Below are 112,462 nucleotides of genomic sequence, written 5' to 3'. Positions count from 1 at the left end.
GCGCGCGCCCATCGACGCCTATATCGCCGACGTGCGTCCGGGCGGACTCGCGCCGACCGCCGGCGGCTGGAGCATGTCCGGCGCCTGGTCGGTGAAGCTGAAGGCCGGGGGGCTGCATACCGACCACGTGCACCCGCGCGCCTGGGTGTCGTCGGCGGCCTATATCGAGACGCCCCCGACCGTGGAGGCCGGCGGGCACGAGGGCTGGCTGCGCTTCGGCGCCGCCCGGATCGGCGCCGCCTTCGCCCTGCCCGCCCAGCATTGGGTCCGTCCCGAACCGGGGACCCTGGTGCTGTTTCCCTCCTATCTGTGGCACGGCACCGAGCCGTTCAGCGGTTCCGGCGAACGCCTGACCGTGGCCTTCGACCTCCAGCCTGCATAAGCGCATGACCCAAGCTCCTCCGGCCTTCGCCATCGACCCGTCGCTGGAGGCGCGCCGGATCGCGCCGATCTTCAAACAGTTCGGCCGCCTCCATCTACCTGACTTTCTCCGGCCGCCGGGCGCGGAAGCGCTCGCCCAGGCCCTCGATGCGGCCGAGGGCTGGACCGTATCGACGGTGGGCGGGCCGTCGACGATCGACATCCCCCTCGAGGCCTTCGCCGCCGCCGACGACGAAGCCCGCGGCGCGCTGATGGCCTCCGCCCACGGAGAGGCGCGCGGCGGCTTCCACTACATGTTCGAGAGCCTGAGGATCAGCGATCTGGTCGAGCAGGACGCATCCCTGCCGCCGGCCCTCGTCGCGCTCTACGGCTGGCTGAACAGCGAGGCCTTCCTGTCGTTCGCCCGCGACCTCTCCGGCGACCCCGACCTGGCCTATGTCGACGCCCAGGGCACGCGCTACCGCGCCGGCCACTATCTGAATGAACACGATGACGAGAAGCCCGGGGCCGGTCGGCGGCTGGCCTATGTCCTCAACCTGACGCCAGCATGGCGCTCGTCGTGGGGCGGTCTGCTGGGGTTCGTGGACGCCGACGGCCACCTGGCGGAGGCCTACACCCCGGCCTTCAACGCGCTCAACCTGTTCCGCGTGCCGCAGACGCACCTGGTCACCCAGGTCGCGGCCTTCGCCACGGCGCCGCGCACCTCGATCACCGGCTGGATCCGCACCGGACGCTAGGTTCGACGCAAAGAAAAACGGCGGGGCCTGGGCCCCGCCGTTCTCATTTGATCGGAAGCTCTGGTTAGAACTTCGCGGTCAGGCCGATCGAGTAACGACGACCCAGGGTGTCGTAGGTCGACGGGTCGGTGTTGGCCTGCACACCCGGCGAGTAGGTGATCGGCTCTTCGTCGGTCAGGTTGTTGATCGTCGCACGGAGGCTGATGCTGTCCGTGATGTCGATGCTGCCGTTCAGGTCGAAGTAGTCGACCGAACCCAGCTCAACCGACGTGCCGAACTGGTCCAGCGCGCCGACGTGACGCCAGCGAGCGCCCAGAGCGTAGCGATCCATGCTCCAGTTGACCGAGGTCAGACCCTTCCATTCCGGGAAGGTGTTGCCGAAGACGCTGTCGATGGTGCCCGTACGGTTGATGAACGGACCACCCGGAGCGTCTTGACGCTCGCGGTTTTCCAGCCAGCCGATGATGGTGCTGAAGGTCAGCATGCCCCACGACGGGCCGCCGAGCTCCTCGATGTCCAGCGTCCAGTCGAACTGGGCGTCGATACCCGAGGTCTTCAGCGTGGCCAGGTTAGCGTTCACTTCACGCGCCTGGTTCACGTTGCCCGACAGCGGATCGCGATCGAACAGCGAGCAGTAGCCGTTGGCCGCGTCGTAGGTCGGGTTCTGACCCTGGGCGTTGAAGCAGCCCTGCAGCTGAGCCGAGGCGCCGATGGTGCCGATCACGTTCTCGATCGTGATGTCATAGTAGTCGATCGAGGCCGAGAGGCCCGACAGCCAGGGGTTTTCCCACGGCGAGGTGACGACTGCGCCGATCGTGTAGGAGTCGGAAGTCTCCTCCTGCAGGTTCGGGTTGCCGCCGGTGATGCCCGGGACCTGGTTGTTGGTGAACACGTAGGTGTCGATGGCCGCCGGCGAGATGCCCTGCGCCAGGCAGAGCGCGCGGACCTGAGCGCCGTTCGGGCCCAGGCGGTAGCTGGAGCGGATGTCGCACGGGTCGCCGGACAGGCCGGTGCCCGACACGGCGCCGACGCTCGGGAAGCTGGTGTTCACAGGCGCGAACAGCTCGCCGATCGACGGAGCACGAACGGCGCGCTGGACGCCGCCGCGGAAGCGCAGCTGATCCGTGACTTCCCAGTCCAGGTCAGCCTTGTAGGCGTCGACCCAACCGACCGTCGTGTAGTCGGAGACGCGGTAGCCGAGGTTCAGGTCCAGTTGCTGGATGAACGGCAGGTCCGAGAGGACCGGGACCAGCAGTTCGAGGAAGTACTCGAGCGAGTTGGTCGTGCCGCGCAGCGGTTGGCTGGGGTTGAAGCCGGCGATTTCCGAGCCGCCCGTGGAACCGCCGTCCGGACGGACGACGACCGGGTTGATCTGGGCCAGCGAAGCGTCAGGACGGAAGGCGAAGTTGTCTTCACGGTACTGGATGCCGCCTGCGAAACGCAGGTCGCCGGCCGGGAGCTCGAGCAGGCTGCCCTGCAGCGAGGCTTCGACGACGGTCTGGTCTTGCTCGGTGACGTTCTGGGCCGTCCGACCGATGTAGGTCAGGCAGGCCGGCGACAGTTCGGTTTCACCGAACGGATCGAAGCCGCCGGCGCACAGCGAAGCGCCGCCGTCGGGCGCGTCGAGCAGACGCTGGACGGCCGAACGCGACACGTTGCCGGTCTGCACGGTGGTGCGCAGGTTGCGGCCGTACTGGGCGTAGATGTCATAGGTCCAGTCGCGCAGGCCGACGAGGTCGCCCCGCAGGCCGACGGTGCCTTGATAGACGTTATAGTTCTCGGTGGCGCGACGGCCGCCGAGCGCGTTGAAGCGCTTGTTCAGCAGGAACGAACCGGTCGGGTTCGGACGGGCGGCGAGGAAGGTCGCGAGGTCCGCCGGGATGAACGGGTTGGTGACCGGAACGCGGAAGCCGGTGGCCGGGACGTTGCCGGCGGCCGGGCTGGCCGCGAGTTCGTTGGCCGCTTCGTATTCGGTGAACAGCAGGCTGCCGTAGACTTCAGCCGCATCGTTGATGCGGTAGGTGGCGCCGGCGTAGGCGTTCCAGCGATCCAGGCCGAGCTGCAGCAGGTTCAGCGGGCCGGTGTTGTAGACGTAGTCGCCCACACCCGGACGCGCGAAGCCGTCATAGTCGATGCCGCCCGGGCTGTTGAAGTTCAGCGTGCGGACGTAGCTGAAGACCGAACCGTCGTTGTTGAAGCCGAAGGCGCCGGTGTTGGTCAGCGTCGCGTCGCCGAAGTAGCCGCGGACGAAGGCCAGGTTCGGCAGGTTGTTCGAGTCGAACACGGTGCTGCCGAGCGGCGAGGTGCCCGACGGACCCGAGATCGACGAGAAGTCGCGCGCCGCGTTGTAGATCTGCTCGCGGGTCGAACGACCCAGCGACAGGACCACGTTGCCGCGGCCTTCGGCGACTTCGCCGCCGAGGGTCACCGAGTAGCTCTCGGTGGCGCCGTCGTCACGGTCGGTGACGCCGTACTGGGCGTCGAACTGAACGCCTTCGAACTTGTCGTCCAGGATGAAGTTGGCGACGCCGGCGAGGGCGTCCGAGCCGTAGGCGGCCGAGGCGCCGCCCGAGATGACTTCGACGTTCCGGATCAGGGGGGTCGGGATGATGTTGACGTCGACCGTGCCGTCCGAGTTCGACGGAACCACGCGGCGGCCGTTCATCAGGACCAGGGTCCGCTGCGTGCCGAGGCCGCGCAGGTTGATGTTGGCCTGGCCGCCGTTCGACGGGTTGTTCGAGGTCGAGTTGATCGACGGAACGAACTGCGGGAGGTCGTTGATCAGGGTGTCGATCGTGACTGAGCCGGTCGCCTGGAAGTCTTCGTTGTCGACGGTGACCATCGGGCTCGTCGAAGCGTAGTTCTGACGCGCGATGCGCGAGCCGGTGACGACGATGTCGTCGACCGAATCAGCCTGCGGCTGCGGCTGAGCGTCCTGCGCGGCGACGCTGGTCGCGGAAAGCGCCAGCGCGGTCAGCACGCCGCCAAGCATGGTCGAGCGAAGCAGTCGTTGCTTGGTTCTGTAGTGGTTCATCCATTCCTCCTGAAACTGAGCGTCGATGCCCGGATCCCCCCGATAATCGACGTGCAAGAGGCATAGCAGCCAGATCTCCGCAGTCAGCCACTATTGTTACGGTGCGGTAACGAAATGACACCAAGTTGTCACCCGTCCGCCACAGTGTCCGAAGGCCGACACAGCCGCGGCAGCCCCGGCGCACCGGCCTTCTGCGCCAAAGACCGTCGTTTTTCTGCCTCTACCCAATCTTGGGTAACCGTGGCAGTTTGCCGCGGCATGAGAACGACCTGGATCGAGCGCGAACTGGTGGGCGTAACCCTGACGGTTGAACCGCAGGGGGCGGCGCCCAGCTACGTGATCGCGAGCCCGCGACGCGCCCCCCAAAGCTTCGCCTGCTGGACCGCCGCCGAGCGCGCCTTCAACGAGGAAGTCTTCGCCATCCTCGGTGGCGTGCCTCACGCCGAAGCGCCTAACTGAAGCGTCCTGCGTCTGGACACCGCCCGCCGCGGGATGCTCATTAGGCCCCAGCGAAGACGCGGCCGCCAAGTCGAGATCACCTGGGCGGCCCAAGACGTCGACAGTTGGGGATATCCAGAATGAAGCGCGCACTGCTGGCTACGGCCGCCCTTGTGGCGTTCGCCGGTCCGTCCTGGGCCCAGACGCCCGAAGCGGAACCGGCCGCGGCGGCCACGCCTGAAGCGCCCAAGTGGGACGTCCAGAACCCGCCGGGACCGTCGCGCGACATCCCCATCGACGTGCGGCGCGGCACCTGGATGTCCGTTGATGTCAGTCCTGATGGACGCCAGGTCGTCTTTGACCTGCTGGGCGACATCTATGTCATGCCGATCGAGGGCGGCGAAGCCCGCGCCATCGCCAGCGGCGTCGCCTGGGACATGCAGCCCCGCTGGTCGCCGGACGGCCGCCACATCGCCTTCACCTCGGACCGCGCCGGGGGCGACAACCTTTGGATCATGGCCGCGGACGGCTCCAACCCGGTCCAGGTCTCCAAGGAGACCTTCCGCCTGCTGAACCAGCCTGAGTGGACCCCCGACGGCGAGTTCCTGGTCGGCCGCAAACACTTCACCTCCGGTCGTTCGCTCGGCGCCGGCGAGCTGTGGATGTACCACCGCTCGGGCGGCGGCGGCGTGCAGATGACCGAGCGCCGGACCCAGCAGAAGGACACCGGCGAGCCGGCCTTCTCGCCCGACGGCCGCTACCTGTACTTCAGCGACGACGCCACGCCGGGCGCCACCTTCGAATATTCCAAGGACGTCAACGAGCAGATCTACGTCATCCGCCGCCTCGACCGCGAAAGCGGCGACATCACGCCCTATGTCACCGGCCCGGGCGGCTCGATCCGCCCGACGCCGTCGCCGGACGGCAAGTCGCTCGCCTTCATCCGACGCGTTCGCTACCAGTCGGTGCTCTACGTCATGGACATCGAGTCCGGGCGCGAGACCCCCGTCTTCTCCGGCCTCGACCGCGACCTGCAGGAGACCTGGGCGATCCACGGCGTCTATCCGGGCATGAGTTGGACCCCGGACAACCGCTCGATCGTGTTCTGGGCCGATGGCCGCCTCCAGAAGGTCGACGTCGCCTCGGGCGCCGTTTCGGACATCCCCTTCCACGTCGCCGATACCCGCCGCGTCCAGGACGCCGTGCGCCATCAGGTCGACGTCGCACCCGACCAGTTCGACGTGAAGATGATCCGTTGGGCCCAGCCCTCGCCGGACGGCTCGCGCGTCGTCTTCGAGGCCCTCGGCCACCTGTGGATCCGCGACCTGCCGACCGGAACGCCGCGCCGCCTGACCCGTCAGGACGACCATTTCGAACTCTATCCGACCTGGTCCCGCGACGGGCGCTCGATCGCCTACACCACCTGGGACGACCAGGAGCTGGGCACGGTCCGCGTCGTGCCGGCGACCGGCGGCGAAGGCCGCGTGGTCACCCGCAAGCCGGGCCACTACATCGAGCCGACCTTCTCGCCGGACGGCCGCACCATCGTCTTCCGCAAGGTCGGCGACGGCTTCCTGACCACCGCCCTGTGGGGCCGCGAGCCGGGCGTCTACCGCGTCCCGACCGCAGGCGGCGAGGCGACCCTGATCACCGACGAGGGGACCGGCCCGCACTTCGGCGCCGACGGCGACCGCCTGTTCCTGGCCGGGCGCGACGGCGACAAGCGCACCCTGTTCTCGGTCAATCTCGCCGGGGAGGACGAGCGCGTCCACCTGACCTCGGAATGGGCCAACGAGTTCTCCGTCTCGCCCGACGGCCGCTGGATCGGTTGGACCGAGCGCTTCAACGCCTATGTCGCGCCCTTCGTGGCGGCCGGTCGCCCAATCGCCGTCGGCGCCGAGGGCAAGGCCCTGCCCCAGGCCCGCGTCACCCGCGACGCCGGCGAATGGATCCACTGGTCGGGCGACTCCCGCAAGCTGAGCTGGTCGCTGGGGCCGGAACTGTTCACCCGCGACCTGAACGAGTCCTTCGCCTTCGTCGAAGGCGCGGCGGCCGAACTGCCCAAGCCCGCCGAGCACGGGATCAACCTCAGCTTCCGCGCCGACGCCGACAAGCCCGAGGGCCGCATGGTCCTGAAGGGCGCGCGGCTGATCACCATGAACGGCGCCGAGGTGATCGAGGACGGCGTCATCGTCCTGGACGGCAACCGCATCGAGGCGATCGGCCCGGCCGCCTTGACCCCCGTCCCGGCCGGCGTCCCAGTGATGGACATGACCGGCAAGACCATCATCCCCGGCCTGGTCGACGGCCACTGGCACGGCTCGATGGGCTCGGACGAGATCATCCCGGAGCAGAGCTGGGTCGACTACGCCTCACTGGCCTTCGGGGTGACCACCATTCACAACCCGTCCAGCGACACGAGCGAGATCTTCGCGCACAGCGAGCTGGCCCGCACCGGCCGGATCGTCGCCCCGCGCATCTTCTCGACCGGCACCATCCTGTACGGCGCCACGGCCGACTCGACGGCCAAGATCGAAAACCTGGACGACGCCCTGTCGACCCTGCGCCGCATGCAGGCCGCCGGCGCCTGGAGCGTGAAGAGCTACAACCAGCCCCGCCGTGATCAACGCCAGCAGGTCATCGAGGCGGCCCGCCAGCTGGACATGTCGGTCGTTCCCGAGGGCGGCTCGCTGTACCAGCACAACATGACCATGGTCGTGGACGGCCACACTACGGTCGAGCACTCGATCCCGCTGGCCCACCTCTACGACGACGTCCACCAGCTGTGGCGCCAGACCGGCGTCTCCTACAACCCGACCCTGGTGGTGGCCTACGGCGGCAGCTACGGCGAAAACTACTGGTACCAGGAGAGCCGTGTCTGGGATCACCCGATCCTGACCCAGTACGTGCCGCGCCGGATCCTCGACGCCCGCGCCCGTCGACCGGTCACCGCGCCGGACAACGAGTGGAACCACATATCGGTGGCCCGCGAGGCGGTCCGCCTGTCCGAACAGGGGGTCAACGTCCAGATCGGGGCCCATGGCCAGCGCGAGGGCCTGGCCGCGCACTGGGAGCTGTGGAGCCTGGCCCAGGGCGGCATGCAGCCGCTCGAGGTCATCCGCGCCGGCACCCTGAACGGCGCCAAGGGCCTCGGCCTCGACAGGGACCTCGGCTCGCTCGAGGTCGGCAAGCTGGCGGACATGGTGGTGCTGGACGCCAACCCGCTGGAGAACATCCGCAACACCACCTCGATCGCCTATACGATCGCCAACGGCCGGGTGTACGACCAGCACATGAACGAGGTCGCGCCTCGCCAGAAGCCGCGCGCGCCCTTCTGGTTCGCGGAGAGCAACGGCGAGGCCTGGTCGACCGGGGCGAGCGAGGCGGACACCTACGGGCATCACGACCACTGACGGCTCAACTCAGCTGTGGGGCTTCGCGGCCCCGCAGCTGAGGAAGTCGTAGGCGATCCGCGCCGAGGCCAGCGGATCGGCCGGGTTGTCATGCTCCCAGATGTAGGCGGCGACGCCCGGGCCGGCCGCCTCGAACAGCCGCGCCCAGTCGGTCGTGCCGCGGCCCAGATCAGCGATCGAGCCGTCAGCGGTCGTGTCCTTGACGTGCAGCAGGGCGATGCGGTCGCGATGGCGCCGCACGAAGTCGAGCGTCTCCTCGAAGCGATCGACGCCGAGGCCGACGCGCGTCCAGTGGACGTCCAGCTCGAACGACACCCAATGCGGCTCGGTCTCGGCGGCGATGATCTCCCAGACGCGGGTCGGCTCCGGCGCGCCGTCGCCGTCCAGGTCGTAGTCGTGGAGGCGGGTCAGTTCGCCGTCGTGGTTGTGCACCACCAGAACCAGCCCTTGGGCCGCCGCCTGCTCGCCCAACCGGTTCAGATTACGCGCCGTCTCCAGGGTGTCTTCCAGCGTGTCCAGGCCGGGGCCGCCGAAGCCGCCCGAGCCGATATGGGTCTGACCCAACGCCCTGGCCTCGGCCAGCCGCCCGGCCCAGCCGGCCGGGTCCAGCGACTCGTGGCTGCCGACCACCTTCAGCCCATGCCGGTCCGCCGCGGCGCGATAGGCATCGACAGTCAGCCCTGAGGTCCCCGCGAAGCGCTCCACGCCGGCGAAGCCGATGGCCCCCAGCGCGGCGAACAGCGCCTCCGGACGGTCGGCGGGGCTGGTCGACGCCAGGGCGTCGCGAAGCGAATAGAGCTGAACGGCGATGCGGTCCTTCGGCACGGCCACGCAAGCCGCCTCGCCCGCCGCGGCCGGTCCTGCGACGCCCAGTCCGATGGCTCCCGCCGACGCCAGCGCCGCCACCATCGCGGTCGCTCTCTGTCCTTGATTCGCCATGCCCCCCTCCCGTACGCAACCGTCCTTTGCGGAACCTTAGCCCATCCATCGCCGGGATCATCCCTGCACGGACCGGAACCCCAGCCAAGGTGCACCGTTTCAAACGATCGGGGGATCTCCATGACGCGCGAGAAGAGGCGAGACAGACCGGCGGAGACGTCCGACCGCTATCGGCTGCTCGTCGAGTCGATCACCGACTACGCCATCTACATGCTCGACGCCGACGGGCGGGTGACCAGCTGGAATCCCGGCGCCCAGCGCTTCAAGGGCTATTGCGCCGACGAGATCATCGGCGAGCATTTCTCCCGTTTCTACCTGCCCGAGGATCGCGCCGCCGATCTCCCCGCCAAGGCCCTGGCGGTGGCGAGGCGCGAAGGTCGCTTCGAGTCCGAGGGCTGGCGCGTCCGCAAGGACGGCAGTCGGTTCTGGGCCAGCGTGGTCATCGACCCGATCAAGATCGACGGCGAGGTCATCGGCTTCGCCAAGATCACCCGCGACTTGAGCGAAAGACTCGACGCCCAGCGCGCCCTGCAGCAAAGCCAGGAGCAGTTCCGGCTGCTGATCGAGGGCGTCACCGACTACGCCATCTATATGCTCGACACCTCGGGCAACGTCGCCAGCTGGAACACCGGGGCGCAGCGCATCAAGGGCTACCGGCCCGAGGAGATCGTCGGCGAACATTTCTCGCGCTTCTACACCGAGGAGGACCAGCTCGCCGGCCGGCCCGCCGAGGCCCTGCGCATCGCCGCCGCAGAAGGCCGTTTTGAGAAGGAAGGCTTGCGCGTCCGCAAGGACGGCAGCCGCTTCGACGCCCACGTCGTCGTTGATGCGATCCATGACCCGACAGGCCGGATCATCGGCTACGCCAAGGTCACCCGCGACATCACCGAGCGCATGGTGGCGCAGCATGAACTGGAGGCGGCCCGCGAGGCCCTGTTCCAGTCGCAGAAGATGGAGGCCGTCGGCCAGCTGACCGGCGGCGTGGCGCACGACTTCAACAACCTGCTGGCGGCGGTCCTGGGCAGCCTGGAGCTGGTGCGCAAACGCCTGCCGTACGACCCGCGCGTGACGCCCCTGCTGGACAACGCCATCCAGGGAGCCGAGCGCGGCGCCGCCCTGACCCAGCGCATGCTGGCCTTCGCACGCAAGCAGGAGCTGACCCTCGAACCGGTCGACGTCGCCGCCTCGGTGCGCGGCATGGTCGACTTCCTGCAGCGGACCATCGGCGCCGCCCTGTCGATCAACCTGCGTTTCCCGCAGCGGGTCCCGCCGGTGCTCACGGACCAGAACCAGTTCGAGTCCGCGATCCTGAACCTCGTGGTCAACGCCCGCGACGCCATGCCCGGCGGCGGCGTCATCAGCATCGGAGCCGAGCTGCGGCCCGCGCCCGAAGGGCGAGGCGAACCCGGCGAACGCTATGTCTGCGTCTCGGTCTCCGACAGCGGCGAAGGCATGGCGGCCGACGTGCTGGCGCGCGCCAGCGATCCCTTCTTCACCACCAAGGGGGTCGGAAAAGGCACGGGACTCGGCCTGTCCATGGTGCACGGACTGGTCGCCCAGTCCGGCGGCTGGATGGAGATCGACAGCGCGCCCGGCGAAGGCGCCCGCATCGAGCTGTGGTTGCCGGTCGCCTTGGGCGCACTGCCCGCCGGTCCGGAGACACCGGCGGCCGCCTCCGCCGCCGAGCGTCTGGTCGTGCTCGCCGTAGACGACGACAACCTGGTCCTGACCAACACCGTCGCCATGCTCGACGATCTGGGGCACGAGGTGGTCCAGGCCAGCACCGGCCGCGAGGCCCTGACCCTCATCGAGAGCCTGCCCGAGATCGACCTGCTGATCACCGACGAGGTCATGCCCGGCATGACCGGCACCCAGCTGGCCCGCGCCGTCAGCGAGCGTCGGCCGAACCTGCCCATCATCATCGCCTCCGGCTACGCCGATCTCGGCCTGGCGCATGACCGACTGCAGATCGGCCTGCCGCGGCTGTCCAAGCCCTTCACCCAGGCGGAGCTCGCGGACATTATCGCCCAGGTGGAGGCTGTCCGCTGACGTGTCGTCACGGGCTGGCCCCAAGCCTGTCCGCGAATTAATCCACCTGTCCAGCTTGTAACTGGAGCCCTCCCTGCGCCACGGGCACCGTCCGCGCATCAGGGAGAGGGACTAATGGACAAGCGTATCTGGCTGGCGACGGCCGCCCTATCGATGCTGGGTGCTCCCGCGTTGGCCCAGACGACGCCGACCCAATCGCCCAATCCCGAAAGCGCCTCGCAGACGCCGATCCCGACCGGTCCTCTGCAGACCTCGCCCGAGGTCGACGCCAACCAGCGCGGCGTCCTGATCTTCCAGCCCGAGTTCTTCGCCGACTCGCAACCTGACACGGCCCTGGACATGATCGCCCGCCTGCCGGGGTTCGGTCTCGACGTTGGCGATACCAGCACGCGCGGCTTTGCGGGCGCCGCCGGCAACGTGCTGATCGACGGCGACCGTCCCTCCTCCAAGAGCGACAGCCTCGACCAGGTTCTGCGCCGGATCTCGGCCGACAGCGTCGAGCGCATCGAGCTGATCCGCGGCGGCGCCCCGGGCATCGACATGCAGGGCCGCTCGGTCATCGCCAACGTCGTGCTGAAGCGCACCGTGACCACCGAGCGCGTGCTCGAGTTCAACACCTACATCTATCCGGACGGCTATCTCGGCCCGATCCTCTCGGCGGAGTACTCGCGGCGCGACGGCGACAATTCGATCGAGGGTTCGATCAGCGCCACCACGGACCGCACCGACGGCACCGGCGACGGCTACCGTCGCCGCTACGCCCCCGACGGGACCCAGATCCAGGATGCAGACATCGAGCTGTGGGACCGCTTCCGCAACGTGCGCGCCACCGGCGCCATTCAGCGCGGCTTCGTCGGCGGCCGTCTGCGCGTCAACGGCCTGGTCGGCTGGTTCGGCAACGAGAACCAGCAGGACATCCTGATCAACTCGGGCGCCGGGGTCGACAGCTTCAACGACGAGCAGTCGGACTCGATCAACGGCGAGCTCGGCTTCAACTGGACCCGCGACCTGTCCGAACGCCTCGGCCTCGAGGTGACCGGCCTGCAGCGCTCTCAGACCCAGGACTACACCGGCGTCTCCTTCACGGCCCTCGACACCTCGACCTTCACCGAGGACTCGACCTCGGGCGAGTCGATCGGCCGCGGCGTGCTGCGCTTCCGCCCGAACGACCGCTGGGCCTACGAGGGCGGCGGTGAGATCGCCTACAACTTCCTCGACAGCGCCACGACCTATGAGGAAGACGGCGTGCCGATCCCGCTGCCCTCGGCGGCCGTCAAGGTGGAAGAGCTGCGCGGCGAAGTCTTCGGCCAGGCCACCTGGCGCCCGAACCCGAAATTCACCCTCGAAGCCGGACTGCGCGTCGAGGTCTCCGAGATCAGCCAGACGGGCGACAGCGACACCAGCAAGTCGTTCGTCTATCCCAAGCCGCGCCTGCAGCTGACCTGGACGCCGTGGGCCGGCCAGCAGTTCCGCTTCCGCGCCGAGCACTCGGTCGGCCAGCTCGATTTCCGTGATTTCGTCGCCTCGGCCGACATCGACATCGGCCAGGTCGAGGGCGGCAACCCGGACCTGGTGCCGGAACAGCAGACCGTCATCGAGGCCGTCTATGAGCGTCGCTTCTGGGGCGAGGGCGTCTTCACCCTGGTGGCCCAGCGCGGCTGGGTGAAGGACGTGGTCGACATCATCCCGCTGACCGGCGGCTTCGACGGCGTGGGCAACATCGGCGACGGCGACTTCTCGGTCTTCGAGACGCGCCTGACCCTCCCCACCGACAAGCTCGGCATCCCGAACGGGCGGTTCCAGGTGCGCGGCAGCTGGGTCGACACCAGCGTAATCGATCCGGTGACCGGCGAGGAGCGACGCTTCCAGGGCAACCAGGCCTTCGGCTGCGGCGTCAGCTTCAACCAGGACCTCCAGGGCGGGAAATGGTCCTACGGCTTCGACCACGGCTGCAACGTCGACAAGGGTCGCGCCTTCCGCGTCCGCGAGGTCCGCGCCTTCTACGCCGAGCCGTTCGTCACCCTGTACGCCCAGTGGAAGCCGACCACGGACCTCACCGTCAAGCTGGACGTCGGCAACGTCACGGACCGCGAGCAGGGCTACAGCCGCGATATCTACAGCGGCCCCCGCGACGTGGCCCCGCTGGCCTTCACCGAGGTGCGCCGCACGAAGATGGCCCCTTGGCTGTTCCTGCAGATCCGCAAGTCGTTCTGACCGGCTGAAACCGGTCGACGCGCACGGCGCGGGCTCCCCGGAGTCCGCGCCGTTTTCGTTTGTGCGATCGGGTTCGGCGCAAAGAAAAAGGGCGGCGCCGAAGCGCCGCCCTTCTCAGTTCAGGTTGCGCCCGGCCTTAGCCGAGCGTGCTCTTATGCGGCTGAGCGACGTTGCCGTCCTCGTGACCGCCCTCGGTGACCGACGGTCCCGGGTGGTTGTTCGGGTCGTTCACGCCGTTCGACCACTTGGCGATGAAGAAGCTCGCCAGGATGAAGGCGACACCGATGCCGATGCCGACCCAGCCGATGGTGTTGAAGGTGTCCAGCGAAGTCTGCAGCGCAGCCTCCGGATTGGTCACCTCGCCGCCGACCGTCTCGGTGCCGGCGCGCTTGGCGATCTCGCCGCCGATGAAGTGCGCGATCGACGAGGCCATGAACCAGACCGCCATCATGAAGGACACGATCGAGGCCACCGACAGCTTGGTGATCTCGGACAGGCCGACGGGGCTGAGGAACAGCTCGCCGGTCGTGTGCAGCATGTAGAGCAGGCCGAGCAGGACCAGCGGCGTGCGGAAGGCGTCATCGACCATGCCCGAGTTGGCGCCCCAGACGACGACCAGGAAGCCGACGCCGACCTGGATGATGCCCAGGCCGAACTTGACCACCGGGTTCGGGTCGATCCGGCGCTGGCCCAGGAAGGCCCACAGGGCCGCGAAGACCGGCGCGAAGATCAGGATGAAGCCCGCGTTGAACGACTGGGTCTGGGCGGCGGTGATCGTGGTGTCGATCCACAGGCCCGTGGGCGACATGCCGTAGGCCGCGAACTGGGCCGGCGTGCCGTACGGGATGCCGAGGATGGTGCCCGGCACGCCGGTGATCGAGAGGTCGACGTTACGGTCGGCGAACAGGTTCAGCGACGAACCGGCCTGCTCGAACAGGGTGAAGAACACTGCGGAGCCGAAGATCAGCACCATGGCCAGCATCATCCGCTCGCGAGCGACGCGGTCGCCGCGCAGCTTGAAGACGATGAACCAGGTGATGAAGCCCAACGCCGCCACGGTAGCGGCGAGCAGGCCCTGACCGACCAGGGTATGGTTCGGAACGACGAAGTACAGACCGGCGACGCCGACGAAGCCGAGCAGATAGATGATGATTTCGCGGTTCAGGAACCCGGCGACCGGCTTCTTGATCAGCTCGGGATAGGGGCTTTCGCCCTTGCCCTGCAGCAGCGGCTTGCCCAGCCAGAAGACGACCAGGCCCAGCGCCATGCCGATGCCGGCGAGGCCGAAGCCCCAGCCCCAGCCGAAGGTCTGGCCGAGGTAGCCGCAGAGCACGGCGGCCCAGAAGGCGCCGAGGTTGATGCCGTAGTAGTACAGGGTGAAGCCGGAGTCTCGACGCGGATCGCCCTGCGGATAGAGCTGCCCGACCAGGGTCGAGATGTTCGGCTTCAGGAAGCCGACGCCCATGATGATCAGCGACAAAGCGAGGAAGAACCACTTTTCGCCCGACGACTTGATGACGTCGGTCTGCAGGTCGGCCGTCGCCAGCGGCGATCCGGCCGGGAGCCCCGCAACGACCGCATTGCCGTCGGCGCCGGTGGTGTAGTCGAAGGCCTGGCCGTCGATGGTCACCTGGCTGACGTTCTGGCCGTCACGTTCGACCATCTGGACTGCGAAGGTCTGGTCGCCGGTGCGCAGGACCTGTTGCGCCGGGCTGCCTTCGACCGCCATCAGGCCGTGGCCCATGACCAGCAGGATAGCGCCGAACATAATCGCCTTGCGGGTGCCGATGTAGCGGTCCGCCACGATGCCGCCGATCAGCGGCAGCAGGTAAACGAGCGAGCCGTACGTGCCGTACTGACCGGACGCCTGGGCGTCGGGGAACAGGAAGTGCTGGGTCAGATAGAAGATCAGCAGGCCGCGCATGCCGTAGAACGAGAACCGTTCCCACATCTCGGCGAAGAAGCAGATGATCAGGCCCCTCGGGTGGTTCTTCAGGATCTGAAGAAGCACGGGAATGCCCGTGACGAGGGTGATCACCACCCCCAGCAAGATGACGATATTCATGCGAACCCTTTGACTGCGAGGAAGCGTTGTCCTCGATTGAGGCGCACCTTCGCGCGCCCACCTCCCCTGAGAGCCGCGACAGAACCACCCCGGGACAGGCTTTACAAGTCGTAACCCGGCGTGAGACGCCTCGTTTTGGGCCAGTTTTGAACAACGGAGTCACCCGCCCGGCATGCTGACGCGCCGCATCCTGATGGCTACCGGTCTTGCCGGCGGCGTCGCCGCGGCCGCCTGCTCCGGTCCTCCGGCGCGGCGCGGCGGCGACGTTGTCGCAGCCGGCCAGCCCGCGGCCTTGCTCATCTGGGCGGTGGCCCGGGAGCGTCTGGCCGGCTGGCCGTGGAAGCCGGACGCGGCGGCCCTCGCCGCCCTGCCGCCGCTCGCCGGCGCGCTTCCCGAACTCGGCACCCTGACCAGCGGCGGAGGCGATCCGGCCAACGTCCGCGCCCTCGCCGCCCTCAAGCCCCGCCTGGTCATCGACTACGGCGACGTCGAGCTCGAATACCAAGCCCTGGCCGACCGTCTGCGGGGGCAGCTGGGCGCGGACTGGCGATTCCTGGACGGCTCCCTCGACCGTATGCCCGACGCCCTGCGTCAGGCCGCCGAACTGTTGGAAGCGCCTCCGGAGGCGGAGACCCTGGCCGACGCCGCCGCCTCGGTGCTGGAACGGTGGCGCCAGGCGCCGCCGGGCCCAAGCTTCTATTACGCGCGGGGCGAGGACGGGCTGGAAACCGGCTTCCACGGGGCCTTGGCCACCGAGGTGCTGGAGGGCGCCGGCTGGCCCAATGTCGCCGTCGGCTCAACTGACATCGGCCGGGTCAGCCTTGAACAGGTGAACGCCTGGGACCCCGAGGCGATCATCACCATCAACCCCGCCTTCGCTCGCGTCGCCGCCCAGGATCCGGTCTGGCGCACCCGTCGCAACGGCCAGCGGCGCGACCTGCTGTTGCTGCCCAACACCCCCTTCGGCTGGGTCGACCGGCCGCCCTCGGTGAACCGCCTGTTGGGCTGCGCCTGGCTGGCCGAACCGAAGGCGGGTTGGATCCGGCTGTCGATGCTGGCGCACCGCATCTACGGCCGCGCCCCCCGCGAGGTGGCCCGCCCGCGCTGGATCGCCTGACCGGCCCTTGAGTTGCCGGCGCGGCTGGTCGAGGTTGCGACCATGAAGCTGATCCGCCTGATCCCCGCCGCCGCCGTTCTCGCCCTCCTCGCGACGCCCGCCGCCGCCCAGGAGGCGCCGACCTGGTCCTTCGCAATCCACGGCGGTGCCGGGGTCATCGAACGGGCCAGCCTGTCGCCCGAGCAGGACGCCGCCTATCGCGCAGCCCTGCACCGCGCATTGGAGGCCGGGCGGACCGTGCTGGCCAACGGCGGCTCGGCCATGGACGCGGTCCAGGCGGCCATCGAGGTGATGGAGGACGACCCGCTGTTCAACGCCGGGCGCGGCGCCGTCTTCACCGCCGCGGGTCGCAATGAGCTGGACGCCGCCGTCATGGACGGGACCGACCTGACCGCCGGCGCCGTCGCGGGCCTGACCACCACGCGCCACCCGATCGCCGCCGCCCGCGCCGTCAAGGAGCAGTCGCCGCACGTCATGCTGATCGGCCAGGGCGCCGACAGCTTCGCCGCCTCGGTGGGCCTGGAGCAGGTCGACCCCAGCTTCTTCTTCACCGAGCGCCGCTGGCAGGGGCTGGAGCGCGAGCTGCGTCGCCAGAACCTTCCCATCCCGGCGCGTCCGGCCGGCGCGCCCGGTCCGCTGGCCGACAACAACCTGCTCCCCCAGCCGCCGCTGAATGAGCGCAAATTCGGCACCGTCGGCGCCGTGGCCATCGACAGCCAGGGCCGCCTCGCCGCCGGCACCTCGACGGGCGGCACCACGGCCAAGCGCTGGGGTCGGGTCGGCGACGTGCCGGTGATCGGGGCCGGCACCTACGCCTCGAACCGCGACGGCTGCAGCGTCTCAGCCACCGGCGACGGCGAATTCTACATCCGCGCCTCGGTCGCACGAGACATCTGCGCCCGCATCGCCTCCGGCGCGACCGGGCAGGCCGCCGCCCAGGCCGAGGTCGACGACGCCCTGTCGCTGGGCGGTTCCGGCGGCGTCATCGTCATGGACCTGCAGGGCCGCCCGGCCTTCGCCATGACCACCTCGGGCATGTACCGCGGCGCGGTCTCCAGCAGTTCGCCGGCCGGCGTCGCCATCTACGCCGACGAGGCGGTCCGGCCGTGACCGGCGCCATCGACCTGGCCGAAAAGTTCGCCGCTATCAGCGACCACTGGCGGCCCCGCGTCGCCGCCCAGCTGAACGGCCAGGACGTCCGCCTGGTCAAGGTGCAGGGCGTGTTCCCCTGGCACAGCCACGTCGACGCCGACGAGATGTTCCTGGTGTGGAAGGGCCGCTTCCGGGTCGAGTTCCGCGACCGCATCGTGGCCCTTGAGGCGGGCCAGTTCGTCGTCGTCCCGCGCGGCGTCGAGCACCGCACCGCCGCCGACGAAGAAGCCGAGGTGCTGATCTTCGAACCCTCGGAGGTGGTCAACACCGGCGACGCGCCGACGTCCGAGTTCACCGCGCCGCAGGGTCAGGTCATCTGATGATTGGAAAATCCGACACGCCGGGCATCATCCCGCCGCCGCTGATCTTCGCCGTCGGACTGGCCGTCGGCTGGGGTCTGACGCGGGTCGTGGTCGATCCGGGGCTGAGCGTCGGCTGGGACGTTCGCCGCTACGTCGCGTTCGCCCTGATCGCCGGCGGCCTGCTCATCGACGGGGCGGCGGCCGGACATTTCCGCCGCCTCGGGACCCATCCGGCGCCGTGGAAGGAGACCACAGCCCTGGCGACCGACGGGCTGTACCGCTTCAGCCGCAACCCGATCTACATCGGCTTCGCCATGATGTACCTCGGCATCGCCGTCGCCATGAACAGCCTGATCACCGTCGGCCTGCTGGCGCCGTGCCTGATCGCGATCGACCGCTTGGCGATCGTTCGCGAAGAGGCCTATCTGGCCGCAAAGTTCGGCCCCGCGTACGAGGCCTATCGCAAGAAGGTCCGCCGGTGGCTGTAACCCCCGATCCCCACGCCGATGAGCTGTCGCTGATGGCCATCGAGGAGCTGGACGCCGCCTGCGCGCTGCCCTGGCCCGACATCAAGGCGATCACGCCGTGGGGCGACAGCTTCACCGGTTTCGCCCCATCGGGCCGCGAGGTCGAAATCGAGCGCCGCTATCTGTGGGCCCACGCGCCCGAGGGCGCCGTGTCGGTCGAGGTCGAGGTGCGCGACCTTCTGGCCCGCACCGGGGCGGAGGCAACGGCCCTGATCACCCCGCCTTCGGCCGCCTGAGGCCACTCGCCCGTCGCGGGAATTCGCTTCGCCGTTAACCTTTCCCGTTGCCAAGCGGAGCGGTCGGGGCAAGATGCTCCACCCGAGAACGCGGGTAGACCAGCGGAGGCAGCAGCATGTCCTACGGCGCCGACTTCGCCATGGCCGATCCGGCCAACGCCCCGCTCGATCCGCCGATCTTCATCGGGGCCGATCCGGTTATCTGGCTGGCCCTGATCCTGCTGCTCGCCGCCGCCGCCCTGGCCGGCTGGTACCTCGGCGCCCGCGGCGCGTCGCGGCGTCCCGACGCCGCCCGCGCCATCTGGGAGGCCATCGACGAGGCCGCCAAGGAGGCCATGAAGGCCGACGACAACGCCCTGAAGGGCCGCGCCGAACATCTGCTGAGGGTCATCGACAAACGCCTCGGCCGGACCCTCAAGCTCGCCAAGGGCCTGTCCAAGAACGTCGGCCGTCTGCAGAAGGCCGTCGACGGCAAGGTCGAGGAAGATCACGGTCCTGCAGCCGGCCATGGCGGACACGGACACGGCGCTCACGGACGTGGAAGCCATGGGGGCCATGGAGGCCACGGCGCCCACGACGCTCACGCCGAACGCGTGCTCGAGCCCGCCGGCGCCTCCGCGTCCTCGGCGGCGGCCGCCAGCGCCGTGACGGTCATCACCGTCAGCCCCGCCGCCGTCCATCCGCCGGCGGAGACGCACCATGACCACCATTCCGAGCCGCGCGACATGACGCAGCGCGAGCAGACCGACGCCCTGCGCCTCGCCGTCGCCGCCTTCAACCAGCATTGGCGCGAAGAGAGCGACCGCATCGCCGAACTGCGAGCCGCCCATGCGGAGTTGTCCGGCGGCCGCTAGTTCCCCCGCCGGAAAAAACCGCCTAAGCCAGAGGCATGAAACTCGCCTCGCTCAAGCACGGCCGCGACGGCCGTCTCGTCCTCGTCTCCAGCGACCTCGCCTGGTTTACCGACGCCTTCCTGATCGCCCCGACCCTGCAGGCGGCGCTGGACAACTGGGACCGGGTCGAGCCCGACCTGCGCGCCCTGGCGGAAAGCCTCGAACACGGCGGCGTGCCGCGGGGCCGCTTCCACGAGCGCGAGGCCGCCTCGCCCCTGCCCCGCGCCTATCAGTGGGCCGACGGCTCGGCCTATGTGAACCACGTCGCCCTCGTGCGTCAGGCCCGCAACGCCGAAATGCCCGACAGCTTCTGGACCGACCCGCTGATGTACCAGGGCGGCTCCGACAGCTTCCTCGCCCCGCGCGACGCCATCCCGCTGGCCGACGAGGCCTGGGGTTGCGACCTGGAGGCCGAGGTCGTGGTGGTCGTCGGCGACGTCCCCCAGGGCGTGACCCGCGAAGAGGCCCTGACTCACATCCGTCTGGTCGGGCTCGTCAACGACGTGAGCTTGCGCAACCTGATCCCGGCCGAGCTGGCCAAGGGCTTCGGCTTCGTCCAGTCCAAGCCCGCCTCGGCCCTGTCGCCGGTGTTTGTGACGCCGGACGCGCTGGGCGGTCGCTGGAAGGACGGCAAGCTGCACGGGACCCTGTCGGTCCAGCTGAACGGCGAGGACTTCGGCAAGGCCGACGCCGGCGTCGACATGACGTTCGACTTCGGGACCCTGATCGCCCACCTGGCCAAGACCCGCAGCCTGTGCGCCGGCACGGTCATCGGCTCGGGCACCGTCTCGAACCGCGACGCCGACGGCGGCCCCGGCAAGCCGGTCGCCGAGGGCGGCCTCGGCTACTCCTGCATCGCCGAGGTCCGCACCGTCGAGACCATCCTGCGCGGCAAGGCCGAGACCAACTTCCTCAAGCACGGCGACACCGTCCGCATCGAGATGCTGGACGACAAGCATCACTCCATCTTCGGCGCCATCGAACAGACGGTCGAGAAGGCTTGATGCGAGGCGCGATCGTCGCCGGCCTCCTCGCCCTGCTCGGCGCGTCCCCGGCCGCGGCCCAGTCGGCTCCCGTCAGCTGGGCCCTGACCGTCGACCCGACGAAAGAGCTGGCCCTGGCCACGAGCGCCCATGCCAGCGGCCAGGTTCTGGCCGTACGCTGCCAGGCAGGCCTGCTGGACGTCCTCGTCCTCGGGCTGCCGGCCCTGCTCGACGCCACCCGCTATATCGAAACCACCTACGGCGACCACCCGACCGAGAGCGTCCACTGGTTCGGCAGCCCGGACGGCGCCATGGCCTACAGCCCCACGCCGGGCATGACCGCGCGCCGCCTGCGCGAAGGCGGTCGACTGCAGCTGGCCGCCGCGATCGCGCCGGGCGACAGCAGCCCGCTGGGCCAATACGCGCTGGACCTGCCGTCGGACTCCACGGCGGTGGACCAGGTCCTGGCCGCCTGCGACGAGCCGCTCGTCAAGCCGCGCGAGGACCGGCCTCACTGGCGTCAGTCGCGGGTCATGTCTCCGTCCCTGTGGCGCCGCATGCCGAACCCCGAGGTGCCGGAAACAGCCTACGCCACCAGCACCCGCGTCGGCTTCGCCGTGCTCAGCTGCGTCGTCGCCGATGACGGCCGGCCGGTGGACTGCGACGTCGAATATCAGAGCGATCGCCGCATCGGCTTCGGCCAGTCGGCGATCCGAGCCATGCGGACCGCCCGCCTGGCGATGGACGCCGCCGGCGCTCCGCGACCCGGCGATCTGGTCGTCATGACGGTCCGCTATCAGATCTGAGCCATCGCCCGCCGCGGGCCCTTGGCCAAGGCCGGGTCGGCGTCGCGTTCGCGCGGCTTTACGGATGCAACGATAGGATTAAACTTCAGTCCGGTTCGCGCCAGGAAACGCGGACGGGGGACCTCTATGCCGACCGAACAATTGATCCCGTTGATCGTCATCGCGATCATGCTGCCGCTGATCGTACTGCGGAATCGCCGCCCGCGGACCCTGCGCCCGCAGTGGATGTGGGTGACGCCCGCCCTGATCGTCCCGCTGATCGGCTTCGGCCTGTGGGGCATGAGCATGCAGGACCCCGCCCATGCCGCCTTCGATCTCGGCGCCTGGATCATCATCGTTGTCGGTCTGGCGCTGGGCGCCGCCTTCGGCTGGTGGCGCGGCAAGATGGTCACCATCGAGAAGACCCCGGAGGGCGAATTGAAGGCCCAGGCCTCGCCGCTCGGCGTGTTGCTGATCGTCGCCCTGATCGTCGGCCGCTCGCTTCTGCGTCCGTGGATCGAGGCCAACGCGGCCAGCTGGCACATCAATCCGGTCGCGGTGCTCGACGCCTTCCTGCTGTTCGCCGCCGGCGTCGTCGTGACCCAGCGCATCGAAATGTGGATCCGCGCCCGCCGCATCCAGGCCGGTCAGTCCGACGCCCACGTCGAGGCCTCGGCATGAGCCGCGCCCGCTTCGCCACCCTGGCGCTCGCCGGCGCCATCGCCCTGCCCGCCCTCGCCCAGGACGCTGAACGCGACTGGGACATCCTGCGCGACCCGGGCAAGAAGCTGACCCTGGCCTATACCCAGTTCGACAGCGGCCTCGGCATCGCCGCCCGCTGCGTGGACGAAAGCTATGAGGCCCTGATCACCGGCCTGCCGCCGGCCGGCCAGGGCGAGACCCGGATCCTGCACATCGCCTTCGGCGATGAGGAGCCGTACAGCTCCCGCTGGAGCGTCGCGATGAACAACACCGTCGCCGTCAGCGAGCTGCCGGCGCCCTTCGCGCGCAAGCTGCGCGAGGGGGGCCAGCTCCGCATCACGATCCCCGGAGCCGCCGAGGGCGGCCGCAATCTGGTCCATCGCCTGAACCTGCCGGCGTCGTCGACCTCGATCGACGCGACCCTGGCCGCCTGCGAGCGTCCGCTGACCGACCCGCGCGATCTCGAGCTGGCGGATCTGCCCGAGGGCGGCCTGCCGGTCGGCCTGACCTGGGCCCGGTGGCCACGCCCGGATTACCCATCGTCGACGCAGTACGCTCGCGGCTTCGCGACGGTGATGTGCCTGACCAATCCCGACGGGTCGCTGCGGGATTGCACGGTCGAGGCCGAGCACCCCCAGGACGGCGGCTTCGGCGAGGCGGCCCTGCGGGCGGCGCGCCGGGCCAAGGTCGCCCACATCGACGCTCCGGGCGAGGCCGTCCCCCTCACCCGCGTGCTGTATCGGAACAATTTCGTCATGGCCGGCTACGAGACGCGTGACGACCGCCAGCGCTCACGCGAAATGCGCGAACAGCGCAGGCGCGATGCCGCCCGGGGCGAATCTTGACCCCGGCGTGATTGCCAGCTCCGGCCGGCCGCGCTACCTGTCCGGCCTGCCGAAACGGCCTGTGCGGGCGTGGTGAAACTGGTAGACGCGCCGGACTCAAAATCCGGTTCCGAAAGGAGTGTCGGTTCGAGCCCGACCGCCCGCACCATAATAAAAATCAAGAGGTGACAGCTCGATCGCCCCGTCGCGGCGCGCTAACGACCTGCCCCCTACGCAGCGCCGTGCGAACGAAGGTTGCGTATGCGTTCTCAACACCTACGGGTAAGCACTCATCAACCGGCAGGCGCCCGGTCATGAACGCGAATACCTCGTCCAGGCCCTCAGCATCATTGCCAGGTCTTGGGGCACGGTCGGATAAACCGGTTAGCGGCCATTGTGACGTCATAAAACGCCGGACTGCTTCCCTCCGGGCCATCGCTTCGTGGACCAGCGCGAAGGCCTCATCTGAGTGGCGCATCGGCCCTGCACCAGCAAAGCGTGCCCCCTGAAAGGCTGACGGCGAGCCGAGGTCCACTGTGTCTGGCTGAGCAACTCAGGGTATCGCCCGATGGACCGCGCAAGCTTGGTGTGTAGCCATCACGCGTCACGACTGATGAGTGAGCGGGATATCCAAGACGCCCCAGGAGGACGCACGATGTTCGACACGCATGCTGCGGCGGCGCGAAGCGTGCGCCTCGCGATTCCGGAGACGGGCGCCAAGGGGCTGCTGATCAGCCCGCAAGCGGCCGCACCGACCTCGGGACCCGAGTTCGCTCTGATCACCGGCACGGCTGGCAATGACAGCCTGCGTGGCATGCCGGGCGTGGCTGACACGATCAACGGCGGCGCCGGCGAAGACCTTGTCGACTACTTCGGCGCCACGCCGGCCGGCGTCTTCGTCAACCTCGCCAACCAGGTCGCCCAGAATGACGGCGGCGGGGCGGTCGATATCCTGCAGAACATCGAGAATGTGATCGGCACGGAGTTCAACGACACGATTATCGGTTCGGCGGGGAACAATGTGCTGCAGGGCTTCGGAGGGCGCGACTATCTGATCGGGGGCGCCGGAAGGGACCGCCTGCTGGGCGGCGCCGACCTGATCCCGGACCACCTCCAGGGTGGCGCGGGCGACGATCTCTACGAGGTGGAGGTCGGCGACACGATCACCGAGTTCGCGGACGAAGGGGTGGATCAGGTGCGAACCGGCGCTGACTTCTTCGTCCTGCCTGCCAATGTCGAGGAACTCTTGTTCTTTCCGACGAACGTCGACGCCAACGTGACAGCGATCGGTAACGCGAGAGACAATCTTATCCGGACGTCTCAAGGTGAAGACAGCCTCTACGGCGCCGCCGGGCTCGACTATCTGGACGGTCGGGCCGGCCAGGACACCGCCGACTACTCGCGCGCCGCCAGCGGCGTGAACGTTGATCTCAGCGTAGGCCTGGCGCTGTCAGACGGCGATGGCGACGCAGACGTCTTGATCAGTATCGAGAACCTCGTCGGCTCCCGGTTCGATGATCTGCTGACCGGGGACGCCGGCGACAACATCCTCCAGGGCGGCGCCGGCGCGGATACGCTCGTGGGCGGCGCCAGCGGGGACACCCTTGACGGCGGCGCCGGCGTCGATCGGGTCGACTACAGCGCCGCGACGGCCGGCATCAACATCGTCCTGGGATCCGGCGGTTCGGACGGGGAAGGCGGCATCGACGTGGTTCTCGCGATCGAGAACGTGGTCGGCGGCTCCTTCGGAGACACCATCATCGGCGACGAGGCCGCCAACAACCTGCAGGGGGGTCTGGGCCGCGACCAGCTGGTCGGAGGAGACGGCAACGACACCCTGATCGGCGGCGACGGGGACGCCAACCAGTTGCAGGGCGGCGCGGGCGACGACACCTACATCCTCACCGCCAACGACACCGTGGTTGAGCTGGCGGATGGCGGCTTTGACCGCGTCCAGACCAGCCTGAACTTCGCCAACCTCGCTCCCAACGTCGAACAGGTGTCCTTCACCGGCACGGGCAATTTCACAGGGTTTGGAAACGCCGGGGCCAATACGATCGTCGGGGGCGCCCTGAACGACGTCCTCGCCGGGCGCGGTGGAAACGACAATCTGTTCGGCGGCTCCGGCATCGACACCGCAGTCCTCCTTGGCCTCCAGGCCGACTACACGATCACTCCCTTGGCCGGAGGCCGTTTCACCATCACCGACACTGTCGCCGGCCGCGACGGGACCGACACCCTGGACGGCGTCGAACAGATCCGCTTCTTCAACGGGGTCGTCCTCACCCTGGGCCCAGCGCCTGCGGCGGAGGTTTCGGCAAAGGCGACGGAGCCTCAGGTTCTCCCTGAACTCTCTGACGACCCCTTCCTCCTGACCGGCGACATCAACCTGCCTCAGGTTCTGCCCGCGATCGAGGCGGACGACGGATCGCCCGCGCCCGTCCTTGGCCTGACACAGGTCTGGACCCCCGACCACATGCTGACCATCGACGGCGGCGGAATGCTGGTGGCCGACGTCGAGCACCAGGGCGGGATGCCTCATGACGACTGGCTGACCTGAGCGATTGTCGCCCCCGACACGCAAAAAAACGGCGCGGCTGAGATCAGCCGCGCCGCAAGGGTCAGGACACGGGATTCGTTCGGTCAGAACGTCTTGCGCACGGTGACGCCGATCTCGCGCGGCGGAGCCAGGAAGCGCTGGTAGGACGGGTCCTTGCCGAACAGGGTGGTGACGGCGTCCTGCACCACCACCGCCTCGTCAAAGATGTTGTTCCCGAACAGGGAGACATCGTAGCCGCCGCCGGCGCGCAGGCCGAGACGGACGTTGACGAGGGAATAGGCGCCCTGCACCAGACGCGGATCGAGGTTGGTGTTGGTGAAATACTCCGACGACCAGGCCCAGTCGGCGCGGGCGTAGAGCTCGCCCCACTCGATCTGGCGCTCGTAGTCCAGGCCGACCGAAGTGCTCCAGTCCGGCGCGATCGGCAGCGGTTTGCCCGACAGGTCGCAAGCGACGGGCGCAGGGGCCGGAGCCTGCGGGAACGGCGCGTGGCAGGCGCCGCCGGTGTATGTCTCATAGCGGGAGTCCAGCCAGGTGACGGCGGCGCTGAGGTTCAGGCCGTCCGCGATCACGAAGAGCCCGTTCGCCTCCACCCCGTCGACTACGACTTCCTCGGCGTTGTTGACGTTGAACTGGGCCCCGATGAAGCCGGCGTTCTGATAGTCGTCGTACTGCGCGTGGAAGGCGGCGGTGCTGATACGCGCCCGCTTCTCCATCAGGTCGACCTTCAGGCCGACCTCATAGTTGTCGACCGTCTCGGGCCGGAAGGCGCGCCCCGCCAGAGGCGCGTTGCCGAAGCCGATGTTGGCCCCGCCCGACTTCGCACCGTGCGACCAGGTCGCATAGAACATGGTGTCTTCGTTCGGGTGGTACTCGCCGGTGACGGCGCCGACGAAGTTGTCCATGTCGGGGATGGCGACCGAGCCGTTCACAGACGACGGCGTCAGCAGGACGTTGAGCGCATTGATGCCCAGCGGGTTGGCCGGCGAGATCACCGAGCGGTTGTCGACCGACGCTTCCTTGGACTCATGCTGCCAGCGCAGACCGCCGGTCAGCGCGAACTGCTCGCTGATGTTCCAGGTCGCCTGGCCGAAGACTGCGTAATACTCGGACTCGGAGTTCGAGTTCAGGAAGCCCTGGTCGCCCGGACGGCCCAGACGGGCCGCGGCCGGCGCCGGGGCGCCGAGCGGCACGAACGGCGCGGCGGCCCCCATGACGAAGGTCGGGGTCTTGCCATGGTCGCCGCGGTTGAACTCGTTGGTCAGATAGGTGGCGCCCGCCTGCCAGTCGACGGTCTCGCCGCCCGGCGAGGCCAGACGGAATTCCTGACTGAAGACCTCGCCCGACTGGGTGTCGAAATAGGTGATCAGCGGGAGCTGGGTCTGCGCCACATCCTTGGTGGTGGTGCGCGACCGGTAGTCCGACCAGCCGGTGATCGAGGTGAAGTCCAGGCCGCCGATCTCGCTGGTCAGGGTCGCCGAGATCAGGTTGTTGTAGCCCTCGGTGTGCGTCGGATCCGTGGTGCAGATGACCCGGTCGCGGCTGTCGGTGTTGGGGCAGCGCGAGATGCCGAAGGCCGGACCGAGCAGCCCCTGCAGCGTCCAGATGGTGTTGTCCGGCGGCCCCGCGGGGAAACTCGACGTCGGCTGGACGAAGATCTCCGGATTGATCGCATCGGTGTCGTAGATCTCACTGCGGGCGGCGGCCACGCGCAGGGTCGTGGTGTCGCTGAAGTCGAACGCCAGTTCGCCGCGCACGGCGTAGCGGTGCATGTTGTTGGCGTCGCCGACGCCCGCGACCAGGTTCCGGTAAAGGTGATCCTGGTCATAGGTCACGCCGGTCAGGCGGAAGCGGACGTCGTCGCTAATCGGACCCGAGACCGAGCCGGCCAGACGGATCGCGGTGGCGTCCTTGCCGCCGTACAGTTGCGAGAGGGTGCCGGCGATGCTGGCTTCGAACTCGTCCGAAGGCGCTTCGGTCACGACGTTGATGACGCCGGCGTTGACGTTCTTGCCGTACAGGGTCGATTGCGGGCCCGAGAGCACCTCGACGCGTGCGACATCGACCAGGTCGCCGACGCCCAGGCCGGAGCGAGGCATGTAGACGCCGTCGATGAACAGGCCGACTTCCGGCTCGAAGGTCGGGATGCTGGGCTCCGAGCCGATGCCGCGGATGCGGTAGGCCTGGGCGACCGGCTGGAAGCTCTCCTGGGTTTTCAGCGAAGGGACGATGGTCGACACGCTCCTCATGTCGACGATGCCGGCCTCCTGCAGGGTCTCGGACGTCAGGGCGGTGACCGAGATCGGCACCTCCTGCAGCGCCTGCTCCCGCTTCTGGGCGGTGACGATGATCTCCTCGAGCGTGCTCGGCTCTCGGGCTTCCTGGGCCTGCGCCGTGCCGGCGACGCCGGCGAGCAGGGCCGGCGCTGACACGGCTGCAAGCAGCCACTTGTGACGTACCTTCATGGTTTCTCCCCCGGAACCCGTTGATCGGGTTCGCTTGCGGCGACCAGACGAGGGCCGCTCGACTAACGGGAGCCTGTCACCGCTCCAGCGGGGGGACTTTTCATTTCACGACATCGACTTGGCATATCGCGACCGGATATCGCCGCTCAGCTAACGAATTCTGACGAGTCGCGGACTTCGTGATCCGCAGGCCATAGGCCCGTGACAGCGCCTTCAGCCGGCGCGCGGCATGTTGCGGCGCACACTTCCGGCCCGGCCGCCGTGCTCGACGCGCCATTGGGCCGGCGGCGATCCGAACTGGGCGGCGAACCAGCGCGTGAAGGAGCTGGGCATCGAATAGCCCAGCAGTTCGGCGATCCGGCCCAGGGAGTGGTTCTCGTTCTCCATATAGCGGAGCGCGAGGTCGCGGCGCACCTCGTTGAGCAGCTCCGAAAAGGTCGCGCCGCCTTCGTCCAGTTGCCGCTGCAGCGTCCGCACGTTCAGCCCCATGCCCTGGGCGACCTGCTCTATCGTGGCGCGCCCCATCGGCAGGAACAGGTAGATGGCCCGCCGGACGTCGCGCACAGCCGACATCTCATTGGCGACCGGAAGCGACTCCAGAAAGCGTTCGGCGTAGCGCGCCATGACCGGGTCGGCGGTGGGGTTCTTCTGCTGCAGGTCGGCGGCGGAACAGACGAAGCCGTTGAAGTCGCCGTTGAACTCCATCTTGGCGACCGTGCCGAACATGCGTCGGTGCACCTGCAGATCCGGCGGGGCCGCGTGACTGAAGTTGACGCTGTACGGCCGCCAGTGGGAGCCGAGCAGGGCGTTGCACATGCGGAACAGAACGCCCAGCGCCAGCTCCGTGGCCTGCCGGGCCGGCGCGGGCGAGTCGGTCACCACCTCGGTGCGGACGATAACCGTATCGCCGGCCTCCTCGAGATGGATGGCCACCGCCTCATTGAGCAGGTGGCGATACTCTATAGTGGTGCGCAGCGCGTCGCCGAGGGTCGACTGGTGCGTCAGCAACAGGCTCATGGCGCCGAAATCCGACAGCTGCCGCGTCTCGGCCATGCGCAGGCCGAAGGTCAGGCAGCCGGACTCCAGAGCGGACTCCTCCAGCAGCTCGACCACCGCGGCCGACGACACCCGCAGATCCGGATCCGCCAGCGTCGCCTCGGCCAACCCGACCCGGCGCAGCAGCGCCCGGGGATTGAGGCCGACCTGGCACGCCACATTGGGGTAGCTGGTCAGGACCGCGGCGCGGATGAGGGTCGTCATGGCCGGTACGGGCGCTGCTGTGAGCGTAGCTGGAAAAGAGCCTGGCGAAGCTACTCCCGGTGTCGCGAAATGAAAAGCCGCTGTCGTCGGATGACGAGCGCGCCCCCGGAACCGCCCATAGGCTTCTGGCTGACAAAAGCCCGCCGGAAGCCCCAGTTCTATGCATAAAGCCGTACGTTTTCATGAGATCGGGGGCCCCGAAGTCCTCCGCTACGAGGACGCCGTCGTCGGCGAGCCGGGCCCAGGCGAGGTGCGCGTCGACCATGTCGCCGTCGGCCTGAATTTCGCCGACACCTATTTCCGGACCGGCTATTATCCGGTGAAGCCTACCTGCGGCATCGGCGTCGAGGGCGCCGGCGTCATCGCCGCCGTCGGCGAGGGCGTCGAAGGCTTCCAGCCCGGCGACCGGGTCACCTACACCGGCAGCCCGCTGGGCGCCTACAGCACCGCCCGGGTCATGCCCGTCGGCTCGCTGATCAAGCTCCCCGAGACCATCGCCTTCGAGACCGCCGCCGCCATGACCATGCGCGGCCTGACCTCGGCCTATCTGCTGCGCCGCATCTGCCCGACCCTGAAGTCGGGCGACACCGTCCTGCTGCACGCCGCCGCCGGCGGCGTCGGCCTGATCGTGACGCAGTGGGCCAAGCTGCTGGGCCTGAACGTCATCGGCACAGTCTCCAACGAGGCCAAGGAAGCCCTGGCCCGCGCTCACGGCTGCGACCACGTCATCCGCTACGACCGCGAGGACGTCGCCAAGCGGGTCCGCGAGATCACCGACGGGGTTGGCGTCGACGTCGTCTACGACAGCGTCGGGGCCGCCACCTACGCCAGCTCGCTGGATTCGGTGAAGCGCCGCGGCATGCTGGTCTGCGTCGGTACGGCCTCGGGACCGATCCCGCCGATCGACGCCCTGCAGCTGGCCATCAAGGGCTCGCTCTACGTCACCCGCCCAGCCCTCGCCGACTACATCGCCGACCCCGCCGAGCGCGCGGAACTGGCGGGCGAGCTGTTCGGCCACGTCGCCGCCGGCCGCATCAAGATCGAGGTCAACCAACGGTACGAGCTGGCCGATGCGGTCCAGGCCCACCGCGATCTCGAAGCCCGCAAGACGACCGGGTCGTCGATTTTCGTGATCTGAGGAACCGCGCCGATGCTCGTCCACCCCCTGACCACGAATATCGGCGCCGAACTGACGGGCGTCAGCCTGGCCGACGCGGCCCGCGACCCCGCCCTGTTCGAAACGATCAAGACGCTGCTGCTCAAGCACAAGGTGCTGTTCCTGCGCGACCAGGACATCACCGCGGCCGAGCACGTCGCCTTCGCTCGGCGCTTCGGCGAGCTCGAGGATCATCCGGTCGTCGGCAGCGACCCGGAGAACCCGGGCCTGGTGCGGATCTACAAGGACCTCGACAGCCCGCCGGAGCACTACGAGAACGCCTGGCACTGCGACGCCACCTGGCGCGACGTCCCGCCGATGGGCGCCGTGCTGCGCTGCCTGGAGACCCCGGCCGTCGGCGGCGACACCATCTGGACCAATATGGCCCAGGCCTATGCGGACCTGCCGGCGCACATCAAGGCGCAGATCCAGGACCTGCGGGCCCGCCACAGCATCGAGGCTTCGTTCGGCGCGGCCATGCCGATGGAGAAGCGGCACGCGCTGAAGGCGGCCTACCCGGACGCTGAGCACCCCGTGGTGCGCACCCATCCCGAGACCGGCGAGAAGGTGCTGTTCGTCAGCGGCTTCGCCACTCACTTCGTCAACTTCCACCGGCCCGAGAACGTCCGTTACGGACAGGACTTCGCGCCCGGTTCGGCCGACCTGCTCAGCTATCTCATCGGCCGCGCCGCCATCCCCGAATACCAGGTGCGCTGGCGCTGGACGAAGAACAGCGTGGCCATCTGGGACAACCGCTGCACCCAGCACTACGCGGTCCAGGACTACTGGCCGGCCGTCCGGAAAATGGAACGCGCCGCCATCATCGGCTGCAAACCCTACTGACCACGACACGGCCCGGGACACACGGGCCGGACAATACTGGAGGACTCCCCATGCGCTTTCTCGACGACTCCCTGCTCCCCGAAAACCAGGAGCCGCTGGTCATCCAGGTGGCCCCGTACGCGCCGTCGTTCTTCCCGCGGGATTCCGACGACATCCCGGTGACCATGGACGAACAGGTCCAGAAGGCCGTCGACTGCTGGAACGCGGGCGCCACCGTGCTGCACGTCCACGTCCGCGAGATGGACGGCAAAGGCTCCAAGCGCCTCTCGATGTTCAACGAACTGCTGGCCCGCCTGCGCGTCGCCGTGCCGGACATGATCCTGCAGGTCGGCGGCTCGATCTCCTTCGCCCCCGAGGGCGAAGGCGCTGACGCCAAATGGCTGGGCGACGAGGCTCGCCACATGCTGGCCGACCTGACCCCCAAGCCGGACCAGGTCACCATCGCCATCAACGTCAACCAGATGAACGTGATGGAGCTGCTCACCGACGACGACGTCGGCGGCACCTCCATGGGCGAGCCGGCCTATCGCGAAGCCTATCGCGAGATGACCATCCCGTCTGGCCCGGCCTTCGTCGAGGAGCACCTCAAGCGCCTGCAGGCGGCCGGCATCCAGCCGCACTTCATGCTCGGCGATGTCGGTCAGCTGGAGACGGTCGAGCGCCTGATCCGCCGCGGCGTCTACACGGGCCCGCTGGTGCTCAACTGGGTCGCCATCGGCGGCGGCCTCGACGGCCCCAACCCGCGCAACATGATGGAGTTCATCAACCGGTGCCCCGAGGGCTCGGTGCTGACCATCGAGGGCCTGATGCGCAGCATCTATCCGCTGAACGCCATGGCCATCGCCATGGGCCTGCACGCCCGCGTCGGCATTGAGGACAACCTCTGGGGCCGCAAGGGCGAGCGCATGACCTCGGTGCAGCAGATCGAGAAGATCGTCCGCATCTCCCGCGAACTCTATCGCGACGTCGCGACGGCGGAGGACGCCAAGCGCATCTACAAGCTCGGCGAGACCTACAAGGACGCCGACGAAACCCTCGCCAAGATCGGCTGGCCGCCTAACCGCCAGCCGGGCGAGCGCGGTCTGCCGTTCCGTATGGCTGGCTGACGCTCCTTCGCCGGGATCACGAGGGGGGGCCCGGTCCCGGCGAAGTCGCCCCCGAATACGCCTGTGCAATCGACCGTCAGGAGCGGACACTGAACCATGGCGACGCAAACCGTCACTGCTGAGGCGCAATCCCCCATCGCAAGGGTGTCGCTGCGCTACGCCTGGGTGGTCTTCGCCCTGACCTTCGGCCTGCTGATCTCCGACTACATGTCGCGGCAGGTGCTCAACGCGGTCTTCCCGCTGCTCAAGGCGGAGTGGGCGCTGACCGACACCCAGCTCGGCTCGCTCAGCGGCATCGTGGCGCTGATGGTCGGCCTGCTCACCTTCCCGCTGTCCCTGCTGGCCGAATGGATCGGCCGCGTTCGCAGCATCGTCGCCATGGCGGTGCTGTGGAGCCTGGCTACCCTGGGCTGCGCCCTGGCCCAATCGTTCGACCAGATGCTGCTGGCGCGCTTCTTCGTCGGCCTCGGCGAGGCGGCCTACGGCAGCGTCGGCATCGCGGTGGTGATCAGCGTCTTCCCGGTGCACATGCGCGCCACCCTGACCGGCGCCTTCATGGCCGGCGGCATGGCGGGCTCGGTGCTGGGCATGGCCGTCGGCGGAATCTTCGCCGCCCAGTTCGGCTGGCGCGCCGCCTTCGCCGTCATGGCGGCGTTCGGCCTGGTCCTGGCCATCATCTACCCGTTCGTCGTCCGTCAGTCGCGGATCGGCGGCGGCAAGCCGGCGGCGGGTTCCGAGCCGCGGCCGAGCTATCTCAAGAGCCTGGGCAGCCTCGTCGCCACTCGCTCGGTGGTCAGCGCCTATGTCGGCAGCGGCCTGCAGCTGTTCATCAGCGGCGCCATGATCGTCTGGATGCCCAGCTACCTGAACCGCTACCACGCCATGGCGCCCGACAAGGCCGCCGTCACGGCCGCCGGCCTGGTGCTGGTCAGCGGAACCGGCATGGTCCTGTGGGGCATGATCAGCGACCGCCTGAGCCGCCACTTCAAACCGCGCAAGGCGACACTGGCCATCACCCTGTGCCTGCTGTGCTGCGGACTGCTGTCCGTCGCCTTCCGCATGCCGTCCGGATCGGCCCAGCTGCTGGTCATCGCCGCCGGTCTGTTCGTCGCCGCCGGAACCACCGGCCCTTCAGGGGCCATGGTCGCCAACCTGACTCATCCCGCCGTCCACGGCGCCGCCTTCGCCGCCCTGACCCTGGCCAACAATCTGCTGGGCCTCGCCCCCGGCCCGCTGGTCACCGGAGCCCTGGCCGATCGGATGGGACTGGACGCCGCCTTCCAGCTCATCCCGCTGATCAGCCTCCCGGCCGCCCTGGCCTTCTGGGTCGTCCGCGCCCACTACGGCCGTGATCTGGCGGCCAGCGAGGCGGGCCGGCAGGCGCCGTAAGCGGGCGGTTCCGGGTTTCACCCCATTTCCGCGACCCGGTCTGCGAGGCTAATCCGGGCGTTCGGAGGACGCCGCGATCCGGCGTCGGGTGGAGGCGGAACAATGAGCGTTCACGACCAACTGCTGGCCCTGGCCGGGCGACGCGCACAAGAGATCCTCGCCCTCCCACCCGACCAGCGGGAAGCCCAGTACGTCGCCATGCGCGCCGAGCATCGGGTCAAGGCGAACGCCCTCGGAATGCCCGGCGACGCCGTCGAGGAGCTGGTGGAAGAGATGGAAGACACCGTCCGCAACCTCGTGGCTCGCACCGAAGAGAGCGGTCCCGACGCCGCGTGAACGCGCGCGGCCTGCCCGTCGCCGCCGCCTGAAAGTGGACTCCGGCCCGATCGTGACAGGACTGCCGGGCGTCGCCTTAAGGGTTCCACCTGATGGGCAGCCCCACGGCGCGGCTGCAAGTTGCGCGCGATCGGTCGAGTTGCGCGAGGGTCCCATGCCGTTCCGGAATCTGCCCGCCCGCCTCCTCGTCGCGCTCGCCGTGGGGCTGCAGCTGGCGGTCGCCGCCTGCGCGACGCCCCAGCGCGTACCCGCCGTGCCCAGCGCCCTGACCGCCCGGGCCGACCCCGGGATCGTCGACGCCCGCTTCTTCCCCGATCGCGACCCCGCGCCCTTCGTGGCGATGGCCCAGGCCTCCTATCAGCGCGAGCTCGATTGGCGCCGCCGAATGGGCCAGACCGGCCCCCTGCCCCCGTCCGACTTCCTGACCATCTCGGGCGGCGGCGGCGATGGAGCCTTCGGCGCCGGCCTGCTGACGGGGTGGACCGAGTCGGGCCGGCGCCCGGAGTTCAAGCTGGTCACCGGCATCTCGACCGGGGCCCTGATCGCGCCGTTCGCCTTCCTGGGCTCGCCATACGACCCGATCCTGCACGAGACCTACACCCAGGTCTCCGACCAGGACATCTTCCGTCAGCGCAACTTCACCGCCGCCCTGTGGAACGACGCCATGGCCGACACGGCGCCGATGGCCGAAATGCTCGACCGCTATGTCACTCGCGAATTGCTCGACGCCGTCGCCGCCGAATACGCCAAGGGCCGGCTGCTGATCATCGGCACCACCAACCTGGACTCGCGCGAGCCGGTCTACTGGAACATGGGCGCCATCGCCTCCAGCCAGGACCCGCGCGCCCTGACCCTGTTCCGCAAGGTGGTGCTCGCCTCGGCCGCCATTCCCGGCGCGTTCCCGCCGGTGATGATCGACGTCACCGTCGACGGCGTCAGCTATCAGGAGATGCACGTCGACGGCGGCGCGACGCGGCAGGTCTTCATGTACCCGCCGACGCTCCATCTCCGGGATCTCGCCAGCGAGGCCAACGCCGACCGGGTGCGGCGCCTCTACATCATCCGCAACGCCCGCCTCGACCCCGACTGGGCCAGCGTCGACCGCCGCACCCTCAGCATCGCCAACCGCGCGGTCTCCTCGCTGATCCAGACCCAAGGGATCGGCGACCTCAGCCAGATCTACCTCACGGCCAAGCGCGACGGGATCGACTACAACCTCGCCTACATCCCCGCAGACTTCACCACCCCCAAGACCGCCGAGTTCGACCCTGTCTACATGACCGCCCTGTTCGAGCTCGGTCGCAGCCGCGCCCGCGCCGGTTATCCGTGGGACAATTTCCCACCCGGCTTCTCGCCCCCCACGAGCGGGAGCGGCGCCGCGGCGCGATGAACCCTCCGCCTCCGCTGGCGTTCGCCCTTCCATGAACCGGGATGGACCGCCGACTGACGATCCACGCGCCGAGCGACCGAGTCCGGCCCGCGTCCGGCGCACCGGCGCCTATTGGGTCGTCGGCCTTGCCGCAGTGATGACCGCCCTGCTCGTCGCCTTCATCAGCACCGCCCTGATGCGCGAGCTCGCCCGGGAACGGCAGCTCGAGGCGCTACAGGAGCAGTCGCACTACGAACAGACCCAGATCATGCGGGTCTTCTCCCTGATCCAGGACGCCGAGATCGGTCAGCGCGGCTATCTGCTCAGCCGCGACCCGGCCTACCTCGAGGCCTATCACCTCGCCCTGCGCCAGCTCGATCCGCAACTCGGTCGCCTCACCGTCCTGCTCGCGCGCGACGCCACCCAGACGCGCGATCTGGCCCAGTTGCGCGACACCCTCGACCGCAAGAAGGCGAACCTCGCTTGGGGGATCCGCAACGTCGGCGCGCCGAACCCGATACCGCCGGGGGGCAAGGCGGCCATGGACGACATCCGCCGCCTGGTCGATCAGATGATCGCCTACGAAGCCCAGAGTTTCGCCGCCTCCCGCGACTCCGAGGTGGCCCGCTCGCGCGACGGCGATCGCTTCATCCGCGCCCTGATGCTGGTCTTCTCGGCCGTCCTGCTGGCCTCTGCCTTCGTCATCTGGCGCTCGATCCAGATGCGCAACCGCCTGGTCGAGACCTCGACGGCGGAAGCCCGCCGCCACAACGCCCTGTTTGACGGCAGCCAGGACGCCCTGATGGTTTTGACCCAGTCGGGGTTGATCGACCGCGTCAATCCGGCCGCCGAGACCATGTTCGGCTGGACCGCGGCCCAGATGACCGGGCGCGACATCGGCGTCCTCATCGATCCCGACGGGCCCGGCGATCCGGCGGTGCTCGAACGCTTTCGCGATCGGCGCGGCCAGCTCGACGCCCGCTTGGCCGGCCAGATCACCGGCAAGCGGCGCGACGGCACCACCTTCCCGGCCGACATCTCGGCCAGCCCCGTCGCCCTGGTCGACGGCCAGTGCATCATGGCCGCCGTGCGCGACGTCTCCGAGCGCCGCCGGGTCGAGGAGATGAAGACCCAGTTCGTCTCCACCGTCAGCCACGAACTCCGCACGCCCCTGACCTCCATCGCCGGCTCTCTGGGCCTGCTGGCCGGCGGCGCCGCGGGCGTCCTGCCCGAGAAGGCCGCCCGCCTGATCGGCATCGCCCAGGCCAACAGCCAGCGGCTCGTGCGGCTGATCAACGACATCCTCGACATCGAGAAGATCGAGTCCGGCCAGATACTGCTGGAGATGGAGCCGCTCGACCTGCGCGACGTCGCCGCCCAGTCGATCGAGAGCGTTCGCGGCATGGCCGACGGCTTGGGCGCCCGACTGACCCTGCTCGACGGCATACCGGCGCCGGTGCGCGGCGACTCCGACCGGCTGATACAGGTGGTCGTCAACCTGCTGTCGAACGCGGTCAAATTCTCGCCCGAGAACGGCGAGGTCACGGTCGTCGTCGAGCCCGCCAACCGCATCGCCCGCCTCAGCGTGCGCGACCGCGGGCCCGGCGTCCCCGAGGAGTTCCGCGCCCGTATCTTCTCCAAATTCGCCCAGGCCGACGGCTCGGACACCCGGGCCAGGGGCGGCACCGGTCTGGGCCTGGCGATCGCGCGCGAGATCGCCGAGCGCCACGGCGGCCGCCTCTGGTTCGAGTCCGATGTCGGCGACGGCGCCACCTTCCACCTCGACCTGCCGCTCGAGACCGAGCACGACGGCCAGACCGCCGACGGCCCTCGCCTTCTGATCGTCGAGGACGACCACGACGCCGCCGAAGTGCTGCGCACCATGCTGGACGAGGATGGCTTCCGCGCCGACGTCGCCGCGACCGCGCGCCAGGGCCTGTCCGCCGCCCGCACCGGCGACTACGCCGCCGTCCTCGTCGACCTGCAACTGCCGGACGCCGACGGAATCGGCCTGATCCGCGCCCTGCGCGCGCAGCCCGCGACCCGGGACCTGCCCGTCGTCGTCGTCTCCGGCGACGTCGCGCGCGGCCGCGCCCGCGGCTACTCCCTCGAGGTGCTCGACTGGCTCGAGAAGCCGTTCGAACAAGAGCGTCTGCGCAGCGCCGTCGCCGCCATCCTGGCCCGCCTCGACCAGCGCCGCCCACGCCTCCTGCTGGTCGAGGACGACCTCGACATTCAGCGCCTGACCGCATCGGCCCTCAGCGACACGGCGGAGATCATTCCCGTCGGCTCGCTCGCCGCCGCCCGCGCCGAGTTGAAGCAGCGCCGCCCCGACCTGGTCATCCTCGACCTCGGCCTGCCCGACGGATCGGGGATCGAACTGCTCGCCGACCTGCACGGCGCCGACGGCTCGCCGGTGCCGGTGGTCATCTACTCGGCCCGCGACACCGACATCGCCCTCTACGACGGGGTGGAGGCCGTTCTGGTCAAGTCCAAGACCTCGCTGGCCACCCTCGCCCGCACCGTCCGGCGGCTCACCCGCAAGGAAAGGACCTCCGCATGACCGGCCCCCTCTCGCTGCTGCACGTCGATGACGAGGATGACATCCGCGAGGTGGTCTCCATGGCGCTGGAGCTGGACTCCGCCGTCACGCTCAGCAGCGCCCATTCGGGCGAGGCGGCGCTCGACCTGCTGCGCGGCGGCCTGCGTCCCGACGTCATCCTGCTCGACGTCATGATGCCCCGCCTCGACGGCCCCGGGACCCTCGACCAGTTGCGACGGCTGGACGGATTGGAGACGACGCCGGTGATCTTCATGACCGCGCGCACCCAGGGCGAAGAGGTCGCCCACTATCTGTCGCTCGGCTCGATCGGCGTCATCACCAAGCCCTTCGATCCCCTGACGCTCGCCGGTCAGGTGCGCGACCTGCTCCGGGGAAGCCGCCAGTGAAGCCGGATCCGCTGGCGCCGCTCAGGACGAAGTTCCGTGAACGGACGATCGACGACGCGCAGCGTCTGCGGGACGCCGCGGCCGCCGGTGATCGCGGCCGTCCGGACGCCGAGCGGATCGTGCATGGCCTGGCCGGCTCGGCCGGAATGTTCGGATTCGAAGATCTGGGCGACGCGGCCGGCGCGCTTGATCGCCGTTTCGCCGAGCGCAATCCGCCGTCGCGGGAGGAAATCCTCGCCCTCGCCGCCCGCATCGAGCGGGCCTTAGGGCGTCACTCGTAGACGATGCTCAGCGGAATACTGGGGCGACCCTGCACCTCGGTCAGCACCCCGGTGTAGCCCGTGATGTGCAGCCGGTCGCGGCCTTGCGCGTCCAACCGGCCGACCCCGGAGTCGGAGACGTCGCCGGCGTTGTCGCTGATGATGCGCACGGCCTGCTGGCCGCTGGCCGAGGCGTTGGGGATGCGCACGCGATAGACCCGGTTCGGATCGCCGCCGACCATGACCACGGTCGGAGCGTCGGCCAGAACGGCCGGCCCCTCGACAGCCGGCGCGTCGGCGGTGGTCAGGGCCTTCAGCCGCACCGGCGCGGTCGGAGCCACGGTCAAAGGCGACTCGACGGTCAGGGTCGCGGAGCCGCGGGCGGATTGGGCCAGCACGCTGGACGGGGCCGCGAGCACCGCCACGACGGCGAAAAGGGAAAGGAACCGGGTCACTGCAGTTCAGCCACTACCAGATAATCGAACTCGTGGTCACCCGCCGCGGCGTTGGCGGCCAGGCGCACGTCCATGCCCAGGTCGAAGCTGGTCGTCCTCGAGCCCAGGGCCTTGATGTCGAACTGGAGGATCGCCGCCTCCCCCGGGGTGGAGCCGCTTTCGAACCGCCCGCCGTTGGTCAGGGCGCTGACCCGCAGCCGGGTGACGGTGGCGGACCCCGAGTTGATCGGCAGGATGGTGACGCGGATGTCCCGAGTCCGGCAGTTGTTGGAATTGTTTGTGCACCCGAGCGTGATCGTCGGCGCCCGCACCGAGCCGGTGGACATGCGGATGGCGTTGCCCGAGGTGCGCGTCACCGCCCCGGTGGTCGACACGCTGAAGGTCGTCGCCGCCGTGCCGCGGATGGTGTCCCCCAGCACCGGCGCCAGGGACGGCGACCGCGTCACCGACAGCTGCGCAGCGGCGACGCCCGGGAGGGCCGCAGCGCCGATCAGCAGAGCCAGGGCGGCGAACCAATTTCTCATCACTGGGCCTCTCGGGTTTCGATAGTCACCAGGACGGCGTCTCCGCGGACGAAGCCGCCCGCGGCGGGCACGACCAGACGAACGGGCTGGGCCAGGGTCATGCCCAGCGCCCGGGCCTGCTCGGCCTGCAGCCGAACGGTGTAGGCGCCCGGCCGGACGCCCTCCAGGAACAGCACGCCGGCGTGGTCGCTGCGGCCGGTCAGGACCTCGCCGCCGCGTTCGGGAACCAGCTCCACATTGACCGCCGCCAGGGCGCGCGGCTCGCCGTCTGAGCGCTGCAGTCGCACCGGCAGTTCCACCTCGGCCGCGCGCTGCATCGGATAGTCGATCACCGCCGTCCGACCGGGTCGCGGTTCGACCTCGATCACCGCGGGCCCGCCGACCAGGAACGGATCCTCGATGCCCTCGGCGTTCAGCCGAACGCGGGCGAAGGCGCCGTCGCCCAGGCCGGTGGCGAAGGCGTGGCCGTCTGCGTCGGTGGTCAGGGCGGTGGTCGGGGCGTCCACCACGATCTTGGCCACGCCGGCCTCGTCCGCCTGGCGCACGCCGTCCCCGTTCTCGTCCGCCCAGGCGTTGACCGCCACCGAGCCGCCGGAAGCCACGCCGGGCCGCACCATCCGATAGCGCCGCGCCGAGGGATCGAAGCCGAAGCCGAAGCCCAGTTGGACCCCCAGCCGCCAGTCGCCGCCCTCGACCTCGTAACTGGCGTTCAGGGCCAGATCGAAGCGGTCCGCCCGCCACAGGTGCGAGCCCTGCAGACTGGTCTGCTGCTCAGGCCCGAGGGTGCGCACCACGCCGAGGCGCAGGGCCTGGGTCTCGGTCAACTGCCAGTCGGCGGTGGCGTAGGCGCTGTCGACGCGCGGGTCCGGCGAAATCTGATAGGCCAGGCCGCCGCGCAGCTGCAGCCGCGTGGACACCAGGGTGGTGAAGTCGGTCGAACCGGCCCACCGGTTGAGCCCGCTTCCGTCGGCGCGGGTCTCGTCCTCCCAGACGATGCTGCTCGAGGCGTAGAATGGGCCGAGCGGCGCCGAGGCGCGCAGTTCGCCGTCGATCAGCCGGCTGTCGTCCATCCGCTCCAGCCGACGCAGGTTCAGCGACACCGGCACGGTCAGCCCGCCCTTCAGTTCAAACTGGCCGTCCGCCCGGAAGTCAGTCGCCCGACGCAGAGGGGCCAGGTCTGTGACACCGAGCTGCCGCGTCTCGTCGACGAAGCCGCCGCGATATTCGGAGTGTCGTCCCACCAACGAGACACCCAACGGCCGGGCCGCAAGTCCCAGGCTGACCCCCTGGCCGCCATCGTTGTCGAAGGCGACATCCGCCTGGGTCGCTACGGGACCGAGCGAGCCTCGCAGCCCGAACGTCCCCAGGCTGCGCGCGTCTTGTCCCAGTGGCGTGTAGAAGGCCGCCCCGGCGCTGACGGTCAGCCCAGGGGTGAGGCCATAGTCCAGCGCCGCCACCAAACGACCGGCGTCGTCCTGACCGAACGGGACGTCGCCCACGTCGAACACGGTGCGACCCTGTTGGACCGCGCCGAGACGAAGCACGACCTTGCCGGCCTCGATCTGGCCGCTGCCGAAATTGATCCGCCGCACCACTTCGCGGGTCTCGCCGTGCGCCCCGTAGAAGACCAGACGGATGGTGTTCAGCCCGTAGGCGAGCGGCACGTCGAGAAACTGGTAACGCCCCTGCACCGCCGTCACCTGCGAGCCGCGCAGCACCTCGTTGACGTAGAGCTCGACCTCCTCGCCGACCGGAAGCTCGCCGCGCAGGTCCAGCGGCGTCCCGATATCCAGGCTCTCCAGCGGGGCCGAGGTGTAGAAGACGCCGCGCCCGGCGAAGCTCGCCGCGCCGATCGCCAGCGAGGGGGTGAAGACGTCGCCGATCCCGGCCCGGGTGCCGCCCAGCGGCCCGAGCGCACGACCGTCGGCGTCCTTGCGCGACAGCATCACTCGCACATCGTTGACCCGCCCGTCGTCGTCCGAGCCGACATAGGCCTCCATGCCCGAATAGAGCAGGTCGCCGGCGGCGCGGATGTCGTAGCGACCCGCCTGGTCGACGCCGTTGCGCGCCAGCAGACCGCCGATGTTGATGTCGAAGGACGGGGCGGTGAACAGCGCATAGGGCGTGTCCAGGCGCACCGCCGTCTCGCCCGCCGGCCCGGCGCCCAGCTGGACCTGGCGCTGCTCGCGCTCGAGCCGTTGCTGAAACGGCAGGGGCTCGGTCGGGGTCAGCTCCAGCACCTGGGCGCTGGCGTCCGCCGACAGGCGGACCGGCAGCAACTGCTCGACGATATCGGTGCGCAGGTACAGGTCGTCGCCGTAGATGGCGGCTTGATCGGGGCCGATGGCGATGGCCCGGCCGGCGATGGTCGCCCGGCCCGCGGCCAGGTCGATGGTCACTTCGCGGTCGGGCGACAGGACCCAGCCCTCGGCCCGGCGCTGCGACGGGAAGACGCCGATGGCCAGATCGAGCACCCGGGAGAACTCGCCCACCGGCACGAACACCCCGGCGCGCGACGAATAGACGTTCACCGACTCGGCCAGCTGGTAACCGCCCGAGCGGACTTCCATCCACAACAGGTCGTCGGCGCTGAAGGGGACGGGGTCGGCGGCGATGACGAGGTTGCGCACCACCGCCTGCTCCTGGGCGGCCGAAGGCGCGGCCGCGGAGAGCGCGCAGCCGAGGGCGGCCATCAGGGCGACGACCGGCCGGGATTTCACGGAGCGACGAGTTGCGCCGTCGCCAGCACCTCGCCCGGGCGCGCGTCATCGTCCCGGTAGGTGACCGTGACGACCTGGCCGCGTTGCAGCGGCTGAGGCAGGGCCGCGACGACGCGGCGACGTTCGATCTCAGGATAGACGGCCACGCCCCGCACGGCGGTCAGCACCGGGCCGGCCGGGTCATCGCCGACGCGCACCTCAATATCTCCGTACACGGAGTTTGCGCCGAGGCGCTCGATGTCGAGCGCCAGCGCCTGGCCGCCCTCGAGGGATTCGATGGCCAGGTTGGCGAGCCCGGCGCGGGCGTCCGGGGTTCCGTCGCGGACGATGACCGGGATGCTGACGCTGAACAGGGCGACCACCTGCAGGGCGACCTCGCCCTGACCGGCGGCGGCGGCCTGTTCGGCGGTGAAGCCGCTCGTCTCGGGCGGCAGGGCGGTGACGGTCAGGTGGGTGCGATACTCGCGACCGTCGGCGCCGGCGGGCCGGGCGCGGACGCGGATGGCCTGGCTCTGTCGCGGGCCCAGGGTGACCCGGCGCGGCGTGTGCTGGACCAGGTCGGAGGCGGTGGCGACGGCGATGTCGGGGCGATCCGCCGCCGGCAGGATCTGGCCGTCCGGCAGCATGACCCGGTCGACCAGTTCGACCGTATAGGTCGCTTCATCGTCGCCCTGGTTGAAGACATAGACAGTGGCGCTGCGCTCGCCGGGGCCGAACACCACTCGCTTGGGCGAGATGTTCAGGTCGGCGCCCACCTGGGCCTGCACGGGTCCCGCCACGAGGCCGAAGGCGAGGAGCAGAAGTCCGAAGCGCTTAAGCATGGCGGGCCTCACCGTAACAGGAATGCGTACTAGGAACTGAACAGCGAAAAGCCGCCCGTCTGGCCGTCGGCGACGACTGGACGGGCGGCCCTCGAATACGGGCTTAGTTGTAGGCCGCCGAGACCGTGAAGGTTCCCGTGTAGACGCCGGTCGGGGCGTTCGAGGCGACCGGCACCGTGCCGCCGACCTTGAAGCTCAGCGAACCGGCGGCGCCGCCGGCGTTGCTCAGGGTCTGGGCCGCGGCCGAGCCGCTCAGGTTGTTGTTGGTGGTCACGGTCAGGGTGTCCGAACCGTTGGCCATGGTGAAGGTCGCCGGGACGGTGACCGAGACCGACTGGCCGCCTTCGCCGTCGACGGTGAACTGGGCCGCCTGCGGGGTGTCGCCGGAGCTCAGGCCGACCACGCCGCCGGTGACGCTGCGGACGCCCGCGGCGCTCACCGCCACGGTGCCCGAACCGGTCGTCGGACGCACCACGGTGCCCAGCTTCAGGTCGGCGTTCTTGGTGACCGTCAGCGGACGGATCACGGTGATCGAGCCCTGGCCGGTGGTCGAAACCGAGGACTGGGCCAGCGCCGGAGCCGCGAAGGCGACGACGGCGAGGGCGGCGGCGGCGGCGAACAGACGGTTGGTCATTCGAAATCTCCGGGGGTATTGGGCTGCGTTGAGGCCCAAAACCCCGTCTGGCCGGGTGAAGTCCACCGCTCGACCCGCTGCAAAGCGGCAAATCGAACTAAAGTTATACGGTCGGAGCGATATTTGGCTCCGGTTGAGTGTGGGAACCCGATCCACCCGTCAGACCTTGCTTGACCATGGAGCCGGCGTTCGCGCCCGTTCCGTCGAACGGGAGCGTGGCGTGCGTTGGAAAGTTCTGATCGTCGATGACCACCCGTTGGTGGCCGAGATGCTGGAGACCGCCATTCGCGACGCCTACGCCCACCTGGACGTCGGCCGCGTCGCCTCCGCTTCGGAGGCCGAGACCTATGCCCTGCGTCACGGGGCCGAGATCAAGGTGGTGCTTCTCGACCTGATGCTGCCCGACGCCGAAGGCTTCAGCGCCCTGTTGCGCCTGCAGCAGATATTGCCCGCCGCGGCCATCGCCATCCTCTCGGCCCGGACCGACGCCCATTCGATCTCCATGGCCCGGGCCTTCGGGGTGCGCGGCTATCTCAGCAAGGCGATGGCGGTCGAGACCCTGGTCAACGCCGTCGGCGCGCTGATGCGCGGCGAGACCCTGTTCCCGGAGCAGGCGGACCCCATCGACCGCCACGCGGCCGAGGTCCATCGCCGGGTGATCAGCCTGTCCCCCGCCCAGCTGCGCGTGCTGCGCGCTGTCGCCGACGGCAAGCTAAACAAGCAGATCGCGGCCGAAATGGACCTCACCGAGGGCACGGTGAAGCAGCACGTTTCAGCCATCTTCAAGAAGCTGGGCGTCAACAACCGCAGCCAGGCGATCCTCGCCGCCGGTCCCCTCCTCGGCAAGGAGGGGCTGGCCCACTAGAGGGCTCAGAGGATGTGCAGCACCCGCTCCTTCGGGCGGGCCAGCACCGCGCCCTTGGGCGTCTTCACCAGCGGCCGCTCGACCAGGGCCGGATGCTCGATCATCGCCTCCAGAATGGCCGCCTCGGCCACCCCGTCCTTGAGCAGGCCCAACTCGTTGGCCAGGTCGCCGCGCGTGCGCAGGGCCTCGTGCGGCTTGAGCCCGGCCTCGTCCAGCAGGGCCTTCAGACCTTCGGGGGTCCAGCCGGCCTTCAAATACTCGACCACGGTCGGCTCATGGCCCGCGTCGCGGATCATCTCCAGCACATTGCGCGAGGTGCCGCAGGCGGGATTGTGGAAGATGGTGACGGGAAAATCGCTCATTGAGCGATTATACGCCTCGCCGTCAGGACCGCCAGCCAGCCGGCCAGCGCCGGCGCCGCCACTGCGGCGACGTTCATCCACGTCGGGTGCACGATCATCAGCACCGTCGTCACCGCGGCCGCCGCCACCACGCCGGCGATGATCCAGGGCGTCCAGGTGCGCTTCGACACCATGGCCGCCACCAGGCCAGCGATATAGGCCGCCAGGCCCCAAGCGCCGACGACCCACAGCTTGGCCGCCAGGGGAATCCGCTCCATCACCGCCGCCAGCTGCGCCGGGTCGGTAAGGTCGATGCCCGCGGGCGGCGGATACAGCGCGTGCCCGAGCGTCTCGAACACCCCGACCAGCACGCCCGCCAGAACGACGCCCGCCACGATCCCGAGGATAAGTCTCAGCATGGTTCGCTCTCCCGCGTTTCGAGGAGCCTGACACGCACCCGGGAGGGGGCCAAGCGGGTTCAGTTCGCGAGAAACGCCGGAAGTTCAGCACGGCCCGCCGCAACGCAGCTTTTTCACCCCTCGACGGTTGCAGTTCGCCTCCACCGTTCGCATCTGGCCCCGATGACTGACCTCGCCTCGCCCTCGCCCGCCGCTCCTCCGACCGGCGAGAAGGCGAAGGGACCGGGCTTCCCCGAGTTCGTCGCCCTGATCGCCATGATGATGGCGCTCAACGCCCTGGCCATCGACTCCATGCTGCCGGCCCTGCCCGCCATCGGCGACGCGCTGGGCGTCGTGACGGAGAACAGCCGCCAGTGGGTCATCACCGCCTATCTGCTCGGCTTCGGCGTGACCCAGGTCATCTATGGCCCGCTGGCCGATCGCTACGGCCGCAAGCCGGTGCTCATGATCGGCCTCAGCCTCTATGTGCTGTTCAGCGTCCTGGCCGCCTTCGCCCCGACGTTCGAGCTGCTGATCGCCGCCCGCGTCGGCACCGGCGTCGGCGCGGCGGCCCTGCGGGTGCTGGCGGTCTCCATCGTGCGCGACCGCTACAGCGGCCGGACCATGGCGCGGGTCATGTCGCTCAGCTTCCTGGTCTTCCTCGGCATCCCCATCCTGGCCCCGACCCTCGGCCAGGCCATCCTGACCGTCGCCCCGTGGCCGTGGATCTTCGTCGCCCTGGCCGTGGCCGGCGGCGCCTTCATGATCTGGGCGGCGATCCGCCTGCCCGAGACCCTGCACGCCGAGGATCGCATGCCGATCCAGGTCGGACGCATCGGCGCGGCCTTCAAGGAGGCGCTGACCAACCGCCAGTCGATCGGCTACACCCTCGCCTCGACAGCCATCACCGGCGCCCTGTTCGGCTTCATCAACTCCAGCCAGCAGATCTTCTACGATGTCTTCAAGGCGCCGGAGCTGTTCACCACCGTCTTCGCCATGGTCGCCGGCGGCATCGCCGTGGCCTCCCTGCTCAACGCCCGGCTGGTTGAGCGGCTCGGCTCGCGGCTGATCTCGCACGCCGCCCTGTTCGGCTTCATCGCCGCCGGCGCGGCCCATGCGGCCGTCGCCCTGGCCGGGCTGGAGACCATCTGGACCTTCGCCCTGCTGCAGGGCCTCACCATGTTCTGCTTCGGCTTCATCGCCGGCAATTTCGGAGCCATGGCCATGGAGCCGATGGGCCATATCGCCGGCACCGCCTCCTCGGCCCAGGGTTTCGTCTCCACCACCATCGGCTCGACCCTCGGCTTCCTGATCGGCCAGCAGTTCGACGGCACCGCCGCGCCCATGGCGATCGGCGTCACCGTCATGGGCCTGACCGCCCTGACCTTCGTGCTGATCGCCGAGCGCGGCCGCCTGTTCAAGGCGAAGCACCTGCCGCCCGTCGCGGCGGGAGGGACCCCCGGAGGCGTCTGAGGGGTTGATCTTTGGCCCGTCTACGGGCGTTGTCCGCCGGACATCGCACAAGGACGCACAGATGATCCGCACGACCGGCCTGGTTTCCGCCTTCGCCCTCGCCATCGCCCTCGGAGGATGCGCCTCCATGACCCCCTCTACGATTGACCAGACGCCCGCCGCCCAGGCGCCCGCCCCGGTCGAATACGTGCGCGACATCCACTCCTACGCCCGACCCGAGATCGCCCGCGTCGAGCATGTCGCCCTCGACCTCACGGCCGACTTCAACGCCAAGACCCTGGCGGGCACGGCGGCTCTCGACATCACCGGCCAGCCGGGCGCAACCGAGATCGTCCTCGACGCGCGAAACCTCGACATCCAGGCCGTCACCGACGTGCGCGGCAACGCGCTTCAGTTCACGCTCGGCCAGAACGATCCGATCCTCGGCCAGCCGCTGACGATCCAGTTCCCGGCCCTCGCCGCCGCCGAACAGCGCCGCATCGTCATCCGCTACGCCACCCGCCCGGACGCCGCCGCCCTGCAGTGGCTGACCCCGGCCCAGACCGCCGGCGGCCAGAAGCCCTATCTGTTCAGCCAGGGGCAGGCGATCCTGACCCGCACCTGGGTGCCGACCCAGGACAGTCCGGGCATCCGCCAGACCTGGAACGCCCGCATCACCGCCCCGTCCGACCTCAAGGTGGTGATGAGCGCCGAGGGCCTGACGGAAACGGGCGAGAGCGCCGGTCCGGGCCAGACCGCCTGGCGCTTCCAGATGACCAATCCGGTGCCGCCGTATCTGATCGCCCTGGGCGTCGGCGACGTCGCCTTCCAGGCCATCGACGAGCGCACCGGCGTCTGGACGGAGCCCTCGAAGCTGCACGCCGCCCACGACGAACTGGTCCCCACCGCCGAGATGGTCGACGTGGCGGAGCAGCTGTACGGCCCCTACCGCTGGGGCCGCTACGACCTGCTGGTCCTGCCGCCGTCCTTCCCGTTCGGCGGCATGGAGAACCCGCGCCTGACCTTCGCCACCCCGACCATCATCGCCGGCGACCGCTCGCTGGTGTCGCTGGTCGCCCACGAACTGGCCCACTCCTGGTCGGGCAATCTGGTGACCAACGCCACCTGGGCCGACTTCTGGCTCAACGAGGGCTTCACCGTCTATTTCGAGAACCGGATCATGGAGCAGCTGTACGGGCGTGACCGCGCCCTGATGCTCCAGTCGCTCGGCTGGGGCGACCTGCAGGCGACCCTCGCCGACCTGCCGCCGGAAGATACGCGCCTCAAACTCGACCTGACCGGCCGCGACCCCGACGAGGGCCTGACCGACATCGCCTACGAAAAGGGCGCCGCCTTCCTGCGCACCATCGAGCGCACCGTCGGCCGCGAGAAATTCGACGTCTGGCTCAAGGGCTATTTCGAGCGCAACGCCTTCCGGCCGATGACCACGGAACGCTTCCTCGAAGACATCCGCACCCACCTGATCAAGGGCGACGCCGCCCTGGAGCAGCAGCTGATGATGGACGCCTGGATCTACCAGCCGGGCATGCCGTCGAACTGGCAGCCGCCGGTGTCGAACGCCTTCGTCCCGGTCGACGCCGCCGCCAAGGCCTTCTTCGCCGACAAGGGCCCGGCCTCGGCCATCCCGTGGGCCGGCTGGTCGACCCAGGAGCGCCAGCGCTTCCTGGCCTGGCGTCCGGAAGGCCGCGCCGCCGGCGCCGACTGGCTGACCGGGGCCCAGCTCGCCGACCTGGAATCGACCCTGAACCTGCGCAACGAGGGCAACGCCGAGCTGGTCTACGCCTGGCTGCAGATCGCGGTGCAGCACCGCTACGAGCCGGCCGTGCCGACGCTCGAGCATTTCCTGACCACCCAAGGCCGGCGCAAATTCGTCCTGCCGCTGTTCACCAGCCTCTGGGCCGAAGGCGACTGGGGCCGCCCGATCGCCACTCGCATCTACGCCCAGGCCCGCCCGGGCTATCACCCGGTGACCACCAACTCGGTCGATGCTGTGGTGGGTAGGCCGCAGGGCTAGACGGCGAACGCGTGCGCTTGTCATCCCCGACGACCCCGGCGAAGGCAGGGGAGATCGGGGACGACAAGCCGCAGGCAACGTCTCGACCGCCTAGCCCATCCCGCCTACAACCTTCGCCATGATCTCCGCCCCGCTTCCCGACGCCGGATCGAACTGGGTGGACCGTCATGCGCCGGAGGCGCTGAAGCCCTGGCTCAAGCTCGGGCGCTTCGACCGGCCCGTCGGCATCTGGCTGCTCCTCATCCCCGGTTGGCAGGGCATTGCCCTGGCGCTGGCGCAGTTCCGCAAGCTTCCGGACGCCTATGACGCCTGGCTGTTCATCGGGTTCGCCATCGGCGCCTGTTTGATGCGCGCCGCGGGCTGCGCCTTCAACGACATCGTCGACCGCAAGATCGATCGGCAGGTGGCGCGCACCGCCGACCGCCCGATCGCCTCGGGCCGCATCAGCGTCAAGAAGGCCATGGCCTTCGTGATCGGCTGCAGCCTCGTCAGCCTGCTGATCCTGCTGACCCTGAACTGGACCGCCGTCTTCCTCGGCGTGCTGTCGCTGGCCCTCGTCGCCGCCTACCCCTTTATGAAGCGGATCACCTGGTGGCCGCAGGCCTGGCTCGGCTTGACCTTCAACTGGGGCGCCCTGATGGGCTTCGCGGCGGCCGCCAGCGGCGCAGCCCTGGTGGCGAACGGCATGGTCGCCGCGCCGTCCGGCCCCCTGCTGCCCATGGTCGGGCAGGCCGTCGGCGACTATTCGCTGCACGACACCTACTACGTCTCGCCCAGCCTCAGTCTCTTCCTCCCCGCCCTCCTCCTCTACCTCGGCGGCGTGTTCTGGACCCTCGGCTACGACACGGTCTACGCCCTGCAGGACATCGAGGACGACGCCATGGTCGGGGTGAAGTCGTCCGCCCGCCGCCTCGGCCCGAACGTCCGCAACGGCGTCGCCGGCTTCTATCTGATCAGCCTGGTGTTCGCCGCCGCGGCCGGCCTCACGGCCGGTCTGGGGCCGCTGTTCTGGGTCGGCATGGCCGCCTACGCCCTGCATTTCCGCTGGCAGTTCCGCCGTCTCAAACCCGACGACGGCGCTCTGGCGCTGCGCCTGTTCAAATCCAATCGCGACGCCGGCCTGATCCTGCTTCTCGCCATCATTCTCGGCTCGCTACAGCTTCCGCTCTGAAGGACCCACGCATGAATGCCGCCCTCCGCCTGCTGCTCCTGACCACTGCGGTCGCTTCGCTCGCCGCCTGCAACCGCGACCGCGAGAAGGATGCAGAGCCGGCGGCCCCGGCCGACACGGCCGCCGCGGTCACCCTGCCGGACGCCGGGTCCAATCTGTCCTACGAATCCAAGACGCCCTGGGCCAACGTCAAACTGACCCTGCCCGACGCCGTGAAGTCCCAGCCCGACCTGCACGCCCGCCTATACGCCGAGGAGGTGCGCAAGCTTCGCCAGTTCGTCGAGGGGGCCCAGGGCGAGCGCACCGAGGCCGGCGGCGAGGATGAGCTGCCGCCCTATGAGAACACCATCACCGTCGTCGCCGCCGCCGAAACCGGCAAGCTGCTCAGCCTCAAGCGCACGGCCTTCGACTTCTCGGGCGGCGCCAATCCCAACACCCTGACCAGCGGCCTCCTGTGGGACAAAGCCATGAAGCGGCAGATCGGCCTGGCCGACCTGTTCAACAAGGGCGCCGATCTGACCGCCCTGGACCAGGCCCTGTGCTCGGCGGTCAACACCGCCAAGCGCGCCCGCGTGCCGGACAGCGCCTCGATCACCTTCGACGGCAAGCCCTGGGCCTGCCCGCGCGCCGCCGAGACGCCCTTCGTCCTCGCCGCCGGCACGACGCCGGGCAAGGCGGCGGGCCTGGTCTTCCTGATCGACCCCTACCGCGTCGGGCCCCGTGTCGAGGGCGCCTATGAGATCGCCATCCCGGCCACCGTCTTCCGCTCCCTCCTCGCCCCCGCCTACGCCCCCGAATTCGGCGGCCAGCTGAGCAAGGCCGGGGACGTGACGAAGGTGGCCGGCTGAGCGCGCTGTCAACGGTCGGCGCCCGCACAGCGATTAGTGATTAGTGGTTCGTGATTGCCCGCCTGACCTGCCGACGGGGGCAACTCGCCGTCTGCGGCGCCCCCGACGGCGGACAGCCACTAATCGCTATCCACTAACCACTTGGCATCCACCGCCGCCCGACCAGCGACCCCGGCTACTCCGCCAGGAACTGATCCATGATCCCTCCGAAGACCGTCGGCTGGTCGTTCATGATGAAGTGGCGGCTGCCGTCGACGCGGATCAGCTTCACGCCCGGCAGGGACGCGTACTCCCGCGTCCACAGGGCGTCGGCCATGGCCGCCGGAGCGCCGCCGTCGGCGTCGGAGGCGTAGGGGGCCCAGACCGGGACGCTCATGGTCGCCAGACCCGGGCGCAGGTCGGTGGTCATCACTTCGCGGATCGCCGCCGCCATCGCGTGACGATCACCGGCGGCGGTCCATTCGACCATCTTCTCGCGGGTCGCCGGGTCGCGGGCCAGGCCTGCGGCCTGCATCGCCTGGCCGCTGCGGAACGAGGCGTCGTCCTGGGCCAGCATGCCCGCCGCCGCCTGGTCGGCGAAAGGCTTGGCGCTCTCCACCGTCGCCGTCGGGCCGAAGAGGGCGCTGAAGAAGGGCAGGCTGTCGACGGTCATCACCTTGCCGACCAGCTCGGGATGCTGCTGCGCCAGCATCAGGGCGCTCATCCCCCCCATCGAATGGCCGACCACCGCCGCGTCCTGCAGGCCGCCGTCGCGGATGTAGCGGGCCAGCTCATCGACCACCGGCTGCACGAACGGCCCGTCGCCATGGCTCCACGGCTCGCCGGCGAAGCCCGCCAGCTGCACCAGGTGCACCCGGTGCGTCGCCTTCAACCGCTCGGCCTCGGCGCGCCACACCTCCCGCGAGCAGCCGAAGCCAGGGATCAGGATGACGTCCGGTCCGGACCCGACCACCTCGACCGACAGCCGGTCGGAGACGAAGGGCGAAGGAGCGGCGACGACGGGAGCGGGGGCGGCGGACGCTTCGGTGGCGACCAGCACGGCCCCCCCGAGCGCCGCAGCGGCGACGGAAGCGATGACCAGGGCGCGCAGGGTCGAGCGCCCGAGAGAGCGAGGATACAGCATGGCGATGTCCTTGGATTGGGCCCGACCAAAGTCAGGCGTGAGGATTCTCGAAGATGTCTTCCACCGGCCGTTCGAACAGCACGGCGATGCGATAGGCGAGGTCCAGCGAGGGGTCGTGCTTCTCGGTCTCCAGGGCGTTGACCGCCTGGCGCGAGACCCCGAGCGCCTGGCCCAGCTGCTCCTGGGTCCAGCCGCGCTCGACGCGCAGCAGCTTGAGGCGGTTCCTCATCGGCTGGTCCGGACGAAGGGCTGGACCAGGCCGAAGCAGGCCCAGAACAGCGGGTAGATGATCCAGGCCGGGATGTGCGGCGCGTCGGCGTAGCTCTCGCCGAAGCCCCAGACGCTGGCGATGGCCATGGCCAGGCCCGCGGCGATGATGAACTGTTTGGCGATCAGGGCGCGGACGAACTCGTCGGACTCGTTCATCAGCGACAGGGTCGCCCAGATCTGCCCGACCACCGGCGCCGAAACCGCGAGGGCCAGGCCCCAGGCCGCGACCGGCGAGCCGATGTCGTCGAAGGCCCCGAAGATGGCCAGGACGTTGATCGCGACATAGCCGCTCATGAAGGCCATGGTGCGCACGACATAGCGCCGCCCCGCCGAGGTCCCGTTTTTGCCGACTGCCAACATGTCACGTCCTCCTGACTGAATGTAAGGCCCACCTTACACCGCGATAATGTCATGTCAACCTGACATTTCGTAAGGTCGCCATGACTTACCGCGCCACGCTTGCGACGGACCCGCCCCGGCGTATCCTCCCCTCATGCCAGCCGCGCCCCGCGCCCGTCCCGCCGACCTGTTCACGCCCGAAGAGTGGGCCCCCTTCCAGTCGCGCACCGCCTGGATCGGCCCCCTGCTGGTCGCGCACTGCTGGGCCGTGATCCTGCTGGCCGTCGCCGCGGGCGTGGTCTGGCCCTTTCTGATCCCCCTGTGCGTGGCCATCATCGGCACGCGCCAGCTGGGCCTGGCCATCCTCATGCACGAGGCGGCCCACGGCGGCCTGTCGCCCAACGGCAAGCTCAACGACTTCCTCGGCCACTGGCTGTGCGCCGTGCCCGTCGGCGCCTCGCTCGGCCTCTACCGCCCCTACCACCTCAGCCACCACAAATACGCCCAGCAGGCCGAGGACCCGGATCTGGTCCTGTCCGCCCCCTTCCCGGTCACCCGCGCCTCGCTGCGCCGCAAGATCATCCGCGACCTGACCGGCCAGACCTTCTTCAAGCAGCGGGTGCTGTTCGCCATCAAGGCCTTCTCGACCCAGCGCGACGAGGACATGGCGGAGGGCGCGGTCGTCACCGGCCGCTCCGTCGCCCCCTTCCTGCTGGTCAACCTCGGCCTGCTCGTCGTGGCCATCTTCGCCGGCGCCTGGTGGGCGTACCTCGCCCTCTGGCTGCTGCCGATGGCGACCTGGTTCCCCATGGTCACCCGCCTGCGCAACATCGCCGAACACGCCTGCGTCGAAGGCTCAGCCTCTGACGCGTTCCGCGCCGCCCGCACCACCCGGGCTGCGTGGTGGGAGCGAGCCTTCCTCGCCCCCTACTGGGTCAATTTCCACGCCGAGCACCACCTGTTCATGCACGTGCCCTGCTGGAAGCTCCCGGCCCTGCACCGCGCGCTGCACGCCAGGCCGCAGGGCGAGCGGATGGAGGTCGCGCCGGGCTACGTCGCGGTGCTCAGGACCGCCAGCGGCAAGGGCGTGACCTGACCTCACCCTTCCAGGTGATTGCCCGCCTCGCATAACGGCGCCATCGTCCGCCTCCCATTCCGAGGAGCCGCTCATGCGCACCCCCTTCCTGCTCGCCGGCCTCGCCGCCGCCGTCCTCGCCGCCCCGGCCTTCGCCCAGGCCCCGGCCGGCGAACACGGCGAGGCGCTCAAGACGATGATCACCCAGGCCGCCGCCGGAACCTGCGCCGCCGACCTGATGGCCGAGCAGCTCCTGACCGCCTGCAACCAGCAGATCGCCCAGATGGCCCCCGGCCTGCAGAGCCTCGGCGCCGTCGAGTCCCTGACCTTCGTCCGCACCGAACAGACGCCCCAGGGCCCGGTCGAGATGTACGCGGTCAAATTCGCCGGCGGTCAGACCATGACCTGGTTCATCGGCGGCCGTCAGGGCGACGGCAAGTTCGCTATCGCGGGCACGCAGGGCTAGGGGAAGGACCCGCGGCGACGCGACCAAACCCCACGCCGTCCGTTGAGAGGCCGATGCCGCCCGCCGCCCCCAAAGCTCCACCCAAGACCAAGACGATCAAGAAGACCCTGACCGCTCCCAACCTGGCCCTGCTGGGCGCGGAGCGGCTGGGCGAGCTTCTGGTCGAGGTGGCGGGCTCCGACGCCAATTGGCGCCGTCGCCTGCGCCTGGAGCTGGCCGCCGAGATCGGCGCGGCCGAGCTGGCGCTGGAGCTCGACAAGCGGATGGACGCCCTGGCCGTCGGCAAGGGCAAGGTGTCGTGGCGCAAGCGGCCTGAGCTGATCGAGGACCTGGAGTTCCACCGCCGCCTGATCGTCGAGCGCCTCTCCTCCCTGGACGCTCGTCTCGGCCTTGAGCGGATGATCGCCTGGTTCGACCTCTATCCGGGCCTCGAAATCCGGGTCCGCGACCCCAAGGGCGAGTTGGCCGAGCGCTTCCTCGCCGCCGCCGACGACCTGGCCGCCCTGGCCGCCGCCGCCGGCCCGAAAGTCGCCGCCCCCATCCTGTCCGAGGCCCTGCAAACCCGTTTGTCCGACTGGGCCAAATGGGTCGGGCGCGCCGCGCCGGCCTTGCCCTCCGACCTGGCCGAGGCCCTGCTGTCGGACCTCCTGACCGGCCGCCCGGCTCCCACCGGCCGCCTCGCCCTGGTGGTGCGCAAGCTCGCCGACCGCGCCGCCGACGCCGCCGCCTTCGCCGACACCTTCGACCCCGAGCACCGCACCCGCCCCGAGGTCGGCGCGGAGATCGCCCGCCGCTTCGTCCGCGCCGGACAGCCCGCCGAGGCCCGCGCCGCCCTGGAGGCCGCCCGTCCGCGCGCGCCCGCACCCAGCCGCTGGAACAAGCTGAAGGCCCCGCCCGAGCCGGAACTGTCCGAACCCTGGCAGGCCGCGGAGATCGCCGTCCTCGACGCCGAGGGCCGCGCCGACGACGCCCAGGCCGCCCGCTGGGCCGCCTTCGAGCGTAGCCTCGATCCCGAGGCCCTGCGCGCCTTCGTCAGCCGGCTGGCGGACTTCGACGACGTCGAGGCCCTGGACCGCGCCTTCGCCCACGCCGCCGCCTGGCCCGATCCCATGCCCGGCCTCGACTTCCTGATGACCTGGCCGGCCCTGCCCGAGGCGGCGCGCATGATCACCGCCCGCGCCGACGCCATCCGCGGCGGCAGCCCGCATCTCGAGCTCTGGGCCGGCCGCCTGGCCCGCTTCCCCGCCGCCGCCCTCATCCTCCTGCGCGCCCGCGCGTCGGCCCTCGCCCGCTCTGGCCCCGGCTTCAAGGACGAGGTGACGCACCTCCTCGCCGAGGCGGAGGCGCTGGGGGACCAGCCTGGACTGCCGAGCCACGGCGAGTTCGTCAGAAACCTGAAGCGCTACTGATCCGCCTCCCGCTCGCTGAGCGACTGGGATGAGACGGCGAAGGTCGCAGCCTGATATGGCCGGCAGATGCCCATCGCCGATCCCGCCGCCTTCATCCTCGCCAACACCCGCTTCCAGCCCGTGCCGCACGCGCCGGAGGTGTCGCTGTGGCTGGCCGACGAGATCACCCCGATCTGGCGGCTGACCGAGGAGGAGCTCGGCGAGATGGGCCTGCCGCCGCCGTTCTGGGCCTTCGCCTGGGCGGGCGGTCAGGGGTTGGCGCGCTGGGTGCTCGACCACCCTGAGGAGGTCGCCGGCAAGCGGGTGCTCGACTTCGCCGCCGGCTCGGGCCTGGTCGGGATCGCGGCGATGAAGGCGGGCGCCGCCTCCGCCCTGTGCGCCGACATCGACCCCTTCTGCGGCGCGGCGGTGGCCCTCAACGCCGCCGCCAACGGGGTGGCCCTGACCTTTACCGACGCCGACCTGCTCGACGCCCAGCCGCCCGAGGTCGAGGTGATCTGCGCCGGCGACGTCTTCTACGAACAGCCCATGAGCGGGCGCGTCCTCGACTGGCTGCGCATGGCTGCAGCGAACGGGACCCGCGTCCTCGTCGGCGATCCCCTGCGCACCTACTTCCCCAAGGACGGCTTCGACCTGTTGGCCGAGTACGAGGTCCCGACCACCCGCGAGCTGGAAGACAACGCCGTCAAACGCACCCGCGTCTGGACCCTGCGCTGAATACAGCGGCCACGCTTGGCGTTCCCACTCGCAGCGACCATCTTTGCTGCATGAACCTCCGCCTGCCTCTGATCGTCGCCGCCCTCACCGCGCTCGCCGCGCCGGCGGTCGCCCAGACGGCTCCACCGCTTCCGCGCGCCGGTCTTTACGTGGATCCGCACCGCTACCAGGCGGACCGCCACCGCTATGAGATGGACCGTCTGCGACAGCAGGCCGACGACCGCGCCGCCTTCGCTCGCCAGCTTCAGCTCGAATCCCAGCTCAGCCGCATGGAGGTCCAGGCCGCCCGGCAACCCGACCTCGCCCTGCCCGCCGGCTACCGCGCCCTGCGCTCGCCGGAGGAGGAGCGGGCCTTGCGCCAGTCCGCCACCGAGCGCCGCGAGACGGTTCAGTCCGGCGTCGGCGAGATCGACGCCTGGCTCGACCGCGATCGGACCGAACCGCAGCGTTAACCTGCATCCCTTCGCCGAAAGCCGCGTTCCCGATCCGCAGATTTGAGAGGCGGAGGAACACATGCGCTGGCAGGGCGGACGACGCGGCGGCAATATCGACGATCGACGCGGCATGGGCGGGGTCGGCATCGCCGGCGGCGGCATCGGCGCCCTGGTCCTGGCGGCCATCGGCTATTTCGTCTTCGGCATCGATCCCCAGACCACCCAGCAGGTGGCCAGTTCGCTGGGCGGCGTCGGCTCCACCGAGGCCGGCCGCCAGGGCAGCCCTGAGGATCAGGCCGGCGCCTTCGTCGACGTCATCGGCACCAATGTCGACGACGTCTGGAAGACCAAGCTGCAAGGCTACGCCCCGCCGACGGTGACCATCTATGAGCAGGGCACGGGCACCGGCTGCGGCTACGGCCAGGCCGCCATGGGCCCCTTCTACTGCCCCACCGACCGGCACGTGTACCTGGACCTGTCCTTCTGGCAGCAGATGGAGACCGAGCTGGGCGCCAGCTCCGCCGACTTCGCCAAGGCCTATGTCATCGCCCACGAATACGGCCACCACGTCCAGACCCTGATGGGCACCAACGCCCAGGTCCAGCAGGCCCAGCAGCGCGCCCGCGGCCAGGCCGAGGCCAACCAGTACTCCGTCGCCCTGGAGCTTCAGGCCGACTGCTACGCAGGCGTCTGGGCCGCCAACGCCGCCGCCGTCTCGAACGGCGCCGTGGCCCTGGAGGCCGGCGACCTCGAGGCGGGGCTGCGCACCGCCTCGGCCATCGGCGACGACACCCTGCAGCGCCGCCAGGGCGGCCGCGTGGTGCCCGAGGGCTTCACCCACGGCTCCTCGGCCCAGCGCGTCGAATGGCTGCGCCGCGGCTACCAGACCGGCGACCCCGCCGCCTGCGACACCTTCTCGGCGCTCTAGCGCAAGGGAGCTTGTTGCAGCGCACACGTCGCGGCAGGATCGCGGGGTGACCGCAACCGCCGCCGCATCCCCCGCCGCCGCCTTGGCCGCCGCCCGCCGCCTGGTCGTCAAGATCGGTTCGGCCCTGGTCGTGCGCGACGGCGGCCCCGACGCCGTCTGGCTGGCCGCCCTGGGCCAGGACCTCGCCCGCCTGCGCGCCGCGGGGACCGAGGTCATCGTCGTCTCCTCCGGCGCGGTGGCCCTGGGCCGCGGCCGCCTCGGCCTCTCGAAGTCGGCCCGCCTGGACGAGAAACAGGCCGCCGCCGCCGCCGGCCAGTCGCTGCTGATGCAGGCCTGGGAGACCGCGCTGAGCCCCCACGGCCTGATCCCCGCCCAGGTCCTGCTCACCCGCGAGGACACCGAGCGCCGCCGCCGCTGGCTCAACGCCCGCTCGACCATCGAGGCCCTGCTCCGCCTCGGGGCGATCCCCGTGGTCAACGAGAACGACACCGTCGCCACCGAAGAGATCCGCTACGGCGACAACGACCGACTCGCCGCCCGGACCGCCCAGTTGGCCCGCGCCGACCTGCTGGTCCTGCTGTCGGACGTCGACGGCCTCTACGACGCCGACCCGCGCAAGATTCCCGGCGCCGCCCACCTGTCGCTGGTCGAGTCCCTCGGCCCCGACATCATGGCCATGGCCGGCGAGGCCAACGCCGCCGCCGACGTCGGCACGGGCGGCATGCGCACCAAGCTGGAGGCGGCCCGCATCGCCCGCTCGGCCGGCTGCGCCACGGTCATCGCCTCGGGCCTGGTCGAGCGCCCGCTGGCCGCTGTCGCCGCGGGGGCCCGGGCGACCCTGGTCACCGCCCCCGGAACGCCCGCCACCGCCTGGAAGGCCTGGATCGCCGGCAGCGTCGAGCCCGCCGGCCGCCTGGTCGTCGACGACGGCGCGGTGGCCGCCCTGCACGCCGGCAAGAGCCTGCTGCCCTCGGGCGTGCGCGCCGTCGAGGGCCGCTTCGACAAGGGCGACAGCGTCCTGATCGTCACCCCCGACGGTCGGCGCGCCGGCGTCGGCCTGGCCGCGTGGGCGGCCGAGGAGATGACCCTGATCCAGGGCCGCAAGACCGCCGAGATCGAGGGGCTTGTGGGCTACAAGGGCCCCCAGGTCGCCATCCACCGCGACGACCTGGTGCTGGAGGGCGGCGCATGAGCGATCTGGCCGCCGAGATGCTCGACATGGGCCGCCGCGCCCGCGCGGCCGCCGACGCCGTCCGCACCGCCTCGCCGGAGACCCGCACCGCCGCGCTTCACGCCGCCGCCGAGGCCCTGCGCGCCCGCTCGGACGCCATCCTCGCCGCCAACGCCCGCGACAGCGCCCGCGCCCGCGACGGCGGCCTCAGCGAGGCCCTGATCGACCGCCTGGCCCTGACCGCCGCCCGCGTCACAGCCATTGCCGACGCCGTCGCCGAGGTCGCCGCCCTGCCCGATCCGCTGGGCCGCGAGCTGGCCCGCTGGACCCGCCCCAACGGCCTCGACATCGCCCGCGTCGCCACCCCGATCGGCGTCCTGGCCATCATCTACGAGAGTCGGCCGAACGTGACCGCCGACGCCGCCGCCCTGTGCCTGCGCAGCGGCAACGTCGCCCTGCTGCGCTGCGGCTCCGACTGCCTGGAGTCGTCGATGGCCATCCACGCCGCCATGGTCGAGGGGCTCCAGGCCGCCGGCCTGCCCGCCGACGCCGTCCAGCTGGTCGCCACCCCGGACCGCGCCGCTGTCGGCGCCCTGCTCACCGGCCTGGAGGGGACGATCGACCTGTTGATCCCGCGCGGCGGCAAGAGCCTGGTCGCCCGCGTCCAGGCCGAGGCCCGGGTCCCCGTCCTCGGCCACCTCGAAGGCCTGTGCCACACCTATCTCCACGTCGCCGCGGACCCGGCCATGGCCGTGGACGTGGTCGTGAACGCCAAGATGCGCCGCGTCTCCGTCTGCGGCGCCACCGAGACCCTGCTGGTCGACCGCGCCGCCGCCGCGGCCCTCCTGCCGCCGGTCGCCGACGCCCTCGCGGCCGCCGGGTGCGTCCTCAAGGGCGACGCCGAGGCTCGCGCCCTCGTCCCCGGCATGACCGCCGCCGCGGACGCCGACTGGACCACCGAATACCTGGCCCCGGTCCTGGCCGTGCGGATCGTCGACGACCTGAGCGCCGCCGCCGACCACATTCGCCGGTATGGCTCGGGCCATACCGAGGCCATCGTCACCGAGGACGCCGAAGCCGCAGCCGCCTTCCTGGGCGCTGTCGACAGCGCCATCGTCATGTGGAACGCCTCGACCCAGTTCGCCGACGGCGGCGAGTTCGGCTTCGGCGGCGAGATCGGCATCTCCACCTCGCGGCTCCACGCCCGCGGCCCGGTCGGGGCCGAGCAGCTGACCAGCTACAAATATGTGGTGCGCGGGAACGGGCAGGTCAGGGACTAGGGTCGAGGGGTGAGGGTCGAAAGCGACCGTCTGCCCAAGTCTCACCTCTCCTCCTCAACCCTCAACCCTAGCCGATCGTCAGCTCCAGCGGCCGGGACACGTGCAGCGTCCCCTGGCCCAGATCCAGCGCCGCGCGCCGGTCCTCGAACGCCGCCATCCCTACCAGGCCGCCCGGGAAGTTGGGCAGGGGCGGCTGCTCGAACACCCCGACGGGCACGCGCCGGTAGAGGTGGTCGGCGAAGGTGACCGTCCGCGCCTCGATGACCAGGGCGCGCATGGCCCCGCCCAGCACCAGGCTGACGCCGTCGCTCTGCGGTCGCCCGTCCAGCAGGCCGGTGCTCTGGGCGGTGTTGCGGTCCAGCGCCAGCAGGGACGAGGCCCCGGTGTCGACCACCGCCTGCACCGGCACGCCCTCGACGGTGACCTCGACCACCAGCGCCCCGCCCGCCCGACGGACGACGGCGGGCGATAGGTCAGGCGGCCGCACGAAGGCCTCGCGCGCGATCAGCCGCACGTGGCGTCGCTTCGGATCCAGCGCCAGCACCGCATGCTCCAGCACGTCACGACCGATGATCAACGGCGTGTGCAGCCCGTCCTCCGTGGCCAGCGGCCCCAGGTCCAGGATCGCCGCCCTCAGCCGCTCGACGCCCAGTCCCGGCAGAACCACGTCGACGGTCGTTCCCCGCCCCATCTGCGCAGCGCCGCCGACGCCATAGGCCACCATCGGCATGTCGAAGATGGCCCGGCCGGCGTCCGGCAGGGACTCGGCCAAGGCGCGGTCGATGACCGAGTACTGGGCCCCGGTGTCGATCAGGGCCAGGACGTCGCGTCCGCCGACCGTGACCGCCACGGTCGGCACGTCAGCGCTCCGGGCATAGGGCATCCACGGCGTCGCCCCGGCCTGCCCGAACGCCAGCTTGGGCTCAGGCCACAGCAGGTATTCGCGCGCCCACCAGGCCCCGCCGACGGCGGCGACCAGGGCGGAGGCGCGGATCAGGAGACTTCGGCGGTTCATCCGGACTCAACATGGCGCGGGGCCGAAGGCTCCGCCAGCGGCGTGCTGTCGCGGCTCAGCCCCGACCTCACCGCGTCCCGAAGGGCACCACCTTGTTGTCGCGATCATGGCCGATGTCGGCGGCGCCCAGGTAGGGGATGCCCGAACGCTGGCACCAGTAGCGGACGATCTCGTCCGCGGACTGGCCGAAATCCGGATCGTTCGGCGTCACGTCCGAGACCCGCCCCAGCCGGATGCCCGCCACCTTGCGGATCGAGGCCTGGCCGGTGAGGTGGAACATCATCCGGTCGACGCGGTACAGCGCCTCCGACACCTCCTCGATCATCAGCACATGGCCGCTCAGGTCCGGCTCCAGGGCGGTGCCGACCAGTTGGTCGATGATGGTGAGGTTGAAGGCGGCGGCCGGGCGCGCGTCCTCATGCAGCGACGGCTCCCATGACCGCGCGTCGCCGGTCTTCAGCCAATTCAGCGCCCGCCAGGCCGTGGCGTCGCTGCGCACGGCGTCCGAGGCCATCGGCCCATGCGCCACGTGCGGGAAGCCGGCCTTGTACAGCCCGGCCAGCAGGCTGCCGGCGTCGGAATAGCCCAGGTAGCGCTTCTTGCGGGCGACCTCGGTCAGCCGCGGCAGGATGGCCTCGGCGACCCGGCACGAGCCGTAGCCGCCGCGGGCGAACCAGATGGCGTCCAGCCGCGGATCGTTGGCGTATTCGACGAAGGCCTGAGCCCGGCTGGCGTCGTCGCCGCCGAAATGGCCGTGCTTGCCGAAGCTGGCCGGGTGGAAGACGGCCGAGATCGAACCGTCCGGCACGTTCTCCGCGAACCAGGTCTCGACGGCCTCGGCCCGGGCGCGGTCGAAGCGCGAACTGACGTTGACGATGCCGATCTTCAAAGCGCCCGCCCTGACCTTGCTGCCTGGCCCTACATAGGCCGAGCCCCGCCGTCGCCGCAAACCGAATGGGGGAGACTTCCCCTTCCCGCCGCCGCCCTCTACTCACCGATCCATGGCGAACGACTACTTCTTCTGCGGCATCGGCGGCTCCGGGATGCTGCCCCTGGCGATGATCGTGCAGGCCCAGGGCCACCGCATCGAGGGTTCCGACCGGTCCCGCGACCAGGGCCGGACGCCTGAGAAATTCGCCTGGCTCGAGGCCCACGGCGTCACCCTGCACCCGCAGGACGGCTCCGGCGTCACCCGCGCCGACCAGACCGTGGTCGCCACCGGGGCGATCGAGGACACGGTTCCGGACGTCGGCGCCGCCCGCCGCGTCGGCGCGCCTATCGTCACCCGCCCCCAGCTGCTGTCCCAGCTGTTCAACGCCGCCCCGACTTCGATCGGCGTGGCCGGCACCTCGGGCAAGTCGACCATCACCGGCATGATCGCCTGGATCCTGCACCGCGCCGGCCGCGGCCCGACCGTCATGAACGGGGCGGTGATGAAGAATTTCGCCGACGCCGACCACCCGTTCGCCAGCGCCCTGATCGGCGGACCGGACCTGTTCGTCTCCGAGGTCGACGAGTCCGACGGCTCCATCGCCCGCTACGATCCGACGGTGGCCGTCGTCTCCAACATCTCGCTGGACCACAAGTCGATGGAGGAGCTGCGCGAGCTGTTCGGCGGCTTCACCGGCCGGGCCGCCACCGCCGTGCTCAACCTCGACAACCTCGAGACCCAGGCCCTGGCTCAGACCCTGCCGCCCGAGAAGGTCGTCACCTTCGCTCTGGGCGAGGAGTCCGCAACGTTGAACGCCCACGACCTCGAGCCCCAGCCGACCGGCATGCGCTTCACCCTGACCGAGCGCGACGGGCCCAAGCATGCGGTGACCCTCAACGTCCCCGGCGCCCATAATGTCGCCAACGCCCTGGCCGCCCTGGGCGCCGTGCGCGCCATCGGTGTTCCGCTCGCCGAGGCGGTCGCCGCCCTGGAGAGCTTCTCAGGCATCCGCCGCCGCATGGAGGTGGTCGGGACCGCCAACGGCGTGACCGTCATCGACGACTTCGCCCACAACCCGGACAAGATCGCCGCCACCCTCAAGACCCTGCACGCCTTCGACGGCCGGCTGCTGATCCTGTTCCAGCCGCACGGCTTCGGCCCCCTGAAGCTGATGAAGAACGAGTTCATCGAGGGCTTCACCGGCCTGATGCGCGCCGACGATCTCCTGCTGATGCCCGAGCCCGTCTATTACGGCGGGACCACTGACCGCTCGGTGGGCTCCGAGGACATCGCCTCGGGCGTCCGCGCCGCCGGCCGCCAGGCCGAGGCCCTGCCGACCCGCGACGCCTGCGGCGACCGGCTGGTCGAGTTGGCCCGCCCCGGCGACCGCATCATCATCATGGGCGCCCGCGACGACACCCTGTCGGTCTTCGCCGCCGACCTCCTGAAGCGGCTGGCCTGACAGGCCCGGGCAACCGAGCGCCCGGCGGGGTATTGTAGAGCTTCATGCTTCAGGTCCCACCCCCGCCCCAGCTGTCCGAAGTCGTGGTCACGGGCGCGCGCCTTCCCCCGGCCGCGGGCGAGGCGGCCTTCTCGGTCATCCGCCTCGACGAAGCGGACCTGGCCCCGCAGCAACGGCTCGACGAGGCCCTGGCCACGGTCCCGGCCGTCTCCCTGTTCCGCCGCACCTCCAGCCTGTCGGCCAATCCGACCACCCAGGGCATATCGCTGCGCGCCATCGCCCCCTCCGGCGCGGGCCGGACCCTGGTCACCCTCGACGGCGTGCCGGTCAACGATCCCTTCGGCGGCTGGGTGATCTGGTCCCAGGTCCCGACCGAGAGCCTGTCCGGCCTCGACCTGATCCACGGCTCCGGCGCCGGCCCTTACGGCGCGGGCGCCCTGACCGGGGTGATCCAGCTGCGCGAACGCGACATGGGCGCTGTCCTCGACGCGTCCGTCGCCGAGCGCGGCGGGGCCCGGCTCGCCGCCGCCGCCGGAACCGACGCCGGGCCCGTCCGACTGGTCGGAACGGCCCTGTACGAGACCAGCGACGGCTACGTCCCCGTGCGCGGTCCCGAGGCCGGCGCCGCCGACACCCCGCTGGATCTTGAGTTCCTGAGCGCCGCCGTCCGCGCCGACATCCCGGTCGCCGCCGCCGTCGTGTCCCTGCGCGCCTCGGCCTTCGAGGAGGACCGCGGCTCCGGTCTCGCCGGCGCCCGCGCCACCGCCAGCGGAAACAGCCTTTCCGCCACAGCCGCCCTCGCCCCGACGCCCGAGCGTCTCGGCTGGCGACTGCAGGCCTGGCGGCGCGAGAGCGACCTGGCCAACAGTTCGGTGGCCGTCGCCCCCGACCGGTCCTCGACCACCCCGGCCAACGACCAGTACGCCACCCCGGCGACCGGCTGGGGCCTCAACGCCGCCCTGCGTCGCACCGCGGTCAGCGGCGTCGGCCGCGTCGAATGGGAGCTGGGCGCAGACGCCCGCTTCAACGAGGGCGAGACCCAGGAGCTGTTCCGCTATCTCGGCGGCGCCTTCACCCGCGGGCGCATCGCCGGCGGCGAGACCTCCGTGGCCGGCGTCTATGTCGAAGGCGCCTGGGACGACAGCGGCCCCTGGCTGGTCGCCGGCGGCCTGCGCTGGGACGCTTGGGAGAACGCCAACGGCCGCCGCCTCGAGACCGACCTCGCCACCGGCCTGCCGACCCTGGACGAGACCGACCCCGAACGCTCCGGCGAGGTCGTCAGCGCCCGCCTCGCCGTCCGCCGTGAGCTCGGAAGCGGCCAGGCCCTGCGCGCCGCCGCCTACACCGGCTTCCGCCCCGCCACGCTCAACGAGTTGCACCGCCCCTTCCGCGTCGGCAACGACCTGACCGAGGCCAACGCTGCCCTGGAGCCCGAGCGGCTGACCGGCGTCGAGGCCGGCTGGAGTTGGACCGGCGACCGCGCCTCGCTGACGGCCACGGTCTTCTGGACCGAGATCGAGGACGCGATCGTCAACGTCACCATCGGCGAGGGCCCCGGCGTCTTCCCCCGCGCCGGCTTCGTCCCCGCCGGCGGCGTGCTGCGCCAGCGCCAGAACGCCGGGACCATCGAGGCGACCGGCCTGGAGCTCGACGCCCGCTGGGACGCCTCCGACGTCCTGTCTCTGCGCGCCGCCCTGTCCGCGACCGACGCCCGCGTCGACGGCGGTTCGGACGCGCCCCAACTGACCGGCCTGCGCCCCGCCCAGGCTCCGATCTGGAGCGCGACCGCCGGACTGGACTGGCGCCCCATCGACCGCCTGACTCTGTCCGCCGACCTGCGCTGGGAGAGCCGCCGCTTCGACGACGACCTCAACAGCCGGGTGCTTGAGGCCGCCGCGACCGCCGACCTCCGCGCCGAATGGGCCCTGAGCCCGAACGCGACCCTCTGGGCCGCCGCCGACAACGTCTTCGACGAAGAGGTCGAGGTCTCCGAGACCGCCACCGGCGTCGCCGGCTTCGGCCCGCCGAGGACCTTGGGCGTCGGGGTGAGGCTTTCGCGCTAAGCTTGCGCGACGATCTACTATTGAAAATCGTTCGCAACTTGGGCACAAGCCGAGCGTGACCGAAGCCACCGTCCCCGCCGCCAAGCCCGCCACGGCCCTGAACGCCTCCCGGTCGTTCTGGTTGAAGCAGCTGCACCAGTGGCACTGGATCTCGGCGGCCATCAGCCTGGTCGGGCTGATGCTGTTCGCGGCCACCGGCATCACCCTCAACCACGCCGCCCAGATCCCGGCCGAGCCGGTCACGGTCGAGCAGACCGGCCAGTTGCCCGCGCCCCTGCTGGAACGCCTTGCGAGCTTCCCGGAGGAGACCACCGATCCGGCCCCCGACGCCGTCGCCCGCTGGGCCTCGGACCAGTTCAAGGTCAACGTCGCCGGTCGCCCGACCGAGACCACCGCCGACGAGCTCTACATCGCCCTGCCCGAGCCGGGCGGCGACGGCTGGCTGACCATCGACCGCGCCACCGGCGAGGCCCTGCGCGAGCGCACCACGCGCGGCTGGGTCGCCTGGCTCAACGACCTGCACAAGGGCCGCAACACCGGGCCGGTCTGGTACTGGTTCATCGACGTCTTCGCCGCCGCCTGCGTGATCTTCGCCCTGACCGGCTTCGGCCTGGCCTGGATGCACGCCCGCCAGCGCCCTTCGACCTGGCCGCTGCTGGCCGCCGGCCTGCTGATCCCCGCCCTCATCGCCCTGCTGTTCATCCACTGAGTGATCCATGCGTAAGCTGACCCTCGCCCTCCCCGCTTCCGCCCTCGCCGCCGCCGTCGCCGGCCCGGCCCTGGCCGCCGACCTGAACGTCTCGGTCGAGATCCCGCGCCTCAGCGTCGCCGCCTACCACCGCCCCTATGTCGCGGTGTGGATCGAGCGACCCGACAACACCGCCGTGCGCACCCTGGCGGTCTGGTACGAGGTCTCGAACACCGCCGAGGGCAAGGACTGGCTCAAGGACATGCGCACCTGGTGGCGTCGCGGCGGCCGCTCGCTGACCCTGCCCGCCGACGGCGTGTCCAGCGCCACCAAGGCGCCCGGCGCCCACGCCGTGCGCATCCCCGGAGCCCGCCTCTCCAACCTGCCGGCCGGCGACTACGTCCTGGTCGTCGAGGCCGCCCGCGAGCTCGGCGGCCGCGAAGCCGTCCGCGTGCCGTTCCGCTGGGGCGCCGCCAACACCGCCCGCGCCGCGGGCTCCACCGAACTCGGCGCCGTCAGCGTCACCGTCACCCGCTAGAGGAAGTCCGCCATGAAGAAGTCGCTCGCCCTCATCGCCGCGCTCGCCGTCCTCGCGGTTCCCATGGCTGCACAGGCCCACCGCCAATGGCTGGCCCCGACGGCCACCGTGCTGTCGGGAACCGACGCCTGGGTCGGCTTCGACGGCGGATCGTCCAACGGCGTCTTCATCCCCGACCACAACGCCATGAACCTCGACGGCCTGGTCATCACCGCTCCGGACGGCTCGCGGGTCCAGGACGAGAATCGCGCCCGCTCGCGGTACCGCTCGACCTTCGACCTGCACATGACCCAGCAGGGCACCTACCGCGTCGCCAACACCTCGGGCGGCGTCATGGTCAGCTACAAGCAGGGCGGCGAGCAGAAGCGCTGGCGCGGGGCCGAATCCGACATGGCTGCGAACATCCCGGCCGACGCCACCGAGGTCGTCGCCGCCCGCTCGAACAATCGCACCGAGACCTTCGTCACCCTCGGCGAGCCGACCACCACGGCGCTGGCCCCGACCGGCCAGGGCATCGAGCTGGCCCCGGTGACCCACCCCAACGACCTGGTCGCCGGCGAGCCCGCCACGTTCAAGTTCCTGCGCGACGGTCAGCCGGCCGCCGACCTTGAAGTGACCATCGCCCGGGGCGGAACGCGCTACCGCGACAATCCCGAAGAAATCACCGTCAAGACCGGCGCCGACGGCTCCTTCACCGTCACCTGGCCGGAGCCCGGAATGTACTGGATCAACGCCGCGGTGCGCACCCCGGCCGCGGGCGACCGGCTCGCCTACAACGCCCAGTACAACGGCGCCGTGGAAGTCCTGCCCTGACCGACGGACGCCCCCCGTCCAGCCGCTCGACGCCGCCCCCGGTCACGGTGGGCGACGCGGCGCCGCGCGCGCAGAACCGGGTGCTCATCCCGACCCACGGCAGAATGCCGCGCAAGCCGGCGTCAGAGCTGATCTGGGACTTCCGCGGCGAGACCATGGGCACCAGCTGGTCGGTGCGGCTGATCCCGCCGCCCGAGCTCGGCCGCGTCCTCTTCCAGGACGAGATCGAGCATGAGCTGGCGGCGGTCGTCGCCCTGTTCAGCCACTGGGACGAAACCTCCGAACTGTCGCGCTTCAACGCCGCGCCGGAGGGTTTCTACGAGGTCTCAGAGCCTTTCTGGGCCCTGCTCGACGCCTCGCTGGACCTCGCCGACGCCACCTATGGCGCGGTGGATCCGACCCTCGGCGCCCTGGTCGACCTGTGGGGCTTCGGCCCGCCCGGCCCGCGCCCGCTGGACTCGTTCGGCAAGAACCCCACCGCCCCCTACGAAACCGAGATCAAGGCGGCCCAGGCCGTCAGCGGCTGGCTCAAGCTGCGCCTCAACCGCGAGGCCCGCGCCGTCCAGCAGATGGGCGGGCTCAAGCTCGACTTCTCCGGCATCGCGAAGGGCTACGCCGTCGACCGCGTCTCCGACCGCCTGACCGCCCTTGGCGCCCACAGCCATGTGGTCGAGGTTGGCGGCGAAATGCGCGGCGCCGGGGTCAAATGGGACGGCCATCCCTGGTGGGCCGAGCTGGAGCAGGCCCCCGGCGCCCCGGGCGGCCGCACCGTCGCCGCCCTCTTCGACATGGCCGTGGCCACCTCCGGCGACTGGGTGCGGACCTATGAGGTCTACGGCCAGGCCTACAGCCACACGATCGACGGCCGCACCGGTCGCCCGATCAACAACGGCGTGGCCTCGGTCACCGTCCTGGCCGAGACGGCCATGCGCGCCGACGCCCTGGCCACCGCCCTGGCCGTCATGGGACCCGAGGAAGGCCTCGCCTTCGCCAACTACGTCGGTCTCGCCGCCGCCATCGTGGTGCGCGGCGAGGACGGCCTGACGGAGATCGTCTCGTCGGCCTTCCAGGCCATGCTCGACGAGGGCGAGTGACCCAGGACCCCATCCGTTGGCTGTGGGCGGCGGTCGCCGTGGCGCTATGGCTCCTCGTCGTCGTCGCCGTTGTCTGGGCCCGCGCCCGGGCCCGCCGCGCCGCCCAAGCCCGCGCCGCCGCCCTGGCTCCGGGCCCCGGCGCCGAGACCCTGCTCATCGCCTTCGCCAGCCAGACCGGCCAGGCCGAGGAGCTGGCCTGGATGACCGCCCGCAGCCTCGCCGAGGCCGGCGCTCCGGCCCGCGTCGCCCTGCTCGGCGACCTCGAACCCGCCGAGCTCAAGGCCGCCGGCCGCGTCCTGATCATCGCCTCGACCACCGGCGAAGGCGACGCCCCGGACGCGATGTCGTGGTTCGTCCGCAAGCAGATGAAGGCCCCCGCCGACCTGACCGGCCTGTCCTACGCCCTGCTGGCCCTGGGCGACTCCAGCTACGCTGGCTTCTGCGGCTTCGGCCGGGCGCTCGACGCCTGGCTGCAGCGCTCGGGCGCCATGCCCCTGTTCGACCGTGTCGAGGTCGACAACGGCGACGCCGGCGCCATCCGCCACTGGCAGCACCAGCTCGGCGCTGTCACCGGACACGCCCTGCAGGCCGACTGGACCCCGCCCGCCTACGACCGCTGGCGCCTGGCCGCCCGCAGCCACCTCAACCCCGGAAGCCCCGGCGGCGAGGCCCATCTGCTGGCCTTCGAGCCGATCGGGCACACGCCCCGGTGGGTGGCCGGCGACGTCGCCGAGATCGGCCTGCCTGGCGATCCGTCGCCCGGCAGCCGCGAGTATTCGGTCGCCTCCCTGCCCGCCGACGGCCGCGTCGAGTTCATCGTCCGCCGCATGACCGCCCCCGACGGCACGCCCGGCCTGGCCTCCGGCTGGCTGACCCGCGAGCTGCCGATCGGCGCCGAGGTCGGCATGCGCATCCGCACCAACCGCGCCTTCCACGGCCCGTCCGCCGAGACGCCGCTGATCCTGATCGGCAACGGCACGGGCCTGGCTGGCCTGCGCGCCCACTGGAAAGCTCGCGCGGGCGTCCCGCACGGCGGCGCCTGGCTGCTGTTCGGCGAGCGGACCCAGGCCCACGACGCCTTCCTCGACGCCGAGTTGAAGGCGGACCTCGCCTCGGGTCTGCTGACCCGCCTCGACCGCGTCTTCTCGCGCGACCCCGGCGACGGCCGCTACGTCCAGGCCCTGATCGCCGAGCACGCCGGGGCCCTGCGCGGCTGGGTCGACCGCGGCGCGGCCATCTACGTCTGCGGCAGCCTGGAAGGCATGTCCAAGGGCGTGCAGGAGGCGCTGGAGGCCGCGCTCGGCGCCGACCGCCTGCTCGCCCTCACCGAGGCCGGCCGCTACCGCCGCGACGTCTACTGACGCCGCTCAGACCAGCGCTTTGAACATCACATAGGCGTCGACATAGTCGCCGTTCGGCCGCCGGAAGGCGCCCGGCAGGGTCCCGGCGATGTGGAAGCCCTCGCCCTCCCAGGCCGCCACGGCGCGGACGTTGGTCGAGACCACGATGTTGAACTGCAGCGCCCGCATGCCCCGCGCCACGGCCCGTTCCTGGGTGTGCCGGCACAGGGCCCGAGCCAGGCCCCGACCCGCCGCCCACGGCGCGACGACATAGCCGCAGTTGCCGACGTGGCTGCCCGCCCCCGGCTGGTTCGGGCGCAGGAAGCTGGACCCCGCCACCCGGCCGTCGATCTCGACGACGCTGACCTCATGCGCCGGCGCCATCCAGTAGGCGCGGCCCTGCTCAGAGGTGGTGTCGCGCGGCAGGGCCAGGGTCTCGCCCTCGCGCACGGCGGGCTCCATGGCCGCCCAGATGGCGGGCCAGTCGGCGTCGGTCGCGGGCCGGATCGACAAGGCTCAGACCTCGGCCCAACGCCGCAGCAGGTTGTGATAGACCGCCGTCAGCTCCAGCACCGCCGCGTCCTTCGGCCCCTTGTCCGCATTGACCCGCTGGATGGCCACGTCGAGCCGGAACAGGGTCTCGCGGTCGGCGTCGTCGCGCACCAGGCTCTGCAGCCAGAAGAAGCTGGCCACGCGCTTGCCGCGGGTCACCGGCGTCACCCGGTGCAGGCTCTTGGACGGATAGAGGACCAGGTCCCCGGCCGGCAGCTTGACCGACTGCGGCCCGTACATCTCCTCGATGATCAGCTCGCCGCCGTCATAGTCCTCGGGCTCGGACAGGAAGAGAGTCGCCGACAGGTCGCTGCGGATGCGGATGTCGCCCCGCTGGCGAATGGCGTTGTCGACGTGGACGTCGAAATGCTCGCCGCCCTCGTAAGCGTTGAACAGTGGCGGGAAGATCGTCTTGGGCAGCGCCGCGGACACGAACATCGGATTGGCGTTCAGCGCCTGCTGCACCAGGCCGCCGACCTCGCGCGCCTCGACGCTGTCCTCGGGCAGCTGCCGGTTGACCTTGGCGGTCGCCGACTGATGGCCCGACGTCGCGTTGCCGTCGGCCCACGGCCCTGCGTCCAGCCGCTCCCGCAAGGTCGAGACCTCGTCCCGCGTGAACACTCCCGGGATGTGAAGCAGCATGGCTCGGCCCTCCGCGGGGCCGGAGCCGCCGAAGCGGCCCCAGCCCTTTCGGGGAGATCAGTAGCGCAGATTCAGCGTCAGGATAGCCTGCCGCGCCGGCGCCGGGTCTGCGTGGTGCACGCCGTTGGTGCGCAGGATGTATTCCTCGTCCGTGGCGTTCTGGACGTTCAGCTGCAGCGTGGTGCGGTCGTTGATGTCGTACGATGCGAACAGGTCGAGGCGCGTCCACGACGGCGCGTAGATCCGGTTGACGCCGCCGCCGGCGCCGCCCTGGTTCCCGCCGTAGCTCTTCGACTGGTAGTAGATCCCGCCGCCCAGGCTCAGCTTCGGCAGGACCTGATAGGTCGTGAACAGGCCGGCCGAGTGTTCCGGCGTATTGGCCAGCGGCAGGCCGATCAGCGGGTTGGGCACGAAGACCGGCGGCGTTCCCACCGCGGTGCCCGCGGCCTCAACCAGCTCCGAGTTCATCCAGGTGTAACCGCCGAAGACGGTCCATTCGCGGGTGATGTTGCCAGAGACGCCCAGCTCGACGCCGTTGACCTGGACTTCGCCGGCCTGCTCGAACACGCCAACGTCGACCAGGATGGCCGCGTTCTCCCGCGTCAGCCAGAAGGCCGCCGCCGACAGCGCCAGGCGGTCGCCGAACAGATTGGCCTTGGCGCCGAGCTCCCAGCTGGTGGTTTCTTCCGGATCCAGCACCGTGTCGACCAGGTTGCCCGTGCCCGTGCCGCCGCTGGCGTTCTGGTCGCCGGCCGAGATCGTCGGCGGCGTCGAGGCGGTGGCGTAGGAGACGTAGAGGCTGGAGTCCTCGGTCGGCTTGTAAACCAGGCCGACCTGGTAGTTGACGAAGTCCCACTCGCGGCGCGGCACTTCAACGAAGGTCGCCGGCGCCCAGATGCCGTTGGCCTGGGCCGGGGTCGGCGAGACGGCGTTGACGCCCTCGACCGCATAGTCGTCCCAGCGAAGGCCCAAGTTCAGGATCCACTTGTCGGTCAGGCTGATGCTGTCCAGCGCATAGACGCCGATGGCCTCGGTGGTGTTGCGGCTGATGGGGCCGCGGTTGATCACGCCGGTCCAGGGATCATCCGGCGTCGGCGCATAGACGCGGGTGCAGTCGCCGGCGCCGAGGGTCAGCAGGGTCGCGGCCGGAATGGTGAAGCCGGCCGGGCAGGCTGCACCCGAGGTGGTGAAGGTGGAATAGGTGGCGTTGCTGTTCTTTTCGCGGCTCAGCTCGACGCCGGCGTTGAAGTCGTGACGGACGCCGCCGGTCGAGAACGACCCGGTCAGGTCGGTGACGTTGGCGATCGTGGTCACCGGGTTCCAGCGGCTCTTGGCGCCGCGCTTCATCCACCACTCGCCGCCCACCAGCTGCGCATTGCCGCCGTCGCCCGGGTTGGTGACGATGTATTCGTTCAGCGTCTCGGACCAGCGGCTGACGTTCCGGATGGTCAGGTTGTCGCTGAAGCTGTGCTCGAAATCGAAGGTGAAGGTATCGACCGTATTGGTCAGATAGTCCCGCGCCGTCAGGCCGTAGAAGCTGTCATACGGCACATCGAGGATGCCGCTCGGGTCCGGCCGCGGCGCCGTCGCCCCGCCCAGCTTGGTGTAGAGCGGGATGCCGTAGTCGGGCATCTGGTTGGAATCCAGGTGGTAGTAGCTGAACGACCCGGTCGAGCGGGTCCCGAGGCCGGCGGCCACGGACAGGCCCAGGCCCCACTTGTCGTAGTCGACGGCGTTGCGGCCGGGAACGTCGCCCTGATTGCCCATCAGGTTGAAGCGCAGGGCGGCGTTCTCGCCCAGGCTCCAGTTCTGGTCGATCGTCGCGCGCAGGAAGCCATCCGTGCCCACGCCGAAGCCCAGGTTGGTGAAGTCGTTCAGGCGCGGCGACTTGGACGCCAGGTTGATGCTGCCCCCGCCCGAGCCGCGGCCCGAATAGACGGAGTCCGGCCCCTTCACGATCTCGACCTGCTCGAGGTTGAAAACCTCGCGCTGCTGGCCGCCGGTGTCGCGGATGCCGTCGACGAAGATGTTGTTGCCCGAGGACTGTCCGCGGATGAATGGCCGGTCGGCCAGCGGCTGCCCGCCTTCGCCGGCGCCGAAGGTGATGCCCGGCGAGGTGCGCAGGATGTCCTGCAGCGAGGTCGCCGCGGTCTGTTCGATGATCTGTTGCGGGATGATGGTCACCGAGCGTGGCGTGTCGACCAGCGGAGCGACGAACTGCGGCGACTGCGGCTCGCGCTCGACCGCCTTGCCGTCGACCGTGATGGTGCCGAGGTTGGCGGCGTCCTGGGGATTCGTCTGCGGATCGGCGCTCGGTCCGGCCTGGGCCAGGGCGGGACCGGCGACCAGCATGCCGGCGGCGCTGGAAGCGAAGAGGAGAGCCCGGAGGGCGTCGGCGCGGGAGGTCATGGCGGCTGTCCGTCAGCTGTAGTTGCGACGCGTTCGCATTAGCAGCTTTGCCGCGCGCCGCAATCGAAATTGCGACACATTCTCACCAATTCACCGCCCTGTGTCCGCCGGTCCACGAACAAGGTTTACCTGTGCTTCACCCTGAGCGGCGATGCTGGCGCATGGCCCCGTGCGTCCCCAGCTCCGCTCTGCGCGGTCCGACTGTCCGGAAGTCCCGGCCGTGACCGGCAAGGGTCTCGGATTTCGCACGCTTCGTGCCCGCCTGACCCTCCTGCTGACCTGTCTCTTCGCCGTCGCCCTCGCCGGAGTCGGCGCGGCCCTGCTGGTCCCGACGCCCGAGACCGACGGCGCCCTGCTCCAGCTGATGGGCGGAGTCGTCGCCGTCGCCATCCCGGCGACCGCCGCCGCCGTCTGGTATCTGTCGCGCAACCTGACCCGCCCCATCGCCGCCCTCGACGAAGCCGTTCATCGGCTCCAGCGCGGCGAGCACGCCGAGGCGGAGGTCACGTCCGCCGATGAGATCGGCCGCCTCGCCGCCAGCTTCAACGCCATGGTCCGCGACCTGCGCGACCGCGAGGCGCGCCTGACCCACATGGCCCTGCACGACCAGGAGACCGGCCTGCCCAACCGCCTGGCGCTGGAGCGTCTGGCGGGCGCCGGCGACGGCTGGGTCGCCCTGTTCAGCATCGAACGCTTCGAGGTGGTGCGCAGCGCCATCGGCTATGACGCCATGGCCCGGCTGGTCGCAGCGCTGGGCCGCCGGCTCAGCGCCCTGGCCGACGGCGCGCCCGTGGCTCGGGTCGGCGCCGGCATGGTCGGCCTGATCCTGCCCGCCCGCGACGCCGCCCAAGCCCTGTCCATGGCCGCCTGCCTCGCCGAACAGGCCCAGGCCCCGGTGTCGGTCAACGGCGCCCCCGTCGACATCGCCCTGACCGCCGGCGTGGCCGGACGGGCCGGCAGCGCCGGAGACCTGACCTCCGCCGTCGATCGCGCCGCCGTCGCCGTCGACCAGGCCCGCGCCGCCCGCCGACCCGCCGCCCTGTTCGACCGCGCCGCCTACGGCGACCCGGCCGGCAATTTGTCGCTGATCTCGGAACTGATGAGCGCCCTGGCCGCCGGCGAAGTCTCCCTGGCCTACCAGCCGAAATACGACTTCCGCGCCCAGCGCATCACCGGCGTCGAGGCCCTGATGCGCTGGACCCACCCTCGCCGGGGCGAGGTGCCGCCCGACCTGTTCATCGCCATGGCCGAAGAGACCGGGCACATCCGGCCGCTGACCGAATGGGTCGTCCGCCAGGCCTGCGCCAGCCAGCGCGCCCTCGCCGCCGCCGGCCACGACCTGGTCGTCTCGATCAACATCTCCGGCCGCCTGCTGGCCGACGACAGTTTCGCCGAACTGGCCCTGGCCGAGGTCGCCGCCTCGCGCGCCCGCCTCTGCTTCGAGATCACCGAGACGGCGGTGATGACCAATCCCGAGCTGGCGCTGCGTCTGGTCGAGCGCTTCGCCGACGCCGGCATTCCGGTCTCGCTGGACGACTACGGCTCGGGCCTGTCGTCCCTGGCCTATTTGAAGCGGATCCGCGCCGACGAGCTTAAGATCGACAAGGCCTTCATCCTCGGCCTCGACCAGTCGGCGCGTGACGGCCTGCTGGTGAAATCGACGATCGACCTGGCCCACGGCCTGGGCCTGCGCGTCACCGCCGAGGGGGTGGAATCGCCGACCGCCCTGGCCCTGTTGCAGGCCATGGGCTGCGACATGGCGCAGGGCTTCCTGATCGGCCGGCCGTCCTCGCTCGACGCCCTGATCGCCCGCCTAGAAGGCCGCCCTGCCGATGCGGCGCGGACCACCGCAGCGGCCTAGGCCGTCGCCACCGCCTTCATCGACACGGCCGGATCGGCCAGCTTCTCGACGTCCACCGGCGTGCCGCGCTGGATCAGCTGTCGCCCGCCCATGAACTCCGTCGGCGCATTGACCGCCTCGACGCTGACGATGCGGTCGCCCTTCAGATGGAACACCGCCAGCGAGGCCCCGTCCGCCGTATTCGCTGGATCCCCGCGCACCACCTGCCGGTCGGCGTCGTCGGGGAGCCCGGCGATTTGCAGCTTGAGGTCATACTGGTCGGACCAGAACCACGGCACCTCGTGGGCGGGGGCCGGGCGGCCGACGATGGCCGAAGCCGCCTGCTTGGCCTGCTCCAGGGCGTTGGGAACGCTTTCCAGCCGGTGCATCCGGCCCTCGTGGACCGGGACGGGCCGCCAGGTGACGTCGCCGATAGCCCAGATGTTCGCATCCGAGGTCCGCGCCGTCTCGTCCACCACCACGCCGTTCTGACAAGCCAAACCGGCCGTCGTCGCCAGCGCCAGGCAGGCCTGGGCCCCGACCCCGACCAGCACGGCGTCCGCCCTGACCAGCCTCCCGTCCGCCAGCCGCACCCCTTCGGGCTCGAACCCCGTCACCTCGGCCGCGGTCAGGATCTCGACGCCGCGCGCCCGGTGATAGGCGGTGAAGAAGTCCGACAGGGTCTGCGACGCCACCCGGGCCAGCACCCGGTCCATCCGCTCGATGACCACCGCCTCGGCCCCCAGGGCCTGGGCCGAGGCCGCCGCCTCCAGTCCGACATAGCCGCCGCCGACCACCGCCAGCCGCTTGCCGGGAGCCAGCACCGCCTTCAGCCGCTCGGCGTCGGCCAGGGTGCGCAGCTCCAGCAGGTCGGGCCGATCCGCGCCCGGCAGGGCCAGCTTGCGCGCCGTCGAACCGGTGGCCAGGATCAGGAAATCGTACGGCTCCACCGTTCCGTCGGCGAAGGTCACGGTCTTGGCGACCGGATCGATCGCCGTCGCCGTCACCCCGGTGCGCAGGTCAATGTCGTGCTCGGCGTAGAAGCTCTCGGGCCGCAGCAGCAGCGCTTCGAGGTCGGCCTCGCCCTTCAGCCAGGCCTTGGACAGCGGCGGCCGCTGATAGGGCGCGGCAGGCTCCTCGCCGGCCAGCAGGATCGGCCCCTCGTGCCCGTACTGCCTCAGCAGGGCGGCGGCCGTCCCGCCTGCATGCCCCGCGCCGATGATGACCACTCTGTTCGCCATGAGGCTGAGGTAGGTGAAACACGCCCGGCCGAAAACCCGGATTCGTCAGGAAACATTTTGGACGGAACCCCGGTTGGCGCGCCTGACCTCCCCGTCGCCAAGTCCGTCGCCTTAGTCAGCATCCGCATGAGCCTGCCCCCAGAGACCGTTTCCTTCACCGAGGATGAGGCCGTCGCCGTCTCAGAATCCATTCCCGAGCAGATCGCCTCGGCCCGCGCCGCCGTGGCAAAGCACCACGCTCGCCTCGTCGATCAGCTCGACAGCGACGGGCGCGGCCCCGCGCCGTTCGAGAGCGGGTCTGGCTGACATCGGCCTCTTGACCGTTCCACTGTTACACCATAGTGGAACGCGCATGATCGACTCCCTCCCCCGAAACGCCGCCGCGACCGCGCGCAGCCGCCTGGCGCTGTACGACGCCCTGCTGTCGCTGAAGACGCCTGACGAGGTCGACGCCTTCCTGGCCGACCTGTGCACCCCCGCCGAGGTCCGCGCCTTCGCCGAGCGTTGGGAGGTGGCCCGCCTGCTCGACGCCGGCGGCAAGTCCTATCGCGAGATCGCCGCCGAGGCCCAGGCCAGCCCGACCACGGTCGTGCGCGTGGCCCGCTTCCTCAAGGAGATGCCGCACCAGGGCTATCGGCTGGTGCTCGACCGTCTCGGCGCGGGAGCCCGCTCATGAGCACCGTCCAGGGGCGCCTGCGCATCGCCGTCCAGAAGTCCGGCCGTCTCGCCGACCGCAGCCTCGACCTCGTCCGCGACGCGGGCCTGCGCGTGGTGAAGGGCAACAACGACCTGCTCTACCGGGTCGAGAACTATCCGATCGACCTGCTGCGGGTGCGCGACGACGACATCCCGACCTTCGTCGCCGACGGCGTCTGCGATCTCGGCATCGTCGGCGAGAACGTACTGGAGGAAGGCCGCAACGGCGGGCCCGTGGCCGAGGTGGTCATGCCGCTCGGCTTCGGCCGCTGCACCCTCAAGATCGCCGTGCCGCCGACGCTCGACTATGCCGGTCCCGCCTCGCTGGAGGGCCTGCGCATCGCCACCTCCTATCCCCGCATTCTCAACCGCTACCTGGCGGCCGAAGGGGTCAGCGCCGACATCGTCACCATGCGCGGCGCCGTCGAGGTCGCGCCCCGGCTCAAGCTGGCGTCGGCCATCTGCGACCTGGTCTCCACCGGCGCCACGCTCGAGGCCAACGGTCTGGCCGCCCGCGAGACCGTGCTCGACAGCCAGGCCGTCCTGATCCGCTCGCCGGTCCCGGCCGAGCCCGGCCTGACCGACCTGCTCGACAGCATCATCGAGCGCATGGCCGGCGTGGTCGCCTCTCAGGGCGCCAAATACGTCATGCTCAACGCCCCGCGCTCGGCGCTCGACAAGATCACCGCCATCCTCCCCGGGGCCGGATCCCCGACCGTCATCCCCCTGGCCGGCCGCGACGACGCCGTCGCCGTCCACGCCGTCTGCCAGGAGGCGGTGTTCTGGGAGACCCTCGAAAAGCTGAAGGCCGTCGGCGCCTCGGCCATCCTCGTCCTGCCGATCGAGAAGATGATGTAATGCGACTGATCGACTGGAACAGCCTCGACGCTGAGGGTCGCCGCAACGCCCTCGCCCGCCCGCCCCGCCGCAGCGACGCCGCCGTCGGCGACGTGGTGCGCGAGATCTTCGACGATGTGCAGGCCCGCGGCGCCGCCGCCGTCTCGGACTGGAGCCGCAAGCTCGACGGCTACGCCCCGCGCCGCATCGCCGTGACGGCCGACGCGGTCGCCGCCGCCCGCCGCGCCCTGCCGCCCTCGGCCACCCACGCCATCCGCATCGCTTCGGAGAATGTGCGCATCTTCCACCAGGCCACCCGGCCGGAGGACAGCGCCTTCATCGAGACCACGCCCGGCGTCCTGTCCCAGCTCGCCTGGCGACCGATCCGCTCGGCCGGCCTCTACGTCCCCGGCGGCACCGCCCCCCTGTTCTCTTCCCTGCTGATGCTGGCCATCCCGGCCCAGGTGGCGGGCGTCGGCCGGCGCATCGCCGTCACCCCGCCCTCGGGGGACGGCGAGCCTCACCCCGCCATGATCGTCGCCGCCGACGAGGCCGGGCTCGAGGAGCTCTGGCTGCTCGGCGGGGCCCAGGCCATCGCCGCCCTGACCTTCGGCGCCGCCTTCGACGACGGCGAGATCCAGCCGGTCGACAAGCTGTTCGGTCCGGGCAACGCCTGGGTCGCCGAGGCCAAGAAGCAGGCCGCCGCCCTGCCCGGCGGTCCCGCCGTCGACATGCCCGCCGGCCCGTCGGAGCTGCTGATCATCGCCGACCGCGACGCCGACCCGGTGCTCGCCGCCGCCGACCTGCTCAGCCAGGCCGAGCACGACACCGACGCCCAGGTCCTGCTGGTCTCCGAGAGCCGCGCCAACCTCGAGGCCATCCTCGCGGAGGTCACGCTGCAGCTGCACGGCCTGCCCCGCGCCGACATCGCCCGCCTGTCCCTCGCCGAGGGCCGCGCCATCCTGGTCGAGAGCGCCGCCCAGGCCTGCGAGGTCGCCAACCTCTACGGCCCCGAGCACCTGGCCATCCAGACCGAGGACGCCGGCGAGCTGGTCGCCCTGATCTCGGCCGCCGGCGCCGTCTTCGTCGGGGCCAACGCCGCCGAGACCCTCGGCGACTACGCCGCCGGGCCGAGCCACGTCCTGCCCACCGACGGCGCCGCCCGCACCCTCGGCGGCGTCACCACCGCCAGCTTCATGACCTCCATGACCATCCAGATGGCCAGCGAGGCCGGGGCTCGGCAGCTGGCCCCCGTCGCCGCCCGCCTGGCCCGGCTGGAGGGCCTCGAAGCCCACGCCCGCGCCGCCGACCTGAGGGCCGATCAGGGATGATCTCGAACCTCCCCGCCCCCTTCGCCCCGCTGGTCTCCGGCGGCGAGGGACTCGACCGCTATCCGGACGAGCCCCGCGCCCTGGCCGCCCGCCTGGCCGAAGTCTACGCCGTCCCGGCCGACCGGGTGCTGCCCGTGCGCGGCCTGACCCATGGGCTGGAGCTGGTCTTCCGCCTCTGCGCCCGCGACGGCCTCTCGGTCGAGGCGCCCGACGCCGAGCCCTACCGGGCCCTGGCCGCCCTCTACGCCGCCGGCGCGGCCCGCGGCGCCGTCATCGTCCGCGCCCTCGGCTCGCCCGAGGCCGTGGCCGAGATGGCCGGTCGCGTCGCCCCCGCCTTGCTCGTCGTCGACGAGGGCCTGGCCGAGTTCGCCGACGCGCCCTCCGCCGCGACTGTTATCGACGACCAGCCCAACCTCGTCGTCCTGCGCAGCCTGTCGCTGGCCTATGGCCTGGCCGGCGCCCGCGTCGGGGCCGCCCTGGCCCAGCCCGAAACCCTCGCCCGCCTCGCCGCCGTGCTCGAGCCCTACGCCCTGCCGCAGGTCTCGGTGCGCCTGGCCCTGCAGGCGCTCGACCCGTCGCGGCTGATCGAGACCCGCGAGCGCATCGCCGCCGTCCGCCGCGAGCGCGAGCGACTGGCCAAGGCCCTGTCCCGCGAGATGCGGCTCGATCCCGGCGTCGGCCCGGTGATCATGGCCAGGCCCGTCGACCTCGACGGCGTCCTCGCCGCCCTGGCCCGCTACGGCGTCGCCGCCGAGCCCGCCGGCGATCGCCTGCGCCTGCCCGTCTCGGCCCGGCCAGAGGTCAACGACCGCCTGCTCGCCGCGCTCGACCTCGCCCCGTCGCCGGCGCGCCCGAACCGCACCGGCCAGGCGGTCCGTGACACGAAAGAGACCCGCATCGTCTGCGCCGTCGACCTCGACGCGCCCGGCCCGATCCTGATCGCCACCGGCGTCGGCTTCTTCGACCACATGCTCGAGCAGGTGGCCCAGCACGGCGGCTTCTCGCTGCGCCTGGCCTGCGAGGGCGACCTGCACACCGATCCGCACCACACCATCGAGGACAGCGCCATCGCGCTGGGCCAGGCCCTGAAGCAGGCTCTCGGCGAGCGCCGCGGCATCGCCCGATACGGCTTCGTCCTGCCCATGGACGAGGCCAAGGCGACCGTGTCGATCGACCTGTCCGGCCGGCCCTATCCGGTGTTCGAGGGCAGCTTCGACACCCCCTTCATCGGCGACTACCGCACCGACCTGACCGCCCACGTCTTCCGCTCGCTCGCCGAGCACCTCGGCGCGGCGGTCCATGTCTCGGTCACCGGCGACGACGACCACCACAAGACCGAGGCCGTCTACAAGGCCTTCGGCCGCGCCCTGCGTCAGGCCATCCGCGTCGAGGGCGAGGCCGTGCCCAGCACCAAGGGGGTGCTGTGAAGATGCCCAGCTTTCTCCGTTCATCCCGGCGAATGCCGGGACCCAGATGGCATGACTCCGACTGTCGTTGCACAGGCGCCGCCCGCCTCACCCGCCCTTCGCGCCTCAGGATCTGGATCCCGGCATTCGCCGGGATGAGCGGTGAAAGGGGTGGGGCCGGCCGATGAGTGACGTCACCGTCCTCTCCTACGGCGCCGGCAACGTCGCCTCGGTGCAGTTCGCGCTCGAACGGCTCGGCGCGACCGTGCGTCTGACCGACGACCCGATCGAGGTCGCCGAGGCCGAGCGGCTGATCCTGCCCGGCGTCGGCCAAGCCGGCTACGCCATGGGCCGGCTCGCCGACCTCGGTCTGGTCGACCCCATCCGCGCCTTCCCCCGCCCCCTGCTCGGCGTCTGCCTCGGCCAGCAGCTGCTCTTCGCCGACAGCGACGAGGGCGGCGGCACGCCCCTGCTCGACCTCATCCCCGGCCGCGTCGGCCGGCTCGAGCCCGGCCCCGGGCTGCCGGTGCCGCACATGGGCTGGTCGCGGCTGGCGATCGACCGCGCCGACCCCCTGCTCGACGGCGTCGACGAGGGAAGCTGGGCCTATTTCGTGCACGGCTACCTCTGCCCCGACGGCCCCGCCACGCTCGCCCGCGCCGACTACGGCGGCCCGGTCCCAGCCGTGGTCCGCAGCGCCAACCGCTGGGGCTGCCAGTTCCACCCCGAGCGCTCCGCCGAGGCCGGCGCGCGTATCCTCAAAAACTTCCTGGAGATCGAGGCGTGATCCTCTACCCCGCCATCGACCTGAAGGACGGCGTCTGCGTGCGGCTGATGCACGGCCGCTTCGACGCCGTCACCCGCTATGACGACGACCCGGCCGCGCGCCTGGCCGCCTTCGCCGCCGCCGGCGCCGACTGGGCCCACATCGTCGACCTCGACGGCGCCGAGGCCGGCCGGGCCATGCAGCACCGGCTGATCGGCGAGCTCGCCGCGGCCATCGACATCCGCATCCAGTCGGGCGGCGGCGTCCGCTCGGCCGACGACGTCCAGGCCCTGCTCGACGCCGGCGTCGCCCGCGTCGTGGTCGGCTCCCTCGCCGTGTCTCAGCCCGAGACCGTGCTCAGCTGGCTCGACCGCTTCGGCCCCGACCGCCTGACCCTCGCCATCGACGTCAAGGCCGACGGCGAGCGCTGGGTCCCGGCCCTCAAGGGCTGGACCGAGGCCGCAGCGGTCGACCTGTGGGCCGCCCTCGACCGCTATCCGGCCGGGACGGCCAAGCACCTGCTGGTCACCGACGTCGGCCGCGACGGCGCCCTCACCGGCCCCAATCTCGACCTGCTGGCTGAGATCCACCAGCGCCGCCCCGACCTTTGGCTGCAGGCCTCGGGCGGCGTCGCCGACCTCTCCGACCTGACCGGCGCCCGCTCGGTCGGGGCCTGCGGCGTCATCGTCGGCCGCGCTCTGTACGAGGGCCGCTTCACCCTCGAGGACGCCCTCGAGGCGGCCCGCGCATGACGGCGCGGCGCATCATCCCCTGCCTGGACGTCAAGGACGGCCGCGTCGTGAAGGGCGTCCGGTTCCAGGGGCACGCCGACATGGGCGACGCCGCCGAGCTGGCGGCCCGCTACCGAGACCAGGGCGCCGACGAACTGGTCTTCTACGACATCGCCGCCAGTCCCGAGGGCCGCACCCTCGACTACGGCTGGGTCCGCGACATCGCCCGCCTGCTCGACATCCCGTTCAGCGTCGCCGGCGGCATTCGCTCGGTCGACCAGGCCGCCCGCTGCCTCGACCACGGCGCCGACAAGGTTTCCATCAACTCCCCGGCCCTGGAACGCCCCGAGCTGATCGCCGAAATGGCCGACCGCCTCGGCTCGCAGTGCGTCGTCGTCGGCGTCGACTCCAAGGCCTCCGGCGACGACTGGGTGGTCCACCAGTACACCGGCTCGCCCGACGCCAGCCGCGCCGCCGGCCGCCGCACGCTCGACTGGATCGTCGAGGCGCAGGCCCTCGGCGCCGGCGAGATCGTGCTCAACTGCATGGACGAGGACGGCGTCCGCCGCGGCTACGACATCGCCCAGCTCGCCGCCGCCCGCGCGGTGCTCACCATCCCCCTCGTCGCCTCGGGCGGCGCCGGCTCGGCCGAGCATTTCCAGGAGGTCTTCGAACAGGCCGACGTCTCGGGCGCCCTGGCCGCCAGCGTCTTCCACACCGGGACCCTGCCCATCCCCGATCTCAAGGCCTTTCTGAATGCTGCTGGCGTGGAGGTGCGACTGTGAGACCCCGAGCCGCTTATCCCGGCGCGAGCCGGGCTTCATTGCGATCCCGCCCAACCGCCTGCTGGTTCGTCACGAAGGACACCAAGGACCACAAAGGGCACGACGGGAGCGGAGCCAGGAAGCGGCCCCTTCGTGTTCTTCGTGCCGTCTTCGTGTCCTTCGTGGCGAACCAGCCCTGCCTGACGCTGGCGTCAGACCTGAAAGACATGAAACCCGGCATTCGCCGGGATGCACGGTGAAACATGCTGAAAGTTGAAGATCTGGATTTCCAGAAGGGCGACGGCCTCATCCCCGTCGTGGTCCAGGACGCCGCCACCCTGCAGGTGCTGACCCTGGCCTATATGGATCGCGCGGCCCTCGAGGAGACCATCACCTCCGGCGAAGCCACCTTCTTCTCGCGCTCGCGCGGCGGGCGCTGGCGCAAGGGCGAGACCTCGGGCGATCGGCTGCATGTCGTCTCGATCACCCCCGACTGCGACGCCGACGCCCTGGTGCTCAAGGTCCGCCCGGTCGCCAACGCCTGCCACCTCAACCGCATCAGCTGCTTCGGCGAGGACGACGCGCCCGGCCTCGGCCGCATCGCCCGGCTGGAGGCGACTATCGCCGCCCGCGCCGCCGCCGACCCGGCCTCCAGCTGGACCGCCCGTCTGCTCGCCGAGGGCCCCAAGCGCGCCGCCCAGAAGGTCGGCGAGGAGGGCGTCGAGACCGCCCTGGCCGGGGCCGCCGGGCCGGATACGGAACTCGCATCGGAAGCCGCGGATTTGGTCTATCACCTGCTGGTGCTGCTCCGCAGCCGTCACATGGTGTTTCAGGACGTCCTCGACGTGTTGGCTCAACGGGCGGAAGCGGCCAAACAACCTCCCGGCTAAGCTGGGAAAAGAGAGAAGGAGCACCGATGGCGGCCCTTGTGCTGTTCGGCGGCGGCGGCGACCTCGCCATGAGGATGCTGTTGCCCTCGCTCTATTTCCTCGAGCACGACGGCCTGCTGCCGAACGGGCTGAAGATCATCGGCGCCGCCCGCTCCGACGAGAGCCGCGACGAATATGTCGCCAAGGTCCGCGCCTCGGTCGAGAGCAAGGCCAAGGCTGACGACGTCTGGTCCGAGGACGCCTGGAAAAAGTTCGACGCCCGCCTCGACTACCTCGCCGTGGACGCCACCAGCGCCGACAGCCTCAAGCCGCTCGCGGACAAGGTCGGCGACGGCCCGGCGACGTCCTTCCTGGCCGTCTCGCCCTCGCTCTACGGCCGCATCGTCACCGCCCTGAAGGCCGTCGGCCTGGCTCGCCCGAGCGACCGCGTGGTGCTGGAGAAGCCGATCGGCCGCGACCTGAAATCCTTCCGCGAGATCGACGACGCCGTCGGCCACGCCTTCGCCGAGAGCCAGGTCTTCCGCATCGACCACTACCTCGGCAAGGAGACGGTCCAGAACCTGATCGCCCTGCGCTTCGGCAACACCATCTTCGAGCCGCTCTGGAACAACCTGTCGATCGACCACGTCCAGATCACGGTCGGGGAAACGGTCGGCGTCGGCGACCGCTGGCCGTACTATGACGAGTACGGCGCCCTGCGGGACATGCTGCAGAACCACATGCTGCAGCTGCTGTGCCTGGTGGCCATGGAGCCGCCGTCGGACCTCGATCCGGACTCGGTGCGCAACGAGAAGGTCAAGGTGCTGCGCTCCCTGCGCCCCATCACCCACGAGGAGGCCGAGCGGGTCACGGTGCGCGGCCAGTACGTGTCCGGCCAGAGCGAAGGCAAGCCGGCCAAGGGCTATGACGAGGAGCGCGGCCAGGACTCGGACACCGAGACCTTCGTCGCCATTCGCGCCGACATCGACAACTGGCGCTGGGCCGGCACGCCCTTCTTCATGCGCACCGGCAAGCGCCTGCCCGAGAAGCGCACCGAGATCGTCATCCAGTTCAAGCCGGTGCCGCACTCGATCTTCGACGGTCGCGGCGGCGACGTTCAGGCCAACCGCCTGGTCATCGAGCTGCAACCCGAGGAAGACATCTCCCTGTCGGTGATGAACAAGCGCCCCGGCCTGGATCAGCGCATGCAGCTGCAGCCGATCAAGATGAGCCTTTCCTGGGGCCAGAACGACCGCCGCGCCAAGCCGCCGCGCCGCCGCATCGCCTATGAGCGGCTGCTGCTCGACGCTTTGCACGGCGACTCCACCCTGTTCGTCCGCCGCGACGAGGCCGAACAGGCCTGGAAATGGGTCGACGAGGTCTCCGAAGCCTGGGCCGACGGCCATGTGAAGCCGCAGGAATACGTCGCCGGAACCTGGGGCCCCGAGGCCGCCGACTTCCTGCTGTCCCGCACGGGACGGGCCTGGAATTCGTCGGATGCCTGACCTCACCATCGAAACCCACACCGACGGCGCCGCCTGGGCCGAGGCCTGCGCCGACCGGCTCGCAGGCAGCCTGCGCGCCGCGATCGAGGAAACCGGCCGCGCCGTCTTCGCCGGCGCCGGCGGCTCGACGCCCTCGCCCATCTATCGCCGTCTGGCTCAGACCGACCTCGACTGGTCCCGTGTCGCCGTCACCCTCGTCGACGAGCGCTATGTGCCCGAGACCTCGCCGGACTCCAACGCGGCCCTGATGAAGCAGACCCTGCTGGCCGGCCCGGCCGCGGCGGCCCGCTTCGTGCCGCTGTACCATCCGGCCGTGACCGTCGACCGCGCCGCGGCCATCGCCGCCCACGCCCTCGCCGCCGAAGGCCCCGGCCTCGACGCCGTCCTTCTCGGCATGGGGGAGGATGGCCATATCTGCTCCATGTTCCCGCACAGCCCGACGCTGAAGACCCTGTTGTCCCCCGCCCTGACGCCGACCGTGCTCGGCGTTCCCGCCGGCCGCGACGGCCTGGCCCCCAGCCTCGAGCGCCTGTCGCTCAACCTGCCCTATCTGGCCCAGGCCCGACGCGTCGTCCTGGCCCTCACCGGCGCGAAGAAGCGCGAGGTGTTCGAGCGCGAGGCCGTCGGCGATCCCGCCGTCACCCCCATCGCCGCCCTGATCGCCGCCAAGGTCCCCCTCGAGGTCGTTTGGACGGAGAAAGCCTGATGCCGTTCACCCCGCCCCCGCTGCACCCGACCATCGCCCGCGTCACCGAGCGCATCATCGAGCGCAGCCGCCAGACCCGCGCCGACTACCTGCGCCGCATGGACGCCGCCCTGCAGAACACCCCCGGCCGCGCCAAGCTCAGTTGCGCCAACTGGGCTCATGCCTTCGCCGGCCAGACCGTGGCCGACAAGCTGACCGCCATGGGCGGCAAACAGCCCAACGTCGGCGTGGTGACCGCCTACAACGACATGCTCTCGGCCCACCAGCCGTTCGAGCGCTTCCCCGAGATCGTCCGCGCCGCGACGCGCGAGATGGGCGCCACGGCCCAGGTCGCCGGCGGGGTCCCGGCCATGTGCGACGGCGTCACCCAAGGTCGTCCGGGCATGGAGCTGTCGCTGTTCAGCCGCGACGTCATCGCCATGTCCACTGGCGTCGCCCTGACCCATGACGCCTTCGACTCCGGCCTGATGCTCGGCGTCTGCGACAAGATCGTGCCCGGCCTGTTCATGGGCGCCCTGGCCTTCGGCCACTTGCCGGTGATCTTCGCCCCGGCCGGCCCCATGCCCTCGGGCATTCCCAACGCCGAGAAGGCCCGCGTCCGCGCCCTCTACGCCCAGAACCAGGTCGACCGTCAGACCCTGCTGGAAAGCGAAATCGGCAGCTACCACTCGCCCGGCACCTGCACCTTCTACGGCACCGCCAACTCGAACCAGATGATGATGGAGATCGTCGGGCTGCACCTGCCCTCGACCGCCTTTGTCCATCCCGAGACCGGCCTGCGCGACGCCCTCACCGCCGCCGCCGCCAAGCGCGCGGTCGAACTGGGCCGCACCGGCGAATGCCGCATGGCCGAGGTCGTCGACGAGAAGTCGATCGTCAACATGATCGTCGCCCTGCTGGCCACCGGCGGCTCGACCAATCACGCCATCCACCTGATCGCCATGGCCCGCTCAGCCGGGGTGCTGATCAACTGGACCGACATGGACGAACTCAGCTCGGCCACCCCGCTGCTGGCCCGCGTCTATCCCAACGGCTCGGCCGATGTGAACGCCTTCCAGGCCGCCGGCGGCGTCGCCTTCGTGACCCGCGAACTGGCCCAGGCGGGCATCATCCACTCGGACGTCGTCACCGTCATGGGCCGCGGCATCCATCACTACTTCCAGGAGCCCTCGCTCGTGGACGGCGAGCTGGTCTGGCGCGACGGCGTGGCGGAGAGCCTCGACCGCGACATCCTGCGTCCGGCCTCCGACCCGTTCCAGAAGGACGGCGGCCTGCGCCTCCTCGACGGCGACCTCGGCCGCGCGGTGATCAAGGTCTCGGCGGTCAAGCCGGAGAACCGCATCGTCGAGGCCCCCGCCGCCGTCTTCGAGTCCCAGGAAGACGCCCTGCTGGCCTTCAAGGAAGGCCGGCTGAACCGCGACGTGGTCGTCGTCCTGCGCTTCCAGGGTCCGCGCGCCAACGGCATGCCCGAACTGCACAGCCTGTCGCCCGCCCTCAGCGTCCTGCAGGACAAGGGCTTCAAGGTCGCCTTCGTCACCGACGGCCGCATGTCGGGCGCCTCGGGCAAGACCCCCGCCGCCATCCACGTCAGCCCCGAGGCCCTCGCCGGCGGCCCCCTGGCCCATGTCCAGGACGGCGACATCATCCGCCTCGACGCCGAGACCGGCGTGCTCAGGACGGTCGGCGTCTCCGGCCTGATCGCCCGCCCGGCCGCGCGCCGCACCCCCGCCCACGCCAGCGGCTCGGCCTGGGGCTATGGCCGCGAGCTGTTCGGGGCCTTCCGCCACCTGGTTTCGACCGCCGAGGAAGGGGCTTCGGTCTGCTTCGTCGCCCCGACCGGCCTCGAGTCCAGCATCGACACCCCGCCCGACCCCAATCTGGTCGACCGCACGGTCGACGCCTGATGCAACGCCAGCTGAAACTAGACCGGACCGCCCGCGGGCGAGCCCGGCGCACCACAGGGATACAGGAAGGCTCATGACCGTGACCTGGGACAAGACTCTCCTCGTCGGCGACGTCGGCGGCACCAACGCCCGTTTCGCCATCGCCCACATGGTCAACGGCAAGCCGGTGCTCGAGCATCACCGCGCCTTCCCGGCGTCCGAGCACCCGACCTTCCTCGGGGGCGTGAAGGCCTTCATCGACGGCTGCGACGTCAAGCCGACGTCGGGCGTCATCGCCGTGGCCGGCCCCGTCACCGACGGCGAGATCGACCTGACCAACTCGCCCTGGCGCGTTTCCGAGAAGGAATTGGGCACGCTCGGCCTGGACCCGGTGCGGCTGATCAACGACTTCGAGGCCCTGGCCTGGGGGGCGCCCGCCGTCCCCGCGAACGAACTGGCCTCGCTGGGCGGCCCCGAAGAGGGCGATCCCCACTCGGCCATCGCCGTTCTCGGCCCGGGCACCGGCTTCGGCGTCTCGGCCCTGGTGCGCGACATCCGCGGCAATGAGGTCGCCATGCCCAGCGAAGGCGGCCACGCCTGCTTCGCCCCGGGCGATCCGATCGAGGACGAGATCCTGCGCATCCTGCGCCGCCGCTATGACCGCGTCTCGATCGAGCGCCTGATCTGCGGCCCAGGCCTGCTCAACATGCACCGCGCCCTGGCCGAGATCGACGGACGCGAGACCCATATCGACGACCCGGCCCAGATCACCCAGGAAGCCCTGGACGATCCGCGCGGCCACTGCGGCGCCACGCTGGCCCGCTTCTGCGCTATTCTCGGCGCCGTGGCCGGCGACATCGCCCTGACCACCGGCGCGCGCGGCGGCGTCTACATCGCAGGCGGCATTGCGCCTCGCATCCTGCCCTTCCTCCAGGCCAGCCCCTTCCGCGAGCGCTTCGAGCGCAAGGGCCGCTTCCAGGACTATATGGCGGCCATCCCGACCCACGTGATCCTGCACAAGCACGCGGCGCTCCTGGGCGCGGCTCGGGTGGCGTTCGCCGAGGCCGGCTGAGTTCTAGGGGCGAGGGGCGAGGGGCGAGGAAAAAAATTCGCCCGGCTCGCCTCCAAGCTAGGGCGACCTACCCGGTCGAATTGACTTCCCCCAACCCTCGACCCTCGTCCCTCGACCCTTCCTCCCCCGATCACGCCCCCGGTGACGGCCCCGCGATAATTTATCACACCGGCGTGAACCCAAAGTGATCCGCGGCGTTATCGGGTCTCCACTTGGAAGGGACACCCCCATGCGTAAACTGATCATCGCCGCCGCCGCCACCTTCGCCCTCGCCGGCGTCGCCGCTTGCGAAAGCCAAGCCGACAAGGCCGCTGAAGTGAAGGCTGACGCTCTGGAAGAGCAGGCCGCCGCTGCGCCGACCGAAGCCCAGGAAACCGCCCTCAACGCCGAAGCCGACCGCGTCGAGCAGCAAGCCGGCAACGCCGATGGCGGCATGACCACGGCCAACACCCCGAACACCTCGCCGAGCGACCCGGCCGCCCCGGCCGCCCCGGCCACGACCCCGGCCCACTAAGCCGCGGACGTCCCCCGGGGGTCATGACCCCGGGCGGTATTCGGAAAGGTCAGCCCCCGTCGCGCCCTGCGCGGCGGGGGTTCTTCGTTCAGGCCTGCTTCTTGGGCGGCCACGGAATGAAGGCGCTCGTCCGCGCCACATAGTCCGCATAGCCCGGCCGCCGGTCCTCGGCGCCCTTCTCGCTGATGCCGATGCCCGACCAGCGGGTCAGGGTGAAGGTCAGGAACAGCGGGCCCACGATCGCCCATCGCCCCGCCCCGGTCTCGGCCGCGATCAGCCACAGCCCCCACCAGACGCAGGCGTCGCCGAAATAGTTCGGGTGCCGCGTCCAGCGCCACAGGCCGGTGTCCAGCACCTTGCCCTTGTTGGCCGGGTCGGCGCGGAAATGCTTCAGCTGGGAGTCGCCGATGCTTTCGAAGGCGATGCCGATCACCGCCAACACGGCCCCGGCCCAGCCGACCCAGCCCACCGCCGGCATGTAGTCGACCTGACCCAGCTGCACCGGCAGGCAGGTCAGCCACAGCAGAACCGCCTGCGGCAGGAAGACGTACAGCAGGGCGACGCGTGCGAACGACCATCCACGCGCCTCCTGCTGGCCGGCGATGATCTCCTCATAGCGCCGGTCGGACCCGTTGGCCCGCCACCGCAGGAACAGGTGCCAGCCCAGCCGCAGGCCCCAGACCGCGCACAGCCAGACCAGCAGCCATTTGCGCGTTCCGTCCCCCTCCGTCCGCACCAAGGTCGCCAGCGCCAGCAGCACCATGCCCGTCGGCCAGACCGCGTCGATGAAGCTGACGTCCCTCAGGCGCAGCGAGACACCCCACAGCCCCACCATGACCGCCAGGATCAAGGCCAGGTTCAGGCCCAGCAGGACGGCGATCTCAGCCAGGGTCATCCGGGGATCAGTCGACGCAGATCGTGGCTTCGGCCTTGCCGCCTTCGACCGTCGTATAGCAGCCGAAGCGGCTGGAGTTGGCCTGGCACTGGCCGACCGCGGCCTGCCAGGCCTGCGACGCCGCCGTCACGTCCTCGATCCGGCAGTCGCCCAGGCAGTCGTCGCCGTCGGTGCAGCGCTTGCCCGCATCCGCATAGGAGACCACGCAGCGCTCGGTCTGCATCCGGCCCTGGGGGATCATCTTGCCGCCGCGCGCCGCGCACTCGGTCGCGCTCAGGCCCGAGACCTCGCCGCCGCTCGCCGGCGACTGCACCGCCGTCTCGGCCAGATCCGTCCGGCCGTTCTCCGCCGCCGGCATCGGCTGGCAGGCGGCCGCCATGAGGGCGGCGCAGGCGATCAGCAGTCGTTTCATTTCACTTGGCCCTTTTCGAACCCGGTCCAGACGTCGTCGTAGTCGAGCTGCATCGTCGGCGCAGTCTGCGCCCATTCGGTGGTGCGGATCGGCATGCGGGTCTCGAACATGAAGGCCAGGGTGTCAGCGATCTTCACCGGCTTCAGTTCCGCGGCCACCGCCTTGTCATAGCTGGCCTGGTCCGGCCCGTGGCCGCTCATGCAATTGTGCAGGCTGGCGCCCCCGGGGGCGAAGCCGCCCTCCTTGGCGTCGTACTCGCCCGTCACCAGCCCCATGAACTCGCTCATCACGTTGCGGTGGAACCACGGCGGCCGGAAGGTGTCCTCGGCCACCATCCAGCGCGGCGGGAAGATGACGAAGTCGCAGTTGGCCGTCCCCGGCGTGTCGCTCGGCGACGTCAGCACCGTGAAGATCGACGGATCCGGATGGTCGAAGCTGACCGTCCCGATCGTGTTGAACCGGGCCGTGTCGTACTTGTAGGGCGCGTTGTTGCCGTGCCAGCCGACCACGTCGAGCGGGCTGTGATCAAAGGTCGTGCTGTACAGCCGCCCCCCGAATTTCTGCACGCACTCGGTCGACCGGTCGACGTCCTCATACCAGGCGACCGGGGTCTGGAAGTCGCGCGGGTTGGCCAGGCCGTTCGAGCCGATCGGGCCCAGGTCCGGCAGGCGGAAGGCGGCGCCGTAGTTCTCGCAGACATAGCCCCGGATCGGCCCGGCGCACTCCACCCGGAAACGCACCCCGCGCGGGATGACCACGATCTCGCCCGGCCGTGCGTCGATGCGGCCCATCTCGGTGACGAAAGCCTGCTCGCCCAGCTGCGGCACGATCAGCAGCTCGCCGTCGGCGCAGTAGAAGACCCGGTTCGTCATAGACCGGTTGGCCGCGTACAGATGGATGCCCGTCCCGATCCCCGCCTCGGCGTCGCCATTGCCGCCATAGGTGACCAGCCCTTCGACCCAGTCGGTCGGCTCGCTCGGCATCGGCAGCGGATCCCAGCGCATCCGGTTCGGGCTCGGCGGCGCCTCATGGAACGGCCCCGAACGCACCAGTCCCTGCGAGAACGGCTTGTAGGCCGGGTGCTGCGCCGACGGCCGCAGGCGATACAGCCACGAGCGCCGGTTCTCCGTCCGCGGCGCCGTGAACGCCGTCCCCGACAGCTGCTCGGCGTACAGCCCCATCGGCGTCTTCTGCGGCGAGTTCCGCCCCTCCGGCAACGCCCCGGCGACAGCCTCGGTCGAGAAGTGATTGCCGAACCCCGGCATATACTGAGGCGCGTTGGCTCGCGTCATGTGCTGGTCTCCCTGCCCCGGGTGTAACGCGGTCCCTCTCCCAATGGGAGAGGGCTTGAGCGCACGGCGGCGCAGCCGTCGTCCTTGCGCTCAAGGGTGAGGGTCGATCGCTGGCATTCGGCAAAGCCGCGGCGGCGTCCCCTGCGACGCCTCACGGCGACCGAAGCAGCCGACCCTCATCCGGCGCTTCGCGCCACCTTCTCCCATCGGGAGAAGGACAAGGCCGCATCAGAACCCCTGGCTCGCCGCCATCCGCTCGTGATGGAAGCCCGCATCGCCCAGCAGTTCGTTCAGCACCCGCACCCGCTTCATGAACAGGCCGACGTCGAACTCGTCGGTCATGCCGACGCCGCCGTGCATCTGCACCGCCTCCTGCACCGCCAGTTCGGCGACGCGCCCGGCCTTGGCCTTGGCCACTGAGACCGCCAGCGGCGCATCCTCGCGGCCCGCGTCCAGCGCCGTCAGCGCGCCCATCGTCGCCGCCCGCGCGATCTCGATCTCCGAGAACAGATGCGCCGCGCGATGCTGCAGCGCCTGGAACTCGCCGATCAGCTTGCCGAACTGTTTCCGGGTGCGCAGGTACTCCAGCGTGACCTGGAAAGCCTGGTCGCCCGCCCCGGTCAGCGACGCCGCCGCGCAGGCCCGGCCCAGGTCCAACGCCGATTCCAGCAGCCGCTCGCCGCCGTCGACCGACCCGATCACCGCGTCCGCATCGACCATGACGTCGGTCAGCGTCACCCGCGCCGCATTGTGCGCATCGACCATCACCGTCCGCTCGATGTCGACCCCGACCGTCTTCGGATCGACCAGGAACAGGGTCAGGCCGTTCTCGGTCAGGGCCGCCACGATCAGGGCGTCGGCGACATGGCCGTCCAGCACGAAGCCCTTGGCCCCGTTCAGCTTAAAGCCGTTGCCCGAGCGCTCGGCCACGGTGGCGATGCGCGCCGGCGCATGCTTGGCGCCTTCATCCACCGCCAGCGACACGATCGCCTCGCCCGCCGCGATGCGCGGCAGCCAGGCCGCCTGCTGCTCGGCCGAGCCGCCCTTCAGCACCGTCGCCGACAGCACCCCCGAGCCGAGGAAGGGCGACGGCGTCAGCGTCCGCCCCAGCGCCTCGGCCACCACCCCCGCCTCGACCGCGCCGAGACCCGAGCCGCCGTGCTCCTCCGGGATGACCACCCCGGCGAACCCCATCTCGCCGAACGCCCGCCACAGCTCCCGCGACACCCCGTCGGCGTCGTTGGAGTCCCGCAGCTTCCGCAGATGCGCGATCGGCGCGTTCTCGCTCAGGAAGCCGTCCGCGGCCTCCTTCAGCATGGTCTGCTCTTCGGTCAGGATCAGGGACATCGAACGGGCCTCACGAACCGTAGGGAGCGCCGGCAAGGCGTTCCGACAAGAGATACTGCACCGCCAGGACGCCGAGGCTCGCCGCCAGGACGAGCGTGGCCCGCGGCATTCGGCGTGGCGCATGGCGGAACAATGCGACAAGGAATAACGGCGAGAGTACGATCCCGCTCGCCATCAGCAGGCTCGGCCACGGCCACCATCCCGACAGCTGAGCGTATGCGACCACCCAGATACAGATCAGCCCGACGGCGACCGTGGCGGGCACGGTCAGGGCGGCGACAAACATGGCGATCCGCTCGAAGACGGGTCCGGACGCCACGGTCACGCCCCCGGCAGCTGCAGCAGGTGTTTGGCGATGATGTTCAGCTGGATCTCGCTGGTCCCGCCCTCGATGGAGTTGGCCTTGGTGCGCAGCCAGTCGCGCGCCGCCCCGCCGTGGTTCGAGCGCTCGCTCTCCCACTCCAGCGCGTCCGAGCCGCCCGCCGCCATCAGCAGTTCGTGGCGGCGCTTGTTCAGCTCCGAGCCGTAGTATTTCAGCATCGAGGCGATGGCCGGATGGGCCTGCCCCGCCTTGACCTGGTCGCCGACCCGCTCGAGCGCCAAGCGGAAGGCCGCGCCATCCACCTCCAGCTCGGCGATCCGTGCACGGAGCATCGCGTCGTCCAGCCGCCCGTCCTCGTCGGCGCCGATCGAGTCCACCGCCACCTGGCCCAGCGGCCGGCCGCCGCGCACCTCGCCCATGGCCCCGATCATGGTCCGCTCGTGGGCCAGCAGATATTTGGCCACGTCCCAACCGCGGTTCAGCGTCCCGACCAGGTTCTCCTTCTCGACGCGCACGTCGTCGAAGAAGGTCTCGCAGAACGGGCTCTTGCCGCTGATCAGGGTGATCGGCTTGGTCGAGACGCCGGGGGTCGCCATGTCGAACAGGACGAAGGAGATGCCCAGGTGCTTGGGCGCCTCGGGGTCGGTGCGCACCAGGCAGAAGATCCAGTCGGCCTTGTCGGCGTAGCTGGTCCACACCTTCTGGCCGTTGACGATCCAGTGGTCGCCCTTGTCTTCCGCCCGCGTCTGCAGGCCCGCCAGGTCCGACCCGGCGCCCGGCTCGGAATAGCCCTGACACCAGCGGATCTCGCCGCGCACGATCTCGGGCAGGAAGCGCTGCTTCTGTTCCTCGGTGCCGAACTTCAGCAGCGCGGGGCCGAGCATCCAGATGCCGAAGCTGTTCAGCGCGGGCTGGGCCCCGATGCGGCGCAGTTCCGACGCCAGCACCTTGGCCTGCTCGCGGCTCAGGCCCCCGCCGCCGTACTCGCTCGGCCATTCCGGCGCGGTCCAGCCCTTGGCCCCCATCCGCTCCATCCAGAGCTTGTGGCCCGGCGTCTTGAAGCTCGGATTGCGGCCGCCCCAGATGGCGTCCTCGTCATGCCCGCCGCCGCGCACTTCGGCCGGGCAGTTCGCCTCCAGCCAGGCCCGCGTCTCGGCGCGGAAGGTCTCGAGATCGGTCATTGTGAACCCTCGTCACCCCCGCGAAGGCGGGGGCCCGCGTTTCCTCTGTCACGGGTTTAGCAGGCTTTCAGGAGTGACGCTGCGTCAGCTCTCCGTGTCTCCTCCCAATCCCCGATGGGGAGGAGACTCACACCCCGCCCGGCAGGAACGGCGAAAACGTGATGACCGTGAAGGTGTCGCGGATGTTCTTGCGGGTCTGCACCGACTTCGTGACGAACGTCCCGATGTCCAGCTCCTTGGGCAGCTGGAACTTGGCCAGCAGGTCGTACTGGCCCGAGGTCGAATAGACCTCCGAGACGTATTCGACATTGTCGACGATGTCCGCCGCCACGTCGTTGGCGTGGCCCAGCTCGCATTTGATGAAGACGAAGATGGCGGTCATCATGGCGGCAGTCCCGAAGCGAGGGTCGAGGGTCGAGGGTCGAGGTTGACCTTTACATGGCGACGAGGGGGTAAGGCGAGTTGACCAGCAAGAAAACACCGGCGGCAGGTTCTCCCCTCGACCCTCGACCCTCCACCCTCGACCCTGCCCCTGACTACGAGGCCGAGTACAACAACCGCGCCCGGGTGCCGGACCACCAGACCGTCATGGCCCGCTGGCGCGAGACCGGCGAGGCCGCCCGCGCCGCAACGCCGCCGACCGAGCTCCGCTACGGCCCCGGCGAGCGCGAGGTCATGGACCTGTTCTCCGCCGGAGATGCCGCCCCCATCGCCGTCTTCCTGCACGGCGGCTACTGGCAGGCCCTGGACCGCAAATGGTTCTCCGGCCTGGCGCCGGCGCTGAACGCCCACGGCGTCAGCCTGGCCATCCCGTCTTACGACCTGGCCCCCTCGGTCCGGCTCGGCCGCATTCTCAGGCAGGTCCGCGAGGCAGTCGAAGCCGTGCGCGCCCGCACAGGTTCGCGCCCCGTCGTCTTCGGCCACTCCGCCGGCGGGCATATGGCCGCCGGCATGCTCAGCGAGGCCCGCGCCTCCGCCGCCGTCGCCATCTCCGGCGTCTTCGACCTGACCCCCCTGATCCCGACCTCTCTGAACATCGCCCTGCGCCTCGACGCGGCCGAGGCCGCCGCCCTGTCGCCCATCCACTGGCCCGTGCCCAACGGCTCGACGCCCGGCGGCACGATCCTCGACTGCCTCGTCGGCGCCGACGAAAGCCCCGAATTCCTGCGCCAGTCGAAGATGATGGCCGACCTCTGGGCCGCCCAGGGGGTCGAGACCCGCTACGAAGCCCTCCCCGGCCTCAACCACTTCACCGTCCTGGACCCCCTGTTCGACAAGGACAGTGCGATGGTGAAGCGGATCGTCGAGCTGGCGAGGGGCTAGGCAAATATCCCCCGCTCATCCCGGCGAATGCCGGGATCCAGATGCGATGTCTGAATGGTCAGGCCGTGCAACGCAGGACCCTGTGCCAGCCCTCCGCGCCATACGATCTGGAGCCCGGCATTCGCCGGGACGTGTGGTGAAGGGGTCGCTCGAAACACGACCGGGCGACCTCAACGATATCGAAGACCAACCCAAGGCGGCGCCGTTCGCGGCGGGTGAGGCGTCAGTCGAAGGTTTCCAGATCGGCTCTTTGCAGACTCGGCGGCGGGCCGAAACGGTTGTCCTTCTCATCACCGGGTACAATGCCCACGAGCAGGTGGAACGAGAGGTTGATGGCCGGCGCCAGCCAGTCAGACGCCTGAACGCCTAGGCGGGCGGCGAAAGGAGCCAAACTCCCCACCGCGACAGGCGCCAGAAACCACCATCCTGTACGGCCAAAGTCATGAAGGCGTCGCGCCACGGTAAGCGGCCAGACCACCAGGGCGAAGCCCAGGGACACCAGCGAAAGCCCTAGAATGACGGGATCATTTCCCATGCCTCTCGGAACATTCCACAGCGCGAAGGCAACGATCAGCAGGCAAGCCCAATATTGCCTGCGATCCGAGCGGCCGGCGGCGAACCTCAGAAACTTTGAATTTCCCAACCCGCCCTCCGACCGAAACAAGCCGTGACGGCCGCCACCTTGACGCATCGGCCCGCACAGTCGAGTCAGGTTCCCGAACTCCGGAGCCTGATATGCGCCACGACCGCCTCGCCGTCCTCACCGCCCTTGAGACCCAGGGCGTGGCCCCCGTCTTCTACCACCCGGATCCCGAGGTCAGCCTCAATGTGATCCGCGCCTGCGCCCGCGGCGGCGCCAAGGCGATCGAGTTCACCAACCGCGGCGACTTCGCCATCGACCTGTTCGGCGACCTCGCCCGCGAGCTGCAGAAGACCGACCCTGACATCATCCTCGGCATCGGCTCGGTCGTCGACGCCGGCACCGCCGCGATGTTCCTGAACCGGGGCGCCCGCTTCATCGTCAGCCCCTGCCTCGTCCCCGACGTGGCCAAGGTCTGCAACCGCCGCATGACCGCCTACTTCCCCGGCTGCGGCTCGGTCACCGAGATCGGCCAGGCCCACGAGCTGGGCTGCGAGATCGTCAAACTGTTCCCGGGCGCCAGCGTCGGCGGCGCCGACTTCGTCAAGGCCGTCATGGGCCCCATGCCCTGGACCAAGATCATGCCGACGGGCGGCGTCGACCCCGACGAGGCCAGCATCGCCAAATGGTTCGGCTCCGGCATCGTCGCCGCCGGCATGGGCTCGAAACTCATCACCGACGCCGCCGTCAAGGCCGGCGACTGGGCGGGCATCGAGGCGCAGGTGAAGGCGACGGTGGCGGCGATCGCTGCGTTCCGGGCCAAGAAGTGACGAGTGGCGAGTGACGCGTGACGAGCAGGAAGTGCTACTCGCACCTCCAGGGCCCGCCACTCGCCACTAACCACTCGCCACTACGTCAAAGCCCCAGCGTCGGGCTATCCAGATCCAGCTCGCTCGCCGGGATGACCACCACGTCCGGGTGCGCGGCGCGCAGGGCGTCGATGAACATCGAGGCCTGGCCGACGACCACGACATAGGCGTCTTCCGAGCTCACCACCTGGGCCGCCTCGCGCACCGTCGCCGGGGTCGTGGCGTTGATCTTGGTCGAATAGGCGTCGATCTCGGACAGCGGCAGGCCATAGGTCACAGCATCCGACAGGAAGCCGCCCAGGCCGCCGGTGGTCTCCACCGAGCGCGAGAAATTGCCGGTGATGAAGGTCTCGCGATCGACCACCGTCTGCTCGCTCACCGGCTCGCTGCGCAGCCGATCGAACTCGGCCAGCACCAGGCCGACGACCTCGGCGGCGCTCTCGTTCTTGGTCTGGGTCGAGGCGGTCAGCAGGGCCCCGTCGACGCGCGAGCCGAGGTTGGAATAGGCCCCGTAGCTGAGGCCGCGCTTGGCCCGCACCTCCTGGAACAGGTGGCCGTTCTGGCCGCCGCCGATGATGCTGTTGACCACCGACAGCGGATACCAGCTGTCGTCCGACCGCTTGGGCGCGCGCACCGCCGCGGCCACCGCCGCCTGGCCGGCGCCCGGCAGGTCGACGACCACCACCCGCGGGGCCAGGACCTGGCCGTCGCGCGCCGCGATCACGGGCGCCGCGCCCGCCGGAGCGGTCCAGCCGCCGAAGGTCTTCTCGGCGAAGGCGAAGGCCTCCTCCGGGCTCAGGCCGCCGGTGACGATCAGGGTGGCGTTGTCCGGCCGCCAGGTGCGGGCATGGAAGCCGACCACGTCCTCGCGGGTCAGGGCGCCCAGGCTCGTCGGCGTGCCCGAGGCGGGCCGCCCATAGGCCGCGCCGCCATAGGCCAGGCGGTTCAGCACCACCCCGGCCAGCGGCCCGGGCTGGCGCAGATTCACCGTCAGGGCGTTGACCGCCTGCGTCTTGCTGCGCGCCACCTCGGCCTCGGCGAAGTCGGGGCGCATGACCACGTCGGCGACCACGGCGCCGACCGCGTCGGCCGAGGCCGTCGGGGCCGAGACGAACAGGGTGGTGGCGTCCGCCCCGGCCCCGCCGCCGATATTGGCGCCCAGAGCCTCCAGCGTGCTGGCGATCTGCGGCGCCGTGCGGCCGCCAGCGCCCTGGGTGACCAGGTTGGCGGTCATGGTCGCCAGACCGGCGCGGTCCTGGGGATCCGCCGCCGCCCCGCCGGCGATGACCAGCTGGGCGTTCATGATCGGCAGGTCGGTCGACTTGGCGGCCAGCACGCGCAGGCCGTTGGGCAGGCGGCGTTCGACCACGTTCGGCGTGGCCATGGCGCGCACCGCGCCCGGCGCCGGCGGCGCCATCCGCTGGCCCTCAGGCAGCAGTTCGTTCGGCGGCAGGATGGCCGGCGGCACGGTCACGAAGACCGGCATCGGGGCCGGATTCCTGTAGCTGTCCTCCGGCGTGCCGGCCGGGCGCTGGCTTTCGTCCTGGTAGCGCAGCGAGACCCGCGCCTGCTCATTCAGATAGGTCCGCGCCACGCGCTGCACGTCGGCGGCGGTGACGTTCTGGATCGCGGCGAGCCGGGCGTCGGCGGCGCGCGGGTCGTTCTCGTTGACCAGCGACTGGCCCAGGATGAAGGCCCGGCCCGAGGCCGTCTCGCGCTGGCGCAGGGCCGAGGAGACAAGCTCCGTCTTGGCCTCGGCCAGTTCGGCGGCGGTCACAGGCTCCGCGCGGACGCGCTCCAACTCGGCGTTCAGCGCCGCCTCGACGTCGGGGATGGCCTTGCCGCGCGCGACCACGGCGGTGACGCCGATGACGCCGTCCTCCTCCATGCTGTTCAGGCCGAAGTCCGCCGAGCTGGCCAGCTCGGTGCGATAGACCAGGGCCTGGTGCAGGCGCGAGCTGTCGCCGCCCGACATGATCGCCTCCAGCACGTCCAGGGCGGCGCTGTCGGCGTGGTTGGCGGGGACGCCCGGATAGATGGCCCCGATGGCCGGCAGCGGCACGTTCGGCGCATAGGCCTCGACCAGCCGCGGCTGGGTGCGCGGGGTCTCGACCGGCCGCTCAAGCACCGGCACCGGCCGCTCCGGATTGCGGATGCCGGCGAAATACTGGTCCACCCAGCGGTCGAGCTGGGCCGGGTCGAAATTGCCCGACACGATCAGGGTCGCGGTCGCCGGCCGGTAGTAGGCCTCGTGGAAGGCGCGGGCGTCCTCGATGCGGGCCGAGTCCAGCTCCTCGATCGAGCCGATCACGCTGCGGCGGTAGATGCTCTCGTCGAAGCTGTTGTCGCCCATGACGAAGCGCTGGAAGCGCCCGTACGGCGGCGCATAGACGCGCTGGCGCAGCTCCTCCTTCACGATCGAGCGCTCGGCGTCGAACACCGCCTGGTCGACCACCGGCCGCGCCATCCGCTCGGCGTGGGTCCACAGCATGGTCTCCAGATACTGCGGCGGGACCGTCTCGTAGTAGTTGGTCATGTCCTGGCCGGTGGAGGCGTTGCGCGTGCCGCCGGCGTTCTCGACGAGGGTCGAGATCTGGCCGTAGGGCAGGTTCACGGTCTTGCGGCTGAGGATGTGTTCGAACAGGTGGGCGAAGCCCGAGCGGCCCTGCGGATCGTCCTTGCCGCCGACGTCGTACCAGACCTGCACGGTCACAGTGCCCGCCGTCGGGTCCGGCATGGCGTAGACGTCCAGCCCATTGCCCAGCTCGCGGTGGGTGAACTGTAGCGGCGGGACTTCGATGGTCGCGGACGTTTGCGCCATGGCCGGCGCAGCGGCGAACGGCGCGAGGGCGAGTAGAGAAGCTCCCAGAAGGGCTGCGGTGCGGGTCATCGGTGTCTCCCCCAGAGGTCAGGGGCCGAACCGTATCAGCGACGGCGCCGCCGCCTAGTTACACCCCCGTAATGAAGCTCATACGGGCCCGGCGGCGAAGTCCGTCGGTCAGCCGGCCAGGATCGCCTCGACCTCGTCGCGGGTCGGCAGCGAGGGCTGCGCTCCCGGCCGGGTCGCCGCAATCGCCCCCGCGGCGCAGGCGAAGTCCAGGGCCGCCTGCGGCTCCATGCCTTCCAGCAGAGCCACGGTGATCGCGCCCACGAAACAGTCGCCCGCGCCGGTGGCGTCGACCGCCTTGACCTTGGGCGGCTTGGCCCAGGCCATCTCGACGCCGCGCTGGTACATGACCGCGCCGCGCGCGCCCTTGGTCACCACCACCCGGCCGCCGCCGTGGTGCAGCAGGTCGCCGTAGAAGGCCGCCTCGGTCTCGTTGACGATCAGCAGGTCGGCGCGCCGCAGCAGCTGGTCCGAGACCGGCGCCGCCGGGGCCAGGTTGACGCAGACGAACTCCGTGGCCCGCCCGACCGCCGCCTCGACGATGTCCATCGGCAGCTCCAGCTGAACGATCAGCGGGCATTCGATCCGCGCCGGAAGCTGCTCGGGCGAGGCGAGGTGATTGGCTCCCGCCGCCACCACGATCTGGTTCTCGCCCTCGGGATCGACGGCGATCAGGGCCACCCCGGTCGGCGCCTGCGAATCGGCGATGACGTGGCCGATATCGACGTCGTCAGCCAGCAGCAGGGCCATCGCCTCCTCGGCCATGGCGTCGCGCCCGACCCGGCCATACAGGCAGACGTCGCCGCCCAGTCTTTGCGCCGCCAGCGCCTGGTTGGCGCCCTTGCCGCCCGGATGCCGCGCCAGGGTCGCGCCGGTCACCGTCTCCCCCGCCCGCGGCAGGCTGGGCGCGGTGGCGACGAAGTCCAGGTTGATCGAGCCGACGACGGTGATGTTCAAGACAAACGCTCCTGCCCGCCGCAGCGGACCGTTCCCGCCCTCCATAGACTCCGCTCGCCGCATTTGGCCACCGCCACGGTCCGGGAAGCGGAGCGGGGGATAAGGCGCGGACCTCCGGGATTCCCCCGATGCCCCTCGCGGCCGGCCTCCTCCCATGTGCACGCCGGTTTCAATCCCCGTGCGCGGAGCAGCTCCCATGCCGACCGGCAAACCCAACATCATGGTCATTTTCGGCGACGACATCGGCACCTGGAATGTCGGCGCCTACACCCACGGCCTGATGGGGCGAACGCCCAACATCGACAGCATCGCCAAGGAAGGCTGCCTGTTCACCGACCACTACGGCCAGCCCAGCTGCACCGCCGGCCGCGCCGCCTTCATCATGGGCCAGCTGCCCATCCGCACCGGCATGACCACCATCGGCATTCCCGGCTCGGCCCGCGGCATCCAGAAGGAGGACCCGACCCTGGCCGAGGTGCTCAAGACCCAGGGCTACGCCACCGGCCAATTCGGCAAGAACCACCTCGGCGACCGCAACGAGTTCCTGCCCACCGTCCACGGCTTCGACGAATGGTTCGGCAACCTCTACCACCTGAACGCCGAGGAGGAGCCGGAAGAGCTCGACTATCCCGGCCAGAAGAACCCCGAATACACCAAGAAATTCGGGCCCCGCGGCGTCCTTCACGCCTGGGCCAGCGACAAGGACGACCCCACCGACGACGGCATCTTCGGCAAGCGCGGCAAGCAGAAGGTCGAGAACACCGGCATGCTGACCCGCAAGCGCATGGAGACCTTCGACCATGAGGTGCTGGGCTACACGCTCGACTGGCTCGACCGGGTCGGCAAGGGCGACAAGCCCTGGTTCTGCTGGTTCAACACCACCGCCATCCACATCTTCTCGCACCCTGCGCCGCAGTATGTGCAGAAGGCCGTCGACGAGGGCCGGGCCGAGGAGGACGTGGTCCGCGCCCGCATGATCGAGCACGACGAGCACGTCGGGGCCCTGCTGGCCAAGATCAAGGAGCTCGGCGTCGACGACAACACCATCGTCGTCTACTCGACCGACAACGGCAACGAGCTGATGCTGTGGCCGGACGGCGGCTACGCCCCGTTCCGCGGCGAGAAGGGCACGACCTGGGAGGGCGGCGTCCGCGTCCCCTGCCTGATCAAATGGCCCGGCGCCATCCCCGCCGGCAGCACCTCAAACGGCCTGCAAAGCCATGAGGACCTGTTCCTGACCCTCGCCGAGGCCGGCGGCGCGACCGGGATCAAGGACAAGCTGCTCAAGGGCGTCGACTTCAACGGCATCAACTACAAGGTGCACCTGGACGGCTACAACAACATCGCCCACTGGAAGGATCCGGAGAACACTCCGTCCGAGCGCGAGACCATCTTCTACTACGACGAGACCGACCTGATGGCGGTCCGGGTCCGGCACTGGAAGATGCACATCGGCGTCAAGCGGGGCGGCAGCTGGTGGAACGAGAAATACTACCCCAGCGTGCCCTACCTCTTTAACCTGCTGATGGATCCGATGGAGAAGATGGATCCCGAAAGCGAGGAATGGGGCTACATCGGCCGCAAATTCTTCGGCTCGAAGCTGTGGGCGCCCAATGCGGCGGCGCCGTTCATCGCCGAGCATCTCGAAAGCCTCAAAGCCTACCCGCCTCGCCAGGGCGCCGACACCCTGTCGATGCATGTGGCGCTCGAGAAGGCCATGGCCCAGATGCAGAACCCGGCCGCCAGCAGCAACTGACCGTCAGGCCAGGGCTTCCGCCAGCAGTTCGAACACGCCGTCGGCGTCCGCGTGCGTCACCCAACGGTGCGGCAGCCCGCGGGCGACCGTCTCTCGGAACTCCACCGCCGTATGTCCGCGGGTCAGTTCGCTGTCGGTCTCCACCGCCACACGGCAGTCCTTGGTCCTGAACAACTGCGGTCGCGCCAGCCAGGCCACCGGCAGCAGGTCGTGCACCGGCGGGGCCTCGCCGCCGACGATGTCGCGCTCGACCTTCTCGGAGAAGCGCATCATCGCCGCCGCCGTGTCGGCGCTGGGCGAGCCGATGCCCGCGATCGCCGCGATCCGCGAGTCGGTGGCTCGCACCTGATGGGTGACGTCCAGGCCGAAGAGCACCACGTCGCAGCCGCTGCGCAGCACTTCGTCCGCGGCCTCGGGGTCGGCCCAGACATTGTACTCGGCCGAGGCGGTGATGTTGCCGCCCTCGCTGCGCGCCCCGCCCATGATCGCCACCGGGCCCAGCCGCTGGGCGAGCATCGGCTCCTTGCGAAGGGCCAGGGCCAGATTGGTCATCGGCCCCAGCACGGCCAGGCCCACCATCCCCGCCTCGCGCTCCATGACGCGATTGATGATGGCGTCGACGCCGTGCCCGTCGGCCAAGGCCGTCTTGGGCGGGAACGGGGCCATGAAGCCCAGTCCCTCCTCGCCGTGGAACTCGCCCGCCCCGGTCGGCTTGCGGCGCAGCGGCCGGTCGGCCCCGGCGTGCACCGGCACGTCCTCGCGCCCGGCGATCTGGCGCAGCATCCGCGCATTGCGCGCCGTCTTGGCCAGCGGCGCATTGCCCCCGACCGTGGTCACCGCCAGCAACTCCAGCTCACGCGAAGCAAAGGCCAGCATAAGCGCCACGGCGTCGTCCACGCCGGGGTCGCAATCGATGATCAGGGCTTGTCGGGTCACCCGCGGAGCAATGGAGCGGCGCGCGCGGATAGGCAACCTCAGCGTTCTGCCGAATGCGCCGTCAGCTGGATCTCCACGATGCCGCCAGTCCCGAGCAGGCCCGTCGTTCCCACCGCCGTCCAGGCCGGGCGCGGCCCGCTGGCGAACTCGCGCCAGACCCGGGCGATGATCTCGATCTGCTGGTTCTTGGTCCCGGCGAAGTCCGGTCCCTCCCAGACGTGGAAGCTGTTGATCAGGGCCACGTCGTCCATGCTTGCCCCCGCCGCCGCCAGGGTCCGGTTCAGCCCGGTCAGGGTCCGCCGCACCTGGGCCTCGAAGGCCGCCAGGTCGGTCCCCTCGCCCTCGGCCCGGAAGACGATGGCGCCCGAGACGTACAGCGTATCCCCGGCCCGCCGCGCCGGGGCGTAGCCGACGTCGTCGTGCGCATGCTGTCCGCCGCGGGACGGGATGATCACCTCACCGCCCGAACTCGGCAGCCGCACCGGATAGGTCGGGTCGGGAGCGGTCTGGGCCAGCGTCAGGGCGACAGCTAGGGCCGCGTTCTGGATATGCATGCGACAGCTCCCGTTCGCCGCCCTTCATGCCGAGCGGGGGTCCCCCACTCAACTTAAGCTTTGGTCACGCACGCGCGCACGCCGAACGTCCGATGGAAGTTTCTGAGGTGACCGTTCCAACTGTGCCCTGTTCTCGTGGTCAGTCGCTGCTAGGGTGAGCGGAAATGAGCCACCATTATACGAATGTTGAGCGTGCGAGGCTCGCCTTGGAGGGGTTGTCCCTGGGCGACGCGTTCGGCGACCAGTTTTTTCTTTCGGGCGATCAGATCGACCACCAGATCGCGACGCGCACGCTCCCGTCCGCGACCTGGCTGACCACAGACGACACCATCATGTCCCTGTCGGTCGTCGAAAACCTTATCCAGCACCAGGGCGTCGATCAGGACGCACTCGCGGCAGCCTTCGGGCGCCGATACCTTGAGGATCCGAACCGGGGATACGGCGGCACTGCGCATCGAATCCTGCGCGCGATTGCCAACGGCGCGTCTTGGGAAGTTGCGGCGAACGAAGCGTTCGACGGCATGGGATCCCATGGAAACGGGGCCGCAATGCGCTCGGCGCCGTTAGGAGCCTATTTTGCAGACGCCGAGACGGACTTTCTCGCCGAGCAGGCCCGGCGCGCCGCAGTGGTCACCCACGCCCACCCCGAGGGCCAGGCCGGCGCCGTTGCGGTCGCGGTCGCCGCCCAGTACGCCGCCCGCCGGGAAGCGGCGGCGGAGCCCTACGAACTGCTTAAAGCCGCCTACGACCACCTTGAGCCGGGCGATACGCGCTCCGGAATCCGCCGGGCGCTCGACATTCCCTTCGAGCGCGCCCCCGAGACGGTGGCGGCGATGATTGGGAGCGGAGAAAAAGTCAGTTCGGCGGACACAGTGCCGTATTCGCTGTGGTGCGCCGCGCGACACCTCGGAGATTTCGAGGCCGCCATGTGGGCGACTGTCAGCGGCCTCGGAGATCGGGACACGACCTGCGCCATCGTCGGCGGCATCGTTTCGCTCGCGGTTGGGCGCGAGGGGCTTCCGCCAGCATGGATCGCCCATCGCGAGCCGCTTCCCACCCTCGATTGAGTTTGCCTACGGCGAATTCAAGCGCATGCCGTGACACAACGCTCCGCCAGAACCTCGGCCGAGTCCACCAGCGGAACGCTGACCTCGCGCGCCTCCAGCAGCAGCGGCACCTCCGTGCAGCCGCCGATCACCGCCTCGGCCCCGGCCCCGACCAGCGCCGCCGCCAGCCGCCGCATCTCGCCCCGCGGCCCGTCGCTGAGGTCGCCGGCCTTGAAGTCGAACACCGCCGTCATGAAGGCCGCGCGGTCAGCTTCCGACATCATCACCGGCGCCAGTCCCCCTTCCGTCAGGGCCGCCGCATACAGCCGCTCGCCGCCGGGCGTGGCCAGCACCCCGATGCGTCGCGCCCCGGTCGCCTTGGCGGCCTTCACCGTCGCCTCGACCATGTCGATGAAGGGCAGGCCCGCGGCGCGGATCGCCTCGGCGTGGGCGTGGGCGGTGTTGCACGGCATGGCCAGCACCTGGGCCCCGGCCTCGCGCAGCCGCACGGCCATCTCGCCCAGCACCCGCTCGGCGCCCGCCGGGTCCGTATGCCGGTTCGGCACATGCGGGTTCAGGTCGACCAGCATGCGCAGGTGATCCTCATCCCGCTTCGCCGGCGTCAGCGCCTGCACCCGCGCCATGAAGGCCGTGGTCGCCACCGGCCCCATGCCGCCCAGCACGCCCAGCGTCTTGCTCATCGTCGGTCCTCGTCGTTCCGACCTCGCCTAGCAGACCTCCGCGGCCCGCGGAACGGCCTCCGGCGGCGTCAGACCGGGGCGGGCGCCGCTCCCGCGCGTTCGTTGCGCAAGGCGTCCAGGGCCCGGGCCACATTCTCGAGGGTGTAGGGCTTCTGCAGCACCGCCCGGCCGACATGGGCCTCGGGGAGGGTCGTCTGCTCGCCGTATCCCGACGCGAAGATGTAGGGGATGCCCAGCGCCCTCAGCCGATCGGCCACGGCATAGCTGGTCCGGTCGCCCAGGTTGATATCCAGCATCGCCAGGGACGGCGCTCCGGACTCGATCACCTCCAGGGCCGCCTCCACGGTCGAGGCCGTCATCACGGCGGACGCCCCCAGCCGGGTCAGCACGTCCTCGGCGTCCAGGGCGATGATGAGGCTGTCCTCCACCAGCAACATCCGCTCACCGGTCAGGACGGCGCTCGGCGGCGGCGTCGGGTGCCCGATCGAGGGTCGGGGGAAGCGCACGCGGGGAACATGCTCGCCGCCGCTCTGCGAGACGTGGCGCGCCGGGATTCTCAGCCGCGCCGTGACGCCCGCGGGCGCATAGTCGATGGACGCCTCGCCGCCGAGATCATAGGGCACGGAGCGGTCGATGATCGTCGTCCCGAAGCCCTTGCGGGTCGGCGTCTTCACGGGCGGACCGCCCCGCTCCGTCCATTCGACCAGCAGGTCGCCGTCGGACTGGACCTTCCAGGTGATGTCGACCGTCCCCTGGTCGGAAAGGCTGCCGTACTTGGCCGAATTGGTCACCAGCTCGTGCATCACCAGCGCCATGGTCGAATAGGCCTGGGGGTTCAGCAGCACATGCCCGCCCTGGGACCGGATGCGGTCCGGGCGGTCGGCCAGGAAGGCCGCGGCCTCGGCGTCGATCAGCGCCTGGATCGGCGCCGGTCCCCAATGGTCGTCGGTGATCTGGTTGTGCGCCCGCGCCAGGGCGTGGATGCGGCCGTCGACCAATTTGACGAAGCTCTCGATGGTGTCGTCGTGCGGCTTGGACTGCCGGATCAGCCCCCGGATCACGCCCAGGATGTTGCGCACCCGGTGGTTCAGCTCCGCGATCAGCAGCTCCTGCCGCTCGCTGGCCTGTTGCCGCTGAAGCGTCGCCGCATCGGCCATGCGCAGCACGACCTCGACCAGGGTGGCCCGCAGGGTTTCGGCCACCCGCAGCTCCGAGGCGGTGAACGGCCGGGCGCGTCCCTTCACGGTCTCCTTCCACTCCGCGAAGCTTTCGCGGGGCGTCAGTCGGGGACCGTTCGGCCCATAGGTGACCGGCTTGTGCGGATCGCCGCCCCAGCTGACCGAACGCACCAGCTCGCGCCGGAACAGGATCACGAAATTCGGCGCCGCGCGCGAGATCGGAATGGCCAGCAGCCCGGCCACCGACGCCGGCACGGAGGTCGCGTCCGGGACCAGTTCGGCGATGTGGTCGGTCGCATAGACCCGGTCCGGGCTGACCTCGTTCAGCCGGGCGACGATGCGGCGCATGTCTGCGGCGTCCGGCGTCGCGCCCGACGAAGCCTGGCTGCCCTTGATCCAGACGCCGACCCCGTCGGCGGGGATGGCCGAGGTCAGGATGTCGCTGAGCCAGTCCGGGTCGTTCAGCAGGGTGTCGTCCGACGCCACCGCCCCCAGCAACTGGTCCGAGATGTCCCGCGCACGGCGCTCGAACTCGACCAGCTCCTTCCGCTCGCGGCTCTCCAGTCGCATCGAGAACATCTGCGCCAGCAGCTCGCAGACCGAGCGGCGCTCGAAGGTCGGCGACATCGGGCTGTAGTGATGGCAGGCGAACAGCCCCCACAGCTGGCCGTCGACGATGATCGAAATCGACATCGAGGCGCGCACGCCCATGTTGCGCAGGTATTCGATGTGGATCGGCGAGACGCTGCGCAGCACCGACAGCGACAGGTCCAGCAGGCGCCCCTCGCTGTCCCGGGCCGGGACCACCGGCGCCGGCTCGGCGTCCACGTCGCTGATGATCCGCAGCAGGTTGCGCTTGTACAGCGCGCGCGCCTGGCGGGGGATGTCGTTGGCCGGATAGTGCAGGCCCTTGAAGCTGCCGATGCCCGCCCGGCACGCCTCGGCCACCACCTCGCCCGAACCGTCCTCGGCGAAGCGGTAGATCATGACCCGGTCGAAATCGGTCAGGGCCCGAACCAGGCGCGCGCCCTCGTTGAAGAACCTTGGGAAGTCCGGCGTCCGGTCCAGGCGCGCCACCATCGAGCGCACGGTGTTGGTCGCGTCGCCGCCGGGTTCGCTGGAGGGCTGGGCCTCGATGATCGTGCGGCCGCCCGACAGGTGCACGGCGACGTCGAAGGGCTTGCGCCCCGGGATGAGCCTGCAGTGGAACAGGCGCTCGACCGCATCGTCGCCCAGCAGCATGGCGGCGCGATTGCGCAGATTGTGCAGGGCCTCGGGGTCGACCAGATCGCCGAACGGCCGCCCGATCAGATCGGCCGCCTTCACGCCGGTGAACACCTCAAGATTCGCCGACGCCCGATCGACCGTCCAGTCGTCGGTCAGGCTGACCAGAAAGCCGATCGGCTGGATCGCGCCCAGCAGATGGATCGGCTCGCGATCGCAATTGGTCAGGTCGACGGCTTCGCCTGGGGCCCGGATCATGCGGCGACCCTCATCTGCGCGGCGTCGTGGAAGCGTTGGAACACCGACCGCGCCGCCGCGACGGCCGCGTCCAGATCAGGGGCGCCGGTCAGGCGCTCGTCGAGAAGCTGCGTCAGCGCCCGCCAGCGGGGTCCATGCTCGTCCCCGCCGAGGAAGCGCATCGGCGCGCCGGGGGGGATCGCGCGGCGCAACACCGCCCCGCCGAGACGCGAGCCTTCCAGCACATAGACCGCGCCCAGCACCGCGGCCGCGGACGGGAAGGCCGGCGCCTCCAGCAGATCCGCCGGCGCCAGGCCCAGCTCCGCCAGATCGGCGCGCAGCAGGTCGCCCCGTCGGCGCGCGTCCCAGTCGTCGAACAGCAGGGCGGCGCCCGCCCGCTCGACCGCGGCCTCCATCGGCAGGAAGGCCCGGGCCTGCGCCGACAGGAATTCGCCGTAGCCGCGCGTCGTCGACAGGTCGAAGCCGGCATAGGCGGCGTCTACCTGGTCGTGGTCCCTTCGCGTGCCCTCGCGAAGCTGCAGGCGTGCACTCAAGACTCGATACTCGCCTGTTTCATCCGAAATACGCTCCGCGCTCGCCCCCGGCGTATACAAGACGCCGTCCCCCGCCCCCAGGGCAAGCGTTGCCATAGCACGAATGGCTAAACCCCCGAGTTCGTTCACAGTTCCCGCGGACCGTCCAGGCTCAGCCCGGGCCGTCGTCGAGCCTTTGCCGCGCCGCGGACGCCAGATTGCCCATCCGCACCTGCTCGACCACCCAACCATCCATCGACCTGCCGTCGCCGCGGTCCAGCGCGACGCCGCCCTCGCGCAGCCTCCCCAGCAGCAGGGCCGAATGATAGTTGGCCGCGACGATCCAGCTCAGCATCTCGCTCGCCGCCTCGCGGTCCAGCGGAACCGCCGGCGGCCTCGCCTCGATCGCCGCATTCAGCTGCTCCAGGAACAGCTCGCTCGCTTCATCCGCTGTCACTCCACCACTCCCCGCAACATTCGCCAGACGTGCTACCAAACGCCATGAGCGATCACCGCATTTATTCGACCAGCTTCGCCAGCGTGTATCCGCACTACATCGCCAAGGCGGAGAAGAAGGGGCGGACCAAGGCCGAGGTCGACCAGATCATCCTCTGGCTGACCGGCTATACGCCCGAAGAGTTCGCGGCCCGCCTGGCCGACAAGACCGACTTCCGCACCTTCTACGGCGAGGCCCGCCTCAACCCGGCCCGCTCCGAGATCACCGGCGTGGTCTGCGGCATACGGGTCGAAAACATCGAGGACCCGCTGATGCGCGAGCTCCGCTACCTCGACAAGCTCATCGACGAACTGGCCAAGGGAAAGGCCATGGAGAAGATCCTGAGGGAGCCGAAACCATGAGCAAAAGCAAGCTCCTGCGCATGGACAACATGGGCATCGTGGTGGAGTCCCTCGATCTCGCCGTCGCCTTCTTCACGGAACTCGGCCTGACCCTGGAGGGGCGCGGCAGGGTCGAGGGCGAATGGGCCGGGCGCGTCACGGGCCTCGGCGACCAGAGCGTCGAGATCGCCATGATGGTCACCCCCGACGGTCACAGCCGCCTGGAGCTCTGCCGCTACCTTGCGCCGGCCGTCGTCGCCGACCACCGCACCGCCCCGGTCAACGCCCTCGGCTACCTGCGCGCCATGTTCACGGTCAGCGACATCGATGACGCCGTCTCCCGCCTCCGCACCCACGGCGCCGAGCTCGTCGGCGAGGTGGTCCAGTACGAGAACGCCTACCGCCTCTGCTACATCCGCGGACCCGAAGGCATCCTCATCGGCCTGGCCGAACCGATGGCCGACGGGCGGTAGGGGCCTCAGCCCCCGCCGCCCCGGATCGTCTCACCAGACGATCCGGACGCCGAGCATCGCGCCGAAGCTTTGATACCGGACGCCGTCCAGGTCGGTGCCCCAATCGACGGTCAGGTAGGTGCTTGTCGTCGGCGTCAGCTGCGCATCGAAGCCCGCGCTGATGTTGAGCAGGTCCTCGCCGCCGTGGACGGTCAGGGTGTCGGCGTTGAAGAGGATCCCGCTCTGCTTGTCCAAGGGGTGGATCCAGTCGACGGAGACGAACGGCAGGATCATCGCGGTCCCAGCCATCGCCTGGCCCTCGAACCGCACCCCGAGCCGACCGATCAGATCGTCGCGGGAATCGAACTGGACCGGGCCCGTCGGCCCGTCGATCTGGTCCAGCTTGCTCTTCTGCCAGATGATCTGGGCCTGGGGCTCGACGACCCAGGTCCCGCCGACGCGCAGCGGGAAGCCGGCCTCAAGCGACAGCGCGCCCGATTCCCCCTCCAGCTCGACCCGCTCGGCCGTCCGTGAGGTGAGCCTCACGTCGTGCAGGCCGTAGACGGCGACGGCGTCCAGGTACCAGCCCGAGCCCCCGATGTAGGTGGCGTAGCCGCCCAGGGAGTCGCTGTTGATGTTCAGCGAGCCGTCCGGCTGCCGGACCACGGGCGCGAGAACGCCCCTGAGGTCCCCGCGCGCTTCGGCGTGGGCGACGCTGATGCCGACGCGCCAGCTGCCTCCACCAAACGCATCGCCGGCCCACAGGTCGGCGCCGGCCTGCGCCCCCATCAGATCGCCGTCCCAGCTGGGTTGAACGGCCACATTCGCGGTGGACGTCGTTTCGATCTGACGCGTGAAGGCACGTCCCCAGGCGCCGGACACCGGCCCGCGGTTGGTCAGCAGGGTCTGGTCCCCCTGCCGCTGATGGAACGTCCCGATCGTCGCCAGGCCGATCGAGCGGATGATCGTCTGAGCGCTCACAAACTGCGGCTCCACCACCGGCGGCGGCGGGGGCGGCGGCGGGGGTGGCGGCGGCGGAGGCGGCGGCGGCGGAGGCGGCGGCGGCGGAGGCGGCGGCGGCGGCGGCGGCGGGGGCGGCGGCGGCGGCGGCGGCGGCGGCGGGGGCGGCGGCGGCGGCGGCGGCAAGCGTTGCAAGAGATAATCTAGAATGTTCCAGCCCGTCACCCTGATCGGCAGCCCCGTCTCGCCGTATCCAGCCCGTCACCCTGATCGGCAGCCCCGTCTCGCCGTATCCCCGAGCGCGGGGGACTTTAC

105 protein-coding genes and 1 tRNA gene (1 of these 106 cut by a window edge) are annotated in these 112,462 nt (G+C 70.3%); 68 read left to right on the top strand and 38 right to left on the bottom strand.

The genetic code is table 11. The features are described from left to right. A protein-coding gene (locus ASC65_RS06510) for a putative 2OG-Fe(II) oxygenase (protein ID WP_056450787.1) crosses the window boundary here: on the top strand, positions 1-382 show its end. The gene continues 1,100 nt to the left of window position 1, outside the view; the window shows 382 of its 1,482 coding nt (coding positions 1,101-1,482); the start codon falls outside the window, past its left edge; it ends in the stop codon at positions 380-382. Between the two features lie 4 nt (positions 383-386). Beyond that, on the top strand, positions 387-1,118 hold the full coding sequence (locus ASC65_RS06505; protein WP_056450784.1) for a 2OG-Fe(II) oxygenase: 732 nt from the start codon (positions 387-389) through the stop codon (positions 1,116-1,118). Between the two features lie 64 nt (positions 1,119-1,182). On the opposite strand, the gene ASC65_RS06500 is transcribed toward ASC65_RS06505, so the two are convergent. Next, on the bottom strand, positions 1,183-4,152 hold the full coding sequence (locus ASC65_RS06500) for a TonB-dependent receptor plug domain-containing protein (protein WP_056451411.1): 2,970 nt from the start codon (positions 4,150-4,152) through the stop codon (positions 1,183-1,185). Positions 4,153-4,410: 258 nt separating this feature from the next. Here ASC65_RS06500 and ASC65_RS06495 point away from each other — a divergent pair, with 258 nt between their 5' ends. After that, on the top strand, positions 4,411-4,611 hold the full coding sequence (locus tag ASC65_RS06495) for a hypothetical protein (RefSeq protein WP_056450781.1): 201 nt from the start codon (positions 4,411-4,413) through the stop codon (positions 4,609-4,611). 119 nt (positions 4,612-4,730) lie between these two features. Next, positions 4,731-8,003, top strand: coding sequence for an amidohydrolase family protein (locus tag ASC65_RS06490; protein WP_082525907.1), 3,273 nt, complete (start codon positions 4,731-4,733; stop codon positions 8,001-8,003). A gap of 9 nt (positions 8,004-8,012) precedes the next feature. Here the strand turns inward: ASC65_RS06490 and ASC65_RS06485 are convergent, their stop codons facing one another. After that, entirely contained in the window at positions 8,013-8,942 is a 930-nt protein-coding gene (locus tag ASC65_RS06485; RefSeq protein ID WP_082525906.1) for a sugar phosphate isomerase/epimerase family protein, read from the bottom strand. Positions 8,943-9,062: 120 nt separating this feature from the next. Here ASC65_RS06485 and ASC65_RS06480 point away from each other — a divergent pair, with 120 nt between their 5' ends. Together ASC65_RS06480 and ASC65_RS06475 are read left to right on the top strand one after the other, a co-directional pair. Continuing rightward, positions 9,063-10,991 (top strand): hybrid sensor histidine kinase/response regulator, encoded by a 1,929-nt coding sequence (locus ASC65_RS06480; protein WP_056450777.1) that lies wholly within the window; start codon positions 9,063-9,065, stop codon positions 10,989-10,991. Positions 10,992-11,105: 114 nt separating this feature from the next. Further along, positions 11,106-13,205 (top strand): TonB-dependent receptor plug domain-containing protein, encoded by a 2,100-nt coding sequence (locus ASC65_RS06475; RefSeq protein ID WP_056450775.1) that lies wholly within the window; start codon positions 11,106-11,108, stop codon positions 13,203-13,205. Positions 13,206-13,341: 136 nt separating this feature from the next. Here the strand turns inward: ASC65_RS06475 and ASC65_RS06470 are convergent, their stop codons facing one another. Then, positions 13,342-15,270 carry a peptide MFS transporter gene (locus ASC65_RS06470; RefSeq protein ID WP_056450773.1) on the bottom strand — a complete coding sequence of 643 codons (1,929 nt, stop codon included), beginning with the start codon at positions 15,268-15,270 and terminating at the stop codon, positions 13,342-13,344. A gap of 172 nt (positions 15,271-15,442) precedes the next feature. Between ASC65_RS06470 and ASC65_RS06465 the strand changes: the two genes are divergently transcribed. From ASC65_RS06465 to ASC65_RS06410, 12 genes are all read left to right on the top strand, one after another. Next, positions 15,443-16,387, top strand: coding sequence for a hypothetical protein (locus ASC65_RS06465; protein WP_056450770.1), 945 nt, complete (start codon positions 15,443-15,445; stop codon positions 16,385-16,387). 42 nt (positions 16,388-16,429) lie between these two features. Then, positions 16,430-17,497 (top strand): isoaspartyl peptidase/L-asparaginase family protein, encoded by a 1,068-nt coding sequence (locus tag ASC65_RS06460; RefSeq protein WP_056450767.1) that lies wholly within the window; start codon positions 16,430-16,432, stop codon positions 17,495-17,497. Next, a complete protein-coding gene (locus ASC65_RS06455) occupies positions 17,494-17,859 on the top strand; it encodes a cupin domain-containing protein (RefSeq protein ID WP_082525905.1) in 366 nt (121 codons plus the stop codon). The genes ASC65_RS06460 and ASC65_RS06455 overlap by 4 nt, the downstream gene beginning before the upstream one ends. Then, positions 17,859-18,329 carry a methyltransferase family protein gene (locus ASC65_RS06450; protein ID WP_235561420.1) on the top strand — a complete coding sequence of 157 codons (471 nt, stop codon included), beginning with the start codon at positions 17,859-17,861 and terminating at the stop codon, positions 18,327-18,329. Before ASC65_RS06455 ends, ASC65_RS06450 begins: the two co-directional genes overlap by 1 nt. Beyond that, on the top strand, positions 18,320-18,604 hold the full coding sequence (locus tag ASC65_RS06445) for a hypothetical protein (RefSeq protein WP_082525904.1): 285 nt from the start codon (positions 18,320-18,322) through the stop codon (positions 18,602-18,604). Before ASC65_RS06450 ends, ASC65_RS06445 begins: the two co-directional genes overlap by 10 nt. Before the next feature lie 116 nt (positions 18,605-18,720). Continuing rightward, positions 18,721-19,458 carry a hypothetical protein gene (locus ASC65_RS06440; RefSeq protein ID WP_056450761.1) on the top strand — a complete coding sequence of 246 codons (738 nt, stop codon included), beginning with the start codon at positions 18,721-18,723 and terminating at the stop codon, positions 19,456-19,458. Between the two features lie 35 nt (positions 19,459-19,493). Beyond that, positions 19,494-20,501: a fumarylacetoacetate hydrolase family protein gene (locus tag ASC65_RS06435; protein ID WP_056450760.1), complete on the top strand. Its 1,008-nt coding sequence runs from the start codon at positions 19,494-19,496 to the stop codon at positions 20,499-20,501. Continuing rightward, positions 20,501-21,286 carry a hypothetical protein gene (locus ASC65_RS06430; protein WP_056450757.1) on the top strand — a complete coding sequence of 262 codons (786 nt, stop codon included), beginning with the start codon at positions 20,501-20,503 and terminating at the stop codon, positions 21,284-21,286. Before ASC65_RS06435 ends, ASC65_RS06430 begins: the two co-directional genes overlap by 1 nt. Before the next feature lie 126 nt (positions 21,287-21,412). Then, the gene (locus ASC65_RS06425; protein ID WP_056450752.1) at positions 21,413-21,946 is read left to right on the top strand and encodes a CcdC protein domain-containing protein; all 534 of its coding nucleotides are present in this window, start codon (positions 21,413-21,415) and stop codon (positions 21,944-21,946) included. After that, positions 21,943-22,812 carry a hypothetical protein gene (locus tag ASC65_RS06420; protein ID WP_056450749.1) on the top strand — a complete coding sequence of 290 codons (870 nt, stop codon included), beginning with the start codon at positions 21,943-21,945 and terminating at the stop codon, positions 22,810-22,812. Before ASC65_RS06425 ends, ASC65_RS06420 begins: the two co-directional genes overlap by 4 nt. 63 nt (positions 22,813-22,875) lie before the next feature. After that, positions 22,876-22,960: transfer RNA gene (locus ASC65_RS06415), tRNA-Leu, on the top strand. A 486-nt stretch (positions 22,961-23,446) separates the two neighbouring features. Then, entirely contained in the window at positions 23,447-25,351 is a 1,905-nt protein-coding gene (locus ASC65_RS06410) for a calcium-binding protein (RefSeq protein WP_056450747.1), read from the top strand. Positions 25,352-25,434: 83 nt separating this feature from the next. Here ASC65_RS06410 and ASC65_RS06405 read toward each other — a convergent pair whose 3' ends face one another. Together ASC65_RS06405 and ASC65_RS06400 are read right to left on the bottom strand one after the other, a co-directional pair. After that, on the bottom strand, positions 25,435-27,816 hold the full coding sequence (locus tag ASC65_RS06405) for a TonB-dependent receptor (RefSeq protein WP_056450744.1): 2,382 nt from the start codon (positions 27,814-27,816) through the stop codon (positions 25,435-25,437). Between the two features lie 213 nt (positions 27,817-28,029). After that, complete coding sequence (locus tag ASC65_RS06400) at positions 28,030-29,076, bottom strand: AraC family transcriptional regulator (RefSeq protein WP_056450741.1); 1,047 nt, start codon at positions 29,074-29,076, stop codon at positions 28,030-28,032. A gap of 160 nt (positions 29,077-29,236) precedes the next feature. Here ASC65_RS06400 and ASC65_RS06395 point away from each other — a divergent pair, with 160 nt between their 5' ends. The 9 genes from ASC65_RS06395 (at position 29,237) to ASC65_RS06355 (ending at position 38,505) form a co-directional block, all read left to right on the top strand. After that, positions 29,237-30,214, top strand: a complete 978-nt coding sequence (locus tag ASC65_RS06395; RefSeq protein ID WP_056450738.1) for a quinone oxidoreductase family protein — start codon at positions 29,237-29,239, stop codon at positions 30,212-30,214. Between the two features lie 12 nt (positions 30,215-30,226). Next, positions 30,227-31,075, top strand: coding sequence for a TauD/TfdA dioxygenase family protein (locus ASC65_RS06390; protein WP_056450736.1), 849 nt, complete (start codon positions 30,227-30,229; stop codon positions 31,073-31,075). A 50-nt stretch (positions 31,076-31,125) separates the two neighbouring features. Next, positions 31,126-32,181 carry a 3-keto-5-aminohexanoate cleavage protein gene (locus ASC65_RS06385; RefSeq protein ID WP_056450733.1) on the top strand — a complete coding sequence of 352 codons (1,056 nt, stop codon included), beginning with the start codon at positions 31,126-31,128 and terminating at the stop codon, positions 32,179-32,181. 96 nt (positions 32,182-32,277) lie between these two features. Beyond that, positions 32,278-33,570: an MFS transporter gene (locus tag ASC65_RS06380; RefSeq protein ID WP_056450730.1), complete on the top strand. Its 1,293-nt coding sequence runs from the start codon at positions 32,278-32,280 to the stop codon at positions 33,568-33,570. A 102-nt stretch (positions 33,571-33,672) separates the two neighbouring features. Further along, on the top strand, positions 33,673-33,906 hold the full coding sequence (locus ASC65_RS06375) for a hypothetical protein (RefSeq protein WP_056450729.1): 234 nt from the start codon (positions 33,673-33,675) through the stop codon (positions 33,904-33,906). Between the two features lie 154 nt (positions 33,907-34,060). Then, positions 34,061-35,296, top strand: a complete 1,236-nt coding sequence (locus tag ASC65_RS06370) for a patatin-like phospholipase family protein (RefSeq protein ID WP_056450728.1) — start codon at positions 34,061-34,063, stop codon at positions 35,294-35,296. Between the two features lie 136 nt (positions 35,297-35,432). Continuing rightward, positions 35,433-37,838, top strand: coding sequence for a response regulator (locus ASC65_RS06365; protein ID WP_162245660.1), 2,406 nt, complete (start codon positions 35,433-35,435; stop codon positions 37,836-37,838). After that, positions 37,835-38,224: a response regulator gene (locus tag ASC65_RS06360; RefSeq protein WP_056450724.1), complete on the top strand. Its 390-nt coding sequence runs from the start codon at positions 37,835-37,837 to the stop codon at positions 38,222-38,224. The genes ASC65_RS06365 and ASC65_RS06360 overlap by 4 nt, the downstream gene beginning before the upstream one ends. Next, positions 38,221-38,505, top strand: coding sequence for an Hpt domain-containing protein (locus tag ASC65_RS06355; RefSeq protein ID WP_056450722.1), 285 nt, complete (start codon positions 38,221-38,223; stop codon positions 38,503-38,505). The genes ASC65_RS06360 and ASC65_RS06355 overlap by 4 nt, the downstream gene beginning before the upstream one ends. Here ASC65_RS06355 and ASC65_RS06350 read toward each other — a convergent pair. The 5 genes from ASC65_RS06350 to ASC65_RS06330 all read right to left on the bottom strand — a co-directional run bounded on the left by ASC65_RS06350 (position 38,496) and on the right by ASC65_RS06330 (position 43,638). After that, positions 38,496-38,909 carry a hypothetical protein gene (locus ASC65_RS06350; protein WP_156459579.1) on the bottom strand — a complete coding sequence of 138 codons (414 nt, stop codon included), beginning with the start codon at positions 38,907-38,909 and terminating at the stop codon, positions 38,496-38,498. The genes ASC65_RS06355 and ASC65_RS06350 overlap by 10 nt on opposite strands. Before the next feature lie 26 nt (positions 38,910-38,935). Continuing rightward, entirely contained in the window at positions 38,936-39,463 is a 528-nt protein-coding gene (locus ASC65_RS06345) for a hypothetical protein (protein WP_056450716.1), read from the bottom strand. Continuing rightward, positions 39,463-42,183: a hypothetical protein gene (locus tag ASC65_RS06340; RefSeq protein WP_056450710.1), complete on the bottom strand. Its 2,721-nt coding sequence runs from the start codon at positions 42,181-42,183 to the stop codon at positions 39,463-39,465. Before ASC65_RS06340 ends, ASC65_RS06345 begins: the two co-directional genes overlap by 1 nt. Beyond that, complete coding sequence (locus ASC65_RS06335; RefSeq protein WP_056450707.1) at positions 42,180-43,004, bottom strand: fimbria/pilus periplasmic chaperone; 825 nt, start codon at positions 43,002-43,004, stop codon at positions 42,180-42,182. The genes ASC65_RS06340 and ASC65_RS06335 overlap by 4 nt, the downstream gene beginning before the upstream one ends. A gap of 103 nt (positions 43,005-43,107) precedes the next feature. After that, positions 43,108-43,638, bottom strand: a complete 531-nt coding sequence (locus ASC65_RS06330) for a DUF4402 domain-containing protein (RefSeq protein WP_056450706.1) — start codon at positions 43,636-43,638, stop codon at positions 43,108-43,110. A gap of 220 nt (positions 43,639-43,858) precedes the next feature. Between ASC65_RS06330 and ASC65_RS06325 the strand changes: the two genes are divergently transcribed. Next, positions 43,859-44,503, top strand: coding sequence for a LuxR C-terminal-related transcriptional regulator (locus ASC65_RS06325; RefSeq protein WP_056450704.1), 645 nt, complete (start codon positions 43,859-43,861; stop codon positions 44,501-44,503). A gap of 5 nt (positions 44,504-44,508) precedes the next feature. Here ASC65_RS06325 and arsC read toward each other — a convergent pair whose 3' ends face one another. Together arsC and ASC65_RS06315 are read right to left on the bottom strand one after the other, a co-directional pair. Next, entirely contained in the window at positions 44,509-44,865 is a 357-nt protein-coding gene (gene arsC, locus ASC65_RS06320) for an arsenate reductase (glutaredoxin) (protein ID WP_056450701.1), read from the bottom strand. Continuing rightward, positions 44,862-45,263, bottom strand: a complete 402-nt coding sequence (locus tag ASC65_RS06315) for a hypothetical protein (protein WP_056450697.1) — start codon at positions 45,261-45,263, stop codon at positions 44,862-44,864. Before ASC65_RS06315 ends, arsC begins: the two co-directional genes overlap by 4 nt. 162 nt (positions 45,264-45,425) lie before the next feature. On the opposite strand from ASC65_RS06315, the gene ASC65_RS06310 reads away from it, so the two are divergent. From ASC65_RS06310 to ASC65_RS06295, 4 genes are all read left to right on the top strand, one after another. Then, positions 45,426-46,715: a multidrug effflux MFS transporter gene (locus ASC65_RS06310; RefSeq protein WP_056450694.1), complete on the top strand. Its 1,290-nt coding sequence runs from the start codon at positions 45,426-45,428 to the stop codon at positions 46,713-46,715. 61 nt (positions 46,716-46,776) lie between these two features. Continuing rightward, on the top strand, positions 46,777-48,729 hold the full coding sequence (locus ASC65_RS06305; RefSeq protein WP_056450691.1) for a M1 family metallopeptidase: 1,953 nt from the start codon (positions 46,777-46,779) through the stop codon (positions 48,727-48,729). A gap of 118 nt (positions 48,730-48,847) precedes the next feature. Further along, positions 48,848-49,900 carry a UbiA family prenyltransferase gene (locus tag ASC65_RS06300; protein WP_056450688.1) on the top strand — a complete coding sequence of 351 codons (1,053 nt, stop codon included), beginning with the start codon at positions 48,848-48,850 and terminating at the stop codon, positions 49,898-49,900. Between the two features lie 11 nt (positions 49,901-49,911). Further along, positions 49,912-50,748 (top strand): DUF3298 and DUF4163 domain-containing protein, encoded by an 837-nt coding sequence (locus ASC65_RS06295; protein WP_056450686.1) that lies wholly within the window; start codon positions 49,912-49,914, stop codon positions 50,746-50,748. Between the two features lie 175 nt (positions 50,749-50,923). On the opposite strand, the gene ASC65_RS06290 is transcribed toward ASC65_RS06295, so the two are convergent. The 3 genes from ASC65_RS06290 to ASC65_RS06280 are packed head-to-tail and all read right to left on the bottom strand — an operon-like array spanning position 50,924 to position 52,501. Next, complete coding sequence (locus ASC65_RS06290) at positions 50,924-51,871, bottom strand: alpha/beta fold hydrolase (protein ID WP_056450682.1); 948 nt, start codon at positions 51,869-51,871, stop codon at positions 50,924-50,926. 31 nt (positions 51,872-51,902) lie between these two features. Next, entirely contained in the window at positions 51,903-52,100 is a 198-nt protein-coding gene (locus ASC65_RS06285) for a helix-turn-helix transcriptional regulator (RefSeq protein WP_056450680.1), read from the bottom strand. Next, on the bottom strand, positions 52,097-52,501 hold the full coding sequence (locus ASC65_RS06280) for a hypothetical protein (protein ID WP_056450677.1): 405 nt from the start codon (positions 52,499-52,501) through the stop codon (positions 52,097-52,099). The genes ASC65_RS06285 and ASC65_RS06280 overlap by 4 nt, the downstream gene beginning before the upstream one ends. Before the next feature lie 133 nt (positions 52,502-52,634). Here ASC65_RS06280 and ASC65_RS06275 point away from each other — a divergent pair, with 133 nt between their 5' ends. The 8 genes from ASC65_RS06275 (at position 52,635) to ASC65_RS06240 (ending at position 59,960) form a co-directional block, all read left to right on the top strand. Continuing rightward, positions 52,635-53,576, top strand: a complete 942-nt coding sequence (locus ASC65_RS06275; RefSeq protein WP_056450674.1) for a fatty acid desaturase family protein — start codon at positions 52,635-52,637, stop codon at positions 53,574-53,576. A 73-nt stretch (positions 53,577-53,649) separates the two neighbouring features. Continuing rightward, positions 53,650-54,021, top strand: coding sequence for a hypothetical protein (locus ASC65_RS06270; RefSeq protein WP_056450671.1), 372 nt, complete (start codon positions 53,650-53,652; stop codon positions 54,019-54,021). A 53-nt stretch (positions 54,022-54,074) separates the two neighbouring features. After that, positions 54,075-55,430, top strand: coding sequence for a DUF6880 family protein (locus ASC65_RS06265; protein WP_200939799.1), 1,356 nt, complete (start codon positions 54,075-54,077; stop codon positions 55,428-55,430). A 66-nt stretch (positions 55,431-55,496) separates the two neighbouring features. After that, positions 55,497-56,147: a class I SAM-dependent methyltransferase gene (locus ASC65_RS06260; protein WP_056450668.1), complete on the top strand. Its 651-nt coding sequence runs from the start codon at positions 55,497-55,499 to the stop codon at positions 56,145-56,147. Between the two features lie 50 nt (positions 56,148-56,197). Then, positions 56,198-56,599, top strand: coding sequence for a hypothetical protein (locus ASC65_RS06255; protein ID WP_056450665.1), 402 nt, complete (start codon positions 56,198-56,200; stop codon positions 56,597-56,599). A gap of 61 nt (positions 56,600-56,660) precedes the next feature. After that, positions 56,661-57,509, top strand: a complete 849-nt coding sequence (ypfJ, locus tag ASC65_RS06250) for a KPN_02809 family neutral zinc metallopeptidase (RefSeq protein WP_056450662.1) — start codon at positions 56,661-56,663, stop codon at positions 57,507-57,509. 46 nt (positions 57,510-57,555) lie between these two features. Further along, positions 57,556-58,701: a glutamate 5-kinase gene (gene proB, locus ASC65_RS06245; RefSeq protein WP_082525903.1), complete on the top strand. Its 1,146-nt coding sequence runs from the start codon at positions 57,556-57,558 to the stop codon at positions 58,699-58,701. Continuing rightward, the gene (locus tag ASC65_RS06240; protein ID WP_056450659.1) at positions 58,698-59,960 is read left to right on the top strand and encodes a glutamate-5-semialdehyde dehydrogenase; all 1,263 of its coding nucleotides are present in this window, start codon (positions 58,698-58,700) and stop codon (positions 59,958-59,960) included. Before proB ends, ASC65_RS06240 begins: the two co-directional genes overlap by 4 nt. A gap of 67 nt (positions 59,961-60,027) precedes the next feature. Here the strand turns inward: ASC65_RS06240 and ASC65_RS06235 are convergent, their stop codons facing one another. Continuing rightward, positions 60,028-60,975: an aspartyl protease family protein gene (locus ASC65_RS06235; protein ID WP_056450658.1), complete on the bottom strand. Its 948-nt coding sequence runs from the start codon at positions 60,973-60,975 to the stop codon at positions 60,028-60,030. A gap of 67 nt (positions 60,976-61,042) precedes the next feature. Further along, on the bottom strand, positions 61,043-61,864 hold the full coding sequence (locus ASC65_RS06230) for an LD-carboxypeptidase (protein WP_056450657.1): 822 nt from the start codon (positions 61,862-61,864) through the stop codon (positions 61,043-61,045). A 112-nt stretch (positions 61,865-61,976) separates the two neighbouring features. Between ASC65_RS06230 and ASC65_RS06225 the strand changes: the two genes are divergently transcribed. From ASC65_RS06225 to ASC65_RS06195, 7 genes are all read left to right on the top strand, one after another. Beyond that, complete coding sequence (locus ASC65_RS06225; protein ID WP_056450656.1) at positions 61,977-63,368, top strand: UDP-N-acetylmuramate--L-alanine ligase; 1,392 nt, start codon at positions 61,977-61,979, stop codon at positions 63,366-63,368. Between the two features lie 44 nt (positions 63,369-63,412). Further along, positions 63,413-65,431 carry a TonB-dependent receptor gene (locus ASC65_RS06220; RefSeq protein ID WP_056450655.1) on the top strand — a complete coding sequence of 673 codons (2,019 nt, stop codon included), beginning with the start codon at positions 63,413-63,415 and terminating at the stop codon, positions 65,429-65,431. A 55-nt stretch (positions 65,432-65,486) separates the two neighbouring features. Continuing rightward, positions 65,487-66,140, top strand: coding sequence for a PepSY-associated TM helix domain-containing protein (locus ASC65_RS06215; protein ID WP_056450654.1), 654 nt, complete (start codon positions 65,487-65,489; stop codon positions 66,138-66,140). Between the two features lie 7 nt (positions 66,141-66,147). Beyond that, positions 66,148-66,657: a DUF2271 domain-containing protein gene (locus tag ASC65_RS06210; RefSeq protein WP_056450653.1), complete on the top strand. Its 510-nt coding sequence runs from the start codon at positions 66,148-66,150 to the stop codon at positions 66,655-66,657. Between the two features lie 12 nt (positions 66,658-66,669). Then, positions 66,670-67,470 (top strand): DUF4198 domain-containing protein, encoded by an 801-nt coding sequence (locus tag ASC65_RS06205; protein ID WP_056450652.1) that lies wholly within the window; start codon positions 66,670-66,672, stop codon positions 67,468-67,470. A 104-nt stretch (positions 67,471-67,574) separates the two neighbouring features. Continuing rightward, on the top strand, positions 67,575-68,564 hold the full coding sequence (locus ASC65_RS06200; protein ID WP_156459578.1) for an FAD:protein FMN transferase: 990 nt from the start codon (positions 67,575-67,577) through the stop codon (positions 68,562-68,564). Further along, a complete protein-coding gene (locus ASC65_RS06195) occupies positions 68,561-69,925 on the top strand; it encodes a sulfite reductase subunit alpha (protein WP_056450646.1) in 1,365 nt (454 codons plus the stop codon). Before ASC65_RS06200 ends, ASC65_RS06195 begins: the two co-directional genes overlap by 4 nt. Before the next feature lie 6 nt (positions 69,926-69,931). Here the strand turns inward: ASC65_RS06195 and ASC65_RS06190 are convergent, their stop codons facing one another. From ASC65_RS06190 to ASC65_RS06180, 3 genes are read right to left on the bottom strand one after another with little or no spacing between them, the layout of a single operon-like run. Beyond that, entirely contained in the window at positions 69,932-70,417 is a 486-nt protein-coding gene (locus tag ASC65_RS06190) for a GNAT family N-acetyltransferase (RefSeq protein WP_056450644.1), read from the bottom strand. A 3-nt stretch (positions 70,418-70,420) separates the two neighbouring features. Then, positions 70,421-71,098 (bottom strand): Fe2+-dependent dioxygenase, encoded by a 678-nt coding sequence (locus ASC65_RS06185; RefSeq protein WP_056450641.1) that lies wholly within the window; start codon positions 71,096-71,098, stop codon positions 70,421-70,423. A gap of 57 nt (positions 71,099-71,155) precedes the next feature. Continuing rightward, positions 71,156-73,507, bottom strand: a complete 2,352-nt coding sequence (locus ASC65_RS06180) for a TonB-dependent receptor (protein WP_056450639.1) — start codon at positions 73,505-73,507, stop codon at positions 71,156-71,158. Between the two features lie 220 nt (positions 73,508-73,727). Here ASC65_RS06180 and ASC65_RS06175 point away from each other — a divergent pair, with 220 nt between their 5' ends. After that, the gene (locus ASC65_RS06175; protein WP_056450636.1) at positions 73,728-75,368 is read left to right on the top strand and encodes a putative bifunctional diguanylate cyclase/phosphodiesterase; all 1,641 of its coding nucleotides are present in this window, start codon (positions 73,728-73,730) and stop codon (positions 75,366-75,368) included. Here the strand turns inward: ASC65_RS06175 and ASC65_RS06170 are convergent. After that, complete coding sequence (locus ASC65_RS06170; RefSeq protein ID WP_056450632.1) at positions 75,365-76,588, bottom strand: NAD(P)/FAD-dependent oxidoreductase; 1,224 nt, start codon at positions 76,586-76,588, stop codon at positions 75,365-75,367. The two genes, ASC65_RS06175 and ASC65_RS06170, sit on opposite strands and share 4 nt — an antisense overlap. A gap of 126 nt (positions 76,589-76,714) precedes the next feature. On the opposite strand from ASC65_RS06170, the gene ASC65_RS06165 reads away from it, so the two are divergent. The 14 genes from ASC65_RS06165 to ASC65_RS06100 all read left to right on the top strand — a co-directional run bounded on the left by ASC65_RS06165 (position 76,715) and on the right by ASC65_RS06100 (position 89,668). After that, positions 76,715-76,894 carry a hypothetical protein gene (locus tag ASC65_RS06165; protein ID WP_156459577.1) on the top strand — a complete coding sequence of 60 codons (180 nt, stop codon included), beginning with the start codon at positions 76,715-76,717 and terminating at the stop codon, positions 76,892-76,894. A gap of 46 nt (positions 76,895-76,940) precedes the next feature. After that, on the top strand, positions 76,941-77,264 hold the full coding sequence (locus ASC65_RS06160; RefSeq protein WP_056450628.1) for a YerC/YecD family TrpR-related protein: 324 nt from the start codon (positions 76,941-76,943) through the stop codon (positions 77,262-77,264). Continuing rightward, positions 77,261-78,142, top strand: coding sequence for an ATP phosphoribosyltransferase (gene hisG, locus ASC65_RS06155; RefSeq protein ID WP_056450626.1), 882 nt, complete (start codon positions 77,261-77,263; stop codon positions 78,140-78,142). The genes ASC65_RS06160 and hisG overlap by 4 nt, the downstream gene beginning before the upstream one ends. Continuing rightward, on the top strand, positions 78,142-79,452 hold the full coding sequence (gene hisD / locus ASC65_RS06150; protein WP_056450623.1) for a histidinol dehydrogenase: 1,311 nt from the start codon (positions 78,142-78,144) through the stop codon (positions 79,450-79,452). The genes hisG and hisD overlap by 1 nt, the downstream gene beginning before the upstream one ends. Beyond that, positions 79,449-80,879, top strand: coding sequence for an imidazoleglycerol-phosphate dehydratase HisB (gene hisB / locus ASC65_RS06145; RefSeq protein WP_056450619.1), 1,431 nt, complete (start codon positions 79,449-79,451; stop codon positions 80,877-80,879). The genes hisD and hisB overlap by 4 nt, the downstream gene beginning before the upstream one ends. A 163-nt stretch (positions 80,880-81,042) precedes the next feature. After that, on the top strand, positions 81,043-81,645 hold the full coding sequence (gene hisH, locus ASC65_RS06140; RefSeq protein ID WP_056450616.1) for an imidazole glycerol phosphate synthase subunit HisH: 603 nt from the start codon (positions 81,043-81,045) through the stop codon (positions 81,643-81,645). Then, positions 81,642-82,376 carry a 1-(5-phosphoribosyl)-5-[(5-phosphoribosylamino)methylideneamino]imidazole-4-carboxamide isomerase gene (hisA, locus tag ASC65_RS06135; protein ID WP_056450613.1) on the top strand — a complete coding sequence of 245 codons (735 nt, stop codon included), beginning with the start codon at positions 81,642-81,644 and terminating at the stop codon, positions 82,374-82,376. The genes hisH and hisA overlap by 4 nt, the downstream gene beginning before the upstream one ends. Beyond that, the gene (gene hisF / locus ASC65_RS06130; RefSeq protein ID WP_056450610.1) at positions 82,373-83,140 is read left to right on the top strand and encodes an imidazole glycerol phosphate synthase subunit HisF; all 768 of its coding nucleotides are present in this window, start codon (positions 82,373-82,375) and stop codon (positions 83,138-83,140) included. The genes hisA and hisF overlap by 4 nt, the downstream gene beginning before the upstream one ends. Before the next feature lie 242 nt (positions 83,141-83,382). Beyond that, positions 83,383-84,009, top strand: a complete 627-nt coding sequence (gene hisIE, locus ASC65_RS06125; RefSeq protein WP_056450607.1) for a bifunctional phosphoribosyl-AMP cyclohydrolase/phosphoribosyl-ATP diphosphatase HisIE — start codon at positions 83,383-83,385, stop codon at positions 84,007-84,009. Positions 84,010-84,035: 26 nt separating this feature from the next. Next, on the top strand, positions 84,036-85,493 hold the full coding sequence (gene zwf, locus ASC65_RS06120; protein WP_056450604.1) for a glucose-6-phosphate dehydrogenase: 1,458 nt from the start codon (positions 84,036-84,038) through the stop codon (positions 85,491-85,493). After that, the gene (gene pgl / locus ASC65_RS06115; protein ID WP_056450601.1) at positions 85,486-86,199 is read left to right on the top strand and encodes a 6-phosphogluconolactonase; all 714 of its coding nucleotides are present in this window, start codon (positions 85,486-85,488) and stop codon (positions 86,197-86,199) included. The genes zwf and pgl overlap by 8 nt, the downstream gene beginning before the upstream one ends. Then, entirely contained in the window at positions 86,199-88,103 is a 1,905-nt protein-coding gene (gene edd / locus ASC65_RS06110) for a phosphogluconate dehydratase (protein ID WP_056450598.1), read from the top strand. Before pgl ends, edd begins: the two co-directional genes overlap by 1 nt. A 73-nt stretch (positions 88,104-88,176) precedes the next feature. Then, positions 88,177-89,154: a glucokinase gene (glk, locus tag ASC65_RS06105; protein WP_056450595.1), complete on the top strand. Its 978-nt coding sequence runs from the start codon at positions 88,177-88,179 to the stop codon at positions 89,152-89,154. A 229-nt stretch (positions 89,155-89,383) separates the two neighbouring features. Beyond that, positions 89,384-89,668: a hypothetical protein gene (locus tag ASC65_RS06100; protein ID WP_056450592.1), complete on the top strand. Its 285-nt coding sequence runs from the start codon at positions 89,384-89,386 to the stop codon at positions 89,666-89,668. An 88-nt stretch (positions 89,669-89,756) separates the two neighbouring features. On the opposite strand, the gene ASC65_RS06095 is transcribed toward ASC65_RS06100, so the two are convergent. From ASC65_RS06095 to ASC65_RS06065, 7 genes are all read right to left on the bottom strand, one after another. After that, positions 89,757-90,563, bottom strand: coding sequence for a DUF1295 domain-containing protein (locus tag ASC65_RS06095; RefSeq protein ID WP_056450589.1), 807 nt, complete (start codon positions 90,561-90,563; stop codon positions 89,757-89,759). Positions 90,564-90,570: 7 nt separating this feature from the next. Then, positions 90,571-90,975: a hypothetical protein gene (locus tag ASC65_RS06090; RefSeq protein ID WP_056450586.1), complete on the bottom strand. Its 405-nt coding sequence runs from the start codon at positions 90,973-90,975 to the stop codon at positions 90,571-90,573. Next, the gene (hmgA, locus tag ASC65_RS06085) at positions 90,972-92,267 is read right to left on the bottom strand and encodes a homogentisate 1,2-dioxygenase (protein WP_056450583.1); all 1,296 of its coding nucleotides are present in this window, start codon (positions 92,265-92,267) and stop codon (positions 90,972-90,974) included. The genes ASC65_RS06090 and hmgA overlap by 4 nt, the downstream gene beginning before the upstream one ends. A 228-nt stretch (positions 92,268-92,495) precedes the next feature. Beyond that, positions 92,496-93,614 (bottom strand): acyl-CoA dehydrogenase family protein, encoded by a 1,119-nt coding sequence (locus tag ASC65_RS06080; protein WP_056450580.1) that lies wholly within the window; start codon positions 93,612-93,614, stop codon positions 92,496-92,498. Between the two features lie 10 nt (positions 93,615-93,624). Continuing rightward, positions 93,625-93,939: a hypothetical protein gene (locus tag ASC65_RS06075; RefSeq protein ID WP_056450578.1), complete on the bottom strand. Its 315-nt coding sequence runs from the start codon at positions 93,937-93,939 to the stop codon at positions 93,625-93,627. Further along, positions 93,936-95,117: an acyl-CoA dehydrogenase family protein gene (locus ASC65_RS06070; RefSeq protein ID WP_056450575.1), complete on the bottom strand. Its 1,182-nt coding sequence runs from the start codon at positions 95,115-95,117 to the stop codon at positions 93,936-93,938. Before ASC65_RS06070 ends, ASC65_RS06075 begins: the two co-directional genes overlap by 4 nt. 127 nt (positions 95,118-95,244) lie before the next feature. Then, on the bottom strand, positions 95,245-95,502 hold the full coding sequence (locus ASC65_RS06065; RefSeq protein WP_056450572.1) for an Lrp/AsnC ligand binding domain-containing protein: 258 nt from the start codon (positions 95,500-95,502) through the stop codon (positions 95,245-95,247). A 77-nt stretch (positions 95,503-95,579) separates the two neighbouring features. Here ASC65_RS06065 and ASC65_RS06060 point away from each other — a divergent pair, with 77 nt between their 5' ends. After that, positions 95,580-96,440 (top strand): alpha/beta hydrolase, encoded by an 861-nt coding sequence (locus ASC65_RS06060; protein WP_056450569.1) that lies wholly within the window; start codon positions 95,580-95,582, stop codon positions 96,438-96,440. A 223-nt stretch (positions 96,441-96,663) separates the two neighbouring features. On the opposite strand, the gene ASC65_RS06055 is transcribed toward ASC65_RS06060, so the two are convergent. Then, the gene (locus tag ASC65_RS06055; RefSeq protein WP_082525901.1) at positions 96,664-97,131 is read right to left on the bottom strand and encodes a DUF805 domain-containing protein; all 468 of its coding nucleotides are present in this window, start codon (positions 97,129-97,131) and stop codon (positions 96,664-96,666) included. 44 nt (positions 97,132-97,175) lie between these two features. On the opposite strand from ASC65_RS06055, the gene ASC65_RS06050 reads away from it, so the two are divergent. After that, positions 97,176-97,850 carry a bifunctional 4-hydroxy-2-oxoglutarate aldolase/2-dehydro-3-deoxy-phosphogluconate aldolase gene (locus ASC65_RS06050; protein ID WP_056450562.1) on the top strand — a complete coding sequence of 225 codons (675 nt, stop codon included), beginning with the start codon at positions 97,176-97,178 and terminating at the stop codon, positions 97,848-97,850. Between the two features lie 85 nt (positions 97,851-97,935). On the opposite strand, the gene ASC65_RS06045 is transcribed toward ASC65_RS06050, so the two are convergent. Beyond that, positions 97,936-100,779, bottom strand: coding sequence for a M16 family metallopeptidase (locus ASC65_RS06045; RefSeq protein WP_056450559.1), 2,844 nt, complete (start codon positions 100,777-100,779; stop codon positions 97,936-97,938). 108 nt (positions 100,780-100,887) lie between these two features. Then, entirely contained in the window at positions 100,888-101,733 is an 846-nt protein-coding gene (locus ASC65_RS06040) for a ribokinase (RefSeq protein WP_056450556.1), read from the bottom strand. 196 nt (positions 101,734-101,929) lie between these two features. On the opposite strand from ASC65_RS06040, the gene ASC65_RS06035 reads away from it, so the two are divergent. Continuing rightward, positions 101,930-103,489 carry an arylsulfatase gene (locus ASC65_RS06035; RefSeq protein WP_056450553.1) on the top strand — a complete coding sequence of 520 codons (1,560 nt, stop codon included), beginning with the start codon at positions 101,930-101,932 and terminating at the stop codon, positions 103,487-103,489. 3 nt (positions 103,490-103,492) lie between these two features. On the opposite strand, the gene ASC65_RS06030 is transcribed toward ASC65_RS06035, so the two are convergent. Together ASC65_RS06030 and ASC65_RS06025 are read right to left on the bottom strand one after the other, a co-directional pair. Next, entirely contained in the window at positions 103,493-104,425 is a 933-nt protein-coding gene (locus ASC65_RS06030; protein WP_082525929.1) for a nucleoside hydrolase, read from the bottom strand. Between the two features lie 38 nt (positions 104,426-104,463). After that, the gene (locus tag ASC65_RS06025; RefSeq protein WP_056450550.1) at positions 104,464-104,979 is read right to left on the bottom strand and encodes a Rid family hydrolase; all 516 of its coding nucleotides are present in this window, start codon (positions 104,977-104,979) and stop codon (positions 104,464-104,466) included. Positions 104,980-105,143: 164 nt separating this feature from the next. Here ASC65_RS06025 and ASC65_RS06020 point away from each other — a divergent pair, with 164 nt between their 5' ends. Then, positions 105,144-106,046: an ADP-ribosylglycohydrolase family protein gene (locus tag ASC65_RS06020; RefSeq protein WP_056450547.1), complete on the top strand. Its 903-nt coding sequence runs from the start codon at positions 105,144-105,146 to the stop codon at positions 106,044-106,046. Between the two features lie 17 nt (positions 106,047-106,063). Here the strand turns inward: ASC65_RS06020 and ASC65_RS06015 are convergent, their stop codons facing one another. The 4 genes from ASC65_RS06015 to ASC65_RS06000 all read right to left on the bottom strand — a co-directional run bounded on the left by ASC65_RS06015 (position 106,064) and on the right by ASC65_RS06000 (position 110,355). Continuing rightward, positions 106,064-106,726 (bottom strand): aspartate/glutamate racemase family protein, encoded by a 663-nt coding sequence (locus tag ASC65_RS06015; protein WP_056450544.1) that lies wholly within the window; start codon positions 106,724-106,726, stop codon positions 106,064-106,066. Positions 106,727-106,794: 68 nt separating this feature from the next. After that, positions 106,795-109,386 (bottom strand): HWE histidine kinase domain-containing protein, encoded by a 2,592-nt coding sequence (locus ASC65_RS06010; RefSeq protein ID WP_056450542.1) that lies wholly within the window; start codon positions 109,384-109,386, stop codon positions 106,795-106,797. Next, a complete protein-coding gene (locus ASC65_RS06005; protein WP_056450539.1) occupies positions 109,383-109,919 on the bottom strand; it encodes a biliverdin-producing heme oxygenase in 537 nt (178 codons plus the stop codon). The genes ASC65_RS06010 and ASC65_RS06005 overlap by 4 nt, the downstream gene beginning before the upstream one ends. 151 nt (positions 109,920-110,070) lie before the next feature. Beyond that, positions 110,071-110,355, bottom strand: a complete 285-nt coding sequence (locus ASC65_RS06000) for a hypothetical protein (protein ID WP_056450536.1) — start codon at positions 110,353-110,355, stop codon at positions 110,071-110,073. Positions 110,356-110,399: 44 nt separating this feature from the next. On the opposite strand from ASC65_RS06000, the gene ASC65_RS05995 reads away from it, so the two are divergent. Next, the gene (locus ASC65_RS05995) at positions 110,400-110,756 is read left to right on the top strand and encodes a DUF2200 domain-containing protein (RefSeq protein WP_056450533.1); all 357 of its coding nucleotides are present in this window, start codon (positions 110,400-110,402) and stop codon (positions 110,754-110,756) included. Beyond that, a complete protein-coding gene (locus ASC65_RS05990) occupies positions 110,753-111,208 on the top strand; it encodes a VOC family protein (protein ID WP_056450530.1) in 456 nt (151 codons plus the stop codon). Before ASC65_RS05995 ends, ASC65_RS05990 begins: the two co-directional genes overlap by 4 nt. A 30-nt stretch (positions 111,209-111,238) precedes the next feature. Here ASC65_RS05990 and ASC65_RS05985 read toward each other — a convergent pair whose 3' ends face one another. Further along, entirely contained in the window at positions 111,239-112,372 is a 1,134-nt protein-coding gene (locus ASC65_RS05985; protein WP_268750054.1) for an autotransporter outer membrane beta-barrel domain-containing protein, read from the bottom strand. Positions 112,373-112,462: the final 90 nt, after the last annotated feature.

Source organism: Brevundimonas sp. Root1279 (genome assembly GCF_001425945.1).
In the GTDB taxonomy this organism is placed as follows: domain Bacteria; phylum Pseudomonadota; class Alphaproteobacteria; order Caulobacterales; family Caulobacteraceae; genus Brevundimonas.
The sequence above is the reverse complement of the archived record's forward strand: the minus strand, read 5'-3'. Positions and strand labels throughout refer to the sequence as shown.

Excerpts from the sequence above, each read along its gene's own strand:
- ASC65_RS06180 (WP_056450639.1), bottom strand. The coding sequence starts at position 73,507 with ATGACCTCCCGCGCCGACGCCCTCCGGGCTCTCCTCTTCGCTTCCAGC.
- ASC65_RS06315 (WP_056450697.1), bottom strand. The coding sequence starts at position 45,263 with ATGCTGAGACTTATCCTCGGGATCGTGGCGGGCGTCGTTCTGGCGGGC.
- ASC65_RS06370 (WP_056450728.1), top strand. The coding sequence starts at position 34,061 with ATGCCGTTCCGGAATCTGCCCGCCCGCCTCCTCGTCGCGCTCGCCGTG.
- ASC65_RS06430 (WP_056450757.1), top strand. The coding sequence starts at position 20,501 with ATGCGAGGCGCGATCGTCGCCGGCCTCCTCGCCCTGCTCGGCGCGTCC.
- ASC65_RS06095 (WP_056450589.1), bottom strand. The coding sequence starts at position 90,563 with ATGACCCTGGCTGAGATCGCCGTCCTGCTGGGCCTGAACCTGGCCTTG.
- ASC65_RS06435 (WP_056450760.1), top strand. The coding sequence starts at position 19,494 with ATGAAACTCGCCTCGCTCAAGCACGGCCGCGACGGCCGTCTCGTCCTC.
- ASC65_RS06330 (WP_056450706.1), bottom strand. The coding sequence starts at position 43,638 with ATGACCAACCGTCTGTTCGCCGCCGCCGCCGCCCTCGCCGTCGTCGCC.
- hisIE (WP_056450607.1), top strand. The coding sequence starts at position 83,383 with ATGCTGAAAGTTGAAGATCTGGATTTCCAGAAGGGCGACGGCCTCATC.
- ASC65_RS06260 (WP_056450668.1), top strand. The coding sequence starts at position 55,497 with ATGCCCATCGCCGATCCCGCCGCCTTCATCCTCGCCAACACCCGCTTC.
- ASC65_RS06170 (WP_056450632.1), bottom strand. The coding sequence starts at position 76,588 with ATGGCGAACAGAGTGGTCATCATCGGCGCGGGGCATGCAGGCGGGACG.
- ASC65_RS05995 (WP_056450533.1), top strand. The coding sequence starts at position 110,400 with ATGAGCGATCACCGCATTTATTCGACCAGCTTCGCCAGCGTGTATCCG.
- ASC65_RS06265 (WP_200939799.1), top strand. The coding sequence starts at position 54,075 with ATGCCGCCCGCCGCCCCCAAAGCTCCACCCAAGACCAAGACGATCAAG.
- ASC65_RS06070 (WP_056450575.1), bottom strand. The coding sequence starts at position 95,117 with ATGACCGATCTCGAGACCTTCCGCGCCGAGACGCGGGCCTGGCTGGAG.
- ASC65_RS06045 (WP_056450559.1), bottom strand. The coding sequence starts at position 100,779 with ATGACCCGCACCGCAGCCCTTCTGGGAGCTTCTCTACTCGCCCTCGCG.
- ASC65_RS06240 (WP_056450659.1), top strand. The coding sequence starts at position 58,698 with ATGAGCGATCTGGCCGCCGAGATGCTCGACATGGGCCGCCGCGCCCGC.
- ASC65_RS06065 (WP_056450572.1), bottom strand. The coding sequence starts at position 95,502 with ATGATGACCGCCATCTTCGTCTTCATCAAATGCGAGCTGGGCCACGCC.
- ASC65_RS06225 (WP_056450656.1), top strand. The coding sequence starts at position 61,977 with ATGGCGAACGACTACTTCTTCTGCGGCATCGGCGGCTCCGGGATGCTG.
- ASC65_RS06055 (WP_082525901.1), bottom strand. The coding sequence starts at position 97,131 with ATGCGTCAAGGTGGCGGCCGTCACGGCTTGTTTCGGTCGGAGGGCGGG.
- ASC65_RS06465 (WP_056450770.1), top strand. The coding sequence starts at position 15,443 with ATGCTGACGCGCCGCATCCTGATGGCTACCGGTCTTGCCGGCGGCGTC.
- hisB (WP_056450619.1), top strand. The coding sequence starts at position 79,449 with ATGATCTCGAACCTCCCCGCCCCCTTCGCCCCGCTGGTCTCCGGCGGC.
- ASC65_RS06275 (WP_056450674.1), top strand. The coding sequence starts at position 52,635 with ATGCCAGCCGCGCCCCGCGCCCGTCCCGCCGACCTGTTCACGCCCGAA.
- ASC65_RS06425 (WP_056450752.1), top strand. The coding sequence starts at position 21,413 with ATGCCGACCGAACAATTGATCCCGTTGATCGTCATCGCGATCATGCTG.
- ASC65_RS06490 (WP_082525907.1), top strand. The coding sequence starts at position 4,731 with ATGAAGCGCGCACTGCTGGCTACGGCCGCCCTTGTGGCGTTCGCCGGT.
- ASC65_RS06090 (WP_056450586.1), bottom strand. The coding sequence starts at position 90,975 with ATGAAACGACTGCTGATCGCCTGCGCCGCCCTCATGGCGGCCGCCTGC.
- ASC65_RS06310 (WP_056450694.1), top strand. The coding sequence starts at position 45,426 with ATGACTGACCTCGCCTCGCCCTCGCCCGCCGCTCCTCCGACCGGCGAG.
- ASC65_RS06360 (WP_056450724.1), top strand. The coding sequence starts at position 37,835 with ATGACCGGCCCCCTCTCGCTGCTGCACGTCGATGACGAGGATGACATC.
- ASC65_RS06375 (WP_056450729.1), top strand. The coding sequence starts at position 33,673 with ATGAGCGTTCACGACCAACTGCTGGCCCTGGCCGGGCGACGCGCACAA.
- ASC65_RS06185 (WP_056450641.1), bottom strand. The coding sequence starts at position 71,098 with ATGCTGCTTCACATCCCGGGAGTGTTCACGCGGGACGAGGTCTCGACC.
- ASC65_RS06035 (WP_056450553.1), top strand. The coding sequence starts at position 101,930 with ATGCCGACCGGCAAACCCAACATCATGGTCATTTTCGGCGACGACATC.
- ASC65_RS06495 (WP_056450781.1), top strand. The coding sequence starts at position 4,411 with ATGAGAACGACCTGGATCGAGCGCGAACTGGTGGGCGTAACCCTGACG.
- ASC65_RS06050 (WP_056450562.1), top strand. The coding sequence starts at position 97,176 with ATGCGCCACGACCGCCTCGCCGTCCTCACCGCCCTTGAGACCCAGGGC.
- glk (WP_056450595.1), top strand. The coding sequence starts at position 88,177 with ATGACCGTGACCTGGGACAAGACTCTCCTCGTCGGCGACGTCGGCGGC.
- ASC65_RS06500 (WP_056451411.1), bottom strand. The coding sequence starts at position 4,152 with ATGAACCACTACAGAACCAAGCAACGACTGCTTCGCTCGACCATGCTT.
- ASC65_RS06080 (WP_056450580.1), bottom strand. The coding sequence starts at position 93,614 with ATGTCCCTGATCCTGACCGAAGAGCAGACCATGCTGAAGGAGGCCGCG.
- hisD (WP_056450623.1), top strand. The coding sequence starts at position 78,142 with ATGCGACTGATCGACTGGAACAGCCTCGACGCTGAGGGTCGCCGCAAC.
- ASC65_RS06165 (WP_156459577.1), top strand. The coding sequence starts at position 76,715 with ATGAGCCTGCCCCCAGAGACCGTTTCCTTCACCGAGGATGAGGCCGTC.
- ASC65_RS06210 (WP_056450653.1), top strand. The coding sequence starts at position 66,148 with ATGCGTAAGCTGACCCTCGCCCTCCCCGCTTCCGCCCTCGCCGCCGCC.
- ASC65_RS06505 (WP_056450784.1), top strand. The coding sequence starts at position 387 with ATGACCCAAGCTCCTCCGGCCTTCGCCATCGACCCGTCGCTGGAGGCG.
- edd (WP_056450598.1), top strand. The coding sequence starts at position 86,199 with ATGCCGTTCACCCCGCCCCCGCTGCACCCGACCATCGCCCGCGTCACC.
- hmgA (WP_056450583.1), bottom strand. The coding sequence starts at position 92,267 with ATGACGCGAGCCAACGCGCCTCAGTATATGCCGGGGTTCGGCAATCAC.
- ASC65_RS06270 (WP_056450671.1), top strand. The coding sequence starts at position 53,650 with ATGCGCACCCCCTTCCTGCTCGCCGGCCTCGCCGCCGCCGTCCTCGCC.
- ASC65_RS06200 (WP_156459578.1), top strand. The coding sequence starts at position 67,575 with ATGCCGCGCAAGCCGGCGTCAGAGCTGATCTGGGACTTCCGCGGCGAG.
- ASC65_RS06255 (WP_056450665.1), top strand. The coding sequence starts at position 56,198 with ATGAACCTCCGCCTGCCTCTGATCGTCGCCGCCCTCACCGCGCTCGCC.
- ASC65_RS06475 (WP_056450775.1), top strand. The coding sequence starts at position 11,106 with ATGGACAAGCGTATCTGGCTGGCGACGGCCGCCCTATCGATGCTGGGT.
- ypfJ (WP_056450662.1), top strand. The coding sequence starts at position 56,661 with ATGCGCTGGCAGGGCGGACGACGCGGCGGCAATATCGACGATCGACGC.
- ASC65_RS06160 (WP_056450628.1), top strand. The coding sequence starts at position 76,941 with ATGATCGACTCCCTCCCCCGAAACGCCGCCGCGACCGCGCGCAGCCGC.
- ASC65_RS06460 (WP_056450767.1), top strand. The coding sequence starts at position 16,430 with ATGAAGCTGATCCGCCTGATCCCCGCCGCCGCCGTTCTCGCCCTCCTC.
- ASC65_RS06015 (WP_056450544.1), bottom strand. The coding sequence starts at position 106,726 with ATGAGCAAGACGCTGGGCGTGCTGGGCGGCATGGGGCCGGTGGCGACC.
- ASC65_RS06440 (WP_056450761.1), top strand. The coding sequence starts at position 18,721 with ATGTCCTACGGCGCCGACTTCGCCATGGCCGATCCGGCCAACGCCCCG.
- hisG (WP_056450626.1), top strand. The coding sequence starts at position 77,261 with ATGAGCACCGTCCAGGGGCGCCTGCGCATCGCCGTCCAGAAGTCCGGC.
- hisH (WP_056450616.1), top strand. The coding sequence starts at position 81,043 with ATGAGTGACGTCACCGTCCTCTCCTACGGCGCCGGCAACGTCGCCTCG.
- ASC65_RS06285 (WP_056450680.1), bottom strand. The coding sequence starts at position 52,100 with ATGAGGAACCGCCTCAAGCTGCTGCGCGTCGAGCGCGGCTGGACCCAG.
- ASC65_RS06470 (WP_056450773.1), bottom strand. The coding sequence starts at position 15,270 with ATGAATATCGTCATCTTGCTGGGGGTGGTGATCACCCTCGTCACGGGC.
- ASC65_RS06480 (WP_056450777.1), top strand. The coding sequence starts at position 9,063 with ATGACGCGCGAGAAGAGGCGAGACAGACCGGCGGAGACGTCCGACCGC.
- ASC65_RS06450 (WP_235561420.1), top strand. The coding sequence starts at position 17,859 with ATGATTGGAAAATCCGACACGCCGGGCATCATCCCGCCGCCGCTGATC.
- ASC65_RS06010 (WP_056450542.1), bottom strand. The coding sequence starts at position 109,386 with ATGATCCGGGCCCCAGGCGAAGCCGTCGACCTGACCAATTGCGATCGC.
- ASC65_RS06025 (WP_056450550.1), bottom strand. The coding sequence starts at position 104,979 with ATGCATATCCAGAACGCGGCCCTAGCTGTCGCCCTGACGCTGGCCCAG.
- ASC65_RS06365 (WP_162245660.1), top strand. The coding sequence starts at position 35,433 with ATGACCGCCCTGCTCGTCGCCTTCATCAGCACCGCCCTGATGCGCGAG.
- ASC65_RS06400 (WP_056450741.1), bottom strand. The coding sequence starts at position 29,076 with ATGACGACCCTCATCCGCGCCGCGGTCCTGACCAGCTACCCCAATGTG.
- ASC65_RS06405 (WP_056450744.1), bottom strand. The coding sequence starts at position 27,816 with ATGAAGGTACGTCACAAGTGGCTGCTTGCAGCCGTGTCAGCGCCGGCC.
- ASC65_RS06485 (WP_082525906.1), bottom strand. The coding sequence starts at position 8,942 with ATGGCGAATCAAGGACAGAGAGCGACCGCGATGGTGGCGGCGCTGGCG.
- arsC (WP_056450701.1), bottom strand. The coding sequence starts at position 44,865 with ATGAGCGATTTTCCCGTCACCATCTTCCACAATCCCGCCTGCGGCACC.
- ASC65_RS06235 (WP_056450658.1), bottom strand. The coding sequence starts at position 60,975 with ATGAACCGCCGAAGTCTCCTGATCCGCGCCTCCGCCCTGGTCGCCGCC.
- ASC65_RS06020 (WP_056450547.1), top strand. The coding sequence starts at position 105,144 with ATGAGCCACCATTATACGAATGTTGAGCGTGCGAGGCTCGCCTTGGAG.
- ASC65_RS06390 (WP_056450736.1), top strand. The coding sequence starts at position 30,227 with ATGCTCGTCCACCCCCTGACCACGAATATCGGCGCCGAACTGACGGGC.
- ASC65_RS06345 (WP_056450716.1), bottom strand. The coding sequence starts at position 39,463 with ATGAGAAATTGGTTCGCCGCCCTGGCTCTGCTGATCGGCGCTGCGGCC.
- ASC65_RS06295 (WP_056450686.1), top strand. The coding sequence starts at position 49,912 with ATGAATGCCGCCCTCCGCCTGCTGCTCCTGACCACTGCGGTCGCTTCG.
- ASC65_RS06380 (WP_056450730.1), top strand. The coding sequence starts at position 32,278 with ATGGCGACGCAAACCGTCACTGCTGAGGCGCAATCCCCCATCGCAAGG.
- ASC65_RS06335 (WP_056450707.1), bottom strand. The coding sequence starts at position 43,004 with ATGCTTAAGCGCTTCGGACTTCTGCTCCTCGCCTTCGGCCTCGTGGCG.
- hisF (WP_056450610.1), top strand. The coding sequence starts at position 82,373 with ATGACGGCGCGGCGCATCATCCCCTGCCTGGACGTCAAGGACGGCCGC.
- ASC65_RS06100 (WP_056450592.1), top strand. The coding sequence starts at position 89,384 with ATGCGTAAACTGATCATCGCCGCCGCCGCCACCTTCGCCCTCGCCGGC.
- ASC65_RS06205 (WP_056450652.1), top strand. The coding sequence starts at position 66,670 with ATGAAGAAGTCGCTCGCCCTCATCGCCGCGCTCGCCGTCCTCGCGGTT.
- ASC65_RS06385 (WP_056450733.1), top strand. The coding sequence starts at position 31,126 with ATGCGCTTTCTCGACGACTCCCTGCTCCCCGAAAACCAGGAGCCGCTG.
- ASC65_RS06220 (WP_056450655.1), top strand. The coding sequence starts at position 63,413 with ATGCTTCAGGTCCCACCCCCGCCCCAGCTGTCCGAAGTCGTGGTCACG.
- pgl (WP_056450601.1), top strand. The coding sequence starts at position 85,486 with ATGCCTGACCTCACCATCGAAACCCACACCGACGGCGCCGCCTGGGCC.
- ASC65_RS06290 (WP_056450682.1), bottom strand. The coding sequence starts at position 51,871 with ATGCTGTATCCTCGCTCTCTCGGGCGCTCGACCCTGCGCGCCCTGGTC.
- ASC65_RS06420 (WP_056450749.1), top strand. The coding sequence starts at position 21,943 with ATGAGCCGCGCCCGCTTCGCCACCCTGGCGCTCGCCGGCGCCATCGCC.
- ASC65_RS06280 (WP_056450677.1), bottom strand. The coding sequence starts at position 52,501 with ATGTTGGCAGTCGGCAAAAACGGGACCTCGGCGGGGCGGCGCTATGTC.
- ASC65_RS06305 (WP_056450691.1), top strand. The coding sequence starts at position 46,777 with ATGATCCGCACGACCGGCCTGGTTTCCGCCTTCGCCCTCGCCATCGCC.
- ASC65_RS06300 (WP_056450688.1), top strand. The coding sequence starts at position 48,848 with ATGATCTCCGCCCCGCTTCCCGACGCCGGATCGAACTGGGTGGACCGT.
- ASC65_RS06395 (WP_056450738.1), top strand. The coding sequence starts at position 29,237 with ATGCATAAAGCCGTACGTTTTCATGAGATCGGGGGCCCCGAAGTCCTC.
- ASC65_RS05990 (WP_056450530.1), top strand. The coding sequence starts at position 110,753 with ATGAGCAAAAGCAAGCTCCTGCGCATGGACAACATGGGCATCGTGGTG.
- zwf (WP_056450604.1), top strand. The coding sequence starts at position 84,036 with ATGGCGGCCCTTGTGCTGTTCGGCGGCGGCGGCGACCTCGCCATGAGG.
- ASC65_RS06410 (WP_056450747.1), top strand. The coding sequence starts at position 23,447 with ATGTTCGACACGCATGCTGCGGCGGCGCGAAGCGTGCGCCTCGCGATT.